Source organism: Algibacter sp. AS12 (assembly GCF_046736315.1).
Classification (GTDB): Bacteria; Bacteroidota; Bacteroidia; order Flavobacteriales; family Flavobacteriaceae; genus Algibacter_B; species Algibacter_B amylolyticus.
This window is the reverse complement of sequence record NZ_CP151841.1, coordinates 1744285-1859627: the sequence shown is the minus strand read 5'-3', so window position 1 is coordinate 1859627 and position 115343 is coordinate 1744285. Positions and strand designations below refer to the sequence as shown.

General features: G+C 34.4%; 81 protein-coding genes, 1 tRNA gene and 1 pseudogene (2 of these 83 only partly in view). 34 read left to right on the top strand and 49 right to left on the bottom strand.

The window, feature by feature from the left end:
• Both gltB and AAFN75_RS07675 read left to right on the top strand, forming a co-directional pair.
• A protein-coding gene (gltB, locus tag AAFN75_RS07680) for a glutamate synthase large subunit (RefSeq protein ID WP_411809008.1) crosses the window boundary here: on the top strand, positions 1-780 show its final stretch. It extends 3735 nt beyond the left edge of the window; the window shows 780 of its 4515 coding nt (coding positions 3736-4515); its start codon lies beyond the left edge, outside the window; it ends in the stop codon at positions 778-780.
• Positions 781-784: 4 nt separating this feature from the next.
• Complete coding sequence (locus tag AAFN75_RS07675; RefSeq protein ID WP_411809007.1) at positions 785-2248, top strand: glutamate synthase subunit beta; 1464 nt, start codon at positions 785-787, stop codon at positions 2246-2248.
• A 54-nt stretch (positions 2249-2302) separates the two neighbouring features.
• Here the strand turns inward: AAFN75_RS07675 and AAFN75_RS07670 are convergent, their stop codons facing one another.
• Both AAFN75_RS07670 and AAFN75_RS07665 read right to left on the bottom strand, forming a co-directional pair.
• The gene (locus tag AAFN75_RS07670; RefSeq protein ID WP_411809006.1) at positions 2303-3052 is read right to left on the bottom strand and encodes a LytR/AlgR family response regulator transcription factor; all 750 of its coding nucleotides are present in this window, start codon (positions 3050-3052) and stop codon (positions 2303-2305) included.
• Positions 3053-3054: 2 nt separating this feature from the next.
• On the bottom strand, positions 3055-4899 hold the full coding sequence (locus tag AAFN75_RS07665; RefSeq protein ID WP_411809005.1) for a tetratricopeptide repeat protein: 1845 nt from the start codon (positions 4897-4899) through the stop codon (positions 3055-3057).
• A 232-nt stretch (positions 4900-5131) separates the two neighbouring features.
• Between AAFN75_RS07665 and AAFN75_RS07660 the strand changes: the two genes are divergently transcribed.
• Genes AAFN75_RS07660 through AAFN75_RS07650 form a run of 3 tightly spaced genes read left to right on the top strand, consistent with a single transcriptional unit; the run spans position 5132 to position 7601 of the window.
• Positions 5132-5503 carry a hypothetical protein gene (locus tag AAFN75_RS07660; protein ID WP_411809004.1) on the top strand — a complete coding sequence of 124 codons (372 nt, stop codon included), beginning with the start codon at positions 5132-5134 and terminating at the stop codon, positions 5501-5503.
• Positions 5504-5517: 14 nt separating this feature from the next.
• On the top strand, positions 5518-6435 hold the full coding sequence (locus AAFN75_RS07655; protein WP_411809003.1) for a tetratricopeptide repeat protein: 918 nt from the start codon (positions 5518-5520) through the stop codon (positions 6433-6435).
• Between the two features lie 38 nt (positions 6436-6473).
• Positions 6474-7601, top strand: coding sequence for a T9SS type A sorting domain-containing protein (locus tag AAFN75_RS07650; protein WP_411809002.1), 1128 nt, complete (start codon positions 6474-6476; stop codon positions 7599-7601).
• A gap of 107 nt (positions 7602-7708) precedes the next feature.
• On the opposite strand, the gene fbp is transcribed toward AAFN75_RS07650, so the two are convergent.
• Positions 7709-8722 (bottom strand): class 1 fructose-bisphosphatase, encoded by a 1014-nt coding sequence (gene fbp / locus AAFN75_RS07645; RefSeq protein WP_144114980.1) that lies wholly within the window; start codon positions 8720-8722, stop codon positions 7709-7711.
• A gap of 121 nt (positions 8723-8843) precedes the next feature.
• Between fbp and AAFN75_RS07640 the strand changes: the two genes are divergently transcribed.
• The 3 genes from AAFN75_RS07640 to AAFN75_RS07630 are packed head-to-tail and all read left to right on the top strand — an operon-like array spanning position 8844 to position 12424.
• Entirely contained in the window at positions 8844-9323 is a 480-nt protein-coding gene (locus tag AAFN75_RS07640; protein ID WP_411809001.1) for an N-acetyltransferase family protein, read from the top strand.
• Between the two features lies 1 nt (position 9324).
• The gene (locus tag AAFN75_RS07635) at positions 9325-10575 is read left to right on the top strand and encodes an aspartate kinase (RefSeq protein WP_411809000.1); all 1251 of its coding nucleotides are present in this window, start codon (positions 9325-9327) and stop codon (positions 10573-10575) included.
• 22 nt (positions 10576-10597) lie between these two features.
• Positions 10598-12424, top strand: coding sequence for a GNAT family N-acyltransferase (locus AAFN75_RS07630; protein ID WP_411808999.1), 1827 nt, complete (start codon positions 10598-10600; stop codon positions 12422-12424).
• Positions 12425-12563: 139 nt separating this feature from the next.
• Here the strand turns inward: AAFN75_RS07630 and AAFN75_RS07625 are convergent, their stop codons facing one another.
• The 15 genes from AAFN75_RS07625 to serS form a co-directional block, all read right to left on the bottom strand.
• Positions 12564-13040: a YtxH domain-containing protein gene (locus AAFN75_RS07625; protein ID WP_411808998.1), complete on the bottom strand. Its 477-nt coding sequence runs from the start codon at positions 13038-13040 to the stop codon at positions 12564-12566.
• 107 nt (positions 13041-13147) lie between these two features.
• Entirely contained in the window at positions 13148-13912 is a 765-nt protein-coding gene (locus AAFN75_RS07620) for a sulfite exporter TauE/SafE family protein (RefSeq protein ID WP_411808997.1), read from the bottom strand.
• 23 nt (positions 13913-13935) lie between these two features.
• A complete protein-coding gene (locus AAFN75_RS07615) occupies positions 13936-14322 on the bottom strand; it encodes a VOC family protein (protein ID WP_411808996.1) in 387 nt (128 codons plus the stop codon).
• 43 nt (positions 14323-14365) lie between these two features.
• A complete protein-coding gene (locus AAFN75_RS07610) occupies positions 14366-14821 on the bottom strand; it encodes a DUF1801 domain-containing protein (RefSeq protein ID WP_411808995.1) in 456 nt (151 codons plus the stop codon).
• A 7-nt stretch (positions 14822-14828) separates the two neighbouring features.
• Positions 14829-15335, bottom strand: coding sequence for a DUF4199 domain-containing protein (locus AAFN75_RS07605; protein WP_411808994.1), 507 nt, complete (start codon positions 15333-15335; stop codon positions 14829-14831).
• Between the two features lie 101 nt (positions 15336-15436).
• Positions 15437-15847 carry a response regulator transcription factor gene (locus AAFN75_RS07600; RefSeq protein ID WP_411808993.1) on the bottom strand — a complete coding sequence of 137 codons (411 nt, stop codon included), beginning with the start codon at positions 15845-15847 and terminating at the stop codon, positions 15437-15439.
• Between the two features lie 9 nt (positions 15848-15856).
• On the bottom strand, positions 15857-16792 hold the full coding sequence (locus tag AAFN75_RS07595; RefSeq protein ID WP_411808992.1) for a 2-hydroxyacid dehydrogenase: 936 nt from the start codon (positions 16790-16792) through the stop codon (positions 15857-15859).
• Positions 16793-17032: 240 nt separating this feature from the next.
• Positions 17033-18412 carry a magnesium transporter gene (mgtE, locus tag AAFN75_RS07590; protein WP_411808991.1) on the bottom strand — a complete coding sequence of 460 codons (1380 nt, stop codon included), beginning with the start codon at positions 18410-18412 and terminating at the stop codon, positions 17033-17035.
• Between the two features lie 19 nt (positions 18413-18431).
• Positions 18432-19226, bottom strand: a complete 795-nt coding sequence (rsmA, locus tag AAFN75_RS07585; protein WP_411808990.1) for a 16S rRNA (adenine(1518)-N(6)/adenine(1519)-N(6))-dimethyltransferase RsmA — start codon at positions 19224-19226, stop codon at positions 18432-18434.
• A 68-nt stretch (positions 19227-19294) separates the two neighbouring features.
• Positions 19295-19747, bottom strand: coding sequence for a GNAT family N-acetyltransferase (locus tag AAFN75_RS07580; protein ID WP_411808989.1), 453 nt, complete (start codon positions 19745-19747; stop codon positions 19295-19297).
• Between the two features lie 9 nt (positions 19748-19756).
• Positions 19757-20080, bottom strand: a complete 324-nt coding sequence (locus AAFN75_RS07575; RefSeq protein ID WP_411808988.1) for a DUF4286 family protein — start codon at positions 20078-20080, stop codon at positions 19757-19759.
• A gap of 90 nt (positions 20081-20170) precedes the next feature.
• Positions 20171-20683, bottom strand: coding sequence for a GNAT family N-acetyltransferase (locus AAFN75_RS07570; protein ID WP_411808987.1), 513 nt, complete (start codon positions 20681-20683; stop codon positions 20171-20173).
• A gap of 1 nt (position 20684) precedes the next feature.
• Positions 20685-22454: a tetratricopeptide repeat protein gene (locus AAFN75_RS07565; protein ID WP_411808986.1), complete on the bottom strand. Its 1770-nt coding sequence runs from the start codon at positions 22452-22454 to the stop codon at positions 20685-20687.
• A gap of 328 nt (positions 22455-22782) precedes the next feature.
• Positions 22783-22905, bottom strand: a complete 123-nt coding sequence (locus AAFN75_RS07560) for a hypothetical protein (protein ID WP_262481141.1) — start codon at positions 22903-22905, stop codon at positions 22783-22785.
• A gap of 151 nt (positions 22906-23056) precedes the next feature.
• Positions 23057-24328 carry a serine--tRNA ligase gene (serS, locus tag AAFN75_RS07555; protein WP_411808985.1) on the bottom strand — a complete coding sequence of 424 codons (1272 nt, stop codon included), beginning with the start codon at positions 24326-24328 and terminating at the stop codon, positions 23057-23059.
• 360 nt (positions 24329-24688) lie between these two features.
• On the opposite strand from serS, the gene AAFN75_RS07550 reads away from it, so the two are divergent.
• Positions 24689-25777 (top strand): helix-turn-helix transcriptional regulator, encoded by a 1089-nt coding sequence (locus tag AAFN75_RS07550; protein WP_411808984.1) that lies wholly within the window; start codon positions 24689-24691, stop codon positions 25775-25777.
• 214 nt (positions 25778-25991) lie between these two features.
• Complete coding sequence (locus tag AAFN75_RS07545; RefSeq protein ID WP_411808983.1) at positions 25992-29117, top strand: LamG-like jellyroll fold domain-containing protein; 3126 nt, start codon at positions 25992-25994, stop codon at positions 29115-29117.
• A 108-nt stretch (positions 29118-29225) separates the two neighbouring features.
• Here the strand turns inward: AAFN75_RS07545 and AAFN75_RS07540 are convergent, their stop codons facing one another.
• From AAFN75_RS07540 to AAFN75_RS07530, 3 genes are read right to left on the bottom strand one after another with little or no spacing between them, the layout of a single operon-like run.
• Positions 29226-30536 carry an HTTM domain-containing protein gene (locus AAFN75_RS07540; protein WP_411808982.1) on the bottom strand — a complete coding sequence of 437 codons (1311 nt, stop codon included), beginning with the start codon at positions 30534-30536 and terminating at the stop codon, positions 29226-29228.
• On the bottom strand, positions 30526-31461 hold the full coding sequence (locus AAFN75_RS07535; RefSeq protein WP_411808981.1) for a bifunctional riboflavin kinase/FAD synthetase: 936 nt from the start codon (positions 31459-31461) through the stop codon (positions 30526-30528). The genes AAFN75_RS07540 and AAFN75_RS07535 overlap by 11 nt, the downstream gene beginning before the upstream one ends.
• A 57-nt stretch (positions 31462-31518) precedes the next feature.
• Positions 31519-32037, bottom strand: a complete 519-nt coding sequence (locus AAFN75_RS07530; RefSeq protein WP_411808980.1) for a hypothetical protein — start codon at positions 32035-32037, stop codon at positions 31519-31521.
• 100 nt (positions 32038-32137) lie between these two features.
• Here AAFN75_RS07530 and AAFN75_RS07525 point away from each other — a divergent pair, with 100 nt between their 5' ends.
• Positions 32138-34867, top strand: coding sequence for a reprolysin-like metallopeptidase (locus tag AAFN75_RS07525; RefSeq protein WP_411808979.1), 2730 nt, complete (start codon positions 32138-32140; stop codon positions 34865-34867).
• 71 nt (positions 34868-34938) lie between these two features.
• On the opposite strand, the gene pth is transcribed toward AAFN75_RS07525, so the two are convergent.
• The 3 genes from pth to AAFN75_RS07510 form a co-directional block, all read right to left on the bottom strand.
• Positions 34939-35505 carry an aminoacyl-tRNA hydrolase gene (gene pth / locus AAFN75_RS07520; protein ID WP_411808978.1) on the bottom strand — a complete coding sequence of 189 codons (567 nt, stop codon included), beginning with the start codon at positions 35503-35505 and terminating at the stop codon, positions 34939-34941.
• Between the two features lie 407 nt (positions 35506-35912).
• Positions 35913-36545: a 50S ribosomal protein L25/general stress protein Ctc gene (locus tag AAFN75_RS07515; protein ID WP_411808977.1), complete on the bottom strand. Its 633-nt coding sequence runs from the start codon at positions 36543-36545 to the stop codon at positions 35913-35915.
• Positions 36546-36613: 68 nt separating this feature from the next.
• A complete protein-coding gene (locus AAFN75_RS07510) occupies positions 36614-37555 on the bottom strand; it encodes a ribose-phosphate pyrophosphokinase (protein WP_144114957.1) in 942 nt (313 codons plus the stop codon).
• 147 nt (positions 37556-37702) lie between these two features.
• Here AAFN75_RS07510 and AAFN75_RS07505 point away from each other — a divergent pair.
• Both AAFN75_RS07505 and AAFN75_RS07500 read left to right on the top strand, forming a co-directional pair.
• Positions 37703-37782 (top strand) — tRNA-Leu (locus AAFN75_RS07505).
• Between the two features lie 317 nt (positions 37783-38099).
• Positions 38100-39260 carry a hypothetical protein gene (locus AAFN75_RS07500; protein WP_411808976.1) on the top strand — a complete coding sequence of 387 codons (1161 nt, stop codon included), beginning with the start codon at positions 38100-38102 and terminating at the stop codon, positions 39258-39260.
• Between the two features lie 52 nt (positions 39261-39312).
• Here the strand turns inward: AAFN75_RS07500 and AAFN75_RS07495 are convergent, their stop codons facing one another.
• A complete protein-coding gene (locus AAFN75_RS07495; RefSeq protein WP_411808473.1) occupies positions 39313-40284 on the bottom strand; it encodes an IS110 family transposase in 972 nt (323 codons plus the stop codon).
• A 405-nt stretch (positions 40285-40689) separates the two neighbouring features.
• On the opposite strand from AAFN75_RS07495, the gene AAFN75_RS07490 reads away from it, so the two are divergent.
• Together AAFN75_RS07490 and AAFN75_RS07485 are read left to right on the top strand one after the other, a co-directional pair.
• Positions 40690-41322, top strand: coding sequence for an imm11 family protein (locus AAFN75_RS07490; protein WP_411808975.1), 633 nt, complete (start codon positions 40690-40692; stop codon positions 41320-41322).
• 278 nt (positions 41323-41600) lie between these two features.
• Positions 41601-42086 (top strand): hypothetical protein, encoded by a 486-nt coding sequence (locus AAFN75_RS07485; RefSeq protein WP_411808974.1) that lies wholly within the window; start codon positions 41601-41603, stop codon positions 42084-42086.
• Between the two features lie 188 nt (positions 42087-42274).
• Here AAFN75_RS07485 and AAFN75_RS07480 read toward each other — a convergent pair whose 3' ends face one another.
• Genes AAFN75_RS07480 through AAFN75_RS07470 form a run of 3 tightly spaced genes read right to left on the bottom strand, consistent with a single transcriptional unit; the run spans position 42275 to position 65344 of the window.
• Positions 42275-44296 (bottom strand): OmpA family protein, encoded by a 2022-nt coding sequence (locus tag AAFN75_RS07480; protein ID WP_411808973.1) that lies wholly within the window; start codon positions 44294-44296, stop codon positions 42275-42277.
• Between the two features lie 12 nt (positions 44297-44308).
• Positions 44309-45223 carry a type IX secretion system membrane protein PorP/SprF gene (locus AAFN75_RS07475; RefSeq protein WP_411808972.1) on the bottom strand — a complete coding sequence of 305 codons (915 nt, stop codon included), beginning with the start codon at positions 45221-45223 and terminating at the stop codon, positions 44309-44311.
• 45 nt (positions 45224-45268) lie between these two features.
• The gene (locus tag AAFN75_RS07470) at positions 45269-65344 is read right to left on the bottom strand and encodes a PKD domain-containing protein (protein WP_411808971.1); all 20076 of its coding nucleotides are present in this window, start codon (positions 65342-65344) and stop codon (positions 45269-45271) included.
• A gap of 874 nt (positions 65345-66218) precedes the next feature.
• Here AAFN75_RS07470 and AAFN75_RS07465 point away from each other — a divergent pair.
• From AAFN75_RS07465 to bglX, 6 genes are all read left to right on the top strand, one after another.
• Positions 66219-69008 carry a triple tyrosine motif-containing protein gene (locus AAFN75_RS07465; protein ID WP_411808970.1) on the top strand — a complete coding sequence of 930 codons (2790 nt, stop codon included), beginning with the start codon at positions 66219-66221 and terminating at the stop codon, positions 69006-69008.
• A gap of 296 nt (positions 69009-69304) precedes the next feature.
• Entirely contained in the window at positions 69305-72382 is a 3078-nt protein-coding gene (locus AAFN75_RS07460; protein ID WP_411808969.1) for a SusC/RagA family TonB-linked outer membrane protein, read from the top strand.
• Between the two features lie 8 nt (positions 72383-72390).
• Complete coding sequence (locus tag AAFN75_RS07455; RefSeq protein ID WP_411808968.1) at positions 72391-74001, top strand: RagB/SusD family nutrient uptake outer membrane protein; 1611 nt, start codon at positions 72391-72393, stop codon at positions 73999-74001.
• Between the two features lie 119 nt (positions 74002-74120).
• On the top strand, positions 74121-75713 hold the full coding sequence (locus AAFN75_RS07450; RefSeq protein WP_411808967.1) for a glycerophosphodiester phosphodiesterase family protein: 1593 nt from the start codon (positions 74121-74123) through the stop codon (positions 75711-75713).
• A gap of 4 nt (positions 75714-75717) precedes the next feature.
• Positions 75718-76566, top strand: coding sequence for an endonuclease/exonuclease/phosphatase family protein (locus tag AAFN75_RS07445; RefSeq protein ID WP_411808966.1), 849 nt, complete (start codon positions 75718-75720; stop codon positions 76564-76566).
• 57 nt (positions 76567-76623) lie between these two features.
• Positions 76624-78939 carry a beta-glucosidase BglX gene (gene bglX, locus AAFN75_RS07440; protein ID WP_411808965.1) on the top strand — a complete coding sequence of 772 codons (2316 nt, stop codon included), beginning with the start codon at positions 76624-76626 and terminating at the stop codon, positions 78937-78939.
• Between the two features lie 36 nt (positions 78940-78975).
• Here the strand turns inward: bglX and AAFN75_RS07435 are convergent, their stop codons facing one another.
• Positions 78976-80097, bottom strand: coding sequence for a formylglycine-generating enzyme family protein (locus AAFN75_RS07435; RefSeq protein ID WP_411808964.1), 1122 nt, complete (start codon positions 80095-80097; stop codon positions 78976-78978).
• Between the two features lie 152 nt (positions 80098-80249).
• Here AAFN75_RS07435 and AAFN75_RS07430 point away from each other — a divergent pair, with 152 nt between their 5' ends.
• The 4 genes from AAFN75_RS07430 (at position 80250) to AAFN75_RS07415 (ending at position 86861) form a co-directional block, all read left to right on the top strand.
• Positions 80250-81107, top strand: coding sequence for a YicC/YloC family endoribonuclease (locus AAFN75_RS07430; RefSeq protein ID WP_411808963.1), 858 nt, complete (start codon positions 80250-80252; stop codon positions 81105-81107).
• 58 nt (positions 81108-81165) lie between these two features.
• Entirely contained in the window at positions 81166-81756 is a 591-nt protein-coding gene (gene gmk, locus AAFN75_RS07425; protein ID WP_411808962.1) for a guanylate kinase, read from the top strand.
• 9 nt (positions 81757-81765) lie between these two features.
• Entirely contained in the window at positions 81766-82344 is a 579-nt protein-coding gene (gene nadD, locus AAFN75_RS07420) for a nicotinate (nicotinamide) nucleotide adenylyltransferase (RefSeq protein WP_411808961.1), read from the top strand.
• A gap of 80 nt (positions 82345-82424) precedes the next feature.
• Positions 82425-86861 carry a chemotaxis protein CheB gene (locus AAFN75_RS07415; protein ID WP_411808960.1) on the top strand — a complete coding sequence of 1479 codons (4437 nt, stop codon included), beginning with the start codon at positions 82425-82427 and terminating at the stop codon, positions 86859-86861.
• Between the two features lie 88 nt (positions 86862-86949).
• Here the strand turns inward: AAFN75_RS07415 and AAFN75_RS07410 are convergent.
• A pseudogene (locus tag AAFN75_RS07410) lies at positions 86950-87324 on the bottom strand (LysM peptidoglycan-binding domain-containing protein).
• 333 nt (positions 87325-87657) lie between these two features.
• On the opposite strand from AAFN75_RS07410, the gene AAFN75_RS07405 reads away from it, so the two are divergent.
• The 7 genes from AAFN75_RS07405 (at position 87658) to AAFN75_RS07375 (ending at position 94656) form a co-directional block, all read left to right on the top strand.
• Entirely contained in the window at positions 87658-88278 is a 621-nt protein-coding gene (locus AAFN75_RS07405; RefSeq protein WP_411808958.1) for a phage tail protein, read from the top strand.
• A gap of 12 nt (positions 88279-88290) precedes the next feature.
• Complete coding sequence (locus AAFN75_RS07400) at positions 88291-88902, top strand: phage tail protein (RefSeq protein ID WP_411808957.1); 612 nt, start codon at positions 88291-88293, stop codon at positions 88900-88902.
• Positions 88903-89048: 146 nt separating this feature from the next.
• Positions 89049-89534: a phage tail protein gene (locus AAFN75_RS07395; protein ID WP_411809273.1), complete on the top strand. Its 486-nt coding sequence runs from the start codon at positions 89049-89051 to the stop codon at positions 89532-89534.
• A 16-nt stretch (positions 89535-89550) separates the two neighbouring features.
• Positions 89551-93456, top strand: a complete 3906-nt coding sequence (locus tag AAFN75_RS07390; protein ID WP_411808956.1) for a T9SS type A sorting domain-containing protein — start codon at positions 89551-89553, stop codon at positions 93454-93456.
• A gap of 13 nt (positions 93457-93469) precedes the next feature.
• Positions 93470-93691: a PID-CTERM protein-sorting domain-containing protein gene (locus AAFN75_RS07385; protein ID WP_411808955.1), complete on the top strand. Its 222-nt coding sequence runs from the start codon at positions 93470-93472 to the stop codon at positions 93689-93691.
• A 2-nt stretch (positions 93692-93693) separates the two neighbouring features.
• On the top strand, positions 93694-94257 hold the full coding sequence (locus AAFN75_RS07380; RefSeq protein ID WP_411808954.1) for an archaeosortase/exosortase family protein: 564 nt from the start codon (positions 93694-93696) through the stop codon (positions 94255-94257).
• A 237-nt stretch (positions 94258-94494) separates the two neighbouring features.
• Positions 94495-94656, top strand: a complete 162-nt coding sequence (locus AAFN75_RS07375; protein ID WP_411808953.1) for a hypothetical protein — start codon at positions 94495-94497, stop codon at positions 94654-94656.
• Positions 94657-94936: 280 nt separating this feature from the next.
• Here AAFN75_RS07375 and lysM read toward each other — a convergent pair whose 3' ends face one another.
• Complete coding sequence (gene lysM / locus AAFN75_RS07370) at positions 94937-95434, bottom strand: peptidoglycan-binding protein LysM (protein WP_411808952.1); 498 nt, start codon at positions 95432-95434, stop codon at positions 94937-94939.
• 187 nt (positions 95435-95621) lie between these two features.
• Complete coding sequence (locus tag AAFN75_RS07365; RefSeq protein WP_411808951.1) at positions 95622-96560, bottom strand: nicotinic acid mononucleotide adenyltransferase; 939 nt, start codon at positions 96558-96560, stop codon at positions 95622-95624.
• Positions 96561-96771: 211 nt separating this feature from the next.
• On the opposite strand from AAFN75_RS07365, the gene AAFN75_RS07360 reads away from it, so the two are divergent.
• Positions 96772-97773 (top strand): NAD(P)H-dependent glycerol-3-phosphate dehydrogenase, encoded by a 1002-nt coding sequence (locus tag AAFN75_RS07360; RefSeq protein ID WP_411808950.1) that lies wholly within the window; start codon positions 96772-96774, stop codon positions 97771-97773.
• 222 nt (positions 97774-97995) lie between these two features.
• Here AAFN75_RS07360 and AAFN75_RS07355 read toward each other — a convergent pair whose 3' ends face one another.
• The 8 genes from AAFN75_RS07355 to AAFN75_RS07320 form a co-directional block, all read right to left on the bottom strand.
• The gene (locus AAFN75_RS07355) at positions 97996-98391 is read right to left on the bottom strand and encodes a hypothetical protein (RefSeq protein ID WP_411808949.1); all 396 of its coding nucleotides are present in this window, start codon (positions 98389-98391) and stop codon (positions 97996-97998) included.
• A gap of 17 nt (positions 98392-98408) precedes the next feature.
• The gene (locus tag AAFN75_RS07350; protein ID WP_411808948.1) at positions 98409-99002 is read right to left on the bottom strand and encodes a TetR/AcrR family transcriptional regulator; all 594 of its coding nucleotides are present in this window, start codon (positions 99000-99002) and stop codon (positions 98409-98411) included.
• A gap of 11 nt (positions 99003-99013) precedes the next feature.
• Positions 99014-100432: an efflux transporter outer membrane subunit gene (locus tag AAFN75_RS07345; protein WP_411808947.1), complete on the bottom strand. Its 1419-nt coding sequence runs from the start codon at positions 100430-100432 to the stop codon at positions 99014-99016.
• A 4-nt stretch (positions 100433-100436) separates the two neighbouring features.
• Complete coding sequence (locus tag AAFN75_RS07340; RefSeq protein ID WP_411808946.1) at positions 100437-103574, bottom strand: efflux RND transporter permease subunit; 3138 nt, start codon at positions 103572-103574, stop codon at positions 100437-100439.
• Between the two features lie 23 nt (positions 103575-103597).
• Complete coding sequence (locus AAFN75_RS07335; protein ID WP_411808945.1) at positions 103598-104728, bottom strand: efflux RND transporter periplasmic adaptor subunit; 1131 nt, start codon at positions 104726-104728, stop codon at positions 103598-103600.
• A 12-nt stretch (positions 104729-104740) separates the two neighbouring features.
• Entirely contained in the window at positions 104741-105244 is a 504-nt protein-coding gene (locus tag AAFN75_RS07330; RefSeq protein WP_411808944.1) for a GbsR/MarR family transcriptional regulator, read from the bottom strand.
• A 173-nt stretch (positions 105245-105417) separates the two neighbouring features.
• A complete protein-coding gene (gene pheS, locus AAFN75_RS07325) occupies positions 105418-106437 on the bottom strand; it encodes a phenylalanine--tRNA ligase subunit alpha (RefSeq protein WP_411808942.1) in 1020 nt (339 codons plus the stop codon).
• Between the two features lie 131 nt (positions 106438-106568).
• Positions 106569-106925 (bottom strand): hypothetical protein, encoded by a 357-nt coding sequence (locus AAFN75_RS07320; RefSeq protein WP_411808941.1) that lies wholly within the window; start codon positions 106923-106925, stop codon positions 106569-106571.
• 174 nt (positions 106926-107099) lie between these two features.
• Here AAFN75_RS07320 and AAFN75_RS07315 point away from each other — a divergent pair, with 174 nt between their 5' ends.
• On the top strand, positions 107100-107624 hold the full coding sequence (locus tag AAFN75_RS07315; RefSeq protein ID WP_411808940.1) for a CvpA family protein: 525 nt from the start codon (positions 107100-107102) through the stop codon (positions 107622-107624).
• 48 nt (positions 107625-107672) lie between these two features.
• Here AAFN75_RS07315 and AAFN75_RS07310 read toward each other — a convergent pair whose 3' ends face one another.
• The 9 genes from AAFN75_RS07310 to AAFN75_RS07270 all read right to left on the bottom strand — a co-directional run.
• Positions 107673-108299: a carbonic anhydrase gene (locus AAFN75_RS07310; RefSeq protein ID WP_144114931.1), complete on the bottom strand. Its 627-nt coding sequence runs from the start codon at positions 108297-108299 to the stop codon at positions 107673-107675.
• Positions 108300-108301: 2 nt separating this feature from the next.
• Complete coding sequence (locus AAFN75_RS07305) at positions 108302-110164, bottom strand: SulP family inorganic anion transporter (RefSeq protein ID WP_411808939.1); 1863 nt, start codon at positions 110162-110164, stop codon at positions 108302-108304.
• A gap of 92 nt (positions 110165-110256) precedes the next feature.
• A complete protein-coding gene (locus AAFN75_RS07300) occupies positions 110257-110940 on the bottom strand; it encodes a DUF2490 domain-containing protein (protein WP_411808938.1) in 684 nt (227 codons plus the stop codon).
• 9 nt (positions 110941-110949) lie between these two features.
• Positions 110950-111576: a carbonic anhydrase family protein gene (locus tag AAFN75_RS07295; RefSeq protein ID WP_411808937.1), complete on the bottom strand. Its 627-nt coding sequence runs from the start codon at positions 111574-111576 to the stop codon at positions 110950-110952.
• A gap of 21 nt (positions 111577-111597) precedes the next feature.
• Entirely contained in the window at positions 111598-112419 is an 822-nt protein-coding gene (locus AAFN75_RS07290) for a universal stress protein (RefSeq protein ID WP_411808936.1), read from the bottom strand.
• Between the two features lie 5 nt (positions 112420-112424).
• Positions 112425-114017 (bottom strand): SulP family inorganic anion transporter, encoded by a 1593-nt coding sequence (locus tag AAFN75_RS07285; protein WP_411808935.1) that lies wholly within the window; start codon positions 114015-114017, stop codon positions 112425-112427.
• Positions 114018-114109: 92 nt separating this feature from the next.
• Positions 114110-114406, bottom strand: a complete 297-nt coding sequence (locus AAFN75_RS07280) for a hypothetical protein (RefSeq protein ID WP_411808934.1) — start codon at positions 114404-114406, stop codon at positions 114110-114112.
• A 69-nt stretch (positions 114407-114475) separates the two neighbouring features.
• Positions 114476-115234, bottom strand: a complete 759-nt coding sequence (locus AAFN75_RS07275; RefSeq protein ID WP_411808933.1) for a tetratricopeptide repeat protein — start codon at positions 115232-115234, stop codon at positions 114476-114478.
• A 1-nt stretch (position 115235) separates the two neighbouring features.
• Positions 115236-115343: the final stretch of a BatD family protein gene (locus AAFN75_RS07270; protein WP_411808932.1), read on the bottom strand. It continues 1665 nt past the right edge of the window; 108 of the gene's 1773 nt are visible here — the last part of the coding sequence; its start codon lies off the right edge, out of view; its stop codon occupies positions 115236-115238.

The window sequence follows — 115343 nt, the reverse complement described above, 5'->3', positions numbered from 1 at the left end:
TACCGTAAGGAGAAAATGACCCTAGAATATCCTATAAATAACATAAATCGTACGGTTGGTGCTATTGTAAGTAACGAAATTTCTAAAATATACGGACACTTAGGCTTACCTGAAGACACCTTGAATATTAACTTTACAGGATCTGCAGGACAAAGTTTCGGAGCATTTGGAGCACACGGTTTATCATTCACATTAGAAGGTAACACAAACGATTATTTAGGTAAAGGATTATCTGGAGCTAAACTAATTGTTAAAAAGCCTGCAAAAGCAGATTTTATAGCCGAAAACAACATCATTGTTGGTAATGTATGTTTATTTGGTGCCGTGGCTGGAGAGGCTTACATAAATGGTATTGCAGGCGAACGTTTTGCAGTAAGAAACTCTGGAGCAACAACAGTTGTTGAAGGTGTAGGAGACCATTGTTGTGAGTATATGACAGGTGGTAAAGTAATTGTTCTTGGTAAAACAGGAAGAAACTTTGCGGCAGGTATGAGTGGTGGTATTGCTTATGTATACGACCCTAATAATAAATTTGTAAACGGATTATGTAATACTGAAACTATAGAGTTTGAAGATATTACAAGTGAAGATGCAAACGAATTAAAACAAACTATTGAAAAACACGCACTTTATACGGATAGTAATCTTGCTAAAACATTATTAGCAGACTGGGATACTAGTCTTGGTAATTTTGTAAAAGTGATGCCAATAGAATACAAACGTGCATTAAAACGTTTAGAGACAGAAGAACCAATGGTAGAAGAATTAACAACAGCATAGTGTCATGGGAAAAGTAACTGGATTTAAAGAATTTGAAAGACAAGATGAGAGCTACAAGCCTGTAGAAGATCGTGTAAAGGATTATAAAGAATTTACCCAACCTCTTTCTGAAGTAGAAATAACAAAACAAGGATCGCGTTGTATGGATTGCGGTATTCCGTTTTGCCATAGTGGTTGTCCATTAGGAAACTTAATCCCTGATTTTAACCACATGGTTCATCAAGGAGAATGGCAAAAAGCGTCATGGCTACTACACTCAACAAACAACTTTCCTGAATTTACAGGTCGTTTATGCCCTGCGCCATGTGAGCAATCATGTGTATTAGGTATTATTGAAGACCCTGTATCTATTGAAAATATTGAAAAAAATATTGTTGAACGCGCCTTTAAAGAAGGTTGGATTAAACCTCAGCCTCCAAAAACAAGAACTGGTAAAACCATTGCTGTTGTAGGTTCTGGACCCGCTGGTTTAGCTGCTGCACAACAATTAAATAGAGCTGGCCACACCGTAACTATTTTTGAGCGTGATGATGAAGTTGGAGGTTTATTACGTTACGGTATTCCTAACTTTAAATTAGAAAAAGGAATTATCGATCGTCGTATAAAAATTTTAGAAGCTGAAGGCATTACTTTTAAAACCAATGTAAATGTTGGTGTTAATTACGATGTTAAAGATTTAAAAGCATTCGATTCGATAGTACTTTGTGGTGGTGCAACAGAAAGAAGAAGTTTACCAACACCTGGTATTGATGCTGATGGTGTTGTACAAGCTATGGATTTCTTAACACAACAAACTAAAGTTGTATTTGGAAAAGAAGTTAAAGATCAAGTATTAGCAACAGATAAAAACGTAATTGTTATTGGTGGTGGTGATACGGGATCAGATTGCATAGGAACATCAAACCGTCATGGTGCAAAATCGGTAGTTAATTTCGAAATTATGCCAAAGCCACCAGGACACCGCTCGCCAACTACACCTTGGCCTTTTTGGCCTTTACAGTTAAAAACATCATCGTCTCACAAAGAGGGTGTTGAGCGTAACTGGCTAATAAACACTAAAGAATTCGTTAAAGATGAAAGCGGAAAACTAACAGCTTTAAAAACGGTTAACGTAGAATGGAAAATGGTTCCGGGTCAACGTCCTCAATTAATAGAAATTGAAGGTACTGAAAAAACTTGGCCATGTGATTTAGCTTTACTAGCACTTGGTTTTACAGGTCCTGAAAGCACGCTTGCTGATAAATTAGGCATTAATAAAGATGCGCGCTCTAACTATAAAGCAGAATACGGAAAGTACCAAACAAACATTCCAAATATATTTGCTGCTGGCGATATGCGTCGCGGACAATCATTAATTGTTTGGGCTATTTCTGAAGGTAGAGAAGCTGCTAGACAAGTAGATTTATATTTAATGGGTAAATCTAATTTACCTTCTAAAGATGTTACTGGCGATTTAATTGCTATGTAATATCCATAATATTTTAATTAAAAAATGCGAACTTTTCAGTTCGCATTTTTTTTGTCATGATATTTTTATAAACCGTTGTATAAATTCCTCTTTACGACGTATTGAAACGTCTATATTTTTATTATCCTTCATAGTAACATAGCCACCTTTACCTTTGGTGTATTTAGTAACATAATTTAAGTTCACTAAATACGAGTTATGCACCCTAAAAAAATGATTATTACTTAGTAGTTTATCAAAAGTTTTTAAAGTTTTTGAAGTTGTTATTTTATCGCCTTGTTTGGTGTAAATATGGGTGTAATTAATATCGGCATTACAGTACAAAATATCTGAAACCTCAACAAACACATAGCCATCTGGTGTTGCTATACTAATTCTTTTTAAAGCGTTTTTTACTTTCAAATTATGAAAAAGCACTTCAATTTTGTTCTTTAAATGCGATGTTTCCTCCACTTTTTTAAGTTTTAAAACCGTGGCATGAAAATCATCTTTATCAATAGGTTTTAACAAATAATCTAAGGCACTAAAACGAAACGCTTCCACTGCATATGTTTCAAAAGCCGTTGTAAAAACGATATTAAAATTTATATACTCAATTTGTTTTAAATAATCGAACCCGGTTTGATTGCCAATCATAACATCCAAGAACACTAATTCTGGTTGTAAAGATGTAGTACCTTCTATTCCTGCTTCAACGGTATTAAACGTACCCAAAACATTAAAAACATCGGGATAACTTGAGGTTAGTTTTAAAACAGCATCTGTACAATGTTGCTCGTCATCAATTATTATGGTTTTTATCATAATTAAAAAGCAAGTTTTAAAGGCAGTTTAACTTCAACTCTTACACCTTGCGCTTTATCAATAATACGAAGGCTTCCTTTAGTTTTATTCTGTGCGTTAATAATATCTATTCTATTTTTGGTTAAATTTATACCTAAAGAGGTGTTTTCCTTAGCTACTTTAATAGCTTGTTTTCTACCCACACCATTATCATCTACAATACAAAATAGTACATTATTTTCTTTTTTAAACTCAACACTAATATGTCCAGATCGTTCCATTTGTGCAATACCATGCCAAATGCTATTCTCTAAAAAAGGCTGAAAAATTAATGGTGGTATTAGCGTATTCCCAGCATCAATAGCATCATCAACCTTTATAGAATAGGTAAAACTATTATTAAGGCGTTTATTCTCAATATCAAGATAGTTTTTTAAAATTTCAATATCATCCTTTAATAAAACTTCTTTTTCGGTTGAGCTTTCTAAGGTTTTTCTAACCAATTTAGAAAATTTAGTGAGGTAGTTAGTTGCAGATTCTGTATCATTCTTTACAATATAACTGTTAATAGAGTTTAGAGAGTTAAATATAAAATGCGGATTCATTTGTGCTCTTAACACCTTTAGTTCGGTATCTGTCACCTTATTTTTAAGTTCAATTTCTTTTGCTTTAGCAACCGCTAATTGCTTTCTTCTAAATAACGTTACCCCAATAATTGAAGCTATTAAAACAATGAATCCTACTAGTATTGTTGTGTTTTTAATAAGTTTTTGTCTGTTAATCTCTTCTTCGGCTAAAAGTTGTTTTTTTTCGTGTGCAGTATTTAAAAGTTGCTTTTCTAAATTATACTTGTGTTTTGCTTCTAAACTAGCCAATTCTTCTTTATTTTGCATGGCGTTAAAACTATCAATAAGCTTAATGTGGTTTTTATAATAGGTTAAAGCCTTTTTGTTTTGGTTTCTAGATTCATAAATATTAGAAAGATTTTCCCAAGCGTAAGCTTCCCACTCCACAGCCCCAATTTCCTTTGCTAGGTTTAATGTTTTATTAGCATAAATTTCTCCTTGAGCATAATCAGGTTTTAAAATGCTAATATTGCTCAAGTTATTAAACACCAAAACCTGTACATACGTATCGTTACTTTCCTGCGCTAATTCTTGAACTTTCAGATAATAAAACTCAGCCTTTTGGTAATCTTTTTTTCTTTTATAGGCTAACCCAATATTTAACAGAATACTCAACTCATACCTGTCATTACCTACTTCTCTGGCTAATGCTAAGGCTTTTTCTAAGCTAACAATTCCATTATTTATTGATGTTTCTCTTTCAGTTAAAAGCGTGCCTATATTGGTTAATGCTATAATTTGCGAGGATTTATTATTCAGTTTTTCAGAAAAAAACAACAGCTTATTGTAATACGTTAAGGCCTTTTCAAACTCTCCAGAATCAGAATAAATATTAGCCAAATTATTATAAATACTAGATTCTAAAAGCTCACTATTTTCAATGGTTTTTAAAATTTCTAAAGCCTTATACCATTGCTCTGTTGCTTTTACAATATTCCCTTGCCTATAATAAACAACTCCCATTTGTCTTAAAGCCAATACCAAACCTTTATTCCATTTTATTGCCTTAGAAATATTAAACGCTTCTTCAACTAACTCATAGGACTTCGCAAGATCTTTACGAACAAATTTATTTGATGTTGTAACTAGTAGTTGTGCTCGTATAGAATCTTTTTCCGTTTGTTTTTCTAATTGAATTATAAGAGAATCTAGTTCTTTTTGCTCTTGAGAGAATAAAACGGCACTCATCATAAAAACAAAACAACAGAAACTCTTCTTGAGTAGCGCATGAATTAAGTGCATAGAATTTTGTTAGGTTGGTTTAAGATTTAAAAATACGAATAAGAGAAAGAATAATCTTCATTAAATTTTTATAATCCTCAACGATTAATAACAAAAAACCTACAAATAATAATTTAACCTAGTCTTTTTCAGCTTTAAAATGTATCTTTATAATGCTATTAATTAATTACTTACAATCATGAAATCCCTCAACAGTACATTTTTGCTTGTTTTGTTGTGCCTAGTTTTTACTATGCCATTACAAAGTTTTTCTCAAAACAAAAGACAGTTAAAACCTAAGCGACCTTCTAAAATAGAAAGTGCAGATAAATTTGTAGATCTAACCTATAATTTATATCACAAAGTCTATGTGCACGATAGCTTAACACAAGTTGGCATTGAAATTCCTTCCGATTTGGAAGCGCAACTCTTGGAGAGTGCCCAAAACGACATCGATGAATTGTTCCAAGTTTTACCAGATGTTATAGACGACATTGGTAATAGTGGAGCCTCGTTTGTAAATAAAGGACGTGCTACCTTAAATTTAAACAAATCAAAAAAAGCATTAAAATACTGTGCACTTTATGTAAAGCAGATGGTAGTTGGAACTAAAGAAGAGGAATAATAAAATGCAGCGGTATGAAACAGTTTATATTTTTAGTGATGCTCCTTTGGGGCTTAAATAGTTATTCTCAAAATTACGAAAGCAACTATAAAGCGGATATCTGTGCATGTATTGAAGCGCAAGAAAACACCCAACAACTACCCGATAAAATTTATAATGCTTGTTTTACTAAACACATGACTACCTATGCAGCTATTATAGATGCACAAATTAAAGAAGAAGACAAAACAAAAAAATTTATAGCGGGGCAACAAGTAAGACGTGATTTAAACCAAAAATTCAAATATGATCTTGTTTATGTTTGTGATGCTTACATTGATATTATTGAAAGCAAAAAACAAAAGGTTTTACAAAATTTTCGAGCAAGAGAAATTGACTCTTCTAAAATTGACAAACTTAATGAAACAGTTGCCATGGTGCCACATTACAGCAGCTACTTTAATCGGGGTCAGTATTTCTATTACATCGGCGATTTAAACAATGCCGAACGCGATGTTAAAAAAAGTATTGAAGAAAACCCTTTAAATAATGAAGGCACACTAACAACCCATGAAAGCCTATTACTTGCGCTAATTTATGAAGAGCAGAAAAAATACAGCGAAGCTATCGCTATTTACAATGCTATAAATTCTAAAGCTATTAACCCTTCTGTAGAATTATTAAAAGCCATAGTTTACAGAAAAAGTAAGGGATATGCTTTCAAATCGAATGCCATACTAGAAAAATCTGAGCAACCCGAAGTGGCAGCCGAAAAAACTGAAAAAGCACCTATTGATGTAACGCAACGAAGAAGAACAGTAGCAAGAGGTTCAAGAACAGACACTAATACAGTGCCAAATAAAACTACTCCTAAAATAAGCACAAAACAACAAACTACTACTAAAACTAAAGATTCTACCAAAAATTTACGTGGCCTTTTTAAACTAGATTGACATCCTAAAATAAAGCATAACCTTTTAAACCCAACCAAATGAAGCATACTTTCCTTTTATTACTAGCATTGATAATTACTAAAAGTTACTCGCAAACAGAAACAAACTTAATACATGTACCCGAAGTTTGGGAGAATGATATTTGGGATGGCACTAAATGGGTTTTAGCTTCTCGAACTACATTCACTTTTAATGGTTCGTGCTTAGCAACCGAAGGCTTATCTGAATTTATTGATTACGGAGGCTCTGGAATGCTTGAAAACGCTTCTTACCTTACATTAACTTACAACGCTAACGATTTACCTGTAGAATCTATAAACCAGCTTTGGAATGAAGATACAAGTACTTGGGAAGATCAGTTAAAAACAGAGTTTATTTACACAGGAACTAACCTAACACAATATATAAATTACGATTGGCTTAATAATACCTGGGAGCAATCCAATAGAGAACTAAACACCTATAATACTTCAAATTTACTTACAGAAAATATAACTCAAACTTGGGATGAAACAAATATGGTTTGGATGAATAATACAAAAACCGAATACACCTATAACCCAAACGATACTTTTAATGTTGTAACCATATATGACCATAATAGCAATTGGGTAAGGGATACAAGAGAAACTTATACGTACACCGGAAATTTATTGACCTCTAAAAAAGCGGATCATTGGAACTCCTCTACCTGGGAGAATGATAGAATAAGACATTTCACCTACGATAGTAACGACTTCTTAATTGAAACCTTAAAAACAAAATGGAACGGCAGTACTTTTGAAAATGACAACCGGGTTTTGCAAACTAACAATAGCGATGGTTTCCCTACCGAGATGACTAACCAAACTTGGTTTTTTGGTTCGTGGTTAAGTGCCAGCAGAGATAGACGCACTTACCCGAGTTGCTCGTCGCTATCTATTAAAGATACAGCCAAATCAGAACTTAAAATTTACCCCAATCCAACTAAAAACGAACTAAATATTAAGTCTAAAACTTCTGGGGTGGTATCTATAACCGATTTAAATGGCAGACTAATTAAAAGCTTTAATCATAAAAACAATACCACAAGATTTGATACTTCCAAAATAAGCAACGGCGTTTATGTATTGCGTTTTGAAGGTGAGAATGTCAAAGTAACCAAACGCTTAATTATAAATCATTAGCTACCTCATTACTCAACTCTAATAACAAAAAATGCGAACCTTATGGTTCGCATTTTTTTTATTCACTGTATCTGTTGTAATCTTAATCCTAAAAGTAAATTGATGTATTATCTTTTTTCAGCATTACGCATAAACTCTTCAGCTTTTTCAACCATATTTTTACTACCGCAAATAAAAGGAACACGTTGGTGTAATTCAGTTGGTTCAACATCCATAGTTCTTGTAAACCCATCACTAGATTTCCCATTAGCTTGTTCTGCTAAAAACGCCATAGGGTTACATTCGTAAAGTAAACGTAACTTCCCTTGGGGGTTTTTAGAACTTTGTGGGTACAAATAAATACCACCTTTAATCATATTTCGGTGAAAATCACTTACCAAAGACCCAATATATCTTGATGTATAAGGTCGGTCATCCTCTTCTTGTTGGCAATACTTTATATAATTTTTTATACCTTGAGGAAAATGAATATAGTTTCCTTCATTAACCGAATAAATAGTGCCATCTTCCGGAAACTCCATGTTTGGGTGCGATAAATAAAAGGAACCAATTGCAGGGTTTAATGTAAACCCATTAACGCCATCTCCTGTAGTATAAACAATCATGGTAGATGTTCCATAAACCACATAACCAGCTGCTACTTGTCGGCTTCCTTTTTGCAGAAAATCATCTAAGGTTACTTCTGTTCCAACAGGAGTAACACGTCTATAAATAGAAAAAATCGTCCCAACCGAAACATTAACATCAATATTAGAAGATCCATCTAAAGGATCAATTAGCACTATATATTTGTTTTGATGATTTTCATCCTGACTATTAATAGAAATAAAATCGTCTTCCTCTTCACTTGCAATACCACAAACAATATTTCTTTTAGTTAAAGTTTGTATAAACTTTTCGTTAGCATAAACATCCAGTTTTTGCTGGTCTTCACCTTGAATATTAGTATCGCCCGCTGCACCAATAATATCAACTAAACCTGCCTTATTAACTTCATGGTTTACAACTTTAGCGGCTAATCGAATTGAGTTTAAAAGACTTGATAATTCACCTGAAGAATATTTAAAAGACGACTGATTTTCTATTATAAATTCTCCTAAGGTTTGTTTTTTGTGCGACATGAAGTTGTTTTTTAGTTTAAACAAATATCTAAAAATTTTAATAAACTACAACGTTTTCGCTACAGATATATACTTTTAAATGAGCAACTTTAAACTATATTTGACACATTAACAATACATCATGGAATTTAAAATTAGAAACGCAAAGGCAGGCGACATGCCACAGGTACATCAATTAATTACGGAATTAGCCATTTTTGAAAAAGAACCAGATGCCGTAGAAGTAACCATTGAAGACTTACAAAAGGATGGTTTTGGCGATAAACCAGCATTTCATTGCTTTGTAGCCGAGGTTAACTCTAAAATTGAAGGTATAGCTTTAATATATAACCGCTACTCTACCTGGAAAGGTAAAATTATTCACCTAGAAGATTTGATTGTTAGCAAAGCTATGCGAGGATCTGGTTTAGGCACCGCACTTTTAGATACGGTTGTTAAATATGGTCACGATTTAGGCGTAAAACGCATTAATTGGGAGGTTATAGATTGGAACGAACCTGCCATTGATTTTTATGAGAAAAAGGGCGCAACAGTTTTGCGAGATTGGGATGTTGTTCAATTAAGTGAAGCAGGAATTAAAAATTATATAGCAAACTTATAACATGCAAGTATTTAAATTTGGTGGCGCTTCGGTAAAAGACGCTAATGGCGTAAAAAACTTAGCTATAGTGCTAAAAAAAGTAGGCTATAAAAACACACTTGTAGTTGTTTCTGCTATGGGAAAAACCACCAATGCATTAGAGCTTGTCATTAAAAATTACTTTGATAATAAAACCGAATTACAAAGTTCGCTTCAAGATGTTAAAAACTATCATAATGCCATTTTATTAGACCTGTTTGACAATGTAAATCATTTTGTTTTTAAAAAAATAAACGATTTATTTGATGAACTTAATAGCTTTTTAAAAAGTAACAAATCGCCAGATTACAATTATGTTTACGACCAAATTATTGGTTATGGTGAGCTTTTATCTACCACTATAATTAGCGAATACTTAAATACAATTAATATAAAAAACAATTGGATAGATGTAAGAAGCCAAATTAAAACAGATAACTATTACAGGCGCGCCAATGTAAATTGGAAAGCCACCCAAAAACTTATAACCTCTAGTTTTAACACATCAATTTTAAACATAACTCAAGGTTTTTTAGGAAGCGATAACAACAATTTTACAACCACATTAGGTCGAGAAGGTAGCGATTATACCGCCGCCATTTATGCCTATTGTTTAAATGCTAGTAGCGTAACCATTTGGAAAGATGTTCCTGGTGTTTTAAACGCAGACCCACGTTATTTTGAACACGCACAGCTTTTAAATAAAATATCGTATCGCGAGGCCATAGAATTGGCGTTTTATGGTGCTTCTGTGATTCATCCTAAAACATTGCAACCACTTCAAGGTAAAGAAATTCATTTATTTGTAAAGTCTTTTTTAAACCCAGAAGCTATGGGTACTCAAATAGGTAAAAACGAAACGTTAGAACCTATGATGCCTTGCTTTATAGTGAAAAAAAACCAAGTATTAATTTCACTTTCTTCTTTAGATTTTTCATATATAGTTGAAGAAAACATTAGCGAAATTTTCAGTCTTTTACATCAATATAAGATGAAGGTAGATGTTATTCAAAATTCAGCAATAAGCTTTTCAGTTTGCGTGGATGATATTTACAACAATCTTGATGCCCTTTTGCATCATTTAAAATCTAAATTTAAAATAACAAATCATACAAACGTATCACTTTATACCATACGGCATTACACCCAATCTGCAGTACAACAAATAGAAACAGGTAAAACTATTTTATTAAAACAAATAACTCAAGAGACCATTCAAGTAGTAACTAAATAAACATTTTAGTACATTTACACCCATGACCAAAGCGCAAGACACAGGATTAGTAACCCCTAAAGAAGTTGCAAAAGCCATACAGCTAGATAAATATGGCTTTATGGGTACTTTTGTGGGTTGGGTTTTAATGAAGGTTCTTAAAATATCTACTATAAACAAGTTTTATAAACGCAATAAGCACCTAAAAGACATAGATTTTATAGACAGCATTTTGGATGAGTTTCAAATTAAATTTGAAATACCAGAGGAAGACTTAAAACGCTTACCTAAAGATGGTGCTTATATAACAGTTTCTAACCATCCACTTGGTGGAATAGACGGCATATTACTTTTAAAATTAATGCTAGAACAGCGCAAGGATTTTAAAATAATCGCTAATTTTTTATTACAAAGAATAGAACCTTTGGTGCCTTACATAATGCCTGTTAATCCTTTTGAAAACAGAAAAGATGTAAAATCGAGCATTGCAGGCTTTAAAAACTCCATACTACATTTAAGAGCTGGACACCCATTAGGTGTATTTCCTGCAGGAGAAGTTTCCACGTATCGCGATGGAAAATTGGTGGTTGATAGACCTTGGGAAGAATCTGCTATGAAACTAGTGCAAAAGGCAGAAGTACCAGTTGTTCCTATTTATTTTCATGCTAAAAACAGTAAATTATTTTATAAGCTTTCTAAAATTAGCGACACCTTTAGAACAGCCAAATTACCATCGGAAGTTTTAACACAAAAAAGACGGGTTATAAAGGTTAGAATAGGCAAGCCCATTTCAGTAAACGATCAAAAAGAACACGGTTCGCTTAAAGAATTCTCTGAGTTTTTACGCCGAAAAACATATATGTTGGCCAATGCTTTTGAGAATAAATCTAAAATATTAGACAATATATCATCAACCTTAAAAACACCTAAAGCGCCCAAAAACATTGTTACTCCTGTTGATAATGCGTTAATAATAGCTGAAGTCGATGCACTTAGAGAAAACGATGCCAGACTTTTACAAAGTAAAAATTACGAAGTGTTTTTGGCTCAAGCTAAAGACATGCCAAACATGTTGCGCGAAATTGGTAGATTAAGAGAAATTACCTTTAGAGAAGTTGGCGAAGGCACCAATGAAGCTATTGATTTAGACACCTTCGATGAGTATTACCACCACATGTTTTTATGGGATAACGACAGCAAAGTACTAGCCGGAGCCTACAGAATGGGCCTAGGATCCAATATTTACAAACAATTTGGTATCAATGGGTTTTACCTGCAAGATTTATTTCGATTTGAACCCGAACTACATAAAATGATGAGCGAGTCCATTGAAATGGGGCGCGCCTTCATAATAAAAGAATATCAGCAAAAACCAATGCCTTTATTTTTACTCTGGAAAGGCATTGTACACACCACATTACGCTACCCAGAACACAAATACCTAATTGGTGGTGTAAGTATAAGCAATCAGTTTTCAAACTTCTCAAAATCCTTAATGGTCGAGTTTATGAAATCGCATTACTACGACCCATATATTGCACAATACGTGCATCCTAAAAAGGAATTTAAAGTAAAACTTAAAGATGCCGACAAAGACTTTGTTTTTGACGAAGCCGAAGCCGATTTAAACAAATTCGATAAGTTTATAGACGAAATAGAACCAGGTGCATTGCGCTTGCCAGTTTTACTAAAAAAATACATTAAACAAAACGCTCGTTTAGTCGCTTTTAACGTCGATCCTTTGTTTAACAACTCGGTCGATGGCCTAATGTATATTCGTATTGCAGATCTACCAGAAAGCACCGTAAAACCAGTTATGGAAGAGTTTCAGGCAGAACTAGAACGTAAGCTAGAAAACAAAACCGACTAAAAATTAAAGGTTCCCAACCTCGCCACTACTACCACTAAGCTCCTGTTTAGCAGTAGTGCAGGTAACTTTATAAAACAAAAAAAGAAGCCTTATAAGACTTCTTTTTAATTATTTATAAATGCTAAATATTAGCTTTATTCTATAATGATTTAAACCAATTTTGGAAATGCTCTCCCAATACTGGTGTTAGTTTCTTTTCGCCACCTAAAGCACCTACTAAACTCATTATCCAAAAAACAAGCATTACTATATTTAAAATCCACCCAATAACAGGTATAAAACTTAAAATTAATGATACAATCATAAGCCCTAACATTTGTCTAATATAAAATGAAGCAAATTCAGACTTGTTACTATTATTCATTACCAAAGCAATAATCCATCCTATTAAGGTAATATGAGCAATAATAGCTATATTTTTCTCATTGCTTAATGCTTCCTTGGCATCTTCAGCAAATTCAGAAGCCGTTTCTTTTGCATCATTAGCAAATTCTTTAGCTTTTTCTTTAGCTTCTCCAGCTATTTCTTCAGCTTTATCTGCTGCTTTTTTTGCTCCGTCTTTTGCGTCTCCTAACATATCATTTAGATCGTCGCTTAAATTTTTTTCATCAGACATTTTTATATTTTTTATTTTGGTTAGACTGTAAAATTAGTAAAAATTAAATTGTTATTTATCTATATGTAACATTACTTAACCTAATGTTACATAGTCTATTAGTTATTTTATTTAAATAACATAATTACACCACCAAGAGCGGTTACAATTAAAATAAAACGTCTGTAATTTACATTAGAAATTAGCTTAACAATTTGCGCTCCTACAAAAAACCCTATTATTACGGCCGGAATTAAAACAGAATTTAAAACCAAAGTCTCTACAGTAACGGTTTTCCAAACAAAAATGTGAAATGGCAACTTAAACACATTTATAATAAAAAACAACCATGCCGCTGTACCTATAAACTCGTTTTTAGGAAAGCGCATTACCATAAAATAAATATTAGAAACAGGACCCGCCAAATTACCAATCATGGTTGTAAAACCTGCTAAAAAACCTAAGGAAATACCAAAAATTTTATTGGTTGGTACGCTATCAGACTTTTTGTTTTCATTATAAAACATTAACGCCACCGAACCTATAATTATAATAGCCATAAGCTTTTTAAAAAGCAATGCCGAAATATCGTTACCTACCCAAACACCAACTAAAACACCAACAATCATCCACGGGATTAGTTTTTTAATAATACCCCATTGCGCATGTCTGTTATAATAAATAACCGCAAAAACATCGGCGCAAATTAGCATTGGTAGTAAAACTCCTGTTGATGCTTTTTCGCCAAAAACAAAGGCCAGAATAACCACGATTATAATACCAATACCTTTTATACCAGATTTAGATAAGCCTAATAAAAAAACGGCAAACCCAATAGCTGCCCACTGTAATGTTGTTAAGTTGTAAGATTGAAGAATTTCTATATAAGACACCTTTTGTTTTTAGAAAAACGAATTTACAAAAAAGCAGAATCTACGGGCTCCCAAAGTTCAATTTTATTTCCGTCGTTATCTAAAATCCAACCAAACTTACCGTATTCATACTCTTCTATTTCGCCTACAATGGTAACACCCTCTTCTTTTAAAACTTTAAGTAATTCTTTTAAGTTTTCTACCCTATAATTAAACATAAAGTCCTTTTTGGAAGGCTCATAATATTTTGTATCCTCAGGAAAAGGACTCCATTGCGTAGAACATTTTTTACCGTTCTCATCGTTCCACCAAAACGTGCATCCATAATCGTCGGTATTAAAACCTAAATGTTTTTTATACCAATCTTTTGCCGCCTTAGGGTCTTTAGTTTTAAAAAATAAGCCACCAATGCCTGTTACACGTTTTTTCATAATACTTTTTATTTTTTTGTTCCCGCTAAGGCCGAAATTAGCCTTACTTTTTTATTGTAGTTTCATAAATATTAATCCATTCTTCAGCGCTTACTTTTGCTGTTAGTTCGCCAATTAAATCGAAAGGAATATCGTCCATTTTTTTAAAACGCATACAACTTTTACCCATATCCAATTTATACTTACAACGTTTTGCATACTCTGCAGTAAACCAATCCATAACTTCTTGTTTAGAATAAATGACCATACTGTAAACCGCAATAAAATTTTTTTGAGAAGCCAAATTCATGAAAGGTAATGGTAGTTTTGTGTTACAATGGTAACCCTGTGGATATACCGAATGTGGAATTACGTAACCCAACATACCGTAACTCATGGTCTCTTCTACGCCTTTTGGAAGATTATCTAAAATTTGCTGTCTTAGTTTAGTAATAGGTTCTTTTCTATCTTCTGGCAATTCATCCAGATATTGTTTTACGGTTGTGGCTTTCGATTGCATTTTAAATTTATTTACGTTGAAGAATTAATCCGGATATTAAAGATATAACAAATCCAATAAGCACAACGGTAAAGCACATTAGTAACGCCATAAAACCAGAGCCTCCATAGTCTTCCATTTGTTTAACGAGTTCTGCTTTTTGGGTTTGATACGCTTCGGGCGAAAGGGTGCTTTCCATAGTTTTTAAGGTGGTTTCTAAATACTCTGTAGCAAAATCTGGGTTTACAACGGTAGTATAAATATAATCTGCAATACCAACGCCTATGCCAACTAAAACCGATATTAAACCACCAATAATTATTGCTTTTCCTAATGACAAGATGCCATTATTCTCATGGTCGCGAAAATGCTTAATCCCGAAAAACACAAAGGACAAGCATGCTATCATGGAAGCATAACCCAGAAGTTCTTGCGTGGAGTAACTTAAACCTTTACCAAGTACAATGGATGCTAAAAAAATTACAACACCCGTTAACAAACCATAAAGGCCGTATTTAATAACTGTATTTTTCATCTGTATAGTTTTAGATTTGTTACAAAGCTAGAATACCGGTAGAAAATGAGGTCATACTAAAGTACCAAATGCCTAGTACTTTTGTATAAATGTATTAAATTTTAAATAATTTGAAGCTTTTGTGCTATTTGTAATGCCTGCGTTCTGCGTTTTGCATTTAGTTTTACTAGAAGATTGGATACGTGTGTTTTTATAGTACTTTCTGAAAGAAACAATTTATTTGCTATTTCTTTATTTGATAAACCCTCTGAAATAGCTTGAAGAACCTCGTACTCCCGCGTTGTAATTTCTAAATCTTTTATTTTTTGATAATTTATGGCTTGTGAAGAGTTTGCTGGTTTTTGAAGACTCTTTTTATTTATATAAATGCCAACTATTAAAAATATAACGGCAATTATAGTAATTGCAAATTCCATTTTTAAATTTCCAGAAATAATAGAATAGGTACTTATTTGAAACAGTAGTAACAATGCTATTATTAATCCTGAAAAAACTAAGATGGTTTTCTTCATGCATTAAATTTAACAAAATTTTGCTTTAATTTTATCTACAATGGTTTGCGCTAATTTCTCTTTACTTTCAACAGTCCAACCGGCAACATGTGGCGTTAGCAGCACCTTTTCTGAATTAATTAAATATTGAAAAGCCTCTGGCATTTGAGATGAAAACAAACTTTCGAAAGATGCTTTTTCGTACTCCAAAACATCTAACCCTGCACCCAAAATTTTACCAGATTTTATGGCTGAAACCAAATGGGTTGTAACCACACTTTTACCTCGTGCTGTATTTAAAAACCACAACGGATTTTTAAATTGGTTTATAAACTCTGTATTAATCATGTTTAAGGTTAGTGGCGTTTGCGGTGTGTGCATGCTTAACACCTCTACTTTGTCTTGAAATTCGGTTAGCGATACTTGTTTTGCATTGGCATCGCCAACATTGCTTTTTATATCGTAGCAAAGTACCTCAACATCGAAACCACGAAGTTTTTTAGCAAATGCTTTCCCCATGTTTCCGTAGCCAATAAGCCCTACGGTTCTGCCATCTAGTTCGATACCACGGTTATCTTCGCGCAACCATTTGCCAGATCTAACCTGGGCATCGGCTTTATTTAATTTATTAAAAAGCGACAGTAACATACCTAAAGTGTGCTCGCCTACGGCATTCCTGTTACCTTCGGGAGCAGAAATTAAATACACACCTTTTTGTTCGGCGTAATCGCAATCTATATTCTCTAGACCGGCTCCTACACGACCTATAAATTTTAGGTTTTTTGCGGCATCTAAGAATTGCTTATCTATGGTGAAGCGGCTTCTTATTACGATACCATCATACTCATGTATTGAGGCTTCAACTAGTGCTTTTGAAGAGGTAAAATCTTCATGATTAGTGAATCCTAAGTCATTTAATTGATGGATTAATAAATCGTGATTGCTATCGAGGTGGAGTATTTTCATGTTGTAAAATTACGGCGTTTTAATTTGTGTAAAAATATGAAAAGATGGTTGTAAATAAGCACTAATTTTGTTATTGAATACCTTAGTTTACGGATTAACCCGCGTTAGGGATTGCAGTGGAAAGCCCATAGCCTCACGAAGGAAGTGCGAGGACTTGAAACCTTTCGACTTCGCTCAAGACAGGCTCCAAGCCCGACCCTTTTATGGTAACCTGCCTTCCGGCAGGCAGGCGCCCAAAAATTATATACCTAAAATGGATTTAGCTATTAAGAAATAGAGTAAAATACCTAAAATATCGTTGCTTGTTGTAATAAATGGTCCCGTTGCAATGGCTGGATCGATGCCACGTTTATTTAAAAATAACGGTACAAATGTGCCAATTAAGCCTGCAATAACTATGACGGCGACTAGTGATACTGAAATAGCGAAAGCGACTAGCATTTCGCCTTTTACTGCCCAAACAAATAGGAATAAAAATATGGCTAAAATGGTACCGTTTAGAGCGGCAAGTAGCATTTCTTTTATTAAACGGCTGTTTACACTGCCACGAACATCGTCGTTGGCAAGACCTTGCACGATTATGGCGCTTGATTGAACGCCTACGTTACCTGCCATGGCCGCGATTAGTGGCGTGAAAAAGAATAATACAACGGCTTCGCCTGTGAAAAGGCCTTCGAAACCTTCCATGATTAAAAAGGCGCCTATACCACCTAATAATCCTAAAAACAGCCATGGTAAGCGTGCTCTGGTAAGTTCGAGAATACTATCATCGGCCTCGACATCGCCGGTAATACCCGCTGCCATTTGGTAATCTTTTTCGGCTTCTTCTTTTAAAACATCTACAATATCGTCGATTGTGATACGTCCTAACAGGATTTTATTATCGTCGCTTTGAATTACGGGAATGGCTTCTAAATCATACTTTGCCATGATTCGTCCCACTTCCTCGACCTTTTCGTTAACGTTTACATAGTCGACGTTTACTTTTACTATTTCGGAGATTTTTTGATCGCTTTTGGCTACTATTAGATCTTTTAAAGACAGGCGACCAATAAGTTTTTCTTCCTTATTTACTACGTAAATGGAATGCACGCGGGTTACCTCTTTAGCTTGTCCGCGAATTCTGCGCATACAGCCAGCAACAGTCCAGGTTTCGTAAACTTTAACAAGCTCTTTTGCCATAAGTCCACCTGCAGTATCCTCATCGTAAGCTAAAAGCTCGGTAATTTCTGCTCGGTGTTCGTCGTCTATAATTTGAGCGATAACGTCTTTTTGACGCGATTCTGATAACTCTGCAATAATATCGGCAGCATCATCGGTATCAAGCTCTTCAACTTCTTCGGCAATTTCTTTTGCTGAAAGATTTTTTAAGACTTTCTCCCTGTTATCCTCATCCAACTCCATTAAGATATCGGAAGTGGTTTCAGAATCTAGAAGCTTTATAACATACATAGCTTGTTCTAGATTTAACTCATCTAGAATTTCGGCAATATCAGCGTAATGAAACTCGTCTAAGAACTTTTTGAGTTCCTTATCGTTTTCTTGTTCGATAAAAAGCTCGACTTGCTCAATAAGATCATCAGTTAATTGAAATTGTATGTTTTCGTTTTCTTCTGACAAATGGAAGGATTTAAAAAATTTACGCGTCGTTTTCAAGTAATTGTGTTAGCTCAATAAAGGCTTGAACACTTAATTGTTCCGGACGTTTGCCAAATATACTATTTGCTTTTAAATTATCGGATAAATTGAATGTTTTTAAACTGTTACGAAGTGTTTTTCTACGTTGCTGAAATGCTGCTTTAACCACCTTAAAAAAGAATTTTTCATCGCATGGTAAACTATAATCTGCTTTTCTGGTAAGTCTTAAAACGCCAGAATCTACCTTGGGTGGCGGATTGAAAACATTTGGCGGTACTGTAAATAAATATTCGGCATCGTAAAAGGCTTGTGCTAATACCGATAAGATACCATAAACTTTACTGCCTTCTTTTGAGCAAATACGTTGTGCAACTTCCTTTTGAAACATACCTGAAAATTCGGGAATTTGATCGCGCATTTCTAATGTTTTAAACACAATTTGTGTTGAAATATTATAAGGGAAATTACCAATTATAGCGAATGGCTCCTGATTGAAAACCTCGTTTAAATCGTATTTTAAAAAATCTTTTTCTATTATGCGTGGTGCCAGGTTTAAATAATTGGCTTGCAAATACTCCACCGATTCGGTATCAATTTCAATAACATAAGTCGTGCAGTCTTTTTTTAACAAGTACTTGGTAAGCACGCCCATTCCTGGACCAATTTCCAGAACATTTTTATAATCTTTTAAAAGGAGTGTGTCTGCAATTCTTTCGGCTACAGTCTCATCATTTAAAAAATGTTGGCCTAAATGCTTTTTTGCTTTTACTTGATGATTGTTTGGTTTGTATGCCACAGAATTTTCCTTTTAGCTTACAAAGATACAAAAGACCTTTTCGACTAGGCTTAAGCTGACAAAAACTTTTAAAACTGTAATTTAAAACCCTCGTGAGATGCTATAAAACCTAAGTTTTCGTAAAATTTAATAGCTTCGGGACGTTTTTTATCGGAAGTCAACTGAATAAGTACCGCATTTTTTTCTTTGGCTCTATTTATAGCCCACGTAAACATAGCTTTACCTAAACCTTTTCCTTGCTGCTCCTTCTTTATATGAACCGATTCTATTTGCGCCCTTAAGCTCCCTAAACGGTTTAAATATTGTAAAAAGGTAAGTTGTAAGGTGCCAACAATCTCGTTAACCTCATTAACAACAACTATAAGCTCTTGGTTTTTATCTTCACTTATGTTTTTAAAAGCATCTAGATACTCCTTTGGCAATGGTGTTTGAAATTTTTCTCTGGTTTTACCAAGTTTGTCATCGGCATAAATACCAATAATCTCTGGTAAATCATCTAGAGTAGCTTTTCTATAAATCATTGCTAAAGGCTATTTAAAATTTACCGTGTATTCGTCTACAATTTCAAGCTCTGTTCTAAACGCCAACATTTTATCTGCGAATTTTTTTAATCCTTCTTGTTGTAATCTATCGGCATCTTCTCTATAAAAAGAATCTAAAGCCTCGCGAGAATACGAGCGGTATTGTACCGAATAGGTAAGACCTCCCATATCTTCTTCTACTAAAACTTGAGTTAAGGTTGCTTTTTCAAATTTTCCAGTTCCTAAAACTTTTGGAATGTGTTCTTTTATCCAAATAAGCCATTCGCTGTGAATAGATTCGTCGATATTTAATGTTTCGTTATATATAATCATAGCTTAAAAAATTTCAAATCTCAAAAACTAAATCGCGAAAGGTATTAGCCGTTTAGTTTTTATTATTAAGTAATTGATATGCGATTTAGTTTATAATGTTTTTGCAAATAACAGGAGTTCTTCATCATCTGCAAAAGGTTTTACGTGTTTTTCGAAGGTAAAGACTAATTTTTCAACTAATTTAATAGATTTTTTATTGTTGGGATTAACAATAGCTACCAGCCTTTTTAGTTTGAATTGTTGTTTAGCCAGCTTTATAACCTCTTTTGAGGCCTCGTAACCTATACCAATGCCCTCATAATCTGGAAGCATTGCAAAACCAATATCAACATCGTCTAAAGTGTCTCGTTTTATAAGTCCACAAGTACCAATTGACTTGTTATTTTCTGCTTTAAGCAATAGTTTATAAAACCCAAATCCTGTGGATTGATAGCTTTTAAGATGCCCTTCTTGAATTCTTTCTTCAGCTGCTTTAACTGTTTTAATATTGCGATCGCCAATATATTTTATCCAATTGGGCGAGTTTACAAGTTCTAAAAAAAAAGCCGCGTCTTTTAATGTGAATTTTAAAATAAGAAGCCTATTGGTTTCTGCAACTATCATATTAATTTATAGCATCGCCACGCAAGGTTCGGTACCGTTTTCTCGCATCTACAAAGTAAATACTATCGGCATGATTAAAAATAATTTGCTCGTAGAGTCCCTTTGCTTTTTCAGGAAGGTTTAATTGCTTTTGATATATTTCTGCTAAATGAAAAAGCGCATCGTCAATTAAAATACCGTCTTTATAATTATCTATCATAGCCTGATAATTTACGACAGCCTTGTCGTACTGCGATTTTAATTCGAATAATTGCGCTTGTTTGTATAAGGCTTGAGCGATAATTGGTTCGGTTTTATGTGCTTCCAAAATAGTATCTAGCAATGTTATAGCTTCGTCATTTCTATTTTGAAACGCTAACAAATCCGCCTTAGCATAAAGCTTTAATGCGGTTTGAAGGGAATCTTCATATTTATTATCAGAAATTAAAAGTTTTAAGTCCAACGCATCATTTGCAATAAGTTGCGATGTTGATGCTTTTAATATTTTAAGTTGCGATTCTGCCCATTTAAAATCGCCTTTATAATAACTTGCTTTAGCTACTTTAAAACGAGCTTGTTGGGAAATGGTACTGTTTTTAAGGTTTCGCTGAATTTGAGTATAGTAAATTAAGGCTTTATTAAATTTTTCTTGAAGAATTAAAATATCGCCTAACTCTAACTTTACTTGTGCTTTTTCTAGGGTTGATAAAGGCTGCTTTAAGGTAGACTCCAAAAAGTTAGTAGCCGCTTTAGTTTCGTTTAAATAGAATGCCAAAAAGTGGCCGTAAGCAATTTGCAACTCTAATGTTTCTGGTTGCTCGCCATAGGTTTTTAATAACTCTAGATACTTGCTTTTTATAGCACCGTAGTTTGCATTAGATTTTAAATCTATTTTTATTAAGTTTTGATGGGCTCTTAACTTGGTTTCGGCATCTGGAGCCGTTTCAATAATATAGTTTAAAACATCTTGAGCAACTTCGTTTTCATTATCGTTTACAGCAATTAATGCCAACTCTTCAATACGACTTAAACTTTCTGGTTGCCTTTTATAAATAGCCTTTTCTTGAGCAAAAGCCTTTTTTAAATCTTTTTGTTGAATAAATAACCAACTTAGCAACTCATTCCAAAGTGTGTTGGGTTGTTGCTGCATTTTTTTTAGTAGCAATTTGCGTAACAACACGTTATTCTCACTGGAACTATCCTCACTAATAAAATCGTTTATGGCACGTTTAACATCCCTTAAAACTAGCGGGTTCGATTCGGCAAAATTCAAGTAACTATTAAACATTTTTTCAATGTTACCTTGCTCACCATAAATTTGAGCTAGCTGCACATTAAAATTAAGATCTGGATTTAAAACAACTGCTTTTTCGTAGGCTATTACAGCTTCGTTTAAAAGCGAATGGTTTTGAAAACTTCTAGCTACGGCATACACATTTGTTGCTCTTTCATCTATTTTTGAAATTGCTATTTTATAATACTCATTAGCTTTTTCTAAATTATTCTTTAATTGGTAATTATACCCTAATTCTACAATAAAAGCAGGATATTTAACGTGCTCCATTAAATCTAGAATAAATTTTTCGGCATCATCATATTGTTCTAATTGCTGAAACGTGCCTATAATTTGAGTGATATAAGAAATATTGGAAGACGATTTTGCGTATAGCTTTTTGTACTCAATTAAAGCTTTTTCATATTCTCCTTTTTCAAAATAACTTTTAGCTATCGTAGCGTTTTGCGAATACAAAACACCCGAAATAAAGAAGCATAAAATTAGAATATATCGCATACGGTAAATATAATAAAAGTAATGTTTTGAAATTGTACTAAAGTCGAGTAATTAATTAGATGCCGCTAGACATCCAGATTAAGTCCACCAATACATATATTTTGGCACGACAAACATCACTGCTTAGTGTACAAACAAAAAAGTGCCCGATAAATCGAGCACTTACCAATCAAAAATAATTTTATATTAACTACTAGTTAACTAAATACTTGGATTGGGGACAGTATTAAATTCTTAATAACACACCAAATAAAACTAGCTTAACGGCTAGCTATTGGATTTACTTAGAACGCCTGTTTTTTAAAAATATTACTTTAAACTAAAAATTCTATTTACTAGCAATTACAGTTGAAGTACTTTCTGATTCAAACAATTCGAAATCTGAAGACAACACCTGTGATGCAACAAATATTAAAGTAATTAATAGGATAATACGCTTAAAATTCTTCATAATCAGTAGGTTAATAAGATTAGGTTAAGCGAACTTGCAAAATATTTTTCAAAAAATAAAATAAAGCATGCTAAAATCGTTGAACAACATGAATAACATGCATTTCGTCGGTAAAAACAAATAAAAATACTATTTAATGTAGTCTTTTACTTTAATTTATGATTTTAAAACCTGTATATGGCTGAAGTACTTCTGGTATAACAATACCTTCTTCGGATTGGTAATTTTCAAGAATTCCGGCTAACACTCTAGGTAATGCTAAAGAGCTTCCATTTAAGGTATGCGCCAATTCGTTTTTACCTTCGCTATTTTTAAATCGTAGTTTTAAACGATTAGCTTGAAAAGTCTCGAAATTTGAAACAGAAGAAATTTCTAACCATCTATCTTGTGCCGTAGAAAACACTTCGAAATCGAAAGTTAAGGCTGCAGCAAAAGAGGTATCGCCACCACATAAACGTAAAATTCTGTATGGTAATTTTAATTCTTTTAAAATATCTTTTACATGGTCAATCATACCATCGAAAGCTTTATAAGAATTACTTGGGTGCTCTACGCGTATAATTTCAACTTTATCAAATTGATGTAATCTATTTAAACCTCTTACATGTGCACCGTAACTTCCCGCTTCGCGACGGAAACATGGTGTATACCCAGTAACACCAACCGGAAGTTCGCTTTCGCTTAAAACAACATCTCTAAAAATATTGGTCCCAGGCACCTCAGCTGTTGGTATTAGGTATAAATTATCTTCGGTAACATGGTACATTTGGCCTTCTTTATCTGGCAATTGTCCTGTACCAAGAGCAGAAGCTTCGTTTACCATAAGTGGTAATTGATATTCTGTATAGCCTGCAGCCGTATTTTTATCTAAAAAATAGGCAATTAATGCACGTTGTAACCGTGCGCCTTTCCCTTTATATACAGGGAATCCTGCTCCGGTAATTTTATTACCAAGCTCGAAATCTATAATATCGTATTTTTTGGCTAATTCCCAATGAGGCAAAGCACCATCGTGCAAAGTTGGTATATCGCCTTCTTTATAAATCTCTTCGTTATCGTCTTCAGAGTTTCCTTTTGGAACAGACGTATGTGGTACGTTTGGTATTTTATAAAGCAATTGGTTTAAAGCTTCTACCTTAGCGTTAAGCAAGTCTGAAAGGTCTTTTGAAGTCTCTTTTAAAATGCTTGTTTTTTCTTTTAAAACATTGGCTTTTTGAGCTTCTCCAGATTTGTACAAGTTTCCTATTTCTTTTGAAAGACTATTTGATTCTGCCAAAGTATTATCTAGTTCTGTTTGAAGACGTTTTCTATCGTCATCAAACGTAAGGACATTATTAATCATTTCAACCGCATTAATATTTCGTTTTGCTAAGGCTTCAACAACTAATTCTTTATTTTCTCTAATAAAAGTAACTTGTAACATGACATGAAAATTTAAGCGACAAATTTAATAAAATGAATTTTAGTACATGACAAAAATTAGTTTAAACCGTATTAACTTTAATAAACCAAAAAGCCTTGAAACAATTAAACTTATAAACAACTATTATTTAGTGTTTTAATTTTTAAATTCTAGTTATTTATTTTTTAAAAATGCTGTTTTTACTTTTTATCCCTGTTATTAATTGAGTTAAACAGTTATATTTGTTGATAAGATACACATAACTTTAATAAATGGGCGAAACTATTTTTAATTGTGAAGTTGAATAAATTGTCTTTATTGTTACAGTGCATTATAAAAGAGTGAGATGTTTTTAAACTTAATAAACATTTAATTAAAAATATGAACCTATCAAAATGGTATCAACTTATTAAGCCTAATTTCCGGTTTTATAAAGATGGTTTTTTTGAGTTTCCATATTTAGCAAACACGCCAGAATTATTCATAGAGTCTACAATAAAAACACCAGGAAGCAAACATATTAAGGATGAACAGGCGGTTTACAGAAACAATCCATTTATTAATGGAGAAATGCATTATAGACAAATTGAAGAGGGTTTATGGCTCACTATCACTAATTTAAAGTTTAAGTACGATACCGTTATTAAATCTAATTATGCCAATGGAATTCCTAGCGATCACTATTCAATAACTTTTACTGTATTTGAAAGCGAGGTTAAACTTCAAAATGTATTTATAGACAAAGTCCCTTTTCAAAACAAATTCTGGAGTTTTAAAAAACCAGGAACCGATGTAGGTGCTTGTTTTTATAAAGGATCAAAATGCCAATTTTACATCTATTACATAAGTCCTAGCTGGTTAGAAAAACATGTACCACTAGACATATTGGACCGTAAAATTCCTTTTAAAAAATTTTTAGATTCAAGCAAAGGGTTTATTTCTTATCAAGATATTGTACCTAATGCTGAAAATTTGTCGCATGAAATATTACATACCTTCAAAACATTTAATAAGGATGCTTTTAACACCACCATACTAAAAGCACAAACATTAAGTATAATATCTACCTTTTTTAAAAATGTTTTTGCAGATACTAGAACTGATAATTACCAAGAAAAAAGCTCTGTAGATTACAAAACTATTGCAAAGTGCGAATCGATGATTTCTACAAAATTATCCACCCCTTTTATTGGGATTGACGCACTTGCCAAAGCATTCAATATGTCTTCTTCTAAACTAAAAGCGGATTTTAAATCGGTTTACGGCACATCAATACTTCAATATAATATTGATAAAAAAATGGAACTTGCTATGCAGCTCGTCCTTAATACCACTATGCAAATTAAGCATATAGCAAAAGAAGTGGGTTATGATAGTTCCAGTAAATTTAGTGCAACCTTTAAAAAAAAACACGGAAAACTCCCTTCAGAATTGCGTTCGGATAGTATGTTAGACCAAAAGCCTGAATAATATTATAAAAACACTACTATTCCCTACTCCAAGTGGTCAATAAAACCACATATAGCTTAGTCAACAAATTTCAAAATAATCGACAAAATACTTAAAAATCCGTTTATTTGTCCGAACGGGCTACTCTTTTGTCCGAATGGGCTACTCAAAATATATTTCATAATATAAATTTGCGGCTTTAAAAACCCTTAAAAATAACTTTAAACCAAATTTTATGAAAAAATTTTATTTTTTAACACTACTCTTTTTAAGCATTTCTTTTAGTAATGCACAAAGTCAAGCCGAATATTTAAATTTTGATGGTCAAAACGATATTATCGGATTAGCTAATTCATTTAATTCTATGACCGATTATACTATTGAAACTTGGATAAAAACGGAAACCAACGGAACGATTGTATATAATACTTCCACCTATGATAATAGCTCTTTTGCAGTAAGTAATGGAAAGTTACAATACTCAGCAAATAGACATGGTTATGGAGGTTTTAATCTTACATCTAATCAAAATATAGATGATAATAGTTGGCATCATGTTGCAGTAACAATGAGCTCGCCAGCTACTAATGGTTTATGTAACTTATACATTGATGGTGTTTTAGATAATTCAGGTTCATTCGGTACTTTTTCAATTTCAATTGGGGGTTTAGGAATTGGAAACCATTTTACTCCATATTTTACTGGCTCTATAGATGAACTTCGTATTTGGGATGTAATAAGAACTGCTGCAGAAATTAATAGTGCAAAAGACGGTGAAATACAATGTAATGAGTCGGGTTTAGTTGCCTATTATCAATTCAATAAAGGTATTGATGCAGGCGAAAATACTAATGCAACTACTTTAACTGATGTAACGGGAAATGGGCATAATGGGCCATTAACTAATTTCGCTTTAACTGGAACATCTTCAAATTGGTTGGCTGGTTCTCCAATAACTTCACTTTCTTCTCCGCCAGATGTTGTTTCACCAATAGCATATGCACAAGATGACACAGCAACAGCATTAACTGCAACACCAGGTACAAATGGTATAAGTTTATTATGGTATACAGATGCAACGGGAGGAACTGGTTCAGTAAATGCGCCAACACCTTCAACTACAACGCTTGGAAATACTACTTACTATGTTTCTAGCGTTAATGCAAATGGTTGTGAAAGTGAAAGAGCAGAAATTGTAGTTACAGTAGCATTACCTGCAACACATTTAAATTTTGATGGTGTGGATGATTATATCACATTACCAATAGTGTCTACCTTTGATTTAACAAATAATATGACTATAGAATTCTGGATGAAATCTGGAGTTACACCTGAGCAATGGGATACCCTAATAGCAAAAGGTGACTATAGTTGGCGAATAGCTTTAAATACTAATGGAACTTTAAATTTTGCAGGAAGCGGTGGTTTCGGAGATGTTTCCTCAACCGTAAGCGTAATAGATAACGCGTGGCATCATGTTGCAGCTACTTACAATGGTATAGAAGCAACAATATATATAGATGGCTCTCCTAGCGGAAGTATTGCAGGAAGCGGAGATATCAATATTAATAATACGATTGCAGTAGCCATTGGAGAAAATTTAGAAATGCCTGGGAGGTATTATACAGGGAATTTAGACGAAGTTCGTATTTGGAATATTGCCAGAACAGCAGAACAAATTAACGGAAGTAAAAATTGCGAATTACAAGGTACTGAAACAGGTTTAATAGCCTACTACAATTTTAATCAAGGTGCCAATTCAGCAAATAACACTTCAGAGACTACAGCTATAGATGCAACAGGTGCAAATAATGGAACATTAACAAATTTTGATTTAACAAGCACAACTTCAAACTGGTTAGCTAACTCTCCAGTAACTACAGGTTCAATAATACCTTCTGAAGCAACAGTTACTACACCAGTAACATATAGCCAAGGTGAAACGGCATCACCATTAACAGCTACAACAGGTACAAATGGTACAGATTTATTTTGGTACACTACTGAAACGGGGGGTACCGGAACAACAACAGCACCTACACCAGATACCACGACAGTTAGTTCTACCTCGTATTGGGTTTCTAGCGTTAATGCAAATGGTTGTGAAAGTGAAAGAGCAGAAATTGTAGTTACAGTAGCATTACCTGCAACACATCTTAATTTTGGTGGTTTGAATGACTATGTAGATTGCGGTAACGACCCAAGCTTACAAATTACCGGAAATACAATTACCTTAGAGGCTTATGTGAAATTCAATACTTTTGGTTCAGAACATTGGTTAGGTAATATTATTAATAAAGCAGCACCAACTTCTAGTGGTTATATGCTAAGAGCTGGTGGTAATGGTGCCGTTAATTTTGTTGTAGCAAATTCTGGGTGGCATGAATTAACTACTCCAGATAATACAATTACTCTAGATACTTGGTTTCATATTGCAGGGGTGTATAATGGTACGACATCAAAAATTTACATTGATGGTATTGAGATTGCTTCAACTAATATTGCAATGGGTAATATTGGTAACTCTAATTTTAATGTAAACCTAGGGAGAGATCCTCAAGATACAAATAGAGGATTAGACGCAGCATTAGACGAAGTTCGTATTTGGAATATTGCCAGAACAGCAGAACAAATTAACGGAAGTAAAAATTGTGAATTACAAGGTACTGAAACAGGATTAGTAGCCTACTATAATTTTAATCAAGGCGCCGACTCATCAACTAATACTTCAGAGACTACAGCTATAGATCTAACAGGTACAAATAATGGAACATTAACAAATTTTGATTTAACAGGCACAACTTCAAATTGGTTAGCCGGTTCTCCAATAACAACAGGTTCAATAATTCCTTCTGAGACTACAGTTACTACACCAGTGACTTATAACCAAGGTGATACTGCGTCACCATTAACAGCTACAACAGGTGCAAACGGCACGGGTTTATTTTGGTACACTACTGAAACTAATGGAACAGGAATAACAACAGCACCAACACCAGATACTTCAAACGCAGGTTCAACATCATATTGGGTATCGAGTACCAACGATAACGGTTGTGAAAGTGAAAGAACAGAAATTGTAGTAAACGTAAACTCAAATACCCTTAATACAAACCCTTTTGACATAAGCGCAAAATTAAAAATGTATCCAAACCCAGCAACCAACGTTATTACTATTGATATTGCGGATTTAACTCTTGCCAAATTACAAATATTTGATATTACTGGTAAAGTTTTAAAAAACCAAGTTTTAAAAAGCGTTACAAATCGTATCGATATTACAAAATACCCAACTGGAATCTATTTGTTTAAAGTTCTTTCAAACGAAGGCACCGTAATAAACAAAGTAGTAAAGCAATAATAAATTAGTTTTTTTTAAGGTTGAAGCGGCTGTCCAATAAAAGGGCAGTCGCTTCTTTTTTTATGTTATATTATTTTGAAATAAAACGGTAATAAGTTTAAAACCACTCTACTTTAATGGTAAAATCCAATCGCTATGTTTAAAAACATCCCACTCCTCATTTGCAATATCAATAGCAGGATTTATAAAGGTTTTATAGGGTTTTCCGTTAATGCTAACTTTGCTCTCTACATACACCGCCACATCTACACCATCGGTCTTAAACTTTTGCTTTAAGTGTTTAGCAAACTGCCATATAACATCTGGTTTTGTACTTGCGGTTCTTATTTGTTTTTTAGACAAATAACCACTTAAATTAACCACATGACGTTGCCCTGTTTCTTTATTTTCAACCCAATATTTTGTTTTTCCACTTTTGGACCTCAGCATCATACGCCATGATAATCGATGACCTTCTTCTGTCCACAACACATTATCCTCAATAAAATGATGTCTTAACGGCAACCCAATTTGAATAATAAAATAGACTATAAACACGATTAACAAAGGTGTTTTTAACTTTGGAATTATTATAGTTTCACTATTATAAAAGGGTTTCTTTTTAAGAAATAGTTTTTGAATTTTTTCAGATGAAAAAAAGAATAATGAAAATGAAAGTGATAAATATGGAAAAATACCTATTTGAAATATTATTGAATTAAACAGGTGAAAGAAAATAGATACCACAAAAGCATACTTTCGTGTTGGTTTAAATAATAACAATGGAATAATTAAACCATCAAACAAAATACCACCGTAAGCCAATACATGATGTAACCATTTTTGCTGCAGAAACTCGCCAACTAACCAATAGTCTTTTTTGCCTCTCATCAATAATTCGATAAAGGTAGTGTCTAACCAATCGGGATATAATTTTGCTATTGACGCATAAGTATACACGATAAAAAGCTGCAATATAATAACCCAACGACACCACTGCGGCATGGAATAACTTGTAATATCTGGGTTTAATTTAGCATCTACCGAGGCATATGTATTGGCTGGTAAAAACACCATAATACTACTTAATAGCATTAATAAATAATAATGGTTGTTATAAGACGATTTTTGCATTAAATACGTCGCCGACCACATCAATGTAAATGCCAATATACTAAGCCTATATTTATAGCCAACCATAACAAGTAAGCCAAAAACACCCATAACGGCATAGTAATAGTACATACCATTACCTGGTAATGGCTGTAAAAACTCGAAACCTATAAAATTAAATGTAAAACTAGGATCAACTAAAGTACGTTTTATCCAACCGGTAAAAATTGCACCCACAGACTCTAAAAAACAAAGTAGGCCAAAAATAATCCTGAATACTATTAAAGCAGAATTATCTATATGTTTAAATAGCCAATTATTCAGCATTTTTTTCTGTAAAGTATGCTAATGCGGTAATTTTATCGTTTGCTAATTGATCTTTTAAGGCTTCAACTGAATTAAATTTTTGTTCATCACGAATTCTATTTAGCAAATTTATTTTGATAGTTTGATCGTATATATCAGCTTCAAAATCAAAAAAGTGGACTTCAATAGTTTGCATACTACCGCTTACTGTTGGGTTCATACCAATATTCATCATACCATAAACATCAATACCATTAATAGTAGAACTAACAATATAAGACCCTTGTTTAGGTATCAGTTTGTAATCTTCTTCAATATGAATATTAGCCGTTGGGAATCCTAATTGTTTACCTAATCCTTTACCTTTTGTTACAATACCTGTAAGCATAAATGGGTAACCTAAATAGTTGTTGGCACGTTCTACATCGCCTTCCATTAGCGCCGTTCGTATTTTGGTAGAGCTTACTGAAACATCATCAATATCTTGTGCCGAAATTTCTTCGACACCAAAGCCATAGGTTTCCCCAAAAACTTTTAAATTATTAATATCGGCATTTCTGTTTCTACCAAACCTATGATCGTAACCTATAATTACTTTTTTAGCATTTAATTTTTCAACCAAAATTTGCTTGACAAAATCTTCGGCAGAGAGTCTTGAAAACTCTTTAGTAAAGGTTTTTATTACTAAGAAATCTAGTCCAGAATCCTCTAAAATATCATGGCGTTCATTAATAGTATTAATTAATTTAATATTGGAGTCCTTTTGCAATACCATGCGCGGATGCGGAAAAAAGGTAAGAATAACAGATTGTAAGCCTTCTGCCTCTCCAGTTTTTATTAAACGTTTTATTATTTTTTGATGCCCAATATGCACACCATCAAAGGTGCCAATAGTTACAACCGTTGATTTATCTGGTAAGGAATTTAAATTACGCCTTGTTTTCAAGCTTTTTCTTTTCTACAAAACTAGTTATAATGACACTCAAATCAAATTTATAAGTAGCTATTGTAAACTAAAGGTGTGATTTATTTCATTTATAATTTGAGGAACTTCGGGAACAGTAAAAGCTAAATGTAGTTTAAAGTTGGTTTTATCAATCTTAGTTACACTTAACTTACCTTGATTAATTTTATAATATCCTGTTTGACCTTTGCAATAGCACCAACGGGCGAAAAAAAGCTTTTTAAATTTTAAATTACTAGTTTCAAAGTCCAGATTGTTTTTATCAAGTTCAATAAATACTTCTTCACGGTATCCGCTATCTTGATATTTGCTATTTCCGTTCTTCTTGTATTCGAATTTTACTACAAAACTATCACTATCCACCATTTCCAGGTACGGACTACCAAGATTATCTGTTTCAACCTTAAGTGCTTTATTTTCAATAATTTCGTAAGCACAAGCACCATTTTCGGGGCAAATAGCACGTTCTACTTTGCTTGCTATAGCTGTATTAAGACTACTTTTAGCTTTACACGATACCAAGCTAAATAATACACAAAACACATATAAATAATTCATAAACAAATATATGTTATTTTAAAATGAGAGTTAAATTTTTGCAAATGATACTTTTACAGCCTATTTTTAGCATCCCGTAAAAAATCTAATTTAAACTATTATGAAACATTTTTACCTTAAAAATTGTTTTTACCTACTACTTTTTATCTTTTTATCGACGTCTGTTTTTGCACAAAACACAAGTACTATTTGGTCTCAGGTTTCGGCGAAAGAAGCTTTAACTGGAAAAAAAATAAATAGAAAAACCGAACCTAAAAAATCGATATTTTATACTTTAGATGTAAACCAACTTAAAAACAAGTTAAGTCTTGCATCAAAAAACGCTTCTGGAAAAATTACAAAAAATCAAATAGTAGAATTTCCAAACAGTGAAGGTGGATTTGATAAATATAGCATTAAGGAGTCTTCCATTTTAGAACCAGCATTTCAAGAAAAACATCCAGAAATTAGAACTTATGTGGGTAAAAATATTAAAAACCCAGCATCGACAATAAACTTTAGTGTAACACCGCAAGGTTTGCACGCTATGGCACTATCTACAGGTAATGGCACTCAATTTCTAGATCCGTATACTAAAAACAACACTTATATAGCTTATAGTAAAAGAGATTTACCAGCTTTAAAAGAAGGGTTTGAGTGTTACGTACCGGATGATTTTACGCTTGAAAAAGAAACAAGTAACAGTGCAAAATTACTTAATGCAAACGATAGTAAATTAAGAACCTTTAGATTAGTGCTAGCTTCTACGGTTGAATATTCTGAATACCATTGGAAAGCCGCTGGATTAACAATTGCCGATTCTGAAGCCGCTAAAAAAAATGCTGTTTTACAAGCCATGGTTACTACCATGACTCGTGTTAACGGTCTTTTTCAAAAAGATTTAGCCTTAAAAATGGTTATGGTAGATAATACAGATCTTATTTTTATTGACTCGGATAATTTTACCAATGACGATGCAGATCTTTTAATAGATGAAAGTCAAGTTGAAATAGATAACGCTATTCTTTCTGCAGATTACGATATAGGTCATACATTTAGCACTGGTGGTGGTGGTTTAGCCTCTTTAAACTCACCATGTGTTACCGCTAGAAAAGCGATGGGTATTACAGGATCGTCACTACCTGTTGGAGATGCCTACGATATAGATTTTGTAGCTCATGAAATGGGACACCAATTTGGAGCACCACACACATTTAATGGAAGTACTAGCAATTGTGCCGGCAACAGAGAGTCAAGCAATGCATACGAACCTGGAAGTGGTAGTACGATAATGGCTTACGCAGGTTTATGTTCGCCACAAAATATACAATCTCAAAGTGATGTTTACTTTCATCAAAAAAGTATTCAAATGATTTGGGATAATATAACCACAGGTGCTAGTACTTGTAGTACCGAAAGCACTTTAACAAACAGCGCACCAACGGCTAATGCCGGCGCAAATTATACCATTCCTATTTCTACACCTTATAAACTAACAGGAGCATCAACAGATGCCGATGGCACAGCATCACACACCTACACTTGGGAACAATACGATTTAGGAGCTGCAGGTTTACCACAAGAAACTAATACCACTGGTCCTTTAGTGCGTTCTTTTGAAGGAACAACTAATACAACGCGATATATACCTAATTTAAAAGACTTAAAAACTAGTGCTGGATCTACAACTTGGGAGAAATTAGCCTCGGTTGATAGAGCTATTAATTTCCAGTTAACGGTAAGAGACAATAATGAAGATGGCGGACAAACTGCAACCGATGGTATGACTGTTACTACTACCGCAAACGCTGGCCCGTTTTTAGTGACTTCGCAAAATACAACTGGTATTAGCTGGTCTGAAGGCACAACCGAAACTATAACTTGGGATGTAGCTGGTACAACAGGAAACGGCGTTAATACGGCTAATGTAAACATATTACTATCTACCGATGGTGGCTTAAATTATGATACTGTTTTAGCGAGTAATGTACCTAATGATGGATCGCACGACATAGTTGTGCCGAGTGAATTATCGGCCTTTTGTAGAGTTATGGTTGAAGCGGAAGGCAATATATTTTTCGCAATAAATACCGAAGATTTCACTATTGGTTACACCATTGTAGAAACATGTACGTCATACAACTCTACAGATCCTAATTTACCTTTAACCATATCAGATAATGAAAGTGATTTTACCGAAGTATCATTTGTAAACGTACCGGCAACAGGAACTGTTTCGGGTGTTACACTTACTGTAAACATATCGCATAATTGGCCTGGTGATATTTTATTAGGATTACAAAGTCCTGAAGGTAATTTAATAACCCTTTTAGAATCGTATACGCCTTGCCAAGGTGAAGACAGTAATTTAGTAGTTACTTTTGATGATAATGGCACCGAATTTAACTGTACCACAACTGGCGATGGTTTAACCATGAAATCGCCATCGGCATCGCTTAGTGGTTGGAATGGTGAAGCTGCCAATGGTAATTGGTTACTAGGTCTTGGCGACTCTGGAGTGGATGATATTGGTGCTTTAAACAGCTGGTCTATAGAGGTATGCTCGTTAGAATTACTTCCATTACATACTACTAGCTTTGAGTTTAACGATTTGGTGGTTTACCCAAACCCAAACAAAGGTGAGTTTACCATTAAACTTGATAGCGCAGCATCGAATAATATTAGTGTTAACATTGTAGATTTAAGAGGACGCGTTATTTATAACAACACATATACCAATAGCAGTAACTTTGAAGAAACTTTAAAATTAAACAACGTACAATCTGGTATGTATATTTTAAATATTAGTGACGGTATAAAGCAAGCAACTAAAAAAATAATTATTGAGTAATACACGCCCTTTAGGGCAACCTAAAAGGTGTTAGTAAATAAAAAAGGAAGGTTTTAAAAAACCTTCCTTTTTTATTTACCATTAAAAGCATTCATGGTGTTATTTATACCTGCTAATCCAAAAGATTTTATTATTTCTGATGCTTTATCTAAGCGCTCTTTAAGCTTTGCTGTTTCTTCGGGTGTCCATTCTCCTAATACATAATCTACTTGCCTGCCTTTACTAAAGGCATCGCTTATACCAAACCTAAAACGGTTATATTTATTGGTATTTAAAGTGTTTTGCGTGTCTTTTAAACCGTTATGACCGCCATCGCTTCCTTTTGTTTTTACACGTATGCTACCAAAGGGTAGGTTTAAATCGTCGGTGATTACTAATAGATTTTCTACAGGAATTTTTTCTTTTGTTAACCAATATTGAATGGATTTTCCGCTTAAATTCATGTAAGTACTTGGTTTTAAAAGCAAAAAGGTTCTTCCTTTTAGTTTATAAGTAGTTACATCGCCTAATTTTTGGGTTTCGAAGGTTAGGTTTTCTTGATTTGCAAAGTGGTCTAACACTTTAAACCCGATATTGTGCCGTGTGTTTTCGTACTTTTCGCCAATATTACCTAAACCAACGATTAAAAATTTTTTCATAGGATTTTGTTCTTCTATATAATTTCTCTTTTTAAATAAATTCAAGAAAGATTGCCACATATTTTTAAAAGCTAAAATACATTAAACATGCCAAAAATAAAGGTTTTTTTTAAAACTGAGTGCTGTGTAATTTGTGCTGTTAAATAGTTTATTATTATTGACTACTCTTAGCAGGCTAACCCGCGTTAGGGATTGAAACGGCATCCTTTTTAAAGGTTCGCAAAATAAAAACTTGTGTTTAAACTATAATGTAATAGATTGTAACGTAACCCACTCCTAGCAATGACACTTTAAAAAGATATAGTGTAAAGCCCGACCCTTGTGGTAACGCCTTAATTAGAATGTTGTAAAAACAAAAAAGCATCCCAAAATATTGGAATGCTTTTATATTAATGTGCAATACTAGTTTATTCTTGTACTGCAGCTGTATCATCAGTTTCTGTAGCTGGTACATCTCCTGCTTCATCTTCATCGTCATCAGCATCTACTACTGCTGTTCTAGATGTTCTTACTTGACATACTACTGTGTTATCTGAGTGTAAGAATGTGTAATCTCCACTTGGTAAATCGCCTACTGCAACTTTATCTCCAATTTTAAGAGGTGTAATATCGATCTCTATAAAATCTGGTAAGTTTGCTGGTAAAGCTTTTATACGAAGTTTACGGTTGTTTCTTCTTAAAACACCACCGTTTTTAACACCTTTAGAGTTACCTACAAGTTGTACAGGGATATCTAATGCTATTTCCTTATCATCGAATAACTGATAGAAATCTACGTGTAAAATTCTGTCTGTTGTTGGGTGAAATTGGATGTCTTGAAGTACTGCTTTTAATACTTCGCCACCTTCTAAATTAATCACAACTGTATGCGCATTTGGCGTGTATACAAGTTTAGAGAAGGCTAATTCTGGTGCAGCGAAATGCACTGGCTTGTCTCCTCCGTATAATACGCAAGGAACCTGACCAGCATTACGTAAGGCTTTTGTTGCTTTTTTGCCCACGCTTTCTCTTTGAGATCCGTTGATTGTAATTGATTTCATTTTGTTTATTTAAAATTAATAATTAATACTCATGTTTGTTGCGCTTAAATAATTGATTTAGCGCTTTTTTACATTACAAATTTTGAACTGATAGATTGGTTGTTATGTACTTTCTCCATAACCTGCGCAAATAAATCTGCACAACTTAATACCTTTATTTTATCGCTTAAAGGTTTTACTGGTATAGAGTCTGTTACTATAAGTTCTTCTAATTTTGAATTGTTTATGTTTTCGTAAGCTTTACCAGATAAAATAGGGTGTGTACAAATGGCTCTTACGCTAAGTGCACCACGCTCCATCATTAAATCTGCTGCTTTTGTTAATGTTCCGGCTGTATCAACCATATCGTCCACTAACACTACATTTTTACCTTCTACATTACCAATAAGCTCCATGTGCGAAATGATATTGGCTTTTGCTCGTTGTTTATAACATATTACAACATCGCTTTTTAAGGCTTTAGAATAGGCATAGGCTCTTTTGGAACCTCCCATATCTGGTGACGCAATGGTTAAATTATCTAGATTTAGGCTTTGTAAGTATGGTAAAAAGATTGTTGATGCAAATAAATGATCTACAGGTTTTTCGAAAAACCCTTGGATTTGATCTGCATGTAAATCCATAGTAATAATACGTGTTGCGCCTGCTGCTTCTAGCATTTTTGCTACTAATTTTGCTGCAATTGGTACTCGAGGCTTATCTTTTCTGTCTTGTCTTGCCCACCCAAAGTAAGGCAATACAGCTGTTACGTGTCTTGCTGATGCTCGTTTTGCTGCATCAATCATTAACAACATTTCCATTAAATTTTCTGGTCCAGGATTGGTAGATCCTATAATGAAAATACGAGTTCCTCTAATAGATTCTTCGTAAGAAGGCTGAAACTCACCATCGCTATAGGTAGATGTAATAACATTACCCAATTCTGCTCCAAATGCTTTGGCTATTTTTTCGCCTAGAACTTTACTTTGTGTACATGCAAAAATTTTGGCTTCTGTAATTACAATTGGCATAGTTAACTTGTTGTTTTTGAGTGCGGAAACACTAGCTGTTTTTTAACGAGGTGCAAATTTATGCATTTATTTTAATCTAAAATGTATAATGACTAGTATTTTTGCGCATAATATCGAAAAAAACTATATTTTTGCTGTCCTATTACTGCTCAAGTGGTGGAATTGGTAGACACGTCGGATTCAAAATCCGATTCTTCGGAGTGCGGGTTCGATTCCCGCCTTGAGTACTCATATAAACCGTAATATATTGAAATCAATATATTACGGTTTTTTTTATTTCATATTTTGCCGAAATATTGTCGAATATATTGAGGGAATTTAATAAACACATCTTATTAAAGAGATTAAATACAATTAACAGGTATTAATATAAAAGATCTAACTTAACTTACAATCCAAATAAATATTTAAATTAATAAAGAATTTATTTACATTTTTATTACTAAATTTGAATGTATAAGGTGGATATAGACAATTGTCTATATCCAATTGTTGTGCGTCATTTCCACTCAAACTCGAAAAACCAGTAAAATATTGAAAATTAATGATTAAAAAAGTAGCGAATAACGAAACGAATCAAGAACCAATGAATCTTGAACCTACTGAAAAAATTATTGAAAAGCTTGATTATTATCGTTCTCTAATACCAAAACTTCACGAGTTTTCTGATAAAGAAATTGCAGAATTAAAGAAAGATGTTGGAACTTTTTTCAATATAAAACCTGTAGTTTTTTCAAAACAAGTACCTGAATATTTAGTCCGAATTTCGAGTAACACTAATATTTTAGGTAAAGACCTAAATTTTATAACAGATATAGACCATCTTCTTTCACCACCAAGTCATTTAAGTAAATTCAACCGTTGCAATTTACCTGGAGAAGAAGTTATTCATTGTGCAACTGATGAAACGACAGCTTATTGGGAAACTAAACCAAAAAAAGGAGATGTAATATCCATCAGCTTATTTAAGGCAAAGGAAAATGCGACTCTTAACTGTGCGGTTATTGACCCAAAAATGAAAGCACCGAAAAAAATCAGTAATCGACTAGAAGAAGTATATTATATAATTAATGACTTTTTTGTAGAAGTTTTTACAATGCCAGTTGAACGTGACAATCCGAAAAAATATTTCTTCAGCTCAACCATATCATCTGAACAGTTGTTTTATCCAATAGATTCAGAACATAATATAGAAGCAATGGTATATCCAAGTGTTCAACGAAAAATGAACGGACATAATTTTGCTCTAAAAAACGATATTATATTAAAAAAATATGATTTAGTAGAAGTTACAACTCGTTTTATTATTGAGGAATATGACAATATCGACCCAACAACATCTGACAGACCAATAGACGATTTAATTGCTTCAATTAGTATAAAGGAATTTGACTTTGACAAAAGGAAACTAATTTATCCAAAAGATTTTTACGACAGGTTCGATTTTTTTAGAAAACTTCAATTATCAGGTGGAAAACAGGTTAGATTTGAAAAGCCTATGGGACAAAAAGAATTCAATGAATATCTAAAAACTCAAAGCATTCTTAAGAAAACTGATAAAACAAAAGGCGTAATTAAAAAATATGGTAGAAATGATAAAGTAACTGTTATGTACCATAATAATGGTCCAGTAAAAAAGGATATTAAGTATAAATATGTAGAAAAAGATATCAAGGAAAATAAATGTATGATAATTAAAGACTGATAAAAAACGAACGCACAACAAAGTACTGTGGTAAAAAACAAGTAAAAACTCATTAATTTATCACAAAAACACTTCGATAAGTTTGATCGTAAACCAATCCTGATTTTGCAATAGCAAATGCTTGTTTTAATAACTTATTACAAACTGCTATTAATGCTAATTTTTTACTCTTTCCTTTAGCTACTAATCGCTCATAAATTTCTCTGCAAGCTTTGTTGTATTTACAAGCATTAAAACTGCACATAAATAATAAATTCCGAAGCTTTTGATTACCTATTTTACTAATTCTGCTCCGTCCATTTACGCTACTTCCACTTTTTCTAATTACAGGAGTTAGACCTGCATAACTACACAATTCACTTCCGCTTGTAAAACGCCCGAAACCATCTGTCAAAACAACCAACATTAGTGCTGTTTTTTTTCCAATGCCTGGGATACTTTTTAAACGTGTTATAACATCTTGATGCACTTGTTTTACTAACATCGTTAGTTTCTCTTCCATGGCTTTTATTTCTTTTTGAACCTGTTTCAAACTGCGTTTTAAGGAACGTAAAACATCTTTACTTGGATTACCTAAAACAGCTTCGCCATGTAATTTGTTTTTTAACATGGTGCTTTGTTTTGTATATACTGAAAGGAGTCTGGTCATCTGAAGGCATTCTGTTTGATGCTTAGAGTTGCCTTGCCAAAGTTTCACTTCTACCTGTTTTGCATACTCACAGATAAGTTTTGAATCACTCTTATCTGTCTTTACCTTAGACAACTTCATCTGGATAAAACGCTTTACTGATAATGGGTTTTCTACTGACACTTTGATACCTGATTCAAGTAAATAATAGGCAAGCTGGTAGTGATAATATCCTGTAGCTTCCATGACACAATGACTATTATTTTCTATAAGTTTTACAAACTTTTTAAAACCTAAAATACTATTTTTAAACTGATAGTAATTGCCATCTGAATCCGTGACATCGAAAACTAAATGACTGATGTCTATTCCAAAATATTTAATATCTTTATTCATAAGAAAATGTTTTTTGAAAGGACAAGCTACGCGAGTTTCAACGACTTAAAATCGAGGTCTTAAAGCCTCATAGAACTGTACGAAATCTGTGTAGTAAAGAGAGGGGATTTTCAATGTTGACGAAGTCTCAAGCTTCTGCGTATATAATAACCTTAATCCTCTCTTTTGTCTTTTCTGATTATAACCTAAATTTAATGAATTGTAAACTTAAGACGTATATAATCCATTGCTAGTACTCGCCTACTTACGAAAATCCTCGCGGATTTTCTATTAGGTTTTTATTTGCTAAATTACGTGCTAAACCACGCAACGTATCATATACAAAAACGTTAGCAAAAACCTATAAAGTTTGTAGTCGAATAGTAACGATAAGATAATTAGCATATAAACCAGTCCTTTTTATAAATGAATTATAAGATATTAGTTGATTCCAATTCGCTATACGAATTTGCAGATGAGAAAACTCGTCAATCGGTATTTGATGCTTTGATACTTAATGGAAAAAAGACGAATTATGATTTTGATGATTTACTCAATATCCAAAGTCAAAAAAATATTCCCGATAATATTTTAAACATTAATAAAACACCTGTTTTAACTGTAGGAGGAAAACTATTTATTTCCAAAAGCATTAAAAATATCTTTGAAAGGCATAGAGTAAGTGGGGAATACTTTGAGACTCGGGCAAAAATAAATGGTATCGCTTTTCATGAAGATTATTATTTGTTTAATCCATTAATTGGGTTAGATTGTTTGGATTACAAAAACTCCACTTATCACAGAGAGTATGATAATTGGAGTAAACTATATAACATTTCTAAAATTACATCTTTGAAAATTGATGAAAAAAAAATACCCAATAATCTACCGTTATTTTTTTTGGGACAATTTCCTCACAAAGAAAATGATAATCGGATTTTAGATAATATCATCTTCATTAGTAATGATTTATCAAAAGAATTATTAAAATCTAAAATATTAGGAGTCAATATTTTCGAAATTGGAAAATATGACCGTAGTTGGAAATGGAAGTGTTAATGGTAAAACAGAACGCAAAAGCCAATTGCCAACAAAACCTATAAACAATACGAGCTTCGGGCTTAAACAAATGGTTTACGTATTTTTAAAAGGTCGCGAAATCTTTAAGATTTCGCTTTAACAAAAAAAAGAAAAAATAAAACTAAAAGATTTCGCTTTGTGCGTGGCGGAAAGCAAACGCTAGTTTGCTCCCGTACTGTTCATAGCCACACTGTTACCACACATGAAAAAAACAAGAAAATGGCATAATAATTGACTTAATAAAAAAAACCTTATTTATGAACAAGTTAAAATTACCAATAGCATTTACTTTTTTATTAATTATTTTTACAGCATGCAGTAAGGATGATGCTGATACTTCATATGAAATTTACACAATTGAAGATTTAAAATTGCTACACAATAATAGCTCTAAAACATGGGAATTAGAAGCTTACTATCAGAATTATGATAATTGGATAAGTGATAAAAATGATTGTTTAATTGATGATATCTACATTTTTAAAACAGATAATGAAGTAGAAGTGATTAGTGGAAATGAAAACTGTTATTATGGTGATTCAGAAATAGCCGAAACAAGCTATACTTTTTATGAAGAAGAAGGGGGAGTTTGGTTGACTATGACTCGGGGAGAAATAACAGATGATATTGTCAGTAGTACGTTTTTTACATTAAAATTAATCGAATTACAAGAAGATAGAATGGTGTTTTCTAGTGGGGATAAAAGAGATTATAAAACAGCTTTAATTTTCGTTACTAACTAAAAAACGTGTGGTAACAAAGTGTGTAAATAATTACTTTGGTCGTTGCTTATTTGAAAAATTCCGTTTTCAGTGATACAATTTAACCGTTTTTTGTACTATGAACTAACACTTTTAAGAACTTAAAATAAAAAGAAGCGAGCTAATTACCCGCTTCCAAACTACTAATAACATATCTGTTTAGTCTTTTATCACATCCTTATAATAATAAACTCAGACCTTCTGTTTAGTTGGTGTTGAGCTTCAGTACATTTTACTCCATTGGTGCAATTATTTATTAATTGCGATTCTCCAAATCCTTGTGCGCTTTCAATTCTATTTGATTGAATTCCTTGACTAATTATATAATCTCTAGTAGATTTAGCCCTTCTATCTGATAAGCTTAAGTTATACGCATCACTATTTCTAGCATCTGTATGAGACTCTATTTTTATAACCATCTTAGGATATTGAGCCATCAGTAAAACAATTTTATTCAATTCAATAGAAGCATCATTTCTAATGAATGATTTATCTAGATCAAAATAAATAATACCTATTTTTATTTTAAGCACCCCCTTTTCTTCTACTATTAACTCATTAAGAGTTTCAAGACCTAAGGCAACAACAGTTTCTCCATTTTCATTTAATGTTAAGACAGGTTTTTCTTTAACTTCATATCCTGTTTTTGCAGCTACAACTTTAAATTTCGTAGCACAGTTTAATGTTGTATTAAATGTGTATGCACCAGCTATACTAGTTGTTGTCGATTCTAGTTCTTTACCTGTTTCTGAAAACAAAGTCATTTTTACATTAGCTATACGTTCTCCAGTAATTGTATTTGAAACATAACCTCTAATTAATTGCTTACATAAAACATCTTCTTTTGGTAAACGAACAAAAGAATAAATATCATCATCTCCTTTTCCTGTTAACCTGTTAGAACATACAAAACCTTTATTCTTTTCTTCATTTACAATAAAACCGAAGTCGTCTAACTCACTATTTAAAGGTGCCCCTAGATTAACTGGCTTTTGAAAGGTAGTATCAATAATTCTACTTTCGTAAACATCTAACCCTCCAAGACCTAAATGTCCATCAGATGCAAAATACAATGCACTATCTGTTATGTAAGGAAACATTTCTCGTCCTGCTGTATTTACTTTTTCGCCTAAGTTTCGTGGTTTAGAATACCCTGTATATGTACTGTCTTGAATTTGACTGTTTGTTTCATCATCTAAAATATCTACAACAAATACATCTGTTCCTCCTATTGAACCAGGCATATCCGAAACAAAATACAATAGCTTTCCATCTTTACTTACTGTTGGATGCCCTACAGAATAATTTTCACTATTAAAAGGTAGCTCTTTAATATTTTTCCATGTTAGTAAACTATCAGAATCTTTTCCCAGCTCAGCACTATAAAGTTTTAAATGATTTGTTCCTTTATTATCTCGTCCTAAATCACCATTATAATTATTTCTAGTAAAGTATATTTTAGTTTCATCTGGAGAAAAAGCTAACGTAGCTTCGTGATAACGCGTGTTTAATTTCTTTGAAAAGTCTTTAATCAATTTAACATCAGATCCTATTTTATTTAGCTCTCCGAGATACATATTTAAAAAAGGTTGCTCATTCCAATGGTAAATTCTTGTGTGATAATTTGATGAATCTATAGCAGAAGAATACACTAATTTATCTTTATAATACATGGGTCCAAAATCAGAATACTTAGTATTAACTGCTACATTTTTTAATACAAAACCTGGCTCAATATCTAAAACATCTTCCACTGTTAAATCGTTTTGATCTAACAACTCAGATCTACCATCCTTATTTTCTGTTCTTTTAGCAAATTCTTTCATCCACCGTTTAGCTTCTTTATATTCTCCAATACCTTCTAAAGCATGTGCATATCTAAAAATATATTCCGTATCTACATCAGAGTAAAAATCAGATATTAATTTATCATACCATACATAAGCATTTTTCATATCTGTATTAAAGAAATATGAATCACCAGCACGCTTTAAAAGATTAACATAAGTTGAATCATTTACCGTATTTGATTCTTTATTTTTTCTTTCAAACTTATTAAGCTCAAGTTCATACAAAACCGAAGCTTCTTTGTACCACATTCTATCAAAAAGCTTATCTGCTCTTTTATTTGAACTTTGAGAAAAAGAGATACTAATAGTAAATAATAATAAAAGTGTAATTGTATTTTTCATGTAGTTCATTTTTTAAAAGAAACGTGGAGATTTTAATTGTTTTTCTCTAGATCTTAACTCGAAACGCAGCATAATTTCGTGAGATCCAGAGTTGAAATTTTGTAATCTAGTTGTTGTTGCATCGTACGCATAACCAACCATTAATTTAGGCCCCAATTGCAAACCTATTAAACCACTAACAGAATCGTCCCATCGGTATGCAACTCCTAATCTTAAAACATCATCAAACATAAAGTTTGCAGACAAGTCTACTATAATAGGAGCTCCAACAACAAATTTTCCTAAAAAAGCTGGTTTAAACTGAACTCTTGGACTTAAATCAAACACTTTACCAGCTATTAAAAAATAATGTAAACGTTCAGCAGCTATGGCATTTTGCACACCATCATAATGCTCGTCTGTTAAAAAATTTGGAACAGATAAACCAACATAACTATTATCGCTATGCCAATAAACCCCTGCTCCTACGGTTGGCAAAAATTTGTTATTTATGTTTTCAAATACACCTTCTGGCTCTTGGAAATTACCTTTAGTGAAATCAAGACTCAACATTCTCCCTCCTCCTTTTATACCAAATGAAAGTCGACTATCATTATTTAAATTTAAAGTATATGAGAAATTGGCATCAATATAAAATTCATCTGAAGGACCTAGGCGGTCGTTAACTAAAACGACCCCTAGACCTACATTTTTACCTACTGGCGATTCTACACTAAAAGATTGTGTTTTTGGAGCACCATCTAAACCAACCCATTGCGTTCTATGCAGACCAGTTGCTGTTAAATGCCCTCGGGAACCTGCATAAGCAGAGTTAACCGTAAGCGTGTTAAACATATAATCTGTATACTGCGGGTCTTGCTGGGCATAGCTGCAATGAAATGCCAAGACTAATACCAGACCTACTACTATTTTTAATTTTAAATTCATCTCTAAATTTTTATATTTTAGGTATATCCTGTTTTTATATTTATTTTATCTCACTATGTATAACCATCCAGCTCTTGGCTCTGATCCATCACCTAGGTCTAAGATATAATAATAGGTTCCTACAGGTAATTTTTCGTTTTTATTAACTACTGCTCTTCCGTTAGATACGCCATCAAAAGTATTATCATATCCTTCTTTAACATAAACTACATTACCCCATCTATTATAGATTTCTAATTTATTATCTGGGTAATTGTTTATACAATCAATATAGAAGAATTCGTTTTTACCATTTCCGTTAGGAGAGAATTCATTATAAATTTTCAAACATTCTGGAGTAATGGTTGCATCAGCAATATCATTGCTTTCATTTGAATCTATTTGATCTGTAAACTCTAGCGAAGCCGTATTTACATAATCGTTAATATCTAAAACTGTAACAGTAACTTCTAATGTTTCAGTTACGCCTGCAGATACTAATGGCACACTCCATAAACCAGATTCCTCGTTATATAGTCCAGCCGAAGCTACATAAGACACAAACTCATAACCGGTAGGTAACAGATCTATAATTTCTACAGTTGTTGCATCAATACCTCCTAAATTATTTGCTCCAATAGTAAAGACTACTGTTTCTCCAATTGATGGGTTTGTATTATCAACAGATTTTGTTACTGCTATATCAACAATTGGTGTGTTAATGAATGCTGAATCCTCATCGTCTTCACTTTGGTCGCCATCATCATTATCTGTCGTACTATTAGGATCGAATTGATCGCTACCCGTAATTTGAGCAATGTTTAAATACTCACCACCTTGTAAGGTTGGCATATTTACAGTAGCATCATAAGTAATAGTTAATCCCGTAAGAGGCACATTTAAACCAGACCAAGTAATTATATTACCTAGAAGCTCACCGCCATCACTTATATTAATAATATTACTGTAACCTATTGGTAAAACATCTTCTAACGAAACACCTGTTGCTGCATCTACTCCTGCATTATCTATTTGAAGTGTGAATGTTACAACATCGCCAACATTAGCATTCATATCACTTACAGATTTAGTTAAACTTAAATCTGCTGTTTCAGTCATAACTAAAATACCGTCTTCATCATCTTCGCTTTGATCACCATCATCATTACCTGGTGTACTGTTAGGATCCATAACATCACTTGCACTAATTTCTGCAGCGTTGTAATACTCTCCAGCAGTTCCTGTTGGTTCATTTATTATAACATCGATAAACAAGCTTTGAGAACTTCCGTTAAGAACTGTTCCTACTGTCCATAATCCTGTTACTTCATCATAAATTCCTGATGTTGCACTAAATCTAACAAAATCAAATCCTACAGGTAATAAATCAATCAACTCGACACCCGTTGCTGCATCTGGTCCTGCATTAGCCACTGTTATTTGGAATGTGATTTCATCTCCAACATTTGGCATGATTTCATTATCTACCACTGTTTTACTTATAGATAAATCTGCTGCAGCATCTACAGGAGTGACTAACACATTATCTTCATCATCTTCACTTTGATCGCCGTCATCGTTATTTGGTGTTGAGTCACCATCTACAACATCCGACCCAGTAATTTGAGCAATGTTTAAGTAATCTCCTGAACCATTCACCAATGCATCGACTAATAATGTTTCAGTACCTCCGTTTGCTATAGTACCAACATTCCAGATTCCTGTTGTTTCATTATAAGTTCCTGATGTAGAACTAAACAATACAAAATCAAATCCTGATGGTAATAAATCGGTTACTTCAACTCCCGCTGCTTCCTGAGGACCATCGTTAGTTACGGTTATTACAAATGTAATTTCCGATCCTACTAGAGGAGAAGTATCTCCATCAACAACATCTTTAGTTAAAGATAAATCTGCAGCTGATATTACTGGTGTAACAATAGCGTTATCCTCATCATCTTCACTTTGGTCACCATCATCATTATTTGGTGTTGAATCTGCGTCTACTATATCAGATCCTATTACTTGTGCAATATTTAGGTAATCTCCTGAAGCATTTACAAGAACATCTATCAATAATGTTTCTGATTCGCCATTAGCAATTCCTCCAATATTCCATAATCCTGTTACTTCATCATAAGCACCAGATGTTGAACTGAATAACACGAAATCATACCCTGATGGTAATAAATCGGTTACTTCAACGCCCGTTGCATCTTCTGGACCATCATTAGTTACTGTAATTTGGAATGTAATTTCTGAACCTACTAAAGGTGTTACATCTCCGTCTACTACTGTTTTTACTAATGAAAGGTCTGAAACAGATTCTATTGGTGTTACAATGGCACTAGCCTCATCATCTTCACTTTGATCACCATCATCGTTATTTGGAACAGAATCTGCATCAAACACATCTGAAGAAACAACTTCTGTAATATTTAAATAATCTCCTGTTGCATTTACTAAAACATCAATTAATAAACTTTCAGACTCACCAGATAACACAGTACCTAATGACCATAACCCTGTTGATTCATTATATGTTCCTGATGTAGAACTATACAAAACAAAGTCATATCCAGATGGTAATAAATCCATCACTTCTACTCCCGTTGCATCTTGAGGGCCATCATTAAACACTCGTATTTCGAATGTTATTTCAGAACCTATTAATGGTGTTACATCTCCATCAACAACTATTTTAGTTAAAGATAAATCGGCTTGGGCTGGTGCAATCGTTAACTCATCTTCATCATCATCATCGCCATTTCCATCGCCGTCTTCATCAACTGTATTATCCGTTGTTGGATCACTGTCTGGATCAAATTGATCGCTTGCTGTAATCTGCGTGCTGTTTGTATAGCTTACTCCTGTTCCTGGGGCGTTTACTGTTGCCTCGTATGTTAACACTACTGTGCCATTGTTAGAGGCTACACTTAAACCAGTCCATGTTGCTGTGTTGCCTGTTGCAACTCCGCCATTGTTTACTGTAACTAAGGTGTATCCATTTGGTAATATATCTTCTATAGCTACACCTGTTGCAGCATCTGGTCCTGCGTTGGTTACCGTTAAAGTAAACACTACCGTATCTCCTACGTTTGGTGCGCTATTATCTATTGTTTTTGCAATGCTTAAATCGGATTGTTGGATAACTACTCCTACAGTCGCTTCATCATCGTCTGCAATACCATCGCCATTATCATCTGTATCTGCTCCACTTGTTGGATCACTATCTGGATCAAACTGATCACTTGCTATAATTTCTACACCATTAATGTACTCATCCGCTGCGCCTGTTGGGGCTTCTACCGTAGCATCAAATGTTAAGGTTACCGTGTCTGTTCCTAACGGTACATTTAATCCTGTCCAGTCTACTTGATTACCTGTAGCTACGCCTGAATTACTTACTGTTAATGGTAATACAGTATAACCTACGGGTACAACATCTTGTACCGATACGCCTGTTGCTCCTACTGTTCCGGCATTGCTTAATGCGATAGTAAACGTAACTGTGTCTCCTACATTTGGTGTTGGGTTGCTTACCGCTTTATTAATACTTAAATCTGAAGTTTGTGGCGTAATAGTAAACGCATCTTCATCATTCTCACTCTGATCACCATCATCATTCCCTGGTGTACTGTTTGGATCAAATTGATCGCTGCCTGTTACTTCCGCCGTATTGGTGTACTCACCAGTGGCTCCTGTTGGGGCATTAACTGTAACCTCGTAACTTAAGGTGATACTTGCGGTTGATGCAATGTTTAAGCTTGTCCAATCGATTTGATTGCCTGTAGCTACTCCGCCATTGTCTATATTAGAGATTGCACTGTAACCTACTGGTACAATATCGCTTGCACTTACGCCTGTGGCTGCATCTGGTCCGTTGTTGGTAATTACAACTTCGAAAGTTACTGTATCGCCTACATTTGGTGTCGAACTACTTGTTGCACTTATACCTTTTGTTAATTCTAAATCGGCTTGGGCTGGTACTACAATTTCATCATCTTGATCATCTTCTGTTGGTACATCATTATCTGGCGTACTATCTGGATCAAACTGATCACTTGCTGTTACTTCTGCAACGTTTCTGTATTCATCTGCTGCTCCTGTTGGTGCGTTTACTGTTACTTGGTAAGTCACTGTCATACCTGTTAATGGTACGTTTAAGCCATCCCAAGTAATGGTTGTATTACCTGTATTGAATACACCACCGTTATCGATACTACCGGATACTAAACTGTATCCTATTGGTAACATATCATCGATGCTTACGCCTGTTGCTGCTACTGTTCCGCCATTGCTTAATGCGATACTGAATGTTAATACATCACCTACATTTACTGGGGCGCCATTGGTATCTACAACCGTTTTATCTATCGATAAATCTGATGTTTGTGGTACGATTATAAACGTGTCTTCATCATCGTCATCGCCATCACTATCCCCATCTTCATCGACCGCATTATCCGTATTTGGATCACTATCTGGATCAAATTGATCGCTACCTGTGATTTGTACACTATTTAAATACTCGTCTGCTGCGCCTGTTGGTGCATTAACCGTAGCTTCATAAGTTAAAGTGATAGCGCCATTTGATGGAACACTTAAACCATCCCATATAGCTGTATTACCTGTAGCTGTTCCGGCATTGTTTACAGCTCCTAAGGTATAACCTGTTGGTAAAATATCTTCTACGGATACACCGGTGGCTACATCTGGCCCTTCATTAGTAATGACTAATTCGAACACTAATACATCGCCTACATTTGGGGTTGCTGTTCCTGAGGCTAAACCTTTAACAATACTTAAATCGGCCTCTGCTGGTGCAATCGTTAACTCATCTTCATCATCATCATCGCCATTTCCATCGCCGTCTTCATCGACTGTATTATCCGTTGTTGGATCACTGTCTGGATCAAATTGATCGCTTGCTGTAATCTGCGTGCTGTTTGTATAGCTTACTCCTGTTCCTGGCGCGTTTACTGTGGCTTCATAAGTCACTACCGTTGTTCCATTGTTTGATGGCACGCTTAAAGCTGTCCAGGTGGCTGTGTTTACTGTGGCTGTTCCGCCATTGTTTACTGTGCCTAAGGTGTAACCGTTTGGTAGGATATCTTCTATCGCTACGCCCGTGGCTACATCTGGTCCTGCATTGGTTAACGTTAATGTGAACACTACTGTGTCGCCTACATTTGGACTTGGGTTGCTTATGGCTTTTGTTATACTTAAATCTGATTGTTGAATCACTACGCCTACGGTAGCTTCATCATCATCCGCTATACCATCACCATTATCATCTGTTGCTGCATCTGCAGTTGGATCACTGTCTGGATCATACTGATCGGAAGCCGTAATCTCTACGCCATTGATATACTCATTAGCCGCTCCTGTTGGCGCATCTACCGTAGCGTCAAAGGTTAAAGTCAATGTATCTGTGCCTACTGGTACACTGAGTCCCGTCCAATCGATTTGGTTCGTTGCTGTTTCTGTACCTGTGCCACTAATATTTGATACAACACTGTATCCTACTGGTACGATATCTTGTACCGATACACCTGTGGCTGCTACTGTGCCCGCATTACTTAAGGTAATCGTAAACGTTACCACATCACCTACATTTGGTGTTGGATCACTTACGGCTTTTGCGATACTTAAATCTGATGTTTGTGGCGTAATAGTAAACGCATCTTCGTCATTCTCACTCTGATTGCCATCATCATTAGATGGACTACTGTTGGGATCAAATTGATCGCTACTGGTAATCTCTGCTACATTCGTGTATTCGCCTGCTGCGCCGGTTGGGGCATTGACAGTGACTTCGTAAGTTAAGGTGATACTTGAGGTACTTGCTAAACTTAATCCTGTCCAATCGATTTGATTGCCCGTAGCTACTCCGCCATTGTCTATATTAGAGATTGCACTGTAACCTACTGGTACAATATCACTGGCACTTATACCTGTGGCTGCATCTGGTCCGTTGTTGGTGATTACAACTTCGAAAGTTACTGTATCACCTACATTTGGTGTGGCACTACTTGCTGCCGCTATACCTTTAGTTAATTCTAAATCCGCTTGCGCTGGTACTACAATCTCATCATCTTGATCATCTTCTGTTAATACATCATTATCTGGTGTACTGTCTGGGTCAAACTGATCACTGCCGGTAACTTCTGCTACGTTTCTGTATTCATCTGTTGAGCCTGTTGGTGCATTAACGGTTACTTGGTAAGTGACTGTCATACCTGTTAATGGTACGTTTAATCCATCCCAAGTAATGGTTGTATTACCTGTGTTGAATACACCACCGTTATCGATACTACCGGATACTAAACTGTATCCTATTGGTAAAATATCATCGATACTTACGCCTGTTGCGGCTACGGTGCCACCATTGCTTAATGCTACACTAAAGGTTAATACATCACCTACATTCACTGGTGACCCATTAACATCTACAACTGTTTTATCTAATGATAAATCTGAGGTTTGTGGGACAACTACAAACGTGTCTTCATCATCGTCATCGCCATCAGCATCTCCATCTTCATCGACTGTGGCATCTGTTGTTGGATCACTATCTGGATCAAATTGATCACTTGCTGTGATTTGTGTACTGTTTAAATACTCATCGGCTGCTCCTGTTGGGGCATTGACTAATGCTTCGTAAGTAACAGTAATACTACCATTTGATGGAACACTTAATCCAACCCATGTCGCGGTGTTGCCTGTGGCTGTTCCGGCATTGTTTACCGTACCTAAAGTATAACCGATTGGTAAGACATCTTCTACAGAGACACCAGTCGCTACATCAGGCCCGTCATTAGTAATCACTAATTCAAACACTAAAGTATCACCTACATTTGGTGTGGCTGTTCCTGAGGCTAAACCTTTTGTTATACTTAAATCGGCCGTTGCTGGTACGATGGTTAATGCATCTTCATCATCATCATCGCCATTACCATCGCCATCTTCATCTACAGTACTATCTGTCGTTGGATCACTATCTGGATCGTATTGATCTGATGCTGTAATCTGTGTTGAATTTGTATAGCTTACTCCTGTTCCTGGCGCGTTTACTGTGGCTTCATAAGTCACTACCGTTGTTCCATTGTTTGATGGCACGCTTAAAGCTGTCCAGGTGGCTGTGTTTACTGTGGCTGTTCCGCCATTGTTTACTGTGCCTAAGGTGTAACCGTTTGGTAGGATATCTTCTATCGCTACGCCCGTGGCTACATCTGGTCCTGCATTGGTTAACGTTAATGTGAACACTACTGTGTCGCCTACATTTGGACTTGGGTTGCTTATGGCTTTTGTTATACTTAAATCTGATTGTTGAATCACTACGCCTACGGTAGCTTCATCATCATCCGCTATACCATCACCATTATCATCTGTATCTGCTCCACTTGTTGGATCACTATCTGGATCAAACTGATCAGCTGCTATAATTTCTACACCATTAATGTACTCGTCTGTTGCTCCCGTTGGGGCTTCTACCGTAGCATCAAATGTTAAGGTTACCGTGTCTGTTCCTAACGGTACATTTAAGCCTGTCCAGTCTACTTGATTACCTGTAGCTACGCCTGAATTACTTACTGTTAATGGTAATACAGTATAACCTACGGGTACAACATCTTGTACCGATACACCTGTTGCTCCTACTGTTCCGGCATTACTTAATGTGATAGTAAACGTAACTGTGTCTCCTACATTTGGTGTTGGGTTGCTTACCGCTTTATTAATACTTAAATCTGAAGTTTGTGGCGTAATAGTAAACGCATCTTCATCATTCTCACTCTGATCACCATCATCATTCCCTGGTGTACTGTTTGGATCAAATTGATCGCTGCCTGTTACTTCCGCCGTATTGGTGTACTCACCAGTGGCTCCTGTTGGGGCATTAACTGTAACCTCGTAACTTAAGGTGATACTTGCGGTTGATGCAATGTTTAAGCTTGTCCAATCGATTTGATTGCCTGTAGCTACTCCGCCATTGTCTATATTAGAGATTGCACTGTAACCTACTGGTACAATATCGCTTGCACTTACGCCTGTGGCTGCATCTGGTCCGTTGTTGGTAATTACAACTTCGAAAGTTACTGTATCGCCTACATTTGGTGTCGAACTACTTGTTGCACTTATACCTTTTGTTAATTCTAAATCGGCTTGGGCTGGTACTACAATTTCATCATCTTGATCATCTTCTGTTGGTACATCATTATCTGGCGTACTATCTGGATCAAACTGATCACTTGCTGTTACTTCTGCAACGTTTCTGTATTCATCTGCTGCTCCTGTTGGTGCGTTTACTGTTACTTGGTAAGTCACTGTCATACCTGTTAATGGTACGTTTAAGCCATCCCAAGTAATGGTTGTATTACCTGTATTGAATACACCACCGTTATCGATACTACCGGATACTAAACTGTATCCTATTGGTAACATATCATCGATGCTTACGCCTGTTGCTGCTACTGTTCCGCCATTGCTTAATGCGATACTGAATGTTAATACATCACCTACATTTACTGGGGCGCCATTGGTATCTACAACCGTTTTATCTATCGATAAATCTGATGTTTGTGGTACGATTATAAACGTGTCTTCATCATCGTCATCGCCATCACTATCCCCATCTTCATCGACCGCATTATCCGTATTTGGATCACTATCTGGATCAAATTGATCGCTACCTGTGATTTGTACACTATTTAAATACTCGTCTGCTGCGCCTGTTGGTGCATTAACCGTAGCTTCATAAGTTAAAGTGATAGCGCCATTTGATGGAACACTTAAACCATCCCATATAGCTGTATTACCTGTAGCTGTTCCGGCATTGTTTACAGCTCCTAAGGTATAACCTGTTGGTAAAATATCTTCTACGGATACACCGGTGGCTACATCTGGCCCTTCATTAGTAATGACTAATTCGAACACTAATACATCGCCTACATTTGGGGTTGCTGTTCCTGAGGCTAAACCTTTAACAATACTTAAATCGGCCTCTGCTGGTGCAATCGTTAACTCATCTTCATCATCATCATCGCCATTTCCATCGCCGTCTTCATCGACTGTATTATCCGTTGTTGGATCACTGTCTGGATCAAATTGATCGCTTGCTGTAATCTGCGTGCTGTTTGTATAGCTTACTCCTGTTCCTGGGGCGTTTACTGTTGCCTCGTATGTTAACACTACTGTGCCATTGTTAGAGGCTACACTTAAACCAGTCCATGTTGCTGTGTTGCCTGTTGCAACTCCGCCATTGTTTACTGTAACTAAGGTGTATCCATTTGGTAATATATCTTCTATAGCTACACCTGTTGCAGCATCTGGTCCTGCGTTGGTTACCGTTAAAGTAAACACTACCGTATCTCCTACGTTTGGTGCGCTATTATCTATTGTTTTTGCAATGCTTAAATCGGATTGTTGGATAACTACTCCTACAGTCGCTTCATCATCGTCTGCAATACCATCGCCATTATCATCTGTTGCTGCATCTGCAGTTGGATCACTGTCTGGATCATACTGATCCGCTGCTGTGATTTCTACACCATTAATGTACTCGTCTGTTGCTCCCGTTGGTGCGTTTACTGTAGCATCAAAGGTTAAAGTCAATGTATCCGTGCCTACTGGTACACTGAGTCCCGTCCAATCGATTTGGTTCGTTGCTGTTTCTGTGCCGGTTCCACTAATATTTGATACAACACTGTATCCTACTGGTACGATATCTTGTACCGATACACCTGTGGCTGCTATTGTGCCGGCATTACTTAATGTGATAGTAAACGTAACTGTGTCTCCTACATTTGGTGTTGGGTTGCTTACCGCTTTATTAATACTTAAATCTGAAGTTTGTGGCGTAATAGTAAACGCATCTTCATCATTCTCACTCTGATCACCATCATCATTCCCTGGTGTACTGTTTGGATCAAATTGATCGCTGCCTGTTACTTCCGCCGTATTGGTGTACTCACCAGTGGCTCCTGTTGGGGCATTAACTGTAACCTCGTAACTTAAGGTGATACTTGCGGTTGATGCAATGTTTAAGCTTGTCCAATCGATTTGATTGCCTGTAGCTACTCCGCCATTGTCTATATTAGAGATTGCACTGTAACCTACTGGTACAATATCGCTTGCACTTACGCCTGTGGCTGCATCTGGTCCGTTGTTGGTAATTACAACTTCGAAAGTTACTGTATCGCCTACATTTGGTGTCGAACTACTTGTTGCACTTATACCTTTTGTTAATTCTAAATCGGCTTGGGCTGGTACTACAATTTCATCATCTTGATCATCTTCTGTTGGTACATCATTATCTGGCGTACTATCTGGATCAAACTGATCACTTGCTGTTACTTCTGCAACGTTTCTGTATTCATCTGCTGCTCCTGTTGGTGCGTTTACTGTTACTTGGTAAGTCACTGTCATACCTGTTAATGGTACGTTTAAGCCATCCCAAGTAATGGTTGTATTACCTGTATTGAATACACCACCGTTATCGATACTACCGGATACTAAACTGTATCCTATTGGTAACATATCATCGATGCTTACGCCTGTTGCTGCTACTGTTCCGCCATTGCTTAATGCGATACTGAATGTTAATACATCACCTACATTTACTGGGGCGCCATTGGTATCTACAACCGTTTTATCTATCGATAAATCTGATGTTTGTGGTACGATTATAAACGTGTCTTCATCATCGTCATCGCCATCACTATCCCCATCTTCATCGACCGCATTATCCGTATTTGGATCACTATCTGGATCAAATTGATCGCTACCTGTGATTTGTACACTATTTAAATACTCGTCTGCTGCGCCTGTTGGTGCATTAACCGTAGCTTCATAAGTTAAAGTGATAGCGCCATTTGATGGAACACTTAAACCATCCCATATAGCTGTATTACCTGTAGCTGTTCCGGCATTGTTTACAGCTCCTAAGGTATAACCTGTTGGTAAAATATCTTCTACGGATACACCGGTGGCTACATCTGGCCCTTCATTAGTAATGACTAATTCGAACACTAATACATCGCCTACATTTGGGGTTGCTGTTCCTGAGGCTAAACCTTTAACAATACTTAAATCGGCCTCTGCTGGTGCAATCGTTAACTCATCTTCATCATCATCATCGCCATTTCCATCGCCGTCTTCATCGACTGTATTATCCGTTGTTGGATCACTGTCTGGATCAAATTGATCGCTTGCTGTAATCTGCGTGCTGTTTGTATAGCTTACTCCTGTTCCTGGGGCGTTTACTGTTGCCTCGTATGTTAACACTACTGTGCCATTGTTAGAGGCTACACTTAAACCAGTCCATGTTGCTGTGTTGCCTGTTGCAACTCCGCCATTGTTTACTGTAACTAAGGTGTATCCATTTGGTAATATATCTTCTATAGCTACACCTGTTGCAGCATCTGGTCCTGCGTTGGTTACCGTTAAAGTAAACACTACCGTATCTCCTACGTTTGGTGCGCTATTATCTATTGTTTTTGCAATGCTTAAATCGGATTGTTGGATAACTACTCCTACAGTCGCTTCATCATCGTCTGCAATACCATCGCCATTATCATCTGTATCTGCTCCACTTGTTGGATCACTATCTGGATCAAACTGATCACTTGCTATAATTTCTACACCATTAATGTACTCATCCGCTGCGCCTGTTGGGGCTTCTACCGTAGCATCAAATGTTAAGGTTACCGTGTCTGTTCCTAACGGTACATTTAATCCTGTCCAGTCTACTTGATTACCTGTAGCTACGCCTGAATTACTTACTGTTAATGGTAATACAGTATAACCTACGGGTACAACATCTTGTACCGATACACCTGTTGCTCCTACTGTTCCGGCATTACTTAATGTGATAGTAAACGTAACTGTGTCTCCTACATTTGGTGTTGGGTTGCTTACCGCTTTATTAATACTTAAATCTGAAGTTTGTGGCGTAATAGTAAACGCATCTTCATCATTCTCACTCTGATCACCATCATCATTCCCTGGTGTACTGTTTGGATCAAATTGATCGCTGCCTGTTACTTCCGCCGTATTGGTGTACTCACCAGTGGCTCCTGTTGGGGCATTAACTGTAACCTCGTAACTTAAGGTGATACTTGCGGTTGATGCAATGTTTAAGCTTGTCCAATCGATTTGATTGCCTGTAGCTACTCCGCCATTGTCTATATTAGAGATTGCACTGTAACCTACTGGTACAATATCGCTTGCACTTACGCCTGTGGCTGCATCTGGTCCGTTGTTGGTAATTACAACTTCGAAAGTTACTGTATCGCCTACATTTGGTGTCGAACTACTTGTTGCACTTATACCTTTTGTTAATTCTAAATCGGCTTGGGCTGGTACTACAATTTCATCATCTTGATCATCTTCTGTTGGTACATCATTATCTGGCGTACTATCTGGATCAAACTGATCACTTGCTGTTACTTCTGCAACGTTTCTGTATTCATCTGCTGCTCCTGTTGGTGCGTTTACTGTTACTTGGTAAGTCACTGTCATACCTGTTAATGGTACGTTTAAGCCATCCCAAGTAATGGTTGTATTACCTGTATTGAATACACCACCGTTATCGATACTACCGGATACTAAACTGTATCCTATTGGTAACATATCATCGATGCTTACGCCTGTTGCTGCTACTGTTCCGCCATTGCTTAATGCGATACTGAATGTTAATACATCACCTACATTTACTGGGGCGCCATTGGTATCTACAACCGTTTTATCTATCGATAAATCTGATGTTTGTGGTACGATTATAAACGTGTCTTCATCATCGTCATCGCCATCACTATCCCCATCTTCATCGACCGCATTATCCGTATTTGGATCACTATCTGGATCAAATTGATCGCTACCTGTGATTTGTACACTATTTAAATACTCGTCTGCTGCGCCTGTTGGTGCATTAACCGTAGCTTCATAAGTTAAAGTGATAGCGCCATTTGATGGAACACTTAAACCATCCCATATAGCTGTATTACCTGTAGCTGTTCCGGCATTGTTTACAGCTCCTAAGGTATAACCTGTTGGTAAAATATCTTCTACGGATACACCGGTGGCTACATCTGGCCCTTCATTAGTAATGACTAATTCGAACACTAATACATCGCCTACATTTGGGGTTGCTGTTCCTGAGGCTAAACCTTTAACAATACTTAAATCGGCCTCTGCTGGTGCAATCGTTAACTCATCTTCATCATCATCATCGCCATTTCCATCGCCGTCTTCATCGACTGTATTATCCGTTGTTGGATCACTGTCTGGATCAAATTGATCGCTTGCTGTAATCTGCGTGCTGTTTGTATAGCTTACTCCTGTTCCTGGGGCGTTTACTGTTGCCTCGTATGTTAACACTACTGTGCCATTGTTAGAGGCTACACTTAAACCAGTCCATGTTGCTGTGTTGCCTGTTGCAACTCCGCCATTGTTTACTGTAACTAAGGTGTATCCATTTGGTAATATATCTTCTATAGCTACACCTGTTGCAGCATCTGGTCCTGCGTTGGTTACCGTTAAAGTAAACACTACCGTATCTCCTACGTTTGGTGCGCTATTATCTATTGTTTTTGCAATGCTTAAATCGGATTGTTGGATAACTACTCCTACAGTCGCTTCATCATCGTCTGCAATACCATCTCCATTATCGTCCGTATCCGCATCACTTGTTGGATCACTATCTGGATCAAACTGATCAGCTGCTATAATTTCTACACCATTAATGTACTCGTCTGTTGCTCCCGTTGGGGCTTCTACCGTAGCATCAAATGTTAAGGTTACCGTGTCTGTTCCTAACGGTACATTTAAGCCTGTCCAGTCTACTTGATTACCTGTAGCTACGCCTGAATTACTTACTGTTAATGGTAATACAGTATAACCTACGGGTACAACATCTTGTACCGATACGCCTGTTGCTCCTACTGTTCCGGCATTGCTTAATGCGATAGTAAACGTAACTGTGTCTCCTACATTTGGTGTTGGGTTGCTTACCGCTTTATTAATACTTAAATCTGAAGTATCTAATGTAAGTTCTGCATTGTCCTCATCATCTTCACTCTGGTCTCCATCATCATTGTCTGGTATACTATCAGGATCAGATTGATCACTAGCTGTAATTTCTGCTAAATTATTATATTCTCCAACCGCTCCAGTAGGCGCATTAACTGTAGATATAATGTTTAGTGTTGCAGAACTACCATTTGTAATAGAAGCGATAGTCCATAAACCTGTGGCTGAATCATAATCACCAGAAGCATCATCACTTACATAAGTAAAGCCTGAAGGTAATTGATCTATAACTTCGACATTAGTGGCGTCGTTACTGCCAGCGTTATCAATAATTATGGTGAACGTTACAGTATCTCCAACGGTTGCGTTAGAGGGTGTTACGGTTTTTACCAAATTTAAATCAGCTTCTTCAATTACAAATGTTGCCGTATCTTCATCATCATCATCTCCACCAGTTGTTGGATCATTATCTGCGTCAGCATTATCTTCATCTATAGTTTCATCTGTATTTGAATCACTATCTGGGTCATCTAAATCACTTGCTGTTATTTGAACACTATTTGTATAGTCACCCGAGTCATTTACAGTAGCATCATAAGTTAAAGTTCTTGACAAACCATTTCCGAGTGCTAAATCACTCCAAACAATAGATTTATTTCCAACCACATAAACTCCCGAATCAGAGATTGTACCTGGAACTAAATCTAAACCAGAAGGTAAAAGATCTTCAATAGCAACACCTGTGGCATCACCAGGACCAAAATTCTCCAAGAAAATTGAGAACGTAACCGTATCACCTACTGAACCAGAAACTGGCAATACAGATTTTGTAATCTGTAAATCTGCAAGTTCTAAAGTTATTTCTGCATTGTCCTCATCATCTTCACTTTGATTACCATCATCATTATTTGGCGAACTATTTGGATCTTCTTGATCGCTATTAGTAACTTCAGCTATATTTAAATATTCATTTGAAGCACCTGTTGGCGCATTAACTATTGCCGTTATATTTAGTACTTGGTCTGTTGCTGTTGTAACCGAACCTGTAGTCCAAACTCCTGTAGAAGAATTGTAATTTCCTCCAGCATCATCACTTTGGTACGTATATCCACTAGGTAACTGATCTACCACCTCAACATTTGTTGCCGTGTTAGCTCCTGCATTAGAAACGGTTATTGTAAATACAACGGTTTCCCCAATACTAACGTTAGTTGGTGAAACTGTTTTTTGTAATGATAAATCAGCAGATTCAATAGTTATTGTTGCTGTATCTTCATCATCATCATCGCCATCTGCATCACCATCTTCATCTACCGTTTCATCTGTAGTTGGATCACTATCAGGGTCTATATTATCACTATCTGTAATCTGTACGGCATTCACATAAGACCCCGTAGCGTTTACTGTAGCATTAAATGTTAAAGATAATGTTGCTCCATTAGCGATATTTAAATTCGACCACGTTATTGTTTGACTTCCTGCATCAAAACTGCCTGAATTAGAAACCGTTCCAGAAACAAGGCTATAACCAAGTGGCAATACATCTTCTACTGAAACCCCAGTTGCATCCATATTTAATGCATCGGCATCATTGTTGAATACATCTATTTGAAAAGTTACTGTATCACCTACATTTACAGAAGCTGGTGATACTGTTTTACTAATTTCTAAATCTGAAATACCAACAACTTCTAAAATCATTCGATCTGAAACATCAGTACACATGCCATTAGAAAGCACCCATTCAAATTCATAAGTTCCTAAAGCTAATCCTGTAACTTGAGAGTTTTCAGAATTTGGACTCACAAAATTAGCTGTAGATGGTCCAGAAACTTGATTCCACGTTCCTGTTACTCCGGCTCCAGCAGCTACAGCATTTAAACTTACCGCACTTGATATGGCTACCGTTTGATCTGGGCCAGCATCGGCATTAATTATTTGCTCGTTTACAATAACTTGAACTGTATCGGTTAAAGTACATCCTCCACTAGTTACCGACCATTCATAGATATATGTACCCATAACTAAATTTGTTATGGTTGTGCTTTCAAAATTAGGCGATAAAATAGTTGATGCACTAGGACCAGAAGTTTGACTCCATGTACCTGTTCCCACAGCTAATGTTGTAGCATTCATAGTTGTTTGACTTGCACATATATTTTGATCTGACCCTGCCTCGGCTGCTGAAGGTCTTGCCGCTGGAAAAGTAATTTCAACAGTATCCGTTTTAGGATCACATAGTGAACTTGGACTCGCAGGAAAAGGACCTCCATTTGACACCGTCCATATTAACGTATATGGGGTATTAACATTGTCTGGAATGTTAGAAAGTGTTGTAGTAGGAGAGTTTGGACTATCTATAACAACCACGCCATTTGATGGATCTCCATCAATACCGTTTCCTGAATTATCATCTGAATCAAAGAAAGACCAAGTTCCTGTACCAATGGCTGGTGGCGTAGCACCTAATTGCGCATCAAACTGACATGCGTTAGGCTGATTTGGACCAGCAATAGCATCACTAGGAGGATCGAAAGCCTCTATTCTAACCACATCGGCTAATTTTATACACGCACCTCTTGTATATGTCCATTCTAGAATATATAATCCAGAAGCTGGTATATTCATTGTCGTATCATACTGAGCGTCATCTGCAAAAGTAACTCCACCACCTCCAACAGGAAATACAACTTCCCATTTACCAGTTACAGTTGGAAGCCCAACAACTAATAAAGGGTTAGACCCAGCTAAAGTAACTTCATTAACCACAGGATCATCAAGGCATTTCATTTGGTCTGGTCCTGCATCAGGCTCTGTAGGTTGCTCTATTGTACTAACGGTTACTGTATCTGTACCCGGATCACAAGTTGCTGGACCCGTACCTGTATTAGTATTAAAGGTAACGTCGTCTGGTTCGTACTGAAATTCATATTCTGTACCGGGAGTAATTGTTGCATTGGCAGTGTTTGGTCCAGTAGTTGTAATTGTTGAATTTGTTCCAGTGGTAGATACTTGTGTCCAAGTTCCTGTAGAACCTGTTGTTCCTACTAACAAGACACTAGTTGCGGCACATAACTGTTGATCATCACCAGCAGATGCAGGAGCAGAAACCTCAACCTCTATTTCATCAGATAATGGCGGAGTACAAAGTGCACTACCTACAATATTCCATTTAAAATTATATGTACCTGTAACTAAGTTTGAAACAGTTACTGTAGGTGAGTTAACATTAGAAAATGTTGGATTATTAGGCGCCCCAGAATCTAAACTCCAATACCCAATCTCCTCTGCAGGATTACCAACAGGGTTTCCTTCTAGAACAACGCTAGTAGCGTTACAAACATTTATGTCGTCTTCAACAACACTTGGTACAGTTGGCGGTATACCAACATTTAATGTTACGCTACTTGTAGCAATACCGCTAGGGCAATTTCCACTACCACGAGTTACCACCCAATCAAAAACATAAGTTCCTGAATACGTAAATATAACATCACTATTTGGGTCTGTATCATCAACAAAAGTAAACCCTCCTGGACCTTGATCTAAAACCCATTGACCTGTTGTGCCATCTGCAAGTGGATCTAAGGCATCCATAGTAAAGGTAGTTTGACAACCCGTTTGATCTGGTCCAGCATCGGAAATTGGAGCATCTGCAATTGTTATCTCAACCGTATCTGTTACTGGTTGACACCCAGCACTAGTTACTGTCCAAGTAAGAATGTATGACCCTGGAGATGGAAAAGTTGCTGTAGCATTATAATCGGAAGCTGAAGCAAAAGTTACTCCACTTCCATCGTCAGTCCACATTCCTGTTTCACCCGATAAAGTATCAGGTTCGCTACCCGATAACACATAGGACAAACTAGAAGCATCTTGACAAGCATCAGCGCCAGCAGACACATTTTGTGGTCCTTGAGAATTATTAGTAGAAATAACCACATCTGTACTTTCTGGGGTTGGACAAGTTGGACCTACGGAATTTATTAAAGAAACCGTCCAAGTAATGGTGTATGTTTCATTAGCGGCTAAATCAATAATTTGTGTATTTGGATCGTTAACATCCAAAAAAGTAGGACCAGCTGGACTAATAGACCATTCCCCGATTGTTCCAACCGGTGGATCTTCTGCATTTACATCAAAATTTGTCCCAAAACAAACATTTGGAGATGAAACTGTAAATACTGCTGGAGTAGGAATAGTAGTTGAGTTAAGTGTAACTGTAACATCATCTGGAGCCACTTGACAACCAGCCGATGGTCCTCCTGTTACGTTATATCTATATGTATATACACCTGGCGTAGTTATACCAGTAATATTTATACTTTCGCTATATGGATCATCAATGGTAGTTGTTGCTGGACCACCAATTTGCGACCAAATTGCGGTTCCAACTGTTATTGTATTACCCGATAAATTTGCTCCTGTAGTATCATCATAATTACAATCTAGAACCACATCTCCTCCTGCAGATGGTGATGTTGCACTTCTAGTTATAGTAATATTAATTGTACTTGTACCATCAGAACAAGACGTCAACAAATCACCTGTTGTTTCTTGCCTAAATGCAACGGTGTAAGTTCCAGTAGGAAGTTCTGCTATGCTTGCTAAACCAAATTGATCTAAAAAATCTAGCGTAAATACACCACTAGAAAAACTTCCAGCTGGATACCCTTGGTATCCCGTAGGATAAGTGACTGCTGCAGGTGCATTTAAATTATCTACTGGCCCACTAATTATACTGTAAACCGTAGTTGTTCCTCCTGTGGTTTGAACAGGAATTGGCACTTCAAAAACATTACACTCACCAATAATATCATCTCCTCCGTTTGCCGCATTAAGCGTTATTGTTGGTTCAGGATCCGAATACCTAACCGTAACTGTTCCAACAGAATTACACGCGTCCATACTACCGGATACGGTATCAGGATTAGTAATTGTATAGTTAAACGTGTAAGGATCATTTGCGCTATCTAAACCAGAAACTAAAGTTGTTGGGTTTGTAGGATCATCTATAACAATGTTAGCATCAGACCCATTATATTCCCATAATACTTCTTCGCCTGAATATGTAGGTTCAATACCAACTAAAGTTGTTTGGCTTATTGTGGTATCACAAAACACAATATCATTATTAGCTATTGTTGAAGTTGTTATATCTTGTGTAGGTTCTGGCACAGTAATACTAACAGTATCACTACCATTTACACATGGTCCGCTTACACTCCATCTAAATTGGTATGTACCAGCCTCTAAGGAAGACACCGCAGTATTTGCCGTGTTTACAGAAGAAATTGAAGGCGTTGTTGGCCCACTAACAAAAGACCAAGTTCCTTCTTGACCATTTAATCCACAACCACCAAAACTCCCTGAAAGATTAGCAGATTGTGTTGCTGTATAACATTGATTTAAATTTTGATCTGCCCCTGCTTCTACATTTTGAACACCTCCATAATTAGTTACTGTTATTTCTGCTTCAGATATACAATCTAAATTTGGACCTATAGCATCTTCATTTATTATAGAATAACGAATAGTTGAAACACCACAACTTCCTTCTGGTAAAGTGATTGAGGTTGTACTTTGGTCGTCTACACTAAAAGATACGCCAGCCGCATTTGCACCTACCACAATCCACTCTACAGTTTCTCCGTATAAAGGAGCACTACCATTTAAAACTATAGTTCCATTTGCTGGGCACGAAGCAATATCTCCATTACTAATAACAGCATCAGTAATAGGTTGAACTACTACCTCCATCTCATCTAGGTTATTTATACCATCACCACAGTTTCCAATTAATCGAAAGCCATAAGTCTCACCTCCAACATAACCAATAACATTTGTCACCAAGTTATTTGGATTTTCAATAATTACCGAAGGCCCACTAATTTGCACCCATTGAGAACCTGTAAATGGACTACTGCCTGGACTTGAAACTGAACCAGTTAACGTAAGGCTACTATCTGAACAAATTACTTGATCTGGACCAGCATTAGGCGAACAGTCTTGAGCTGTAGCAGAAAAACTCTGAAATAAAAAAATAGTAATAAAGAAAAACTTTATACAATTTAAATTAATTATTTTTTTTGGAATGTAGATATTCTTCATGTAATAAATTTTATGTAAACACTTTAAAAGGACATGTTAATTTTTGAGTTAGCCACCTGTAGCAGATTTGACCCGTAATAATCGAAAATAAAAAAAACAAGGTATTTGTTAATAAAATACTAAATTAAAAATATTTTTTCGATAAAAATTAATTAAAAACCGATAAAACACATTTATCATAGAAAAAAAACAAGAATTAGCTTTCATAAAAATTAAGAATAAGCTTAAAAAAGAGGTGAGAGAAAAACCAAAAGACTGGTTCTCGATTTTAATTTTTCTATTTGATAGATATCTGATAAAAACTATGATATCAAATTTGTAAATGTTTACTTAGATTCTTCCGTTTTAAGACAATTATAAAATCTTTTTCTTTAGTTAACAAAAGATCAACAAATACTAGGTGACTTTAAACCATCCTAAAATTATAATATTTAAAGATTAATATATAATAAAGGTTCTATACTATGGCAAATAAATAAGCCTCCAAATTTTATGATAGGCTTGATTTCACTAGTAGCGGGAACTTGACTCGAACTAATAACCTTCGGGTTATGAGCTTGAGAATTGAATAACTAAAATATAAAAAGTGAGTAATTCGGTGAGTACTAAACTGAATAAGCCTCTATTTTACTGATATAAAATCACTTAAAAATTAATGGATAGTCCCGCCTTGAGTCCAAAGAGCAATAACATTAATGTTATAGCCTTTTTTTTATTACTTTATAGCTGTTTATGTTATAAATAAAACAAAATTTTAAAAAAGAAAAACATCTTTAAGATTCATAATTTATAAGGTTTATACAAGTTTCAATTTAAAACTTCTTAAATTGTATTAAAGGAAAAAATCTAATATGTGTTTTTGAGTACCATTTATATGAAAAATAATTTAAAAATAGCCTTTACTTTTTTCATTTTTCTACTAGTCTACACTAATACGTTAATTGCACAGGAATTACCTCCTATTCAAAAATTTTCGCCAATAGACTATAATGCAGATAGCCAAAATTGGATGGTTTCTCAAGGATCGGACAATTTTATTTACGCAGCTAATAACAAAGGCCTTCTTGAATATAACGGCCACAGTTGGAGTGTGTACCCATCCCCTAACAACACTATAGTTAGATCGGTTAATGCTATTAAGGATAAGATCTATACTGGTTGTTATTCAGATTTTGGCTTTTGGCTTAAAAATGATTTTGGAGTATTAGAATACCAATCGTTGGCATCAAATCTGGATAGCAATTTATTGATTGACGAACAAATTTGGGATATTATTGAATATAATGAATGGGTAGTTTTTCAAGCTAGAAAACACATCTATTTTTACAATACAATTACTAAAGAGTTTAAAATAATAACCTCTAAAAATTTAATTTATAAAATTTTCAAAATCGATAATCACATTTATTACCATGTGGATAACGAAGGGTTATATACAGTTAAAGATGGCAAACCAAAACTACTGGTAAATGACCCTATTGCGTTAAAAGACAGAGTTATTAATATTTTTGAGAGCAATAAAAACATACTACTTTTAACTAGAAAGTCTGGTTTTTATATCATTGAAGCCAATAAATTAACTCCTTGGCATATACCAGCTATAGATACATTGAAAAACGTAAGTGTGTTTAGCGCAATTCAATTAAGCGATAAAAGTTTTGTGCTTGGTACTATTTCCAAAGGAATATTGCATCTAACTAAAGATGGAGAAATCGATTATATTATAAATCAAAAAAAAGGACTTAGCAACAATACTGTTTTATCTCTATTTGAAGATAGCAACAATAATGTCTGGGCAGGTTTAGACAATGGTTTAGACTGTATAAATGTAACATCGCCAATTAGAACTTTTATAGATTATGATGGTGTTTTAGGAACCGTTTATGCCACAAAAGTATTTAATGACCATTTGTATTTGGGTACAAATCAAGGATTGTTTTACCGTAAACTAGGATCTGTAAATGATAGTTTTAAATTTATAGAAGGTACTGCTGGTCAGGTTTGGAGTTTATATAATTATAATGATGAAGATTTGCTATGTGGGCATCATTTAGGAACCTTTTTGGTAAATAAAGATAAGGCCAAACAAATAAGCGACCATTTTGGAGTATGGAATTTCAAAAACGTCCCAAACCAAGAAAATGTATTATTACAAGGGAATTATGATGGCATTTATGTCCTTGAAAAAGTTGATAATAACTGGAAATTAAGAAACAAAATAAAGGGCTTTAATAACTCTTCTAGATATTTTGAAATTAACGACTCTAATCAAATTTGGGTAAATCATGAATATAAAGGCGTATTTGAACTCGAATTAAACGACAGTTTAACTAAAGTGGTTAAGGTTGTTAAAGAAAAAAAATTACCAAAAGGAAAAAACTCTAGCTTAACAACTTATAGAGGTGATATTTTATATATGTCCAACAATGGCGTTTTTAAATATTACGATAGTTTAAGAGCTTTTAAAAAAGACTCATCACTAAGTAAGGTAGCCATGGGAAACCAGTACATTTCTGGAAAAATGGTGGTCGATTTAAACAAAAAACTATGGGTGTTTTCTAAAGAGAGTATTAGTTTTATTGATAATGACAATCTTACCAATAAAGTTAAAATAGCTAGTATTCCTATACCCTCTTACTTTAGAAGAGGTGCTTTAGGTTTTGAAAATATTGAGACTATAGCGCAGGATCTTTATATTTTAGGAACAGCAAATGGATATTTAAAACTTAACCTAGATAACATTACCTATAATGAAGATTATTCAGTCCATTTAAATTCAATTTCTAATACCGATATAAATCAAGATACTACAACAAAAATCTCGCTTAAAGATTCTGGTGATTTCAATTATAAATATGGAATCTTAACATTCAATTACTCGGTACCAGAATATGAAAAATTTTTAGATGTTAAGTATCAATTTAAATTGAATGGAAATATTGATAAATGGAGTGAATGGTCTAACAAAGCAGAAAGCAGTTTCGAAAACCTTCCATATGGAGATTATCATTTTGAAGTAAAAGCCAAAGTAGGAAGCAAGGTATCAAACAATATAGCGTCCTATAACTTCACTATAAACAAACCTTGGTATATATCTAATTTGGCATGGTTCTTATACCTTTTGGCATTAATAACCATTGCTTTATTAACAAATAGTATTTATAAAAACTACTATAACAAAATGCTTAAAAACAAGGAGTTAGAAAACAAGCAAATTGTAATGCAAATTAAAAATGAAAAACTAAATCAAGATATTGAGAATAAAAATAGAGAATTGGCAATATCAACTATGAGTATTATTAAAAAGAATAGGGTATTAAATAAAATTAAAAAAGAATTAAAAAAGAGTAAGGATGCCAATAATGCTGAAGCCATAAAACTTGTAGAAAGTAATTTAAACGACACAAAAGACTGGTCTTTCTTTGAACAGGCATTTAACAATGCAGATAAAGACTTTCTAGAAAAAATTAAACAAGTTCATCCAGACTTAACACCAAACGATTTACGTTTTTGCGCCTACCTACGTCTTAATTTGTCTTCAAAAGAAATGGCCCCTTTACTAAATATTTCGGTTAAAAGTGTTGAAACAAAGCGTTACCGATTAAGGAAAAAACTTGATTTAGAGCACGACAGTGGCCTTGTTAACTATATCTTAAAGTTCTAGTAACACTACAGATACTCTATTTACCACGACATTACCACTACAAGCTCTTAAAACCCTCTATTTTTATAGGCTTAAACTAAATTTAATGGTTTTTTAAACATTATAGTATTCACAAGGTTTTTGGCTAATTATTTTACAATTATTGCACGTTTTAAATACAATGTTCGTTTTTTATCGGCTTAAAAATTATTGAATTATCAGTCTCTACCGGTAATTTTAACAAACAGTTAATTTTGAATACCGACTAAAAATTTAATCAAACTATAATTTTGACACTAAACTAAAACAACCATTTTATGAAATTTAAAATTTGTTATCAAAAAATTAAAGTACTGTTCTTTATATTGTGTTTATCTGTTTCATTAGGAGCAATAGCACAATCAGAACAAACAATTACAGGAACTGTGCTGTCGGCATCAGATAACATGCCTTTACCAGGAGCAACAGTACTTGTAAAAGGAACCAATAATGGAGTATCCACCGATTTTGACGGGAAATTTTCATTAACAGTTAACAACAACGCAACTATATTGGTTGTTTCTTATGTTGGTTATAAAACAAAGGAAACCCAAACTACTTCCAACCAAATAACTATTCTGTTAGAACAAGATGAAAACATACTAGACGAAGTTGTAGTGGTAGGCTACGGTACACAAAAGAAAAGCGATATTGTAAATGCTGTAGCTATAACCGATTTATCAAAAGCTACATTATCGCCAACATCCGATGTTAATGAAATGTTGAGAGGTAGAATTGCCGGTCTTCAAGTAAATGTAGGCGGTGGTACATTAAGACCAGGTGGAACATCTGATATTATTTTTAGAGGACAAGGTTCTATTGAAGGTAATGTTAGTGCTATTTATGTAGTTGATGGCATTATTAGAGATGATGGCATAGAGGATATAGACTCAGACGATATTGAATCTATAGAATTCTTAAAAGATGCATCGGCGCAAGCCATTTATGGATCAAGAGGTGCTAACGGTGTGGTTTTAATAACTACTAAACGTGGTAAAGCAGGCAAAGTAAGTGTTAGTTACCATGGGTTTGTAACCACTAAAACCATAGAGCGTAATTTTGATGTATATAGTGGAGAAGAATTCACACAATTAAGACGCGAAGCTGTAAGAACAAACAGAGCTGATGACTCTTACCCAAATGATGAAGATATTTTTTCTGAAATAGAATTAGAAAACATAGCCAATGGTAATTTTGTTGATTGGGAAGATGAATTAATGCGAAACGGCTTCGTTAATAGTCAAGCTATAAGTGTTAGCGGCGGCACAGAATTAACTAAGGTTTTTGGTAGTATTAATTACTTTAAAGAAGATGGATTGATTCCATCCTCAAGTTACACTCGAAAAACATTGCGTTTAAATGTAGATCAAAACATAAACGACAAATTCTCTGTTAATTTCGATTTAAACCTTTTAAATGATAATACAGACAGAGCAGCAAACGTAAATGTTATTACAACATCCCCATTAGGAAGTGCCTATAATCCTGATGGTAGCATATCTCGTTTTCCAAGTGGTGAAGAGTTATCTGCAGTAAATCCATTATGGAATTTGCGTGAGCAAAATAACGAAGAAACAGGAAATGACTTTGTTATGAACATTACTCCAATCTGGAAAATCACAGACAACTTAACCTATCAATTAAAAGCAAACATGACTAGACGAACTTCCGAAAGAGGACAGTACCAATCGTCTTTAAGTTCTGCTGGTGATGATGTTGGTGGAATTGCACGTATAGATAGCCGTTTAAGAGAATCATTCTTAATAGAAAACATTTTAACTTATGATAAAGCGATAAATGAAAACAATAAGTTTAATGTTACTCTGGTACAATCTGCACAAGAGGATGATGTAAAAAGAACCTTTACCGAAGGTCAAGGGTTTACAAACGAAGATAACGGTTATAACGGTATTGCAAGTGCCATTGGCAACCTTAGCGTAGAACGCGATTCCGATAAAATTAATTATCTATCCTATATGGCAAGAGCACGTTATACTTTAATGGATAAATATTTATTTACAGGAACAATGAGAGCAGATGGCTCATCATTAAACGGAGTAGGAAAAGAATGGAGTTACAACCCTGCAGGTTCTTTTGCTTGGAAAATGCACAATGAAAGCTTTTTAGAAAATGTAGATGCTATACAAGAATTAAAACTAAGATTAAGTTACGGTTCTCTAGTAAACGATTTAGGAATTCCTTATACATCGCTTTTTACAGCAGATCCAGAACCTTATATTTTTGATAGCGAATCGGCATCAGGTTTTTCACCTTCAACAATTTTACCAAATCCAGATTTAGAATTTGAAAGAATTACAACAGCAAATGTTGGTTTAGACTTTTCTCTCTTCCAAAGAGTGTTAACTGGAAACATTAACTGGTATGATGCAAGAACAAAAAATCTTTTATTAAAAAGAGCAGTACCTTCTACAACGGGTTACACCTTTACATATTTTAATGCTGGCGAATTACAAAACACAGGTATTGAACTAGGTCTTACAGCTAATATAATTAATAAAGAAGATTTTAAATGGTCTGTTTCAACAAACTGGTCTAATAATAAAAATAAACTTATTGAGCTATATACAGATGGTAATGGCGATGAAATAACCCGAGATGACACATATAACTACTACGTAGGACAGCCAGTAGGTGTTATTTATCAATATGCTTTTGATGGTATTTGGCAAGAAGGCGACGATTTTGAAAACGCAGCTCAAGCCAACCCAGAGTCATCACTTACCCAGGACAACTTAAGCCCTGGAGACATTAAAATTAAAGATGTTAACGGTGTTGATGATGAAGGTAATATAATATCTGGCCCTGACGGAAAAATTACTCCAGAAGATCGTGTATTTATCGATCAAAACCCAGATTGGTTTGGCTCATTCTCTACAACTTTCGAATATAAAGGTTTCGATTTATTAGTCGATTTTTATGTTGTAGAAGGCGCAACAAAAGTAAACCCGTTTTTATCCGATTTCAATAACGGAGGAACAATATCTGGTAAACTTAATGGTGTTAAAGTAGATTATTACACACCAGAGAATCCATCTAATTCATACCCAAGAGCAAATTTCGATTCTACCCCCTTATACTTAAATTCTTTAGCAGTTAAAGATGCTTCTTATGTAAGATTAAGAACCCTAAGTTTAGGGTATACGTTACCAGAAATAGTCACAGACAAGTTAGATTTAGAAATGATAAGGTTCTATGTAACAGGAACCAACTTATTTACAAATACAGATTACATAGGCTATAGTCCAGAAGTAAATATAAGATCTACATTTTCAAGCGCAGATACGGGATATCCAGATGCAACAAGTTTCACCTTTGGTGTAAGAGTTAAATTTTAAAAAAAGAAATGATGAATACAGAAAGTTTTTATAAAAAATTAAAAGGATCCGGATTGCTTCTTATATTATTATTTTTTGCAGTTTCCTGCGAAGATTTCTTAGAAGAAAACCCAAGCACATCAATTGATGCAGATTATATTTATACTACAGAAGAAGGATTAAAATCTGGAGTTGTAAGTCTATACAAATTTGAAAGAGATCGTTACCAAACAAGCACAGAAGATTTTATGGGTGCCGTACTAATGTCTTCTAGAAGTGATTTAGCCTTTAGCAGAACAGGTTATACAGGTTTAATGGGTAGATACGAAAGAGGTGTTTCACCAGTAGACCAAGGTGCTAACTTTGTTTCTTCATTGTTTTGGAAACACTTTTATAATATGACTAATAAAGCTACTGCCATTATAAATGCGGCTGAAGTTGCTAAAGGAATCGATGAAGATGTTAAGAACCAAGTTCTAGCAGAAGCTAAATTTTTTAGAGCACACTCTTATTTTTATTTATATAGAATGTTTAATAACATTTACGTTACAACTGAAACAGTAACTGTTGAAAACGCATTTGATGTTGTAAATGACAAATCTTCTGAAGAAAACATATTTGCCCTTATTAATAGCGACTTAGATTTTGCAGTAGAACATTTAGAGTGGACAAATACTTTTGGACGCATTACTAAAGGCACTGCTAAACATGTAAAAGCTAAAGTTGCTATGTGGCAAGGCGATTGGACTGAAGCTAAAAACCAAGCCTTAGATGTTATTGAGGGTCCAGATTCGCCTCATAGCTTAGTTTCCAGCACAGCAGCTGTTTTTGATGGCGATAGAAACAACTCAGAGTCATTATTTGTTATTCAAGCCGAAGATGATTTATTAGGCGGTGGTAACACGACTATGATCAATGCAAATTATGTAACACAATATTTTCAAATATCTGGTATCGAAGCCAATATAGAGCAAGGTGGAAGAGGGTTTTCTCGTATATTACCTAACCTTTATTTATTAAATCTTTTAGCTGAAGACCCTAATGACACTAGAGATGATGATACTTATTTTAGACTTAAATATTATTACACTTCTGGGGATAGAATTGGTGAAGAGCTAGATACATATGCTCCAATAACCGACTTAGCTAATCCTAGCACAAATTACACAACCTATTACCAAAGAATGCACCCATCATGCATAAAATTTGCCCAGGAAGACGATAATCCAGACTCTTACCTAAACAGAAGTAATATTACAGTTTATAGGTTAGCAGAAACGTACTTAATTGCAGCCGAAGCTATTATGAGATCTACAGGAGACCCTTTACCTTACATTAACGCAGTAAGAACGCGTGCTGGTGCCAAAGCAGTTACATCTGTAAACCAGCAAACTATTTTAGATGAAAGAGCAAGAGAATTGGCTTTTGAAGGTCAGCGTTGGTTTACCCTAAAACGTATGGGACAAGATGTTATAGATTTTCAAATAACAAATTACGCAGGCGACGGAGAATATTTCCCTGCTAATTTAGGCTCTAAAGACCCAAGAACAAATTGGCAACCACACTATATTAATTGGCCAATTGCTCAAATAGATTTAGATTTATTAGGTCCAGATTTTCCACAAAATGATGGTTACTAAGACCTGTTAAGAACATACTTTAAATAATACCTAAGAGCAATTGTATTTGCTCTTAGGTATTAAATTTATTTACTAAAAATCCATATCTTTTTAAAAATTTACAAATTATGTACTCCTTAATGAGCGTTTGCAAAACTATTTTTATTTCAACTTTTATTTTTACAAGCGTTATAGCTTGTACATCAAGTTCAAAAAACAAAATCACGTTTGCAAACAATGTTGTTATTGCACACCGGGGTGCGTGGAAAACAAACCATTTACCACAAAACTCCATTGCATCATTAAAACAAGCCATAAAATTAGGCTGTACAGGTTCAGAGTTTGATGTTCGGATAACAGAAGACAGTGTACTTGTTGTAACTCACGATAAAGATTACAATTCTTTAGTTATTGAAGAATCTACATATGCCGAACTCTCAAAATTTAAACTTTCAAACGGAGAAACTTTACCAACGCTAAAAGAATATATAGCTGCTGGTCTAAAAAATAACGACTCCACCGGTTTGGTCTGCGAATTAAAACCAGCAAAAACCAAAGAAAAAAATCTGCTTATAGCAGAACAGACTATAAAACTAGTAAAAGAACTTAAGGCCGAAAGCCACATTTTATCCTACATAAGCTTTAGTTATAGTATATTAAAAAAAATAAAGGAATTAGACCCTAATGCTAAAACCCAGTATTTAGACGGCTCAAAATCGCCTAACCAATTAAAAGAAGAAGGAATTTCAGGATTAGACTACCTAGTTTACAAATACAAAATACATCCAGAATGGATATCTAGTGCTAAAGAAAACAATTTAGAATTAAATGCGTGGGTAGCCAATAAAGTTGATGATATTGATTGGCTTTTAGCTAACAATTTTGATTATATCACCACAGACGAACCAGAACTTTCTTTTAAAAAAATAAAGCAAAGCCCAACCACTAAAGGTTACAAATTAGTTTGGAGCGACGAGTTTAATTATAATGGCAAACCAGATAGCACAAAATGGGCATATGATTATGGTTTTTTAAGCAATAGAGAAAAACAATACTATACAGACAGCTTAAAAAATGTTAGAGTTGATAAAGGGCATTTAATTATTGAAGCACATAAAGAAAAAATAGCAAATAAAGATTTTAACAACCCCGAAATTAAAAAGAAAAGCTGGATAAAATATATAACAGAAATTGATACTGCACAATACACCTCAGCACGATTAAACACCACAGGCTTAGCCTCATGGAAATACGGCAGAATAGAAGTTAAAGCTAAACTACCAAAAGGCGTTGGCTTATGGCCCGCTATATGGATGTTAGGTAATAACAGGAAAGAAGTGGGCTGGCCAGAATGCGGAGAAATAGACATTATGGAACATGTTGGTTTTAACCCAGATTCTATATTTGGAACGATACACACCAAGGCTTTCAATCATTTAAGAGGCACCCAACGTGGTAAAAAAATTTTTATAAATAAACCTTACGATACATTCCATGTATTTGCAATAGAATGGACTCCCGAAAAAATGAATTTTATATTAGATGGTGTTGTGTATAATCATATTGAAAACGAACACAAAACAACTGCAGAGTGGCCTTTTGATCAAGAGTTTTATTTAATTTTAAATGTTTCAGTAGGCGGTATGTTAGGAGGAAGAAAAGGCATTGATGATAGTGTTTTCCCCCAACAAATGCTAATTGACTACGTTAGGGTTTTTCAACAAAAAATATAGTAAAATGAAAAATTATTTAAAAGTATTGTGTGTAATTGCCTTAGCCATTTCTGGTTGTAAAACAGCAATTAAAAGTCAAAACCTTAGTGTAATGACCTATAACATACGGCTAGATGTCGCCTCAGATGGTGAAAATGCATGGAAAAACAGAAGCCAATTTTTAAGTTCGCAAATATTATTTTATAGCCCAGATATTTTAGGGGTTCAAGAAGCGCGCCCTAACCAAATGGCAGATTTAAAATCTGCTCTTATAGATTATAAAGCCTTCGGAATAGGTCGGGACGGTGGAGAAAAAGGAGAGTTTTCAGCTATTTTCTACAACCCTAAAAAAATTAAAGTAGAGCAGCAAAATACCTTTTGGTTATCTGAAACACCAAATAAAGTGTCTAAAGGTTGGGATGCCGCCTACCCTAGAATTTGCACTTACGGCCTGTTTACCACACTCAGTAACAACCAAAAAATATGGGTGTTTAATACACATTTAGATCATAAAGGAGCAGAAGCTCAAAAACAGGGTATGCAATTAATTCTTAATAAAATAGAAGAACTTAATTCTAAAAATTATCCTGTTATAATTATGGGTGATTTTAATGTAGAACCTAATAGTGATCTAATTAAAGATTTAAAACAAACTATGAATGATTCCAAAAATATAGCCAAACTAACTTTTGGTTCTAATGGAACATTTAATGGGTTTAAATTTGAAGAACCTGTAACACGAAGAATTGATTATATAATGACTTCAAAAACTACTAGAATTCAAGTTGAAAAGCATGGTGTTTTATCGAGTAATATTAATTTAAAATACCCTTCAGATCATTTCCCAGTATTTGTTCAGCTAAGCTTAGAATAATTTCTGCTAAACCAACCATTAAAACACGCTTTAAAAGACCTATTTAACACATTTCAAATGAAAAAAATCTTATCATATATCCCCATAATATTACTTGTTATATTTCTAACTAGTCTTAAAAAATCTAGTACAAACGATACTTTAACAACTTCAAACAGCGATAAGGTTATAGAACAAAAAGTAGATTCGGTTTTAGCCTTAATGCATTTAAATGAAAAAATTGGTCAATTAGTGCAGTATAGCGGAAAATGGAATGCCACTGGACCATCATCTTCAAAAACAGACCAATTTAAACTCGAAAAACTAAAAAATGGGGAAGTTGGATCCATGTTAAATATTGCTTCTGTAGCTACTACTCGTGAAACTCAAAAAATTGTTATGGATAATTCACGACTTAAAATTCCATTAATTTTTGGGTATGATGTAATTCATGGATACAAAACCATTTTCCCTATTCCCTTAGGTGAAACAGCTAGTTGGGATTTAAATATTATAAAAAACACGGCAGCAATTGCAGCTAAAGAAACAGCCGCATCTGGTATACACTGGACCTTTGCTCCTATGATTGATGTTTCAAGAGATGCCCGCTGGGGAAGAATCATGGAAGGTGCAGGAGAAGATGTTTACCTAAACAAAGTTGTTGGAGTAGCACGTATTAATGGATTTCAAGGAACCAACCTAACTGATACAAACACCATAGCAGCCTGTGCTAAGCATTTTGCAGGTTACGGTTTTGCCGAAGCTGGACGAGACTATAACACCGTTAACGTTGGCGAATTTGAATTACACAATACCATTTTACCACCCTTTAAAGCAGCTGCCGAAGCTGGTGTTGCAACTTTCATGAACTCATTTAACGAGATTGATGGTATTCCTGCAACCGGACACAAAGTGCTACAACGCGATATTTTAAAAAGAGACTGGAATTGGAACGGATTTATAGTTTCAGATTGGGGTTCTATTGGGGAAATGAGAAATCATGGATATGCCAAAGACAAGAAACATGCCTCTGAAATTGCAATGAATGCTGGTAGCGACATGGATATGGAATCGTATGCCTATGAAGCCAATTTAGAAAGGTTACTAGAAGAAAAGAAAATAACTTTAGCCCAGTTAGATGATGCCGTAAAAAGAGTACTACGAGTAAAATTCAAATTAGGCTTATTTAAAGATCCATATAAATACTGTAATGAAGAGCGAGAAAAAAATAACGTATTTACCGAAGCCCATTTAGCAATTGCTCGTGATGGCGCAAAAAAGTCGATAGTATTATTAAAAAATGAAACCAATATATTACCCTTATCAAAAAACATAAAAAGCATTGCTGTTATTGGCCCCTTAGCAAATGATAAGGATACGCCCCTAGGAAACTGGAGAGGAAAAGGAGAAAACAATTCGGCTGTTTCTCTTTTAGAAGGCATTAAAAACGCTATAGGAAACAACACTGAAATACATTATGAAAAAGGGATTGATTTAACAGTACCCAACATAAAACCAGGCAGTAACCAATTTTTACATCCACTAGAATTTAACAATACGGATAACTCCGGAATTGCTGCCGCTGTTGACGCTGCAAAAAAAGCAGACGTTGTATTATTAGCTATTGGTGAAAATGCCTATCAAACTGGTGAAGGTAGAAGTCAGTCTAATATTGGGTTATTAGGACTTCAAAATGAGTTATTAAAAGCGGTTTACAAAGTGAATAAAAACGTAGTTATTGTTTTAATGAACGGAAGACCAATGGATATTTCTTGGGCTGCAAAACACGTGCCTTCCATTCTAGAATGCTGGTTTTTAGGCTCGGAATCTGGCAATGCCATTGCCGATGTAATATTTGGAGATTACAACCCATCAGGAAAATTACCTGTTTCTTTCCCTCATAACGTTGGTCAAGAACCCTTATACTATAACCAGAAAATGACGGGACGGCCATCAAGCCCAAAACATGTTACATATTCGGGCTATCAAGATGCTCCTAAAACAGCTTTATACCCTTTTGGGTTTGGTTTAAGTTATACAACTTTTGAGTATAAAAACCTTATGCTTGATAAAACAGAAATACCCACAAATGGAGAAATAAAAGTATCAGTAGATGTAACCAATACAGGAAATAGAGATGGCGAAGAGGTTATTCAACTTTACATTAGAGACCTAATTGGGAGTATAACTCGCCCAATAAAGGAGCTAAAAGGTTTTGAAAAAACTATGATTAAATCTGGCGAAACCAAAACAATTCATTTTACCATTAACGCAGAAACACTACAGTTTTACACCATAAATAAAAAGTGGGAGGTAGAACTGGGCGATTTTAATGTATGGGTAGGTGGAGACTCCACAACTAACTTAAAAGCATCATTTACCGTTGTAGATTAATACGAGATGTTGTTCAAAAAAAGCTATAAACAAATTTTATTTAACCAACATATCAGGAGTAGCAACCGTTCTAAACCCTATGTGTTCTGCAGACGAGTCTAAACTTGTACCCATTCTAGAAGACACACGGTAGCTTGCACAATAGGAATCGCTACATAAAAAAGAACCGCCTTTTATAACTTTCTCTGGTGTATATGGCATATTAGGGTTATAAGCCTTATCGGCACCTTGCGGATTAAAAATATCTTTATTGCTAGATTTTAGCTCTTGGTAGTAATTAATGTTATACCAATCGGTGGTAAACTCCCAAACATTTCCTGCCATATCGTATAATCCAAAATCGTTTGGTGGATATGATTTTACAGGTGCAGTTCTTTCAAAACCATCTTGCAAGGTGTTATTTACCGGAAATTCGCCTTCCCAACTATTTACCATTTTTGAAAGCTCAGATCTATCATCTCCCCAAAAATAAATAGTGCTTGTTTTTTTACCTCTTGCGGCATATTCCCATTCGGCCTCGGTTGGTAATCGTCTGCCTGCCCATTTACAATACGCTTGCGCATCTTCAAAACTAATATGAACTACTGGATGATTTTCTTTACCTTCAATATTACTATCTGGACCACTAGGGTGTCTCCAGTTTACACCAATTACCCAGCGCCACCATTGTGAGAAATCATATAAATTAGGAACCGATGTTTTTGTTTTTTTAAACATTAACGAGCCGGGTTGTAAAATACTATCATGTGGTTTTGGTGTGCCCTCAGGAAGTTGTTTTTTCATCTCTTCCCAATCAATCTCACGTTCTGCCACTGTTATATAATTTGTTTCGTTAACAAATTTTGTAAATTCGGCATTGGTAACTTCTGTAATATCCATAAAAAACCCATCTACCGATACGGCGTGTTGCGGTTTTTCATGACTCATAGCCATTTCATCTTGATCTACAGCACCCTGTAAAAAAGAACCTCCAGGAATCCAAACCATACCATTAGGCGCATTAGAAATTAACTTTTGTTTTACCTCGTTAGTTATTTTGTTGGTAACATTTTTAGCTGCATCAACAACGTCAACTTCCTTTTCAGTTTGCTTGTTTTTGCACGAAAACATAACTAGTAAGCAAACCACAACTACAGCTAAACCCCTATTCTTATTCATTATTGTAATTATCAATTAATATTGGTAAATGTATTTATTTAATGGCTTATAACCCAAAATAATACATTTAAAGTATTTTTTTTAACATTAAGTAATTACCTTTTCAGTCTTTTAGTTTTAATTACCTTTGCACAACTTAAATACGAGCATTTATGATATATTCAATGACAGGTTATGGTAAATCTGTTTTGCAATTGCCAACAAAAAAGATAACTATAGAACTTAAATCTTTAAATAGTAAAAATTTAGATTTAAATGCTAGAATGCCATCTATATACAGGGAAAAAGAATTATCTATTAGAAAAATTCTTGCCGATAAACTTGAACGTGGAAAGGTTGATTTTTCAATTTATGTTGAAGCTACTGCCGAAGACACATCAACCCAAATAAACACGCCTGTTGTTAAGCAATATATGGAGCAATTAAAGCAGGTTGCAAATGGAAACGACTTGGAATTGCTTAAAATGGCTGTTCGTTTTCCTGACGCTCTTAATACTGTGCGCGAAGAAATAGATGAGAATGAATGGAAAACTATTGAAGTTGAAATTCATAATGCTATAGACGCCTTAAACCAACACAGGCTAAATGAAGGTAAAGTATTAGAGCAAGATTTTAACAATCGTGTGGTTTCAATAGGAAATATACTTGAGCAAATAATAGCTATGGACCCAGAACGTGTTGAAGGTGTTCGTGAGCGTTTATTAAAAGGTGTTCAAGAATTAAAAGAAAAATACGATGAAAACAGGTTTGAGCAAGAACTGGTATATTACATTGAAAAATTTGATATTACAGAAGAAAAAGTACGCTTAAAAAACCATTTAAAATATTTTACGGAGTCTATTAATACTAAAGATTCTAACGGGAAAAAATTAGGTTTTATTAGTCAAGAAATGGGTAGAGAAATAAATACTATTGGCTCTAAAAGTAATTATGCACCAATGCAACAATTGGTGGTGCAAATGAAAGACGAATTAGAAAAAATTAAGGAACAGTTATTGAACGTACTTTAAAAAAGCTGGCAGTAGTCAGTCTTTAGTCGGCAGTAATTTGTAAAATATTAGCATACAAGTGGCAGAAAAAGAAACAAAAAAACAAGGCAAACTCATCGTATTTTCGGCGCCTTCAGGCTCTGGTAAAACTACCATTGTTAGGCATTTATTAGGTAAAGAAAACCTAAATTTAGAGTTTTCAATATCGGCAACCTCTAGAGAAAAACGAGGTACGGAAGAGCATGGAAAGGATTATTATTTTCTATCGGCCAAAGAATTTAAGAACAATATTAAAGACGATAACTTTTTAGAATGGGAAGAAGTATATCGCGATAACTTTTATGGGACTTTAAAAACTGAAGTTGAACGTATTTGGGCACTAGGTAAAAATGTTATTTTTGATATTGATGTTTCTGGAGGATTACGAATTAAAAGAAAATTTCCGGAAGAAACTTTGGCTATTTTTGTAAAACCACCAAGTATAGATGAATTAAAAATACGTTTAAAAAAGCGTAAAACTGAAAGTGCAGATAAAATAAATATGCGTGTTGCAAAAGCATCGGCCGAATTAGCCACCGCTCCTTTATTTGATACTATAATTATTAATGACGATTTAGAAAAAGCACTCCTAGAGGCTGAAAAAAAGGTTGAAGACTTCTTAAACTCCTAGCACAATAAAATGAAAATTGGTTTATATTTTGGCTCTTTTAACCCTATTCATATTGGGCATTTGGTTATTGCAAACCACATGGCAGAATATAGCGATTTAGACCAGGTTTGGTTTGTAATTACACCCCATAATCCGTTTAAAAAGAAAAGTAGTTTACTTGATAATTACCAACGTTTAGAAATGGTTTATGAAGCCACTAAGGATTACGATAAGTTAAAAGCCAGCGATATTGAGTTTAGCTTACCGCAACCAAACTACACCGTTAACACCCTTGCTCATTTACAAGAAAAATATCCAGATCATGATTTTTCTTTAATTATGGGCGAAGACAACCTAAATAGTTTTCATAAATGGAAAAACTATGAAGTTATTCTAGAAAATCATCACATTTATGTTTACCCTCGAATATCAAACACTACGGTAGACAACCAATTTAATGGGCATAAAAAAATACATCATGTCGATGCGCCTATTATGCAACTCTCTTCAACATTTATTCGTAAAGCTATAAAAGACGGTAAAAACATCAAACCCATGTTACCTAAAAATGTTTGGGAGTATTTGGATGAGATGAATTTTTACAGGTAGCTCAATACGAAAGAATTTTCCTCAGTTTAAAGTAGGTTTTGTCTAGCTAATTTAATATTTTAGCTAACCAAACTTTACTTATGAAGACTATTAAATCAGATTTTTATGTTGTTGGCATTGGTGCTTCAGCCGGAGGTTTAGATACTATACAAACACTCTTTGATCACGTACCTAGTACTACAGGTATGGCGTTTATAATTGTACAACATCTTTCGCCAGATTTTAAAAGTTTAATGCCAGAGTTACTTAGTAAGCACACGTCTATGCCAATTTACACGGCAGAAGATAAGCAAGTTATAAAGCCAAATTGCATTTATTTAAATCAAAGAAACAAAAACCTTCATATTAAGGGTAACCAATTATATTTGCTGGACAAAGGGCCAAAAAACAATTTAAACTTACCAATAGATATCTTCTTTCATACTTTAGGTGAGGAATATAACACCAAATCAATGGGTGTTATATTATCTGGTACCGGTTCAGATGGCTCACGAGGCATACATACTATTAAGGAACAAGGAGGTACAATAATCGTTCAGGACCCCATCACTGCGCAATTTGATGGTATGCCAAACTCTGCAATAGCAACTAATTTAGCCGATTTTATCGCGCCACCCGAAAAAATTGCAGAATTAATACACAGAACACCTATAAATAATTCCTTATTGACAAAAAACTTAAACACGCCAACATCTAGCGATAACTTAGTAAATAATATATTAACTATCGTTTTTAAATTTTCTGGAATCGATTTTAGAGAGTATAAAAAAAACACGCTTATCCGTAGGTTAGAAAAACGAATGAGCATTAATAACATTGATCATCTATTCGATTATGTTACCTTTTTATCTAGCAATGTAGAAGAAAAACAAGCGCTTAAAGAAGATTTTCTAATAGGGGTAACTCGCTTTTTTAGAGATACCGAAGCCTTTAGTAGTTTAAAAACCAAGGTTATTCCAAAATTATGCGAATCCAAACAAGTAGATGAAACGGTTCGTATCTGGATTGCCGGCTGCTCTACTGGTGAAGAAGTTTACTCGATAGCCATTTTAATGGACGATTATATTAAAAGTAACAATCTTAACATTGATTTTAAAATATTTGGTACAGATATAGATCCAAGAGCTTTAACATTTGCGGGGCTTGGTATGTACAATATTAATATTGCTAACGAAATTGATAAAAAATACTTAGATCGTTATTTTATAAAAATTGGCGATAAAATACAAATTATTAAAAGCCTTAGAGAGAAAATAGTTTTCTCTAATCATAACTTAATAAAAGACCCACCATTTATAAGAATGGATTTAATTTCCTGCCGAAATTTACTCATTTACTTTGACACTAAAATTCAAAAGAAAGTGATGCGTAATTTTCAGTTTGCCTTAAATCGATATGCTTACTTATTTTTGGGTAATAGCGAGTCGTTAGGAACGGTATCAAAGCATTTTAAAACTATCGATGTAAAGTGGAAAATATTTCAGAATATTTCGAGCACAAGACAATATCCTTCGCAGAGCAACAGTTTAGAGCGGGTTTCAACCATTTCATATAAAACACCTACAACTAACATTCAATCACCTAATTTTAGAGTTAAAGAAAACCCAGAATTAGTATTCCATAAGTATTTAAGTAAAAAGTTTAGTCCTGCATCCATTTTTATAGATAAAAGTTTTAATATCCTTTTTATTAAAGGCGATGCCGGAAAACGTTTATCCCATAACGAAGGTCTTTTTCAAAATAATTTATTAAAAATAGTAAATACCGACATTGCAGGACTTATAAGAAGTGGTATTCGCAGACTAGAAAGTGAAAACCAAGATGTTATTATAAAAGGCGTTATTAATAAAACTAAAACCCAAAATTTTTCTTTTGATTTAAAATTCCATAAACCACATATAGATGATGCGCTAAATGGTTGTTATTTAATAGAATTTACAAATGATAAAGTTTTAGATAAGGAAGCACCTGTAGTACTTAAAAATATAGATGTAGAAGAGGTATCTAACCAACGTTTGGAGGATTTAGAAAATGAACTTAAAGCTGTAAAAACAGAATTACAAAATGCTATTGAAGAACTAGAAACTAGTAATGAGGAGCTACAATCGTCTAATGAAGAACTCATGGCATCCAACGAAGAACTTCAAAGCACTAACGAGGAATTACAATCTGTAAACGAAGAATTGTATACTGTAAATTCTGAAATGCAGGAAAAAAACAAGGAGCTTACAAACTTAAGTAACGATGTAACAAACCTACTAGATAACACCGAAATTGCTACGCTGTTTCTAGATACCGAGTTACGCATTAGAAAATTTACACCGGCACTTAAGGAAATTTTTAATTTACACGAGTCCGATTATGGCAGACCACTTTCAAGCTTTACATCCAATTTTTTAGAAGATACTAGGGCGGGAATTATTAAAGACTCGAGTTTAGTATTAGAGAAACTTATAACTATCGAAAAACAATTAAGCGATAAAAATAAAAACTACTATTTATTTAGAGCGAGTCCTTTTATTACATCAGCCAAAAAAATAAATGGCATTGTAATTACATTAAATAATATTAATAAACTTAAAGAAACCGAAAAAGACCTAAAAACAGTCGAACTAAGGTATAAAAACCTCTTTCAAAATTTAAATGAAGGCTTTTTACACGGCGAAATTATAACCAATAACGAGGGCCAACCTATAGATTGGATATATTTAGATGCCAATCCTACTTTTGAAAAGATAATAGGTTTGGAACGACATGAATTTTTAGGAAAAAGACTAAAAAAAATAGCGCCTTACATACAAGACGACCCAACAGCTTGGATAAAAACCTTTGGAGAGACAGCCTTATCTAATAAAGAACACTATATAAAAGAATACTCGACCAAAGATGGCAAGCATTACCAAGTACATTTATTTTGCCCCGTTAAAGGAGAGTTTGCTGCAACCTTTGCCAACATTACCGAACTTAAAAATAAAAAGGAAGAACTTGCTAAAAGTCAAGAAGAGCTATATCGCGCTCAAGAAATCACACACGTAGGCAGTTGGTATTTAGATTTAGAAACCGGCAGTGTACGCTGGACAAGAGAGCTTTATAAAATTTATGGGTTCGATCCTAATTTACCGCCTCCAAATTTAAAATCGAGTAGTAAACTTTTTACCAAATCTAGCTGGAAAACAATATCCAAAGCTATAAACGACTGCCAAAACCAAGGTATACCATATAATCTCGAATTAGAAATTATAAGACAGGGCGGAACACCCGGTTGGCTTTGTATTATGGGCGAAGCTGTAAAGGACGAAAATAATACCATTATAGCCTTAAAAGGAGCTGTACAAGATATTACCCAGCAAAAACTGTACGAAGAAGAACTTATAAAAGCTAAAAAAGAAGCCGAAATAGCAAACCTGCATAAAAACTACTTTTTGGCCAATATGAGTCATGAAATTAGAACGCCAATGAATAGCGTTTTAGGGTTCTCGGAATTACTTAAAAACGATAGTTTAACAAAAAAAGAACGCCTTAAATATCTTGAGATTATAGATGGAAATTCCAAACAACTTTTAAACCTAATTGATGATATAATTGATGTTGCTAAAATGGAATCCAATGAGATTAAGTTGGTGAATAAAGAGTGCCACGTTCCAAATCTTATCGATAATTTAGAAATCACCTATAATCAACTAAACACCGATGAATATAAAAAAGATATTACTTTTAAAACGGTTATTCCAGATACCTATAAAGATTTAGTAATTATTACAGATAGCCATAGGTTGCAACAAGTGCTTCTAAATTTATTAAATAATGCCTTAAAGTTTTCTGATAAGGGCGAAATATCTTTTGGTTTTGAAGTCGAGCAGGATAACATAAAATTCTTTGTTAAAGACCAAGGTATAGGAATTAAAAAAGAAAAACAGATTGAAATATTTGAACGCTTTAAACAAATTAATTACCAAAACAATGCTAAATATGGAGGCACGGGCTTAGGTCTTGCCATTTGCAAAGGTATTGTTACGCTATTAGGAGGCTACATAAATGTTAGTTCTAAGTTTAATGCTGGCACCACGTTCGAATTTACCATACCATTAAAACTAACAAAACTTAAAAAATCTAAGACCAAAGAGCAGCCAACAAAAAGCACGTCGTTTTTACAAGATAAAACTATTTTAATAGCCGAAGACGACGCCTTAATCCAATTGCTTTTTAAAGTAGTCTTAAAAAACACAGGTGCCAATTTACTATTTGCAAAAACAGGTATCCAAGCCGTAAACACCTACCAAACTACTCCAGAGATTGATGTTGTTTTACTGGATATTAGAATGCCAGAAATGAATGGTATAGATGCTTTAAGCGCCATTCTAGAAATAAACCCAAAGGCTAAGGTAATTATGCAAACGGCTTATACCATGCCAGAAGAAAAAGAAAAATGCTTTAATAAAGGCTGTGTCGATTTTCTGTCTAAACCCGTTATTAAAGACGAATTATTTAAAGTTTTAAATAAATGGATTACAAAATAAATGGCTTATAAAAAAAATAAAGACCAACTTTTGCAAGTTGGCCTTCGAACATAATGATGTAATTAGCTATTAATTAAGTGCTCATGTTCTAATCTAAAGTTGGGATTCGTAATACTTGTCCCGGATAAATTTTGTCTGGGTTTGTAAGCATTGGTTTATTCGCTTCAAAAATAACTGGGTATTTCATAGCGTTACCATAATATGTTTTTGCAATTTCCCTTAAGGTATCTCCACTAGCTACCGTATGAAATTTTGCTATAGGTTCTTCGTGTTCAACAGTCATTTGGTCGTCAACAGTAGCAATACCGTTAGAGTTTCTTCAAGCTTTTTTTGCGGCAGCTTCCTCTAATTTTAATTGTTTTACAGCAGCTTCCATAGCGACTTCTTTAGCCTCTTCTTCTTCTGTTTTTCCAATTCCAAATACGTTGGCTCCTGCGTTTTTAATAAATGAAAATAATCCCATTGTCTATTTTGTTTTTAAGGTTAACATTATTAAGACGCAATAACTATTAATAAGTGACATTATAAACTAACAAAATAAAAATAAACCGCTTAAAGCTGAGTACTTTAAGCAGTTTCTAAACTAAATAACCAACCAAAAATTTTAATTCAGCAATCCATTCATAATGATTTAATTACCGATTATCGGATTTTTTTTGCTCCCCTAAATTAAACCTGAATATTAGACCTCTCTTTAAGAATCTCTCTCCCTGGTTGATTTATTTAATAGCGCATTCACTTGTTTTTAACAATAAGTAAATGATTTAACAATTGCTATTAATTAAAACCAACCAACATGAAAAAACACAGCACAGTTTTATGTTTGATACTAATCTCCTTTTTTAGTACAAACCAACAAACCCAAGCACAAAGCGCAAACCCAATTATGGGCGAAGTAGCCATTTTTGCAGGTAATTTTGCACCAAGAGGCTGGGCATTTTGCCAAGGGCAATTATTACCAATTGCACAAAACACAGCACTCTTTTCCATATTAGGTACAACATATGGAGGCGATGGCAGAACCACATTTGGACTACCCGATTTAAGAGGTAGAGCCGCAATGCATCCTGGCAGAGGACCAGGTCTTACATCAAGAAGCCTAGGCGAAAGAGTTGGAACAGAAACTGTAACAATTACGCCAAATCAAATGCCAAACCATACACATAGTGTCAACGTAACAGCACAACTTAATGTAAGTAATGATATGGGGACTAGCGATTCTAGTGATGGCCAACACCTAGCAAATCATCTTGGTGGTTATAATGAAGACCCTACACCTAACGCCAAATTGGGAGGTGTAACATCATCTACAACAGTAACCCCCACAGGCGGAGGTCAAGCACATAATAATATGCAACCTTCTTTATCTATTAATTATATAATCGCATTAACAGGTACTTATCCTTCAAGGAGCTAAAAAATAAATATTATGAAAAAACAAATTATACTTTCATGTATTATAGTCCTAACCTTTTTAGGCACAAATACAATTCAAGCACAGACCCCTTATACAGGTCAAATTAAAATGTTTGCAGGTAATTTTGCACCTCGAGGTTGGGCATTTTGCGACGGACAACTCTTAGCCATTAGTCAAAATGACGCATTATTTTCTTTATTAGGAACCACTTATGGCGGCGATGGCAGAACCACATTTGGCCTACCAGATTTGAGAGGACGCGTGCCCGTTAGCCAAGGTCAAGGGCCAGGACTTTCCGACCTTAGACTGGGAATTAGATTTGGTGTAGAGCAGGTTACATTAACACAAAATGAAATGCCCGCTCATAACCACGCAACCAATACAACAGCACAAATTGCTGTAAGTACCGTTACGGGAACAGAATTAAACGCAGATGCTAACGTTTTGGCTAATCATACCAATGCTTATAACTCAGGATCTACAGCGGGAGCGAATTTAGCCGGAGCAAATACAACTACTACCTTAGGTACTGTTGGAGGCAATCTATCACATAACAACATACAACCTAGTTTAGGTGTACATTACATAATTGCACTATATGGCATTTACCCTTCTAGAAATTAAAAAACAAGATGATGAAAAAACAAATAACAATTATATGCATAATACTAGTGTCGTTTTTAGGCACTAATAAAACACAAGCTCAAGACGGTAATGAATATTTAGGTGGTATTACCGTGTTTGCAGGGAATTTTGCTCCCAGAGGTTGGATGCTTTGCCACGGACAGATATTACCCATAAACCAATATCAAGCATTGTTTTCTCTATTAGGGACCACTTATGGTGGCGATGGTAGAACCACTTTCGCATTACCAGATTTAAGAGGACGCGTAGCTATTGGGCAAGGACAAGGTCCAGGATTAACTTCTCGACCACTAGGCCAAAAAATAGGTGCTGAAACAGAAACTTTAAACGTTTTACAATTACCTAATCATACACACTCGGTAACCTCGTCTTCATCTGAGATTGCAGTAAGTACTTCAGCCGGCGAAGAAGGTGTAGGGAACGGTCAATATATAAGTAGTCAGTTAAATGCCTTTAACACTACGCCTACCGAACAAAAAATGTTGGCTGGCTTTAGCGTTAATAATGCCGTAAATAATAGTGGTGGAAACCAAGCGCATACCAATACCCAACCAAGCTTGGCAATTAATTATATTATCTGTGTACAGGGACTTTTTCCTTCTAGAAATTAAAAAATCGATTTAAATTATGAAAAAAAATACGTTATTTATTATTGCTCTATTAGTAGCGACATTATGCTTTTCGCAAAAAGTAACCCTTGTAGGAATGAATCATACATCTACCGATGGTTTCTCATTTACTGCATCCGAAAACATTCCCGCAGGTGAAATTATATATTTTACCGACAACGCATATAATTCTGGAAGCAATGCTTTTACCTTCAATGGTTTCCCTTCGGGAGAAGCCGTTGTGAAATACACCGTAGGATCTGGTGGACTAGGCATGGGTGTTGTTGTATTTGTTGATGAAGTTAGTTCTAATACCCTTTCAACAACTTGTTCATCCGGTAATTGTGGTTCGGCCATAGTTTCAACAGCAACAGGGAATGGTAATTTTAGCATTTCAACAAATGGTGATGGGCTATACGCCTATTCAGATAACGATGAAAATGCTGTTAATGGTGTTACCGAAGTTTACTCGGTACTGTATACAGGTTCAGGCGTACCACCTACTCAAAATGGAGGAACTATACCTGCCCCAGAAAATCCAACATCAGACTTTCCAAACGCGATAGTTATTGATGGTTTTCCTGACGATGGAGACAATTTTTCAGGATTAGATAGAGTTGAATACAAATTTGACCCTGCCAGTTTAAGAGATGGTGCTGCACGCGCAGATATTGAAGACGTATCTAATTGGATACATAGCATGCCAAATCAACCACTTTCTGTAGTGGCTTTTACAAATGTTAATTTAGCCGCTAACACACCACCTACAGTAGCAGAAAATAATGTTACTGTATCCATTGAAGAAAACCAAACCTTTGTTTATGATGTAGATGCAACCGACTTAGAGGACGACGCAGCAGGTGTTGCTTTAACGTATTCAATATCAAGTACAGACGGTATTGACCGTAACTTTTTTGAAATAGTTTCTAACACAGGCGTAGTTTCGTTTAAAGTTGCTCCAGATTTTGAAAACCCTCAAGATTTTGGCGGAAATAATGGTTATAATATTAGAGTTTTAATTACAGATTCAGAAGGAGAACAGGCGTTTCAAAATATAACAGCTCATGTAACGGATGTTGTAGAGATAGTAGATACCGATGGAGATGGTGTTGCAGACTATGAAGATAACTGCCCAGACACAGCCAATCCTGACCAAGCTGATTTTGATAATGATGGCTATGGTGATATTTGTGATTTAGATGATGACAACGATGGTATATTAGATACCGAAGAATGCGAAGAAACATCAAATTTGGAAATTGTCAATGTTTTGCCTGGTAAAACCAATTCTTATACCATAAATAGTACTACTTTTTTAAATTTCAACTCAAAATTAAACAACAGCGCTAATTTTGGCCCTGGAGGTACTGTAATTCAAGTTCCTGTGACTATTGGTTCGCAAACAGATATTGTTAACGCAGCCTATCTGGAAGGAGGTACATTATTGTTTGATGGTTTTACTTCAGATCCTCTTTATTCAGCGGGTGAGCTTGCCGGTATAGAACAATTTGTTCGTGATGGCGGTGTATTAATGTCAACAAATGATTTTGATAGTTATGATCCTGTTTCTTCCCATTTTGGTCTTATTGCAGGACCAAATCTCAATGTGTCTACAAGCTGGCAAATTCAAAATATAGATCATCCCCTTATAAACGGTAACAACGGTCTTGGTGTCGACCTTCGAAATAAGATAGTAATTGCTGCAGGAACTTATTCTGGATTTGTATCTGGCGTACTGGCAACAGATATTGTAATTGCTCGAGATGTGAGTACTAATTTACCAACCATAATTCTTAGAGAATTAGGTAATGGAACTATTATTTTTACTGGTGATGAAGGCATTTTTAGAAATGTTTCACCAGGACCAACTTTTGACCCTGCTGATAATGAAGATGCCTTAGCTGCAGCCATTATAGGTTTCTCTGTTGGCTCTGCCGCAGGCAATTGTGATGCCGATTTTGATGAAATAGATAACCAATTTGACTTGGATTCTGATAACGATGGATGTCCAGATGCTCTTGAAGGGAATGGTGGTTTTGATATAAGTCAAACAATTGATGGTATGCTAATAGGAGATGTTGATTCAAATGGAGTTCCTGTTATAGCTGGAGCTGCTGGTCAAGAAATTGGTGTAAGTCAAATTTTTGACGCATCTTGTGCTTGCTATATCAATAGTTTTGCTTGGGAAGGTAATACCAATTCAGATTGGACTATTGCTGATAACTGGGAAAATAGTAATGCTCCTAGTTTATCGGTCTCTGGTTCTATAACCATCCCAACAGGACTAACAAACTATCCTGTTTTAACTTCGGGACAAGATTTATATATAAGTGACTGTTCTAATATAACTATTGAAAATGGTGCCTCTTTAATTGTAAATCCTAATACAACGGTTAGTAATGATGGTATTGTTACTAATAATGGAACACTAACGTTTGAATCTGATGCCACTGGGTCGGCATATATTGGTGCCGGTTCTGGTACTTTTGTTGGTGATGCTACTATTGAACGTTATATTCCTGCAAAAAGAGCCTATCGCCAATTAGCGTCTCCAGTTAATACGAGTTCACCAATCTCAGAAAACTGGCAATTAGGGACTCATATAACAGGACCGGCAGGCAATACTGATGGTTTTGATGCCACAAATACAGGTAATCCTTCTATGTTCCTTTTTGATAATGAAGCATATAGTTATATGGCTATGCCTAATACAAACGCTACAAATTTAATTTCTGGCAACATGTACCATACCTTAATAAGAGGTGACAGAACTATCGATTTAACACTAAATGAGCCAACACCAACGGTAACTACATTACGTGCAACAGGAGAACTTACTGCTGAAAACCAAAGCGCTACCACTATAACTGTAAATGTGTCTGAACAACGCTTTATTGCTTTTGGCAATCCGTACCAAGCTCCTATTAATATGCAAACCGTATTAACAACTAACGCAACCAATATAAACCCAACCTTTTACTGGGTTTGGGATCCTACTTTAGGAACTAGAGGTGCTTATGTTGCAGTAGTTGCTTCTTTAGGTATTGCATCATCACCTAGTTCAAATGTAAACCAATATCTGCAAGCGGGGCAAGCTGCATGGGTTAATACTACTGAGAGTGGAATTGGAAATTCATCAATAAGTTTTACTCAAGATAGTAAAGCTACTGCTGAAACTGAAACTCTAGTTTTTAAAACTTCGGGTAAAACAGAAACTGCAGGACAATTATACTTGTCTCTATTTGAAAGCAGCGCATTAGCTGCAAATAATACAGCTACTGATGGTTTACTAATTATTTTTGACACAGCAGGCAACAACGCAATTGATGACTTCGATGCGCCTAAATTAATTAACTCGGATGAGAATTTTGCAACTAACAATGATGGCCAACTGCTAAGTATAGAAAGTAGATCTGTGCCTTCTAATAATGAAGAAATTCAATTAGAAATAAACACTTATAGAAATACCGATTATACCATTGTAGCACATGCAAACTCTTTACAAAACGGTGCAACCTATTTATTTGATGCTTATACGGGAATTTCTACTGAAATACCTCAAACGGGATCGGTTAATTATGCATACACTGTAAATTCTGGTGATGACGCTTCAATGGCCCCAGATCGATTTAAATTAAAATTTGCTTCAAGTACCTTATCAACTTCAACTTTTGATATTCAGGGGATTCAATTATATCCTAACCCAACAAACATTGGTAAATTTTACTTAAATATCCCTTTAGGTATGGACGATTTAGAAGTTACCTTATACAACGCCTTAGGCGCTAAATTATTTAGCAAATCTGGATTTAACGGTGGCACTAAAGCTAGCATTGATACCAGTTCTATTTTAAGCCAAGGCATGTATTTTGTAAAATTGAGTTCGAAAGGTAGCACTATAACTAAAAAATTAAATATTAATTAATACATTGTAAACCATGAAAAAAACAAGAAACACCTTTTTAAAGACGTTGAGTTCTTTTATTGTTATTTTTACATTAGTTTGTACAACTAATGTAAACGCTCAACAAGGTCCTCCTCCAGGATTAGATAATACTATTGATAACGATAATTCTGGCGTACCTTTAGATGGCGGGTTAGCAATACTCGTTATAGGAGCTGCAGCGTTAGGGATTAAAAGATATAGAGACATTAAATAATAGTGAATCTAAAGACACTATTAGATAATTATTTTCCATTTACAGTAAGGCTTATTTTTATTAAAGCCTTACTGTTTTATGTTTTATGTAAATTTCTTTTTTCATTGGATTTAAGAGCCGTTAATTACCACTTATCCGAAAATATTGGAACCTATTCTACAAAAGTTTTAAATACTTTTACAAAGTCTTCAAATTTTAGCGTAAAAAGAGAATACGCAAAAAAATATTACACTGAATTACCTCAAATATATTTTAATGATATTAAGGTAGTTTATATAGCCGACGGATGTAACGGTCTGTTTGTACTTATGCTATATATGGGATTGATTTTTTGTTTTCCTTCTAAATTTTGGCGTAAAATTTTATATTTAATTTCTGGACTTTTAATAATACATATACTTAATATTTTTAGATGTGCAGGTTTGGCTTATATTAATTTACATCATCAGACCTATTTTGATCTTGCACACCGTTACTTACTTAAATGGGCTATTTATTCTGTTATCGTTATTATTTGGATGTTTTACATTCGAAACATTCAATTTAATTTAATTTCAAAACATTGAATAAACAAACTAATATTGCCTAAAAAGTTTAAATCAATAGACTAAATTTATCAAAATAGATTAATCTAAAAAACGAAGTATTATTGCCACATATACTTAAAAACAAATACCTTTAAGTTAAAATAGATCTTCCAAATGAAAATTATAATTTTTCAAGATTCGACTGGACTGGAAAAATTACAGAAGTAAAATTTAAATCCATCTTGGTATCAACTATTGAAAGTATAACGCATAAAGATGAATACCTTTATGGAAAAAGGGTTATACAATGAGTTTGGTATTGAAAATGCCCTAGGATTTGAGGAAACAGAAATAGGCGATTGGTTTCATAAAATCGGTGTAGGCCTATTAAAAAAGGATAGTAACACCTATTCATTCAACAACGAATACGAAATTTAAGCCAGCTAAATTTAAAGTTCTAAAAAGACTTTACAGCTTGCATACCTCTTATAATTCGGAATCTAAAAATGGCTATTCTTATGTTTTAGAAAAAGAAATTCATGATTCCACAGAGTTTTTTAATACCTATGTAAATTAAAAAACGTTTAAAATTATGACTAAAAGCTAAGGCAATCAAAATTTTACTACATACAACTTTATATAAAAAATAAAGACCAACTTTTGCAAGTTGGCCTTCGAACATAATAATGTAATTAGCTATTAATTAAGTGCTCATGTTCTAATCTAAAGTTGGGATTCGTAATACTTGTCCCGGATATATTTTGTCTGGGTCTGTAAGCATTGGTTTATTCGCTTCAAAAATAACTGGGTATTTCATAGCGTTACCATAATATGTTTTTGCAATTTTTCCTAAGGTATCTCCACTAGCTACCGTATGAAATTTTGCTATAGGTTCTTCATGTTCAACAGTCATTTGGTCGTCTACAGTAGCAATACCGTTAGAGTTTCCAACTACTAATACAACTTTTTCTCTTGTTGCTTGATTGTAAGCTAATCCAGAAATTGTGGCTGTATCGCCGTCAATAAAAACTTTTAAACCTTCAACTTGTAATTGTAAATCTACTATTGTTTCTTCAAGCTTTCTTGCGGCAGCTTCTTCTAATTTTAGTTGCTTTACAGCAGCTTCCATAGCGACTTCTTTAGCCTCTTCCTCTTCTGTTTTTCCAATTCCAAATACTTTGGCTCCTGCGTTTTTAATAAATGAAAATAATCCCATTATCTATTTTGTTTTTAAGGTTAACATTATTAAGACGCAATAACTATTAATAAGTCACATTATAAACTAACAAAATAAAAAGAAACCGCTTAAAGCAGAGTGCTTTAAGCGGTTTCTAAACTAAATAACCAACCAAAATTTTTAATTAACGTATCCTAATAAGAATGCTTATTCTATCTTTATTTTTTTAAACCCTTGTGTTTTCTCTAGGGTTTGCTACTTTATCTTTTCTATGCTTACGCATTTTATCTTCTTTAACTTCGTTTTGTTTTTTACTATCAGATTTTAAATACTGTATATATCCTCGTCCTTCAAATTCATAAACCGTTTCAGAAGCAGGATGAAACAACTCAATCTTGCTGTCATTTATAACGCTCAACTCAAAATATTCATTGCCTAAGTAATAATAATCTAATGTTAAAGTTTTTAAAGTTTCATTGCCACTTACATCTCCTACACCGTAAACACCTGTGTAATCCCAGTACAAGTTATTTGTGTTATTAATGTTAGTGTCTTGCGAGCTTCTAAATTCAGAATCATTTCCTCCGGCTAAAAACTGTAAATAATTTTCATTATCAAACTCGTTTATAGCACCATATTCACTAGTATATGTTTTTTCCCAAGCATCGTATTCTTGTAAAAAATAATGGATATTATCATAAAACACAAAATCATAATCGAAATTATTACGTTGATAACCATCTAAAAAATACGAGGTATCATTGTTTGGATTGTATAACTCAATAGTATTATAATCTACTTCGTAAACATCAAAAGTTGAAAAACCATCAATATCATGTTGCACATCTAAAATCATGTTATAAGCATCGTAATTAGCAACATCAATTCCATATCCATTACCATTGCTACCTAAACCGGCAATATTATTATTAGCGTATAATACGCCATTAATAAACGATACTGTAAACGCTTTTTGTAAAAACGGCGATTCGCCATAACCAACAGTGCTATTAATATCTACATACCACAACTCGTAAGAGTTTAATAACTGGTTTGCTGTTAATGGTGGCACCTCATTAAAATCATCGACTATAACCTCTGTATAACAAGATGTAAAAAGAGTTGCTATTAAAGCAAAACTAGAAAGTAATTTTATCGTTTTCATAATATAACATTTTAGGGTTTCTGTTTAAGTAGTTTCAAAACGCGTGCCAAACATTTTAAACCCCACTTTTCAAACCACTATCAAAAGCCTTTAATCATTATAAAAATGCTTTAATTACGGCGCTTTACCTTCATTTCCAGATTCTTTTACAACAGCCCTTTAAAATGAAAAATATTTATGTATTTTTGATTTAGAAAATGATATAAGACCTATGGATAAACCTTTAAAATATGCGGTTTTTGGAGCAGGAAGTTGGGCAACAGCAATTGTAAAAATGCTTAGCGAAAACTTAAATGAAATTGGTTGGTACATGCGCAGCGTATACACTAAAGAGCATTTATTAAGAGAACAACACAATCCTAATTATTTAAGTTCGGTAGAGTTTCATTTAGAGCAATTAAAACTTAGCAACGATATTAATGAAATTGCCGAATATGCAGATGTTTTAATTTTCGTAATCCCATCGGCCTTTATCCATAGCGAATTAGAAAAACTAACTGTCGATATTTCTAACAAAACCATAGTATCTGCCGTAAAAGGCATAATGCCCGAAACAGGACTGTTGGTAGGCGAGCATTTTCATAAAACCTATAAAATACCTTACGATAATATTGCGGTAATTGCAGGTCCTTGTCATGCCGAAGAAGTAGCTTTAGAGCGTTTATCCTACCTAACCATTTCATGTTCTAATACTGCAAAAGCCGAGGCTATTGCCAACAACCTATCTAGCGATTATATCAAAACAAAAACCAGCGACGATATAATTGGTATTGAATACGCCGTAATGCTTAAAAACATTTATGCCATTGCAGCCGGAATAGCACACGGTTTGGGCTATGGCGATAACTTCCAGAGTGTATTAATGAGCAATGCCATACGCGAAATGAAACGCTTTATTAAAAAGCGCCATAAAATGAAACGTAACATTAATAATTCGGCTTACTTAGGCGATTTATTAGTAACCGGTTATTCGGTATTTTCGCGAAACCGTATGTTTGGAAATATGATTGGTAAAGGCTACACCGTAAAATCTGCACAAATGGAAATGAGCATGGTTGCCGAAGGATATTACGCTACAAAAAGCGCCCATACGCTTAACGAAAAAAACGTTAAAAAAACTCAAATTCCTATTATAAACGCTGTTTACGAGATTTTATACGACAATAAAAACCCAAAAAAAGTATTTAAAAAACTTACGGATAAACTGGATTAAACAATTCCTGCGAAAGCAAGTACCTCATATTATCAATTCTATAACAGTTATTTGGGCGTTACCCGAAAAGGGTCGGGCTCTACGCTATATCTTTTTTTGCCTTTTATGGAAGCAAAAAAAGGATGCCGCTGCAATCCCTAACGCAATTTATTTGCCAAAACATAGCTTAAACTTATCGCTATAGCTTATTTGTTAAGAGATTCCTACCTCAGCAGGAATATGCTATTTCACCAAAACTCCTGTAACATCCATTAAAGGTACAGGTTGTAAAGTCTTAAGATTAATAGTGTTTTTTCTAAACAAATAGGTTTTATCAAACATTTGGTTACCCTCAAAAAAAGACACTTTAAACTGGTTATTTAAAGCAAATAACTCCTCTTGTATAAGCTCTATTTTAGCATAACTCTTTTTAGGAAGCACATCAATTTTTTTTCTAAATTTCGATGTTGTTTTAGTTTCAGAATAGCCATCGGTAACAATAATAACCATTTCTAAATCAACATCTTTATTGTTAATTATATAAGCGTTCCAGTCTTGAGTTTTATAAATATCGTTATACTCGTTTACAACAGCAACATAAACGTCTTTTACAACAGGAATTTCAATATCTTTTTTCATGGTGCAAAAATAGTAAACTATTCAAAATAAGAATTAGAATAATTAGGTGTAATTATTCCTTTTAAATTATAAACTACCAAATGATTAAAAAGTTCCTCTTTTGGGTATAAATCGAATAAGTTATTCTTCTTAAAAACCAGTTTATCAATACGTAAAAAATAAATACTAACTATTAGTTTTAAGTTAACTTCCGCTTTAATATCTCCAGATTCTTGTGCTTGTTTAAGCAATTTATAAACTATCGTGTTAGATAACTCTTCAACAAAATCTTCAAATAAAGCATTTGCTTTAGGGTAATACTTTTCTAGACCAAAAAGAAAAGAGGGCTTAAAGTATTTTAAATACTCAAACCCTCTCTGGTAAATTATTATAACACACAAAACAGGATCTTTACCATTGCTATTAACAATCCCATTTATATCTTCTTTATACTCGTTTAATAAACTTTCAATACTCGCCGAAACTAGTGCTTCTTTGTTTTTATAAAAAGTATAAATTGTCTTTTTTGATATGCCAAGTGTATTTGCTATCTCGTCTAAAGTTACATGCTTGCTCCCGCATTGCGTAAACTTTTTAATAGAACATTTTAGCAAAGTTGCCTTAGTAATCATAGTTATTTATTTTATCTCCATCCGCCACCAAGTGCTTCATATAAATCTACAACAGATACTAATTGTTGTAATTTACTACCTATAACATTAAGCTCTGCACTTAAAGCACTTTGTCTTGCTGTTAATAAATCTAAGTAATTGGCATAACCGTTTTTAAGTAATTCCTCAGAGTTTGCTTCGGCTTTACGTAAAGCTTCAACTTCATTTTTTCTAAATTCAAATTTCCTAGTTTCGGCGTTATAGCTATATAAAGCATTAGATACTTCGCTACCTGCAACCAATAATGTTTTCTTAAAGTTTAAAAGTGCACTTTCCTGATTTGCTAAAGCCACTTCTTTTTGAGTTTTAAGCTTACGCTGATTAAAAAGCGGTTGCGTTAACCCACCAACAACTGTAGCAAAAAGTGAATTGGTATTAAATAAATTATCCAACTCTAAACTTTGTAAACCTCCTGAAGCGGTAAGCGTTAAACTCGGATAAAAACTACTATTAGCAACATTGGTTAACTCAAAATTCTGAATTAATGCAAACTCTGCAGCCATAACATCTGGTCTATTACTCAATAAAGTAGAAGGTACACCAACAGTAATATCCGTATCTATTTTTTGAACATTTAAGCTGCTTCTTTCAAAATTTTGAGGTGCTTTACCTAACAAAATACTTAATGTGTTTTCAGCTTTAAAAATGGCAACCTCTAAATCTACTTGCAGTGCTCTAGCGCTATTATATTGTGCTATATTTTGATCTACAGCCACTTGTGTTACTTGGCCAGCATCTTTTAAGGCTTTAATGGTTTCGACCCCAATTTCTCTGGTTTCAATGGTTTGCTTCGTTATTTCTAACTGAGCATCTAAAGCCAACAAATTATAATAGGTGTTTGCAATGCTAGAAACTAACTGCGTTTTCACTAATTGATGTCCTGCAACACTTTGTAAATAAGCGGCTTGAGTTGCGCGCTTATTACTTCTAATTTTTCCCCAAATATCGGCTTCCCACGCTAAACTGGCTGTCACATCATAAGTATCTAAACCGCCACTAAAAATGGATCCAAATTGGCTATTAGCCGAATATTCTTGATGTGTATAATTAGGACCAACACTTAAGGTTGGAAAGTACCCTGCTTTACCTTGTTTAGCATAAGCCTCGGCCGAAATAATTTGCTGTATCGCCCTACGCACATCCATATTATTTTGCAAACCTTCTGCTATGTATTGCTGAAGGTATTGGTCTGTAAACAACGTTTTCCAAGACACATTTGCAATAGATAAACTATCTGTTGGTAAATTATCTGTGCGGTAAAGTGCTTCTGTTTCAGTTTCTAAGTTTGGTCGTTCATAATCTTTAGCCACAAAACAACTTTGTAACGTAACTGCAACTACTAATACTAAAGCACCTTTACTAAAATTTCTATGTTTTATAATTGATTTCATTGTTCTAATCTTCAATAGTTTGTATTACTGGTTTCCCTGAAATTTTTTCTTGTAACCACTGGAATAGTATAAATAAGATAGGAATTACAAAAACTCCTAAAAGAGTACCTATAAGCATTCCACCAGCAGCACCAGAACCAATAGAGTTGTTTCCTTCAGATCCAACACCTTTTGCTAATGCTAATGGCATTAACCCTAAAATAAAAGCAAATGAGGTCATTAAAATTGGACGTAAACGTGATTTTGCGCCGTGAATTGCTGCATCTACAATGGACTCGCCATTTTTCCGTCTTGCCAATGCAAACTCTACAATAAGTATGGCGTTTTTAGCTAGCAATCCGATAAGCATGATCAAAGCAATTTGGAAATAAATATTGTTTTCTAAACCTAAGAACTTCGTACTTATATAGGCTCCAAATACACCAAATGGCAATGAAAATACTACTGCAAATGGCAATAAGTAACTTTCATATTGTGCACTTAATAAGAAATACACAAACAATATACTTAGTATAAATATGAACGTTGTTTGGTTTCCTGCATTTACCTCCTCACGTGTTAAACCAGAATAGGCAACGGTATAGTTACTTGGTAATTTTGCTACCTCTTCTTCAATCACTTTAATAGCATCACCGGTACTAAAACCTTCGTTTGTTGCACCTGTAATTGTAGTTGAATTAAACAAGTTAAAACGCGTTACCGATTGTGGTCCATACACACGCTTTAAAGTTACAAACTGCGTAATTGGTGTCATTTCGCCAGAATCTGTTCGAACATACATAGTATTTAAAGCATTTTCGTCTGCTCTATCTTCTGGTAAGGCCTGAATATATACTCTAAACTGTTTTCCAAATCTAGAGAAATCAGAAGCATAAATTCCACCAATATAGCCTTGCAACGTAGAGAATATACTAGTAACCGACACCCCTTTTTCTTTTGCTAAAGGCACATTAACTTCCATCTCATATTGCGGATAGTTCGTATTAAATGAAGAGGTTGCATATTTAATTTCTGGATGACTCATTAAAGCCATAGAGAACTCTTTATTTGCTTTGTCTAAATCTGTAAACTCGCCTCCAAACTTATCCAATAAGTTAATTTCGAAACCAGACGAGTTACCAAAACCACGAATACTAGGTGGCGAGAAGAAAATAATATTAGCCTCTGGAATGGTAGCTGCTATACCAAATAATTTTCCGGTAATTGCTTGTGCTGAAAGTGCAGGACTTGTACGGTCTGACCAATCTTCTAATTTAATAATACCAAAACCAAAGTTACTACCAGCTCCACTAATTAAACTTCTACCTTTAATAAAGTTTACTGCTGAAATACCCTCTATTCCTTCGGCTTTAGCATAAAGTTGTCTTGCTACTGCATCTGTTCTATCCAGTGAAGCTCCAGGAGGTAATTCGATATTTGCGAAAATAATTCCTCTATCTTCATTAGGTACAAATCCTGTTGGTGTTGTTGTTGCAGCCCAATATATACCTACAACAGCAATGATTAATAATAAAACAGAAACAAATTTTCTTCTGTATAAAAACTGAAGCGATTTACCATATCTATCTACTGTAGCGTTAAAGCCACGATTAAATAATGTGTAAAAACGTTTTAGCGGACTTTTTCCTTTTAACTCTTCATCATCCTTATGCCCTTTTAATAATAAAGCACATAATGCAGGACTCAAGGTTAATGCGTTTACTGCCGAAATTAAAATAGCAATAATTAACGTTACACCAAACTGCTCATAAAATACTCCAGTTGGACCCGTTACAAAAGTTACCGGAATAAATACCGCTGCCATTACTAAAGTAATAGAAATAATTGCACCAGAAATCTCGTTCATGGCTGTAAGTGTGGCTTTTTTAGGATCCTTTTCGCCTTCATCTAATTTAGCATGCACTGCCTCTACAACTACAATGGCATCATCTACCACAATACCAATGGCGAGCACTAACGCAAATAGAGTTAATAGGTTTATAGAATACCCAAAAATATTCAAGAAAAAGAACGTACCAATAATAGAAACAGGCACTGCAATTGCTGGAATTAAGGTAGAACGGAAATCTTGTAAAAAGATAAATACCACTAAGAATACTAATAAAAAGGCTTCTAATAAAGTGCTAATTACTTTTTCGATAGATGCGTTTAAGAACAAACTCGTATCGTAAGGTACAAATACATCTAATCCTTCTGGAAGATCTGCTTTTACTTGCTCTAGAGTTACTTTTATGTTTTCAATAATTTCTTGTGCATTAGAACCTTTGGTTTGAAAGATTCCCATAAATACTGCCGGATGCCCTTTACTCATGGCGTTAGACGCATAAGATTGTGCATCTAACTCGATTGTTGCCACATCTTTTAAACGCAAAAACTCTCCGTTTCCTAGAGCTTTAATTACAATATCGCTGTATTGTGCTTCATCTTTAAAACGACCGCTATAGGTTAAAGTATACGAAAAAGATTCTCCGTTATTCTGACCTAAAGATCCCGCAGCAGCTTCTAAGTTTTGTTCTGCTAAAACTGCCGAAATATCTGAAGGAATTAAATTATAGGATGCTAATTTTTCTGGGTTTAACCAAATACGCATTGCATAATCTTGTTGTGAAAACACACTAACATCGCCAACACCACTAATACGTTGCATGGCTGGAATAACGTTAATTTTTAAGTAATTCTGAATAAATGTAGCATCGTAATTTTCGCTTTCAGAATACATAGAAATAAACATCAACGCACTCGTTTCTTGCTTTTGTGTAGTTATCCCTGTTTGTATTACCTCTTGTGGTAATAACGGTGTTGCTCTAGATACACGATTTTGCACGTTTACAGCTGCTATATCTGCATCAATTTCTTGATCGAAGTACACTGTAATTTCTGCTGTACCTGTGTTTGACGCGGTAGAAGTTATGTATGTCATACCTTCTACACCATTAATTTGTTCTTCGATAGGTATAATAACACTCTCTAAAACAGTTTCGGCGTTTGCTCCTGTATAATTTGCAGTTACCTTAATGGTAGGTGGCGCAATATCTGGATATTCTTCTATTGGTAAGCTAGTTATACTAATAACACCTAGCATAACTATGATAATAGAGATTACTGTTGAAAGCACTGGTCTTTCAATAAATGTTTTTAACATGATAAATTATGTTTGGTGGTTATTTAATTTCTAAATAAAGTTGCAACGGGTTTAATAGCGTCTTCAAAAGAGGTGTTTTGCGGTGAGATTACCATGCCGTTTCTTAGTTTACCTACTCCTGAAACTACAATTTTATCGTTAGCCTTTACCCCAGATTCTACAACATATAAGTTATCTACGGTTCCCTTTACTTTTAAGATAGATGTGGCTACTTTATTGTCTGCAACTAACTTGTAAATCATAATATTTCCTTGTTGTTCGAAGGTTGCAGATTGTGGTACAACTACAGCATCTTTATACTCGGTAGGAATTCTAATTTTACCGCTGTTTCCATTGGTTAAAATTTCGTTAGGATTATTAAAAGCGGCTCTAATTTGAATGGTTCCTGTACTTTGGTTTATTTGGCCTGTACTAGTTTGAATGCGTCCTTTTTCAGAATACATTTTTCCATTTGCAAGAACTAAACTTAAGTCTGGCGAATTTTTAATACGTTCTGCTTTATTTTGACCTTCAGAGCGTTGTAAATGATCAATATATTGCGCTTCGTTAAAACTAAAAAAGGCATATACTTGGTCTATTTCGCTAACCGTAGTTAAAGGCGTTGCATCGTTTGGACTAATTAAAGCCCCTTCTCTAAAATTTATAGCGCCAACATAACCATCAATTGGACTTTTTATAGTGGCATAACCAATATTAGCAGAAACACCACTTAAGTTAGCTTTTGCTTGTGCTAAATTTGCCTTAGCGGTTTCCAATTGCACTGGGCTAATAATGTTTTTTTCTACTAAAGGGATTAATTTATCTACCTCAACTTGTGCCACATTAACACGCGCTTTTGCAGCTCCTGCATCTTGACTTAAAGACTGAGTTTCTAACTTAAATAAAGCTTGTCCTTTACGTACTTTTTGACCTTCGTCTACAAATACTTTCTCGATATAACCAGATGTTTTTGCTCTTACATCACTATTTACAATCCCTTCTATTGTAGCTGGATAATCTTGATAACCTGTTACGGTTTTAGTTTCTAATTGCGACACAGGAAAAGGTGCAGGCGGAGGTGCCGCTGCTCCTTGTTTTTGGTCTGAATTGCCACAACTTACAATAACTAAGAAAAAACTTAGTGTTAGTATGGTATATAGTTTATTCTTTTTCATTTTGGTAAAACTTTAAATATGGAACTTGTTGCTTATTAATTTTTCTCTTAATTCTTTAACTGATGCTGTTGCTTCGTCTACAAACTTAACATAGTCATTGTGAAAACTTAAATCGAATTTCTCGTCGCTATTTTCAATTTTTATTTCGTTTTGGGTTTCTTTATACGCTTTGATTTCTAAATGAATAGCGCGTTCTTCATCCCAATGACTTATCATCCTATCCACATGCTGAATAATGGTATTTTTATTAATGATAAAGTACTTTTTACGATCGCCAGTTTTTGTGAAATATTCAATTTTATTTAAATCTTGTAAATGATTTACATGCGTTGAAATGGTACTTTTACTAGCACAAAGTACACTTACCAAGTCTTCAAAAGTGGCACCTCTTTTACCCGTTAATATAATGTAGGCCAAAATACGTGCAGCAACAGGAGCTAGGTTTTCCCTTCCTTCTAAATGAACACCTAGTTTTTCAACAAGACTCATTTTTTTTTGGCAGATATCTTTTTTCATGTTTACTATTTTAATACCGTTGTATTGAATATATTATTCATGGACGGTAAAATTCTACACAAAGATATAACAGGTTCGGAATAAACCGAACTAAGCGAAGTTAAAATGTTGTTAAATAAAAAAGCCAACTGTTAACAGTTGGCTTTACTATATATTTTTAAAAACGTTTTGCTTTATAAAGCTGATTTAAATTGCTCTAAGAAACGCACATCGTTCTCGCTTAATAAACGAATATCACTTATTTGATGCAGTAACATGGCTATACGATCTATACCAACACCAAAGGCAAACCCAGAATATTCCTCAGGGTCTATACCACAGTTTTTTAATACGTTTGGATCTACCATACCACATCCTCCAATTTCTAACCAGCCCGTACCTTTAGTAATTTTATAATCGGTTTCTGTTTCTAATCCCCAATACACATCTACCTCTGCACTTGGCTCGGTAAATGGAAAGTAAGACGGACGTAAACGAATTTTAGCTTTACCAAAAAGCTCGGTTGTAAAGTGTTGTAAGGTTTGTTTTAAATCTGCAAAACTTACATCTTTATCTATATACAAGCCTTCTAATTGGTGGAAAAAACAATGTGAACGTGCTGATATGGCCTCGTTTCTATATACTCTACCTGGAGATATTGTACGAATAGGCGGTTGATTATTTTCCATATAACGTACTTGTACCGAACTGGTGTGTGTACGTAATAAGATATCTGGATTGGTTTGAATAAAAAACGTATCCTGCATATCGCGTGCTGGATGGTATTCTGGCAAGTTTAATGCCGTAAAGTTATGCCAATCGTCTTCTATTTCTGGACCTTCGCTTACATTAAAACCAATACGCGAAAAAATATCGATTATTTGATTTTTTACAATAGAAATAGGATGTCTTGCTCCTATTTGAATAGGCTCGCCTGGGCGGGATAAATCGCCATAAACACCTTTTACTTCTTCTTTACTTTCTAGCTCTTCTTTAAGGGCATTAACCTTAGCTTCGGCAGTGTTTTTAAGCTTGTTTATGGTTTGACCAAATTCCTTTTTTTGATCGTTTGCTACATTTTTAAACTCAGCAAAAAAGTCGTTTAATAACCCTTTTTTACCTAAATATTTAATACGAAATGCTTCTACTTCCTCTTTAGATTGGGCTTTAAAAGCTTCGGCTTCTGCTATGAGTTCTTTTATCTTATCTATCATGACCTTTTACAAAATGATGGCAAATTTACTATTTTTTACGTGAATTGCGTTAGGGATTGAACGGTTTGTTTGAGCTTCTCGTAGAGAGCGAGTAGTGAAAGCCCGACCCTTGTGGTAACGCCCGCATCATTTTAATGGATATATTCTGTTTCTATAAAGTAGCTTACAACAGCTTCCTTCATTAACACACTTTGCTCGCCGGCTTTTAAATTTGGTAGTTCTGCTAGCGTTTTATAATGTGGCCAACCATCGTTATCGACAAAATCGAGTTCGTAATATCCATAAGGTACCAACAACTTGCAAATAGCAATATGCATGAGGTCTAGTTTTTGGTCTTTTTTAAACTCACGATCTAATTGCCCAAGTTCTTGCACGCCTATTAAATAAATAATAGCATCAAGATCTAGCGTGTCGCCATCGGCAAATTGATTGGATAGTTTTTTTACTACCAATTCCCAGCGTTCTTTTAATTGTTCGTCTCTAGCCATTAAACTTATTGTAATTAAGATGAGATCCCAATATTTAATCGGGATTAGTGCAACTAAAACATATTTGCTTAGCAATACATGCTTGAAAATATTAGTTTCACTAATTTTAAAGCTGCAAAGTTAATAAACCTAAGTGTTAGTATTATTTTATATTTGCTTTAAATTACTTTAAATATGGGTGTTATTGATATTGTTTTAGGTGCATTAATTTTATTTGGTCTTGTTCGTGGTTTTATGAAGGGACTTTTTGTTGAAGTAGCCTCTTTAATTGCATTAGTTGCCGGTGTTTATGGCGCAATACACTTTAGCAACTTTGCTGCCGAATTTTTACAAACTAAAACAGCATGGGAAGAAAAAACCATTAATATTGTGGCCTTTGCCATAACTTTTATAATTATTGTTTTAGCTATTGGACTAGCTGGAAAAGCACTTACTAAACTAGCCGATTTTGCCGCATTAGGCATAATAAACAAATTGGCTGGCGGGATTTTTGGAGCCTTAAAAATAGCTTTAATTTTAAGTGTTATTTTGAACGTTTTTGATAAAATGAATAGCACCATAACGTTTGTGGATGAAGAAAACATTGATAGCACCATACTTTACAAGCCGGTAAAAGGCTTGGTGCCGATGATTTTCCCAAATATTTTAACGCCGAAAGAAGACCTAGAGAAAGATGATACTTTAGAGCAGGAGGCATAAAAAAAGCCACCTTTTAAAGTAGCTTTTTTTATTATTAAATGTATTGAATTAATCTAGATGGTAGATTTCCATAATATCATGTAAATACTTTTCGAAATCTATTTTTAAATCGATTAGTTTTCCTGTATGAATATCGAAAACCCAACCGTGTACTTGTAAATCTCTATCTCTGTATGCTTTTTGCACTGCTGCGGTTTTAATTAGATTAACGCATTGTTCTTTTACATTAAGCTCTACGAGTCTTTCATATTTTTTTTCTTCATCGGTAATAGAACTTAATTCTACTTTATGAATTCTATATACATCGCGAATATTACGTAACCAGCCATTTAGTACGCCTAAATCTGCCGATTGCATCGCGGCTTTTACACCACCACAGCCGTAATGACCACAAACTACCACATGATTTACTTTTAAATGAGACACCGCATATTCGACCACACTCATGGCGTTTAAGTCTATTCCGGATACCATATTTGCAATATTTCTATGTACAAAGGCTTCACCTGGACCTAAACCCATTAAATCCTCGGCAGTTACACGACTATCACTACAACCAATGTATAATAACTCTGGAGTTTGACCTTTGCCAAGATCTTCAAAATAGCTTTCGGAGGTTTCCAATTGCTTTTTAATCCAAGCTTCGTTGTTTTTAAAAACTTTATTTAGATCCATATTTAAACTTCGTCTTTAACGTTTTGCTTTATCCAAGTCATACAATCTTTAAAATTACTGAAGATATGCTCTTTTGGAACCATATCAGGAATAATATCGATACGCTCCATCATATACTTTGGTTGTTTTAATAAACCAACAAACAAGACTTGTACTTTATTTTTATTTAACTCCTGAAGCATATCTTCCATAGCATATAGTCCAGATTGGTCCATATACTGCATACGCCCTAACCTTAAAACAACGGTTTTTGCTGTGTTTGGAATTTGTTGTGTTAGCGCTTGAAAATCGCTTGTAGAACCAAAAAACAATGGCCCTTTTAGGTGTTTAACAAATACTTCTTCTTTTAAATTTGCAGGAAATCCTATTTCATCATCCCAAGCTTCCTCTTTAAGGGCTTTAACGTCTGAACGTTCTGCGGTTAAATCTCCAATCTTTTTCATGAACATTAAAGATGCTATAACTAATCCTATTCCTACTGCATAAACTAAATTCCAGAATGTTGATAGTAATAAAACTACAAGCATTATTAATACTTCCGAACTCATTTTAAAAGGCCCTATTTTCATATCCTTAGGTAAAGCAGGAATGGCTTTTAAGCCTTTATAATCCATAACCCCAATGCCTACAGTAATTAATATACCTGCCAATACAGCTGCTGGAATTTGAGATGCTATTGGTCCTAATCCTAAAAGGATTATTAATAACATAACACCCGCTATCATTCCCGATAACTTTGTTTTTCCGCCAGAGGTAATATTAACAACAGTTCTAATAGTTGCACCTGCTCCTGGAAGACCTCCAAACACTGCTGCAATACTATTACCAATACCTTGACCAACTAATTCTTTATTTGGTTTGTGTTTGGTTTTCGTCATATTATCTGCAACCACACTAGTAAGTAAGGAATCAATAGCACCTAAAAGCGCTAAGGTTAAAGCCGTAAAGATATATGGTGTAACACTAGCTAAATTAAAATTTGTAAAAATCTCTAAATTAGGAATAGGTAATCCGCTAGGGATTTCTTCAATAGGCCTGTAATTTAAACCGAAACCAACGGCAATTCCCGACATGACTATTAAAGCCACCAAGGTACTTGGTACCGCTTTTGTGATGCGCTTAAAACCATAAATTATAAATATGGTTCCTAGGGCTAAAATTAACTCTAGCCAGTTAATGTTTTGAAGCGCTTTAGGTATTGCTTTTACAGCTCCTAATGCTCCCGAAGCTTCTTTTGCTGCTAAGGTTTGAGATTCTTTTAAAATGGCTTCTTGCGAAATTTCATTGGCACGATTAATGGTTTCTTTAAAATTCTCAAGAACCAAAATACCTTCGCCCGCTTCTTCTTTTAAAATATTTTCTAAAATAACCTCTTCGGCTTGTGGCTTAAAGGTATTAACAAACTCAATATCTTCCTTTGGATAGTAACCCAACGAAGGTAAAATTTGAGTTAATAGGATAATTACACCAATAGCTGTCATGAATCCAGAAACTACTGGATACGGAATATACCTAATGTATTTTCCTAAGCCTAAAACTCCTAAACCAACTTGCATTAAACCAGCAATTAAAAATACTGTTAGAATAACTGGTAGGGCTTTATTAACATCGCCATCATTTGTTGCAATAATACCTGCAATAACTACCATACTTACAGCAGTCATTGGTGCAGTAGGCCCAGAAATTTGAGTACTTGTCCCTCCAAAAAGTGCAGCAAAGAAACTTATAAAAATGGCTCCGTATAGTCCTGCAGTGGGACCTAAGCCAGATGAAACTCCAAAAGCTAATGCCAATGGCAATGCTACAATACCCGCGGTTATTCCGCCAAAGGCATCTCCTTTTATGTTAGAAAAAATATTTTTCATGTCTAGTTTGTTGTTTAGATAACTAAGTTAACTCTTCTTTATTCAAAAAAAAAATCAATACTTAAAGCATTGATTTTTTTAAAATTACCCTTTTAAAAATTAACAAAGGTTATAATATTAAATTGATCTCTACCCAAAGTTTCAAAGAACTGGTTCATATAACCAGCTTCAATCCGTATGTTTTTATTGAGATGATAGCCTAGACCTCCATAAACCCTGTTTCTGTCGAAAACAGATGACTTTGTGTTTAAAAATATCTCGTTATAAGCAGAAAAATATAACTTAGTAAGGTTTTCTGCCTGAACCGTTAACGGAATGCTTAAACCTAAAAAATACCTGAATCTCATTTTAAAATCATCCTCCACAAAACGCTGCTCGAAACGATAGCGGTGATTTAATTTTACTCTTCCTACACTTTGTTTGGATGTAAATTGCTGAAAAATTCTATGCTCATTAACAGAAATTTTTTCATCAGTATCATTAATATAATTTTCTGATAAAATATATCCGTAGCCTAGCAAAATATTATTTTTACTTTCGTTAAAGGTATATCCTAAACCTGTTCGTAAAAGCAATTGTTCTAAATCGCCAACAGCATTATAGTTTCTGTATTGTATTTCGTTATGGATATTCCATTTAGAATCTAGCTTTTTGTTACCAATATAAATTAGCCAATTTCCAAAATCGCTTTCTTGTGCAACAACAAAATTTGGTAGCACAAACAATACTGCAAATGCTACCAAAACTATATTTTTTTTTAAGCTCCTAAATATCATAAAAGGCTTTTAGTAAAAGTTTACTGCTCCTGTATTAATATCATACATAGCACCAACAATTGTTATCTCTCCATTCTTTTCCATTTCTGATAATACAGAGCTTTCAGCATGTATTCTATCAATTGTTAACTCTACGTTCTTTTTAGAAACGCTATCAACAAAATCTAAATTTTTAGAATTTCTTAAACTAGCATCAGCAGGCTCTGAAACAGCAGTTACCGCAGGCTTAATTTTACTTAACATAGCAGTTAAATTTCCTAGTTTAGCATCATCGCAAGCGCCTTTAACAGCACCACAACTTGTATGACCTAATACTACAATTACTTTTGTTCCTGCAAGTTTACATGCAAATTCCATGCTTCCTAAAATATCTTCGTTTACAAAGTTTCCTGCAATACGAACACTAAAAACATCGCCTAAACCTTGATCGAAAACCAATTCGGCAGAAACTCTAGAATCAATGCAACTTAAAATAGTTGCGAAAGGAAATTGCCCATCGCTAGTATCGTTAACTTGCTCTAAAAGGTTTCTATTTGCTTTTAAATTATTTTGAAATCTTTGGTTCCCTTCTTTTAAGAATTGAATTGCTTTTGCTGGCGTCATTGTAGACTGCGTTTCTCTTGTATGTGCTTTCATAATATATTGTTTTATTAATTTTTAAACGGCTTGTTTTTGAGTATTGCTAGTTATAAACAACGACACGTTTACATTATTGATTATTTGTTTTATTTCAGACTCATTATTGGCCGTGGTTCCTTTTTTAATAGAGCGGTTTATTAATAATAAGTTAACCTTGTTTTTATCTAAATACTGATCTATATTTTTAATAGTATTATCGTTTTTTTCAAACACAAAATCGATAGTATTTTCATTAGGCTTATCTCCTAATTTATATCCTGAATTTACACTATTTACAATATTAAAAGATTTTAAAGGTGCTTTTGTATTTTCAAACAAGTTACCATTAAAATGTTGATTAAAAACTTGAGATTGCCCATTAAGTAAACCAATATGCAAATCGGTTTCTGGAGCTATCCCGTTTTTATTAGAAACTATTAACACTGGTCCGTTGTGTGTTTTTAAAACGAAATCTGTAACATGATCGCCTGCCAATTTTAAAATCTTAGTATTTCGTTTACCCAATACAATAACATCTGGCTTAGTAGCACTAATATAAGCTTCAATTTCAGACTTTATATTACCTAAACCATAATTAGAAGTTATAGCTATGTTATAACTTTCAATAAATGGATTTATAAGCTTCTCAATTTTATTTTTAAATTGATTTAATTCCTGATTTATAGTTCTAATGGCAGACAATTGACTATCGCTAGCCACAACATCGGTTGGTTTTTTTACGTGAAATACGTCAACTTCTGCATCTATCATTTTTGCTAAACCAACAGCACTTTTTATAGTGCTATTGGTATGCTTCTTTAAATCTGAAAGAACCAATATTTTATATTTTTTTGCTTTCATATGTCTTAACTTAAGCTTAAACTTGATTTTGGTCTTTCATTAAAAAATCTAATAAAACTTGAAGGGTTTTCCACAACACCACGTTTAGAAACAAGTTTTATATCAATGTTTCTTTCTTCAGCTTTAAAAAGAAAATCTTCTAAAATTTCAATAATATCATTATCTAAAAATCTAGTTTTAATTAAGTCAATTTCTAAATATGTATCTATTGGTAAACTATCCAACTCTTTAAGTATAGCACCTTTATTAAAGAAAGTTACCTCTTCGGCTAAAGTCATTTTTATTTTATGCTTACCATTACTTTTATCTTCTATATGAAGAAAGTGTGAGTTTTGGTAACTTTTTAAAAGTATTACAACAATACCAACAGCAAGACCTAATCCAATACCCCAAAGTAAATCGATAAACACGATACCTAAAACAGTTACTACAAACGGAACAAATTGTTTCCATCCCATTTTATACATTTTAACAAACAAACCTGGTTTCGCTAATTTATAACCAACTACAAGTAAAATTGCAGCCAGCACAGACAACGGAATCATGTTTAATAATTTAGGAATAACCACAACTGATATTAACAATAAGAAACCGTGTATAATAGTAGACATTTTAGAAGCTCCTCCTGATTGAATATTAGCAGAACTCCTAACAATTACCTGTGTAATTGGTAAACCTCCTACTAAACCAGAAACGATATTACCAGTACCTTGTGCTAATAACTCGCGGTTGGTTGGTGTAACGTTTTTATGCGGATCTAACTTATCGGTAGCCTCAACACTTAATAAAGTCTCTAAACTAGCTACTAAAGCAATTGTAAATGCTACAATCCAAACGTCTGGATTAATTATAGATGCGAAATTTGGAAAACTAAATTGCCCTAGAAAAGAATCGAAATCTTCTGGAATTGGAACACTTACTAGGTGAGATGATGCAATATTTAATGTGTCGCTATCTTGAGTTAGCGAAAAATAAACAACACCCACTACAACAGCTACAAAAGGCCCTTGGATAATTTGGAAGATCTTAGCTTTTTTCGACAATACTTTATCCCAAAACAAAATAATACCTAAACCAATAAGTCCTATAATAAGTGAGCCTAAAATAAGATGATCGGAAATATTTAATAGGGCAGAAAACGTGTTTTCACCGGTGCTTTCTACAAAACTATCGGCACCTTCTGCCTCGGCATCATACCCGAAAAAGTGAGGTATTTGCTTTAAGATTATAATAATCCCAATACCGGTTAACATTCCTTTAATTACAGACGATGGGAAATAATAACCAATAACACCTGCTTTTAAAACACCAAAAATTATTTGAATAATACCCGCTAAAACTACAGCTACTAAAAAATTCTCGTAACTACCTAGGCTAACAATAGCGGTTAACACAATAGCTGCCAAACCTGCAGCAGGACCACTAACACCTAATTTAGAACCACTTAAGCTTCCAACAACAACACCTCCAATAATACCTGCAATTACTCCCGAAAATAATGGCGCTCCACTGGCCAATGCAATACCTAAACATAATGGTAATGCAACAAAAAACACAACTATACTCGCTGGCAAGTCGTTCTTAATACTTTTAAACATACATAATAATTTTCCTTTTGGTTAAATGTTTTAAAACCAAAAGCGATTAAACTTAATTATAAGACCTAAGAAATACAGGTCTGTAAACGAAATTATATTATGTAAAAATCGGGTGGTGGAGAAATTAAATTGAGATGCGGTTTAGGATAATTTTTAAAATAATACCCAAACTTCTGAAGATCTTTAAACTCAACACTACTTAAAAAATCATGGCTTTGAAGAGAAAAAGGAGACAACATATTTTTTGCCTTACCACTTTCTTCTTCTTCAGCTAAAGAATAAAATATTGATGTATCAACAGAATCGTCTAAAACAACAATTACAGTTGGAGCTGCTATGAGACCCAAAAATAAAACCAAGAAGAATATTGCTGTAATTTGTTTTTTCATCAAAAAAAATAAAGTGCAAAGATAACACATATACCTCGTAATAGTGTTAAATTTTCATTAAAACTAAACTTATGGCGCCTTTAACAGCTTTAAATCTTCAGAGTTTACCCATCCTGTTTTACCATCAGAAAGTTCTATTTTATTCCAGCCGTTATAAGCTTCAACAACCTGAACTTTAGTTCCTTCGTGTAGTCTAAAAGACTCTTCACTTCTTGGGTTTGGATCACTTTTTACTTTACTTTCTTGCGCAAAAATAATAGCAGGATTATCTCTTTTTTCTAAATTAAACTTATGAAAAGCAAAAGCCAATGTTATAAAAACAAATATTAATGCCGCTACACTACCAATAAATGCTAAACGCTTATTTAGAGTAGAATACGCAAAATAATAGACTAAAAACAATACTACAAAACAAAATACTAAAACCACTGATGCTTTTGCCCAGGCATCAAACGACATTTTATTGGTTGTTGTATTTAACAATTTTGAAAACCCTGCATCTGGAACCACATCAATAGCATCGATAGTCATATTTCTAGCAAAAGCTATATTATTTTTTATATCTGCATCATTTGGTTTTAATTGTAATGCTTTTTCAAAATAAAATATACTTGGCGCAATATTATTGAGTTTATAATGCGCATTTGCCAAATTAAAGTACACCTCTGCCGAATGCTTTTTGGTGTCTAAAATCATACTATAATTATCTATAGCTTCGGCGTATTTGCCTTGGTTGTATAAATTATTTGCCTTTTCGAATAGTGTCTGGTTTTGTGCAAAAATTCCAAAACTCAACAAAAACGATAGTATGTATAATATCTTTTTCATATTAACGTGCTTGTTTATCGATTAATGAAATAGTTTTTGCTGCCTTATCATAATCTTCTTGCATAGTCACAATATCAATTGGTGTATATCGGGCTAACTCACAACTTTC

Excerpts from the sequence above, each read along its gene's own strand:
- AAFN75_RS07500 (WP_411808976.1), top strand. The coding sequence starts at position 38,100 with ATGATTAAAAAAGTAGCGAATAACGAAACGAATCAAGAACCAATGAAT.
- nadD (WP_411808961.1), top strand. The coding sequence starts at position 81,766 with ATGAAAATTGGTTTATATTTTGGCTCTTTTAACCCTATTCATATTGGG.
- AAFN75_RS07480 (WP_411808973.1), bottom strand. The coding sequence starts at position 44,296 with ATGAAAAATACAATTACACTTTTATTATTATTTACTATTAGTATCTCT.
- AAFN75_RS07390 (WP_411808956.1), top strand. The coding sequence starts at position 89,551 with ATGAAAAAAAATACGTTATTTATTATTGCTCTATTAGTAGCGACATTA.
- AAFN75_RS07375 (WP_411808953.1), top strand. The coding sequence starts at position 94,495 with ATGAATACCTTTATGGAAAAAGGGTTATACAATGAGTTTGGTATTGAA.
- AAFN75_RS07630 (WP_411808999.1), top strand. The coding sequence starts at position 10,598 with ATGACCAAAGCGCAAGACACAGGATTAGTAACCCCTAAAGAAGTTGCA.
- AAFN75_RS07670 (WP_411809006.1), bottom strand. The coding sequence starts at position 3,052 with ATGATAAAAACCATAATAATTGATGACGAGCAACATTGTACAGATGCT.
- AAFN75_RS07485 (WP_411808974.1), top strand. The coding sequence starts at position 41,601 with ATGAACAAGTTAAAATTACCAATAGCATTTACTTTTTTATTAATTATT.
- AAFN75_RS07275 (WP_411808933.1), bottom strand. The coding sequence starts at position 115,234 with ATGAAAAAGATATTATACATACTATCGTTTTTGTTGAGTTTTGGAATT.
- AAFN75_RS07290 (WP_411808936.1), bottom strand. The coding sequence starts at position 112,419 with ATGAAAGCAAAAAAATATAAAATATTGGTTCTTTCAGATTTAAAGAAG.
- AAFN75_RS07335 (WP_411808945.1), bottom strand. The coding sequence starts at position 104,728 with ATGAAAAAGAATAAACTATATACCATACTAACACTAAGTTTTTTCTTA.
- serS (WP_411808985.1), bottom strand. The coding sequence starts at position 24,328 with ATGTTACAAGTTACTTTTATTAGAGAAAATAAAGAATTAGTTGTTGAA.
- AAFN75_RS07510 (WP_144114957.1), bottom strand. The coding sequence starts at position 37,555 with ATGCCAATTGTAATTACAGAAGCCAAAATTTTTGCATGTACACAAAGT.
- AAFN75_RS07610 (WP_411808995.1), bottom strand. The coding sequence starts at position 14,821 with ATGCAATCGAAAGCCACAACCGTAAAACAATATCTGGATGAATTGCCA.
- AAFN75_RS07450 (WP_411808967.1), top strand. The coding sequence starts at position 74,121 with ATGAGCGTTTGCAAAACTATTTTTATTTCAACTTTTATTTTTACAAGC.
- AAFN75_RS07415 (WP_411808960.1), top strand. The coding sequence starts at position 82,425 with ATGAAGACTATTAAATCAGATTTTTATGTTGTTGGCATTGGTGCTTCA.
- AAFN75_RS07525 (WP_411808979.1), top strand. The coding sequence starts at position 32,138 with ATGAAACATTTTTACCTTAAAAATTGTTTTTACCTACTACTTTTTATC.
- AAFN75_RS07300 (WP_411808938.1), bottom strand. The coding sequence starts at position 110,940 with ATGATATTTAGGAGCTTAAAAAAAAATATAGTTTTGGTAGCATTTGCA.
- pheS (WP_411808942.1), bottom strand. The coding sequence starts at position 106,437 with ATGATAGATAAGATAAAAGAACTCATAGCAGAAGCCGAAGCTTTTAAA.
- AAFN75_RS07285 (WP_411808935.1), bottom strand. The coding sequence starts at position 114,017 with ATGTTTAAAAGTATTAAGAACGACTTGCCAGCGAGTATAGTTGTGTTT.
- AAFN75_RS07625 (WP_411808998.1), bottom strand. The coding sequence starts at position 13,040 with ATGTCTGATGAAAAAAATTTAAGCGACGATCTAAATGATATGTTAGGA.
- AAFN75_RS07565 (WP_411808986.1), bottom strand. The coding sequence starts at position 22,454 with ATGCGATATATTCTAATTTTATGCTTCTTTATTTCGGGTGTTTTGTAT.
- AAFN75_RS07405 (WP_411808958.1), top strand. The coding sequence starts at position 87,658 with ATGAAAAAACACAGCACAGTTTTATGTTTGATACTAATCTCCTTTTTT.
- AAFN75_RS07530 (WP_411808980.1), bottom strand. The coding sequence starts at position 32,037 with ATGAATTATTTATATGTGTTTTGTGTATTATTTAGCTTGGTATCGTGT.
- AAFN75_RS07615 (WP_411808996.1), bottom strand. The coding sequence starts at position 14,322 with ATGAAAAAACGTGTAACAGGCATTGGTGGCTTATTTTTTAAAACTAAA.
- AAFN75_RS07320 (WP_411808941.1), bottom strand. The coding sequence starts at position 106,925 with ATGGCTAGAGACGAACAATTAAAAGAACGCTGGGAATTGGTAGTAAAA.
- AAFN75_RS07445 (WP_411808966.1), top strand. The coding sequence starts at position 75,718 with ATGAAAAATTATTTAAAAGTATTGTGTGTAATTGCCTTAGCCATTTCT.
- AAFN75_RS07605 (WP_411808994.1), bottom strand. The coding sequence starts at position 15,335 with ATGAAAAATACAGTTATTAAATACGGCCTTTATGGTTTGTTAACGGGT.
- AAFN75_RS07455 (WP_411808968.1), top strand. The coding sequence starts at position 72,391 with ATGATGAATACAGAAAGTTTTTATAAAAAATTAAAAGGATCCGGATTG.
- AAFN75_RS07360 (WP_411808950.1), top strand. The coding sequence starts at position 96,772 with ATGGATAAACCTTTAAAATATGCGGTTTTTGGAGCAGGAAGTTGGGCA.
- bglX (WP_411808965.1), top strand. The coding sequence starts at position 76,624 with ATGAAAAAAATCTTATCATATATCCCCATAATATTACTTGTTATATTT.
- AAFN75_RS07655 (WP_411809003.1), top strand. The coding sequence starts at position 5,518 with ATGAAACAGTTTATATTTTTAGTGATGCTCCTTTGGGGCTTAAATAGT.
- AAFN75_RS07395 (WP_411809273.1), top strand. The coding sequence starts at position 89,049 with ATGCTTTGCCACGGACAGATATTACCCATAAACCAATATCAAGCATTG.
- AAFN75_RS07575 (WP_411808988.1), bottom strand. The coding sequence starts at position 20,080 with ATGATTATATATAACGAAACATTAAATATCGACGAATCTATTCACAGC.
- AAFN75_RS07340 (WP_411808946.1), bottom strand. The coding sequence starts at position 103,574 with ATGTTAAAAACATTTATTGAAAGACCAGTGCTTTCAACAGTAATCTCT.
- AAFN75_RS07595 (WP_411808992.1), bottom strand. The coding sequence starts at position 16,792 with ATGAAAATACTCCACCTCGATAGCAATCACGATTTATTAATCCATCAA.
- AAFN75_RS07465 (WP_411808970.1), top strand. The coding sequence starts at position 66,219 with ATGAAAAATAATTTAAAAATAGCCTTTACTTTTTTCATTTTTCTACTA.
- lysM (WP_411808952.1), bottom strand. The coding sequence starts at position 95,434 with ATGGGATTATTTTCATTTATTAAAAACGCAGGAGCCAAAGTATTTGGA.
- AAFN75_RS07345 (WP_411808947.1), bottom strand. The coding sequence starts at position 100,432 with ATGAAATCAATTATAAAACATAGAAATTTTAGTAAAGGTGCTTTAGTA.
- AAFN75_RS07435 (WP_411808964.1), bottom strand. The coding sequence starts at position 80,097 with ATGAATAAGAATAGGGGTTTAGCTGTAGTTGTGGTTTGCTTACTAGTT.
- AAFN75_RS07350 (WP_411808948.1), bottom strand. The coding sequence starts at position 99,002 with ATGATTACTAAGGCAACTTTGCTAAAATGTTCTATTAAAAAGTTTACG.
- AAFN75_RS07460 (WP_411808969.1), top strand. The coding sequence starts at position 69,305 with ATGAAATTTAAAATTTGTTATCAAAAAATTAAAGTACTGTTCTTTATA.
- AAFN75_RS07475 (WP_411808972.1), bottom strand. The coding sequence starts at position 45,223 with ATGAATTTAAAATTAAAAATAGTAGTAGGTCTGGTATTAGTCTTGGCA.
- AAFN75_RS07545 (WP_411808983.1), top strand. The coding sequence starts at position 25,992 with ATGAAAAAATTTTATTTTTTAACACTACTCTTTTTAAGCATTTCTTTT.
- fbp (WP_144114980.1), bottom strand. The coding sequence starts at position 8,722 with ATGTCGCACAAAAAACAAACCTTAGGAGAATTTATAATAGAAAATCAG.
- AAFN75_RS07470 (WP_411808971.1), bottom strand. The coding sequence starts at position 65,344 with ATGAAGAATATCTACATTCCAAAAAAAATAATTAATTTAAATTGTATA.
- AAFN75_RS07515 (WP_411808977.1), bottom strand. The coding sequence starts at position 36,545 with ATGAAATCAATTACAATCAACGGATCTCAAAGAGAAAGCGTGGGCAAA.
- AAFN75_RS07400 (WP_411808957.1), top strand. The coding sequence starts at position 88,291 with ATGAAAAAACAAATTATACTTTCATGTATTATAGTCCTAACCTTTTTA.
- AAFN75_RS07385 (WP_411808955.1), top strand. The coding sequence starts at position 93,470 with ATGAAAAAAACAAGAAACACCTTTTTAAAGACGTTGAGTTCTTTTATT.
- AAFN75_RS07570 (WP_411808987.1), bottom strand. The coding sequence starts at position 20,683 with ATGATAGTTGCAGAAACCAATAGGCTTCTTATTTTAAAATTCACATTA.
- AAFN75_RS07365 (WP_411808951.1), bottom strand. The coding sequence starts at position 96,560 with ATGAAAACGATAAAATTACTTTCTAGTTTTGCTTTAATAGCAACTCTT.
- AAFN75_RS07665 (WP_411809005.1), bottom strand. The coding sequence starts at position 4,899 with ATGCACTTAATTCATGCGCTACTCAAGAAGAGTTTCTGTTGTTTTGTT.
- AAFN75_RS07295 (WP_411808937.1), bottom strand. The coding sequence starts at position 111,576 with ATGAAAGCACATACAAGAGAAACGCAGTCTACAATGACGCCAGCAAAA.
- AAFN75_RS07540 (WP_411808982.1), bottom strand. The coding sequence starts at position 30,536 with ATGCTGAATAATTGGCTATTTAAACATATAGATAATTCTGCTTTAATA.
- AAFN75_RS07305 (WP_411808939.1), bottom strand. The coding sequence starts at position 110,164 with ATGAAAAATATTTTTTCTAACATAAAAGGAGATGCCTTTGGCGGAATA.
- AAFN75_RS07330 (WP_411808944.1), bottom strand. The coding sequence starts at position 105,244 with ATGAAAAAAGATATCTGCCAAAAAAAAATGAGTCTTGTTGAAAAACTA.
- AAFN75_RS07660 (WP_411809004.1), top strand. The coding sequence starts at position 5,132 with ATGCCATTACAAAGTTTTTCTCAAAACAAAAGACAGTTAAAACCTAAG.
- AAFN75_RS07580 (WP_411808989.1), bottom strand. The coding sequence starts at position 19,747 with ATGATTTATAGAAAAGCTACTCTAGATGATTTACCAGAGATTATTGGT.
- AAFN75_RS07635 (WP_411809000.1), top strand. The coding sequence starts at position 9,325 with ATGCAAGTATTTAAATTTGGTGGCGCTTCGGTAAAAGACGCTAATGGC.
- AAFN75_RS07490 (WP_411808975.1), top strand. The coding sequence starts at position 40,690 with ATGAATTATAAGATATTAGTTGATTCCAATTCGCTATACGAATTTGCA.
- AAFN75_RS07675 (WP_411809007.1), top strand. The coding sequence starts at position 785 with ATGGGAAAAGTAACTGGATTTAAAGAATTTGAAAGACAAGATGAGAGC.
- AAFN75_RS07495 (WP_411808473.1), bottom strand. The coding sequence starts at position 40,284 with ATGAATAAAGATATTAAATATTTTGGAATAGACATCAGTCATTTAGTT.
- AAFN75_RS07430 (WP_411808963.1), top strand. The coding sequence starts at position 80,250 with ATGATATATTCAATGACAGGTTATGGTAAATCTGTTTTGCAATTGCCA.
- AAFN75_RS07280 (WP_411808934.1), bottom strand. The coding sequence starts at position 114,406 with ATGAAAAAACAAATTACAGCAATATTCTTCTTGGTTTTATTTTTGGGT.
- AAFN75_RS07560 (WP_262481141.1), bottom strand. The coding sequence starts at position 22,905 with ATGAAGAATTTTAAGCGTATTATCCTATTAATTACTTTAATATTTGTT.
- AAFN75_RS07550 (WP_411808984.1), top strand. The coding sequence starts at position 24,689 with ATGAACCTATCAAAATGGTATCAACTTATTAAGCCTAATTTCCGGTTT.
- pth (WP_411808978.1), bottom strand. The coding sequence starts at position 35,505 with ATGAAAAAATTTTTAATCGTTGGTTTAGGTAATATTGGCGAAAAGTAC.
- AAFN75_RS07355 (WP_411808949.1), bottom strand. The coding sequence starts at position 98,391 with ATGAAAAAAGATATTGAAATTCCTGTTGTAAAAGACGTTTATGTTGCT.
- AAFN75_RS07315 (WP_411808940.1), top strand. The coding sequence starts at position 107,100 with ATGGGTGTTATTGATATTGTTTTAGGTGCATTAATTTTATTTGGTCTT.
- AAFN75_RS07310 (WP_144114931.1), bottom strand. The coding sequence starts at position 108,299 with ATGGATCTAAATAAAGTTTTTAAAAACAACGAAGCTTGGATTAAAAAG.
- AAFN75_RS07650 (WP_411809002.1), top strand. The coding sequence starts at position 6,474 with ATGAAGCATACTTTCCTTTTATTACTAGCATTGATAATTACTAAAAGT.
- AAFN75_RS07600 (WP_411808993.1), bottom strand. The coding sequence starts at position 15,847 with ATGAAGAAAACCATCTTAGTTTTTTCAGGATTAATAATAGCATTGTTA.
- AAFN75_RS07640 (WP_411809001.1), top strand. The coding sequence starts at position 8,844 with ATGGAATTTAAAATTAGAAACGCAAAGGCAGGCGACATGCCACAGGTA.